The sequence below is a fragment of the Ralstonia sp. UNC404CL21Col genome (genome assembly GCF_000620465.1).
Lineage (GTDB): Bacteria > Pseudomonadota > Gammaproteobacteria > Burkholderiales > Burkholderiaceae > Ralstonia > Ralstonia flatus.
Window position 1 is genome coordinate 225,001 of the sequence record NZ_KK211140.1, and the last position, 88,693, is coordinate 313,693.

83 protein-coding genes, 1 tRNA gene, 1 other RNA gene and 1 riboswitch (1 of these 86 cut by a window edge) are annotated in these 88,693 nt (G+C 65.1%); of the genes, 47 read left to right on the forward strand and 38 right to left on the reverse strand.

Features of this window, described 5'->3' with window-relative positions; genetic code table 11:
- Together N511_RS0119000 and coaBC are read right to left on the reverse strand one after the other, a co-directional pair.
- Positions 1-937, reverse strand: the 5' portion of a protein-coding gene (locus N511_RS0119000) for an LLM class flavin-dependent oxidoreductase (RefSeq protein WP_027680721.1). The gene continues 110 nt to the left of window position 1, outside the view; 937 of the gene's 1,047 nt are visible here — the first part of the coding sequence; it begins with the start codon at positions 935-937; its stop codon lies off the left edge, out of view.
- On the reverse strand, positions 934-2,139 hold the full coding sequence (gene coaBC, locus N511_RS0119005; protein ID WP_027680722.1) for a bifunctional phosphopantothenoylcysteine decarboxylase/phosphopantothenate--cysteine ligase CoaBC: 1,206 nt from the start codon (positions 2,137-2,139) through the stop codon (positions 934-936). Before coaBC ends, N511_RS0119000 begins: the two co-directional genes overlap by 4 nt.
- Before the next feature lie 149 nt (positions 2,140-2,288).
- On the opposite strand from coaBC, the gene N511_RS0119010 reads away from it, so the two are divergent.
- Entirely contained in the window at positions 2,289-2,867 is a 579-nt protein-coding gene (locus N511_RS0119010) for a YdcF family protein (protein ID WP_027680723.1), read from the forward strand.
- Between the two features lie 3 nt (positions 2,868-2,870).
- Here N511_RS0119010 and N511_RS0119015 read toward each other — a convergent pair whose 3' ends face one another.
- The 4 genes from N511_RS0119015 to N511_RS0119030 all read right to left on the reverse strand — a co-directional run bounded on the left by N511_RS0119015 (position 2,871) and on the right by N511_RS0119030 (position 7,767).
- Positions 2,871-3,248, reverse strand: coding sequence for a DUF4180 domain-containing protein (locus tag N511_RS0119015; protein ID WP_027680724.1), 378 nt, complete (start codon positions 3,246-3,248; stop codon positions 2,871-2,873).
- A gap of 7 nt (positions 3,249-3,255) precedes the next feature.
- Entirely contained in the window at positions 3,256-3,780 is a 525-nt protein-coding gene (gene lspA / locus N511_RS0119020) for a signal peptidase II (protein WP_027680725.1), read from the reverse strand.
- Positions 3,780-6,659 carry an isoleucine--tRNA ligase gene (gene ileS / locus N511_RS0119025; RefSeq protein ID WP_027680726.1) on the reverse strand — a complete coding sequence of 960 codons (2,880 nt, stop codon included), beginning with the start codon at positions 6,657-6,659 and terminating at the stop codon, positions 3,780-3,782. Before ileS ends, lspA begins: the two co-directional genes overlap by 1 nt.
- A gap of 109 nt (positions 6,660-6,768) precedes the next feature.
- Positions 6,769-7,767 carry a bifunctional riboflavin kinase/FAD synthetase gene (locus N511_RS0119030; protein ID WP_027680727.1) on the reverse strand — a complete coding sequence of 333 codons (999 nt, stop codon included), beginning with the start codon at positions 7,765-7,767 and terminating at the stop codon, positions 6,769-6,771.
- Between the two features lie 220 nt (positions 7,768-7,987).
- On the opposite strand from N511_RS0119030, the gene N511_RS0119035 reads away from it, so the two are divergent.
- Positions 7,988-9,820, forward strand: a complete 1,833-nt coding sequence (locus N511_RS0119035; protein WP_027680728.1) for an ATP-binding response regulator — start codon at positions 7,988-7,990, stop codon at positions 9,818-9,820.
- A 66-nt stretch (positions 9,821-9,886) separates the two neighbouring features.
- Here the strand turns inward: N511_RS0119035 and N511_RS0119040 are convergent, their stop codons facing one another.
- On the reverse strand, positions 9,887-10,552 hold the full coding sequence (locus tag N511_RS0119040) for a response regulator transcription factor (protein ID WP_027680729.1): 666 nt from the start codon (positions 10,550-10,552) through the stop codon (positions 9,887-9,889).
- 402 nt (positions 10,553-10,954) lie between these two features.
- Between N511_RS0119040 and purN the strand changes: the two genes are divergently transcribed.
- The 7 genes from purN to nadC all read left to right on the forward strand — a co-directional run bounded on the left by purN (position 10,955) and on the right by nadC (position 18,757).
- Positions 10,955-11,605 (forward strand): phosphoribosylglycinamide formyltransferase, encoded by a 651-nt coding sequence (gene purN, locus N511_RS0119045; RefSeq protein WP_027680730.1) that lies wholly within the window; start codon positions 10,955-10,957, stop codon positions 11,603-11,605.
- Positions 11,602-12,996 carry an RsmB/NOP family class I SAM-dependent RNA methyltransferase gene (locus N511_RS0119050; RefSeq protein WP_027680731.1) on the forward strand — a complete coding sequence of 465 codons (1,395 nt, stop codon included), beginning with the start codon at positions 11,602-11,604 and terminating at the stop codon, positions 12,994-12,996. Before purN ends, N511_RS0119050 begins: the two co-directional genes overlap by 4 nt.
- A complete protein-coding gene (locus N511_RS0119055) occupies positions 12,993-13,562 on the forward strand; it encodes a phospholipase D family nuclease (protein WP_009241310.1) in 570 nt (189 codons plus the stop codon). The genes N511_RS0119050 and N511_RS0119055 overlap by 4 nt, the downstream gene beginning before the upstream one ends.
- Before the next feature lie 25 nt (positions 13,563-13,587).
- Positions 13,588-14,964 (forward strand): mechanosensitive ion channel family protein, encoded by a 1,377-nt coding sequence (locus tag N511_RS0119060; protein ID WP_027680732.1) that lies wholly within the window; start codon positions 13,588-13,590, stop codon positions 14,962-14,964.
- A gap of 370 nt (positions 14,965-15,334) precedes the next feature.
- Entirely contained in the window at positions 15,335-16,525 is a 1,191-nt protein-coding gene (locus N511_RS0119065; RefSeq protein WP_009241308.1) for a DesA family fatty acid desaturase, read from the forward strand.
- A gap of 187 nt (positions 16,526-16,712) precedes the next feature.
- Positions 16,713-17,861 (forward strand): quinolinate synthase NadA, encoded by a 1,149-nt coding sequence (gene nadA, locus N511_RS0119070; RefSeq protein WP_027680733.1) that lies wholly within the window; start codon positions 16,713-16,715, stop codon positions 17,859-17,861.
- Entirely contained in the window at positions 17,858-18,757 is a 900-nt protein-coding gene (nadC, locus tag N511_RS0119075; RefSeq protein WP_027680734.1) for a carboxylating nicotinate-nucleotide diphosphorylase, read from the forward strand. The genes nadA and nadC overlap by 4 nt, the downstream gene beginning before the upstream one ends.
- A gap of 9 nt (positions 18,758-18,766) precedes the next feature.
- On the opposite strand, the gene nadB is transcribed toward nadC, so the two are convergent.
- The 4 genes from nadB to radC all read right to left on the reverse strand — a co-directional run bounded on the left by nadB (position 18,767) and on the right by radC (position 21,818).
- A complete protein-coding gene (nadB, locus tag N511_RS0119080) occupies positions 18,767-20,368 on the reverse strand; it encodes an L-aspartate oxidase (protein WP_027680735.1) in 1,602 nt (533 codons plus the stop codon).
- 177 nt (positions 20,369-20,545) lie between these two features.
- Complete coding sequence (rpmG, locus tag N511_RS0119085; protein WP_003262397.1) at positions 20,546-20,716, reverse strand: 50S ribosomal protein L33; 171 nt, start codon at positions 20,714-20,716, stop codon at positions 20,546-20,548.
- Positions 20,717-20,729: 13 nt separating this feature from the next.
- The gene (gene rpmB, locus N511_RS0119090) at positions 20,730-20,963 is read right to left on the reverse strand and encodes a 50S ribosomal protein L28 (protein ID WP_004631999.1); all 234 of its coding nucleotides are present in this window, start codon (positions 20,961-20,963) and stop codon (positions 20,730-20,732) included.
- 180 nt (positions 20,964-21,143) lie between these two features.
- The gene (gene radC, locus N511_RS0119095; RefSeq protein WP_027680736.1) at positions 21,144-21,818 is read right to left on the reverse strand and encodes a RadC family protein; all 675 of its coding nucleotides are present in this window, start codon (positions 21,816-21,818) and stop codon (positions 21,144-21,146) included.
- 118 nt (positions 21,819-21,936) lie between these two features.
- Here radC and N511_RS0119100 point away from each other — a divergent pair, with 118 nt between their 5' ends.
- The 7 genes from N511_RS0119100 to N511_RS0119130 all read left to right on the forward strand — a co-directional run bounded on the left by N511_RS0119100 (position 21,937) and on the right by N511_RS0119130 (position 28,883).
- Positions 21,937-22,425 carry an FKBP-type peptidyl-prolyl cis-trans isomerase gene (locus tag N511_RS0119100; protein ID WP_027680737.1) on the forward strand — a complete coding sequence of 163 codons (489 nt, stop codon included), beginning with the start codon at positions 21,937-21,939 and terminating at the stop codon, positions 22,423-22,425.
- Between the two features lies 1 nt (position 22,426).
- On the forward strand, positions 22,427-23,410 hold the full coding sequence (ispH, locus tag N511_RS0119105; protein ID WP_027680738.1) for a 4-hydroxy-3-methylbut-2-enyl diphosphate reductase: 984 nt from the start codon (positions 22,427-22,429) through the stop codon (positions 23,408-23,410).
- A 454-nt stretch (positions 23,411-23,864) separates the two neighbouring features.
- Positions 23,865-25,073, forward strand: a complete 1,209-nt coding sequence (locus tag N511_RS0119110; protein ID WP_027680739.1) for a branched-chain amino acid ABC transporter substrate-binding protein — start codon at positions 23,865-23,867, stop codon at positions 25,071-25,073.
- A gap of 210 nt (positions 25,074-25,283) precedes the next feature.
- Positions 25,284-26,219, forward strand: coding sequence for a branched-chain amino acid ABC transporter permease (locus N511_RS0119115; protein ID WP_027680740.1), 936 nt, complete (start codon positions 25,284-25,286; stop codon positions 26,217-26,219).
- 13 nt (positions 26,220-26,232) lie between these two features.
- Positions 26,233-27,360 (forward strand): ABC transporter permease subunit, encoded by a 1,128-nt coding sequence (locus tag N511_RS0119120; RefSeq protein ID WP_027680741.1) that lies wholly within the window; start codon positions 26,233-26,235, stop codon positions 27,358-27,360.
- A 13-nt stretch (positions 27,361-27,373) separates the two neighbouring features.
- Positions 27,374-28,150: an ABC transporter ATP-binding protein gene (locus N511_RS0119125; protein WP_004632013.1), complete on the forward strand. Its 777-nt coding sequence runs from the start codon at positions 27,374-27,376 to the stop codon at positions 28,148-28,150.
- Positions 28,151-28,166: 16 nt separating this feature from the next.
- On the forward strand, positions 28,167-28,883 hold the full coding sequence (locus N511_RS0119130) for an ABC transporter ATP-binding protein (protein WP_004632015.1): 717 nt from the start codon (positions 28,167-28,169) through the stop codon (positions 28,881-28,883).
- 66 nt (positions 28,884-28,949) lie between these two features.
- On the opposite strand, the gene N511_RS0119135 is transcribed toward N511_RS0119130, so the two are convergent.
- From N511_RS0119135 to N511_RS0119145, 3 genes are all read right to left on the reverse strand, one after another.
- On the reverse strand, positions 28,950-29,426 hold the full coding sequence (locus N511_RS0119135; RefSeq protein WP_027680742.1) for a GNAT family N-acetyltransferase: 477 nt from the start codon (positions 29,424-29,426) through the stop codon (positions 28,950-28,952).
- A 79-nt stretch (positions 29,427-29,505) separates the two neighbouring features.
- A complete protein-coding gene (locus tag N511_RS0119140) occupies positions 29,506-30,693 on the reverse strand; it encodes an acetylornithine transaminase (protein WP_027680743.1) in 1,188 nt (395 codons plus the stop codon).
- Between the two features lie 271 nt (positions 30,694-30,964).
- Positions 30,965-32,014, reverse strand: coding sequence for a CDP-6-deoxy-delta-3,4-glucoseen reductase (locus N511_RS0119145; RefSeq protein WP_027680744.1), 1,050 nt, complete (start codon positions 32,012-32,014; stop codon positions 30,965-30,967).
- A 79-nt stretch (positions 32,015-32,093) separates the two neighbouring features.
- Here N511_RS0119145 and N511_RS0119150 point away from each other — a divergent pair, with 79 nt between their 5' ends.
- Positions 32,094-33,095: an NAD-dependent epimerase/dehydratase family protein gene (locus N511_RS0119150; RefSeq protein WP_027680745.1), complete on the forward strand. Its 1,002-nt coding sequence runs from the start codon at positions 32,094-32,096 to the stop codon at positions 33,093-33,095.
- Between the two features lies 1 nt (position 33,096).
- Positions 33,097-34,761, forward strand: a complete 1,665-nt coding sequence (locus tag N511_RS0119155; RefSeq protein ID WP_027680746.1) for a sensor domain-containing diguanylate cyclase — start codon at positions 33,097-33,099, stop codon at positions 34,759-34,761.
- A 9-nt stretch (positions 34,762-34,770) separates the two neighbouring features.
- Here N511_RS0119155 and N511_RS0119160 read toward each other — a convergent pair whose 3' ends face one another.
- Positions 34,771-36,588 carry a chloride channel protein gene (locus N511_RS0119160; protein WP_027680747.1) on the reverse strand — a complete coding sequence of 606 codons (1,818 nt, stop codon included), beginning with the start codon at positions 36,586-36,588 and terminating at the stop codon, positions 34,771-34,773.
- A gap of 4 nt (positions 36,589-36,592) precedes the next feature.
- Positions 36,593-37,030, reverse strand: a complete 438-nt coding sequence (locus N511_RS0119165) for a MarR family winged helix-turn-helix transcriptional regulator (protein WP_027680748.1) — start codon at positions 37,028-37,030, stop codon at positions 36,593-36,595.
- 243 nt (positions 37,031-37,273) lie between these two features.
- Between N511_RS0119165 and N511_RS0119170 the strand changes: the two genes are divergently transcribed.
- From N511_RS0119170 to dkgB, 3 genes are read left to right on the forward strand one after another with little or no spacing between them, the layout of a single operon-like run.
- The gene (locus N511_RS0119170) at positions 37,274-38,218 is read left to right on the forward strand and encodes a TIGR03571 family LLM class oxidoreductase (RefSeq protein WP_027680749.1); all 945 of its coding nucleotides are present in this window, start codon (positions 37,274-37,276) and stop codon (positions 38,216-38,218) included.
- On the forward strand, positions 38,215-39,417 hold the full coding sequence (locus N511_RS0119175) for an MFS transporter (RefSeq protein ID WP_027680750.1): 1,203 nt from the start codon (positions 38,215-38,217) through the stop codon (positions 39,415-39,417). Before N511_RS0119170 ends, N511_RS0119175 begins: the two co-directional genes overlap by 4 nt.
- Positions 39,418-39,440: 23 nt before the next feature.
- Positions 39,441-40,247 carry a 2,5-didehydrogluconate reductase DkgB gene (gene dkgB / locus N511_RS0119180; RefSeq protein WP_027680751.1) on the forward strand — a complete coding sequence of 269 codons (807 nt, stop codon included), beginning with the start codon at positions 39,441-39,443 and terminating at the stop codon, positions 40,245-40,247.
- 83 nt (positions 40,248-40,330) lie between these two features.
- Here the strand turns inward: dkgB and ilvD (N511_RS0119185) are convergent, their stop codons facing one another.
- The 5 genes from ilvD (N511_RS0119185) to N511_RS0119205 form a co-directional block, all read right to left on the reverse strand.
- Positions 40,331-42,190, reverse strand: a complete 1,860-nt coding sequence (gene ilvD, locus N511_RS0119185) for a dihydroxy-acid dehydratase (protein WP_027680752.1) — start codon at positions 42,188-42,190, stop codon at positions 40,331-40,333.
- 203 nt (positions 42,191-42,393) lie between these two features.
- Positions 42,394-42,478: transfer RNA gene (locus N511_RS0119190), tRNA-Leu, on the reverse strand.
- A gap of 66 nt (positions 42,479-42,544) precedes the next feature.
- A complete protein-coding gene (locus N511_RS0119195; RefSeq protein ID WP_027680753.1) occupies positions 42,545-43,429 on the reverse strand; it encodes an NAD(P)-dependent oxidoreductase in 885 nt (294 codons plus the stop codon).
- Positions 43,430-43,450: 21 nt separating this feature from the next.
- Positions 43,451-44,620 (reverse strand): ABC transporter substrate-binding protein, encoded by a 1,170-nt coding sequence (locus tag N511_RS0119200; protein WP_027680754.1) that lies wholly within the window; start codon positions 44,618-44,620, stop codon positions 43,451-43,453.
- A 41-nt stretch (positions 44,621-44,661) separates the two neighbouring features.
- Complete coding sequence (locus N511_RS0119205; RefSeq protein WP_012762606.1) at positions 44,662-45,603, reverse strand: CysB family HTH-type transcriptional regulator; 942 nt, start codon at positions 45,601-45,603, stop codon at positions 44,662-44,664.
- 153 nt (positions 45,604-45,756) lie between these two features.
- Here N511_RS0119205 and N511_RS0119210 point away from each other — a divergent pair, with 153 nt between their 5' ends.
- The 7 genes from N511_RS0119210 to cobA all read left to right on the forward strand — a co-directional run bounded on the left by N511_RS0119210 (position 45,757) and on the right by cobA (position 52,848).
- Positions 45,757-46,530, forward strand: coding sequence for a sulfite exporter TauE/SafE family protein (locus N511_RS0119210; protein WP_027680755.1), 774 nt, complete (start codon positions 45,757-45,759; stop codon positions 46,528-46,530).
- Positions 46,531-46,655: 125 nt separating this feature from the next.
- Positions 46,656-48,317, forward strand: coding sequence for a nitrite/sulfite reductase (locus N511_RS0119215; protein ID WP_027680756.1), 1,662 nt, complete (start codon positions 46,656-46,658; stop codon positions 48,315-48,317).
- Between the two features lie 17 nt (positions 48,318-48,334).
- Positions 48,335-48,880: a DUF934 domain-containing protein gene (locus N511_RS0119220; protein ID WP_012762603.1), complete on the forward strand. Its 546-nt coding sequence runs from the start codon at positions 48,335-48,337 to the stop codon at positions 48,878-48,880.
- A complete protein-coding gene (locus N511_RS0119225) occupies positions 48,877-49,704 on the forward strand; it encodes a phosphoadenylyl-sulfate reductase (RefSeq protein ID WP_027680757.1) in 828 nt (275 codons plus the stop codon). The genes N511_RS0119220 and N511_RS0119225 overlap by 4 nt, the downstream gene beginning before the upstream one ends.
- Before the next feature lie 20 nt (positions 49,705-49,724).
- Positions 49,725-50,675: a sulfate adenylyltransferase subunit CysD gene (cysD, locus tag N511_RS0119230; protein ID WP_027680758.1), complete on the forward strand. Its 951-nt coding sequence runs from the start codon at positions 49,725-49,727 to the stop codon at positions 50,673-50,675.
- Positions 50,676-50,677: 2 nt separating this feature from the next.
- Positions 50,678-51,985 carry a sulfate adenylyltransferase subunit 1 gene (locus N511_RS0119235; RefSeq protein ID WP_027680759.1) on the forward strand — a complete coding sequence of 436 codons (1,308 nt, stop codon included), beginning with the start codon at positions 50,678-50,680 and terminating at the stop codon, positions 51,983-51,985.
- A 56-nt stretch (positions 51,986-52,041) separates the two neighbouring features.
- Positions 52,042-52,848, forward strand: a complete 807-nt coding sequence (gene cobA, locus N511_RS0119240; RefSeq protein WP_027680760.1) for a uroporphyrinogen-III C-methyltransferase — start codon at positions 52,042-52,044, stop codon at positions 52,846-52,848.
- A 15-nt stretch (positions 52,849-52,863) separates the two neighbouring features.
- Here the strand turns inward: cobA and N511_RS0119245 are convergent, their stop codons facing one another.
- On the reverse strand, positions 52,864-53,880 hold the full coding sequence (locus tag N511_RS0119245; RefSeq protein ID WP_027680761.1) for a zinc-dependent alcohol dehydrogenase family protein: 1,017 nt from the start codon (positions 53,878-53,880) through the stop codon (positions 52,864-52,866).
- A 125-nt stretch (positions 53,881-54,005) separates the two neighbouring features.
- Here N511_RS0119245 and N511_RS0119250 point away from each other — a divergent pair, with 125 nt between their 5' ends.
- A complete protein-coding gene (locus N511_RS0119250; RefSeq protein ID WP_027680762.1) occupies positions 54,006-54,902 on the forward strand; it encodes a LysR family transcriptional regulator in 897 nt (298 codons plus the stop codon).
- A gap of 29 nt (positions 54,903-54,931) precedes the next feature.
- The gene (locus N511_RS0119255; RefSeq protein ID WP_027680763.1) at positions 54,932-55,348 is read left to right on the forward strand and encodes a 5-carboxymethyl-2-hydroxymuconate Delta-isomerase; all 417 of its coding nucleotides are present in this window, start codon (positions 54,932-54,934) and stop codon (positions 55,346-55,348) included.
- Here N511_RS0119255 and N511_RS0119260 read toward each other — a convergent pair.
- From N511_RS0119260 to lptF, 3 genes are read right to left on the reverse strand one after another with little or no spacing between them, the layout of a single operon-like run.
- Complete coding sequence (locus tag N511_RS0119260; RefSeq protein WP_027680764.1) at positions 55,345-55,716, reverse strand: sirohydrochlorin chelatase; 372 nt, start codon at positions 55,714-55,716, stop codon at positions 55,345-55,347. The genes N511_RS0119255 and N511_RS0119260 overlap by 4 nt on opposite strands.
- Positions 55,716-56,909: an LPS export ABC transporter permease LptG gene (lptG, locus tag N511_RS0119265; protein WP_081785426.1), complete on the reverse strand. Its 1,194-nt coding sequence runs from the start codon at positions 56,907-56,909 to the stop codon at positions 55,716-55,718. The genes N511_RS0119260 and lptG overlap by 1 nt, the downstream gene beginning before the upstream one ends.
- Entirely contained in the window at positions 56,909-58,027 is a 1,119-nt protein-coding gene (lptF, locus tag N511_RS0119270; RefSeq protein WP_027680766.1) for an LPS export ABC transporter permease LptF, read from the reverse strand. Before lptF ends, lptG begins: the two co-directional genes overlap by 1 nt.
- Positions 58,028-58,141: 114 nt before the next feature.
- Between lptF and N511_RS0119275 the strand changes: the two genes are divergently transcribed.
- The 3 genes from N511_RS0119275 to N511_RS0119285 are packed head-to-tail and all read left to right on the forward strand — an operon-like array spanning position 58,142 to position 60,523.
- The gene (locus tag N511_RS0119275; protein WP_027680767.1) at positions 58,142-59,650 is read left to right on the forward strand and encodes a leucyl aminopeptidase; all 1,509 of its coding nucleotides are present in this window, start codon (positions 58,142-58,144) and stop codon (positions 59,648-59,650) included.
- A gap of 22 nt (positions 59,651-59,672) precedes the next feature.
- On the forward strand, positions 59,673-60,101 hold the full coding sequence (locus N511_RS0119280; protein WP_027680768.1) for a DNA polymerase III subunit chi: 429 nt from the start codon (positions 59,673-59,675) through the stop codon (positions 60,099-60,101).
- Positions 60,098-60,523, forward strand: coding sequence for a DUF2486 family protein (locus N511_RS0119285; protein WP_027680769.1), 426 nt, complete (start codon positions 60,098-60,100; stop codon positions 60,521-60,523). Before N511_RS0119280 ends, N511_RS0119285 begins: the two co-directional genes overlap by 4 nt.
- Before the next feature lie 55 nt (positions 60,524-60,578).
- Here N511_RS0119285 and ilvD (N511_RS0119290) read toward each other — a convergent pair whose 3' ends face one another.
- Entirely contained in the window at positions 60,579-62,252 is a 1,674-nt protein-coding gene (gene ilvD / locus N511_RS0119290) for a dihydroxy-acid dehydratase (protein WP_027680770.1), read from the reverse strand.
- 128 nt (positions 62,253-62,380) lie between these two features.
- On the opposite strand from ilvD (N511_RS0119290), the gene N511_RS0119295 reads away from it, so the two are divergent.
- Together N511_RS0119295 and lgt are read left to right on the forward strand one after the other, a co-directional pair.
- Positions 62,381-63,325 (forward strand): LysR substrate-binding domain-containing protein, encoded by a 945-nt coding sequence (locus tag N511_RS0119295; RefSeq protein WP_027680771.1) that lies wholly within the window; start codon positions 62,381-62,383, stop codon positions 63,323-63,325.
- 14 nt (positions 63,326-63,339) lie between these two features.
- A complete protein-coding gene (lgt, locus tag N511_RS0119300; RefSeq protein ID WP_027680772.1) occupies positions 63,340-64,242 on the forward strand; it encodes a prolipoprotein diacylglyceryl transferase in 903 nt (300 codons plus the stop codon).
- A 66-nt stretch (positions 64,243-64,308) separates the two neighbouring features.
- Here lgt and N511_RS0119305 read toward each other — a convergent pair whose 3' ends face one another.
- The 5 genes from N511_RS0119305 to N511_RS0119320 form a co-directional block, all read right to left on the reverse strand.
- Positions 64,309-65,010, reverse strand: a complete 702-nt coding sequence (locus N511_RS0119305; protein WP_027680773.1) for an SIMPL domain-containing protein — start codon at positions 65,008-65,010, stop codon at positions 64,309-64,311.
- A gap of 94 nt (positions 65,011-65,104) precedes the next feature.
- Positions 65,105-65,575, reverse strand: coding sequence for an EVE domain-containing protein (locus N511_RS0119310; RefSeq protein WP_027680774.1), 471 nt, complete (start codon positions 65,573-65,575; stop codon positions 65,105-65,107).
- Between the two features lie 153 nt (positions 65,576-65,728).
- Positions 65,729-65,948: non-coding RNA, 6S RNA (gene ssrS, locus N511_RS25065), on the reverse strand.
- Positions 65,949-66,163: 215 nt separating this feature from the next.
- Complete coding sequence (locus tag N511_RS0119315; protein ID WP_027680775.1) at positions 66,164-66,481, reverse strand: cell division protein ZapA; 318 nt, start codon at positions 66,479-66,481, stop codon at positions 66,164-66,166.
- A gap of 2 nt (positions 66,482-66,483) precedes the next feature.
- Positions 66,484-66,804, reverse strand: coding sequence for a hypothetical protein (locus N511_RS0119320; protein WP_012762586.1), 321 nt, complete (start codon positions 66,802-66,804; stop codon positions 66,484-66,486).
- Between the two features lie 166 nt (positions 66,805-66,970).
- Positions 66,971-67,221: riboswitch (cobalamin riboswitch) on the forward strand.
- Between the two features lie 125 nt (positions 67,222-67,346).
- On the opposite strand from N511_RS0119320, the gene N511_RS0119325 reads away from it, so the two are divergent.
- From N511_RS0119325 to cobC, 7 genes are read left to right on the forward strand one after another with little or no spacing between them, the layout of a single operon-like run.
- Positions 67,347-69,236, forward strand: coding sequence for a TonB-dependent receptor plug domain-containing protein (locus N511_RS0119325; protein ID WP_037027152.1), 1,890 nt, complete (start codon positions 67,347-67,349; stop codon positions 69,234-69,236).
- Positions 69,233-70,252 (forward strand): FecCD family ABC transporter permease, encoded by a 1,020-nt coding sequence (locus tag N511_RS0119330; RefSeq protein ID WP_027680777.1) that lies wholly within the window; start codon positions 69,233-69,235, stop codon positions 70,250-70,252. Before N511_RS0119325 ends, N511_RS0119330 begins: the two co-directional genes overlap by 4 nt.
- Complete coding sequence (locus N511_RS0119335; protein WP_027680778.1) at positions 70,249-71,088, forward strand: ABC transporter ATP-binding protein; 840 nt, start codon at positions 70,249-70,251, stop codon at positions 71,086-71,088. The genes N511_RS0119330 and N511_RS0119335 overlap by 4 nt, the downstream gene beginning before the upstream one ends.
- Complete coding sequence (cobO, locus tag N511_RS0119340; protein WP_027680779.1) at positions 71,078-71,698, forward strand: cob(I)yrinic acid a,c-diamide adenosyltransferase; 621 nt, start codon at positions 71,078-71,080, stop codon at positions 71,696-71,698. Before N511_RS0119335 ends, cobO begins: the two co-directional genes overlap by 11 nt.
- Complete coding sequence (gene cobT, locus N511_RS0119345) at positions 71,698-72,762, forward strand: nicotinate-nucleotide--dimethylbenzimidazole phosphoribosyltransferase (protein WP_037027154.1); 1,065 nt, start codon at positions 71,698-71,700, stop codon at positions 72,760-72,762. The genes cobO and cobT overlap by 1 nt, the downstream gene beginning before the upstream one ends.
- On the forward strand, positions 72,759-73,529 hold the full coding sequence (locus tag N511_RS0119350; RefSeq protein ID WP_027680781.1) for an adenosylcobinamide-GDP ribazoletransferase: 771 nt from the start codon (positions 72,759-72,761) through the stop codon (positions 73,527-73,529). Before cobT ends, N511_RS0119350 begins: the two co-directional genes overlap by 4 nt.
- A complete protein-coding gene (cobC, locus tag N511_RS0119355) occupies positions 73,514-74,101 on the forward strand; it encodes an alpha-ribazole phosphatase (protein WP_027680782.1) in 588 nt (195 codons plus the stop codon). Before N511_RS0119350 ends, cobC begins: the two co-directional genes overlap by 16 nt.
- Positions 74,102-74,113: 12 nt before the next feature.
- On the opposite strand, the gene N511_RS0119360 is transcribed toward cobC, so the two are convergent.
- Genes N511_RS0119360 through cobU form a run of 4 tightly spaced genes read right to left on the reverse strand, consistent with a single transcriptional unit; the run spans position 74,114 to position 77,637 of the window.
- Positions 74,114-75,070, reverse strand: a complete 957-nt coding sequence (locus N511_RS0119360; RefSeq protein WP_027680783.1) for a cobalamin-binding protein — start codon at positions 75,068-75,070, stop codon at positions 74,114-74,116.
- A 10-nt stretch (positions 75,071-75,080) separates the two neighbouring features.
- A complete protein-coding gene (gene cobD, locus N511_RS0119365; protein WP_027680784.1) occupies positions 75,081-76,088 on the reverse strand; it encodes a threonine-phosphate decarboxylase CobD in 1,008 nt (335 codons plus the stop codon).
- Complete coding sequence (cbiB, locus tag N511_RS0119370) at positions 76,085-77,065, reverse strand: adenosylcobinamide-phosphate synthase CbiB (RefSeq protein ID WP_027680785.1); 981 nt, start codon at positions 77,063-77,065, stop codon at positions 76,085-76,087. The genes cobD and cbiB overlap by 4 nt, the downstream gene beginning before the upstream one ends.
- Entirely contained in the window at positions 77,062-77,637 is a 576-nt protein-coding gene (cobU, locus tag N511_RS0119375) for a bifunctional adenosylcobinamide kinase/adenosylcobinamide-phosphate guanylyltransferase (RefSeq protein WP_027680786.1), read from the reverse strand. Before cobU ends, cbiB begins: the two co-directional genes overlap by 4 nt.
- A gap of 61 nt (positions 77,638-77,698) precedes the next feature.
- Here cobU and N511_RS0119380 point away from each other — a divergent pair, with 61 nt between their 5' ends.
- Together N511_RS0119380 and N511_RS0119385 are read left to right on the forward strand one after the other, a co-directional pair.
- The gene (locus N511_RS0119380) at positions 77,699-79,195 is read left to right on the forward strand and encodes a cobyric acid synthase (RefSeq protein WP_027680787.1); all 1,497 of its coding nucleotides are present in this window, start codon (positions 77,699-77,701) and stop codon (positions 79,193-79,195) included.
- Positions 79,196-79,270: 75 nt separating this feature from the next.
- Positions 79,271-79,936, forward strand: coding sequence for a ParA family protein (locus N511_RS0119385; RefSeq protein ID WP_027680788.1), 666 nt, complete (start codon positions 79,271-79,273; stop codon positions 79,934-79,936).
- A 48-nt stretch (positions 79,937-79,984) separates the two neighbouring features.
- Here the strand turns inward: N511_RS0119385 and panC are convergent, their stop codons facing one another.
- Genes panC through N511_RS0119400 form a run of 3 tightly spaced genes read right to left on the reverse strand, consistent with a single transcriptional unit; the run spans position 79,985 to position 81,985 of the window.
- Complete coding sequence (gene panC, locus N511_RS0119390) at positions 79,985-80,836, reverse strand: pantoate--beta-alanine ligase (protein WP_027680789.1); 852 nt, start codon at positions 80,834-80,836, stop codon at positions 79,985-79,987.
- 39 nt (positions 80,837-80,875) lie between these two features.
- A complete protein-coding gene (locus tag N511_RS0119395) occupies positions 80,876-81,757 on the reverse strand; it encodes a segregation and condensation protein A (RefSeq protein ID WP_027680790.1) in 882 nt (293 codons plus the stop codon).
- 39 nt (positions 81,758-81,796) lie between these two features.
- Positions 81,797-81,985 carry a DUF3460 family protein gene (locus N511_RS0119400; protein ID WP_012762570.1) on the reverse strand — a complete coding sequence of 63 codons (189 nt, stop codon included), beginning with the start codon at positions 81,983-81,985 and terminating at the stop codon, positions 81,797-81,799.
- Positions 81,986-82,222: 237 nt separating this feature from the next.
- Here N511_RS0119400 and N511_RS0119405 point away from each other — a divergent pair, with 237 nt between their 5' ends.
- The 3 genes from N511_RS0119405 to N511_RS0119415 all read left to right on the forward strand — a co-directional run bounded on the left by N511_RS0119405 (position 82,223) and on the right by N511_RS0119415 (position 88,565).
- Positions 82,223-84,010 (forward strand): autotransporter assembly complex protein TamA, encoded by a 1,788-nt coding sequence (locus N511_RS0119405; protein ID WP_027680791.1) that lies wholly within the window; start codon positions 82,223-82,225, stop codon positions 84,008-84,010.
- 8 nt (positions 84,011-84,018) lie between these two features.
- The gene (locus N511_RS0119410) at positions 84,019-87,927 is read left to right on the forward strand and encodes a translocation/assembly module TamB domain-containing protein (RefSeq protein ID WP_442965444.1); all 3,909 of its coding nucleotides are present in this window, start codon (positions 84,019-84,021) and stop codon (positions 87,925-87,927) included.
- 95 nt (positions 87,928-88,022) lie between these two features.
- The gene (locus N511_RS0119415) at positions 88,023-88,565 is read left to right on the forward strand and encodes a hypothetical protein (protein WP_027680793.1); all 543 of its coding nucleotides are present in this window, start codon (positions 88,023-88,025) and stop codon (positions 88,563-88,565) included.
- Positions 88,566-88,693 lie beyond the last annotated feature (128 nt).

The following is an 88,693-nucleotide window of genomic DNA, read 5'->3' on the forward strand; positions in this document are numbered from 1 at the left end:
GCACGATCAGCTCGTCGGCGACAAAGCGGTCCTTGAGCGCGTGCATCTGCTCGGCCACGGATTCCGGCGTGCCGATGATGCTGCGCGGCCGCTCGCGCATGGCGATGGCCTGGTCGCGTTCGGTGTAGACATGCGCTTCGCCTTGCTCGACGGTCGGGATCGGGCCATTCACGCCAATCGCCATCTGCACGCGGCGCAAATCAATCGCAGCTTCGTAGCGGCGCGCCTCGGCTTCAGTGTCTGCCGCGATCACGAAGACGGCGGCAGCGCTGTACGGCCGTGTGTCGTAGCCGGGTTCGAAATCCGTGCGGTACTGCTGCGCGACGATGTGCCCGACGTGCGGATTGATGAAGTGCGCAAACGCGAAACGGATACCCAGGCGCGCGGCCAGCGCGCCGCCAAAATCGCTGGAGCCGAGCACCCACAGCTCGGGTTGGGTGTCGATCTCGGGCTGCAGGATGACGCCGTAGGCGGGGTGATCCGGCGGCAGCGTGCCGGTGAGGTGCCAGATCAGTTCCTGCACCTGCTGCGGGAAGATGTCGCCGCGGTTGTAGTCGCCCATGGCCACGGCCTGCGCGGTACGCATGTCGCCGCCGGGCGCGCGGCCGACGCCCAGGTCGATGCGGTTCGGGAACAGTGCCTCCAGCAGGCGGAACTGCTCGGCCAGCTTGAACGGGCTGTAATACGGCAGCATCACGCCGCCAGAGCCCACGCGTAAGTGCTTCGTGGCGCTCGCCACGCGGGCGATCATCACTTCCGGCGCCGGGTTGCTGACGCCCCGCAAGCCGTGGTGCTCGGCGCACCAGTAGCGCGTGTAGCCGAGTGAATCCGTCAGTTGTGCCAGGTCGACCGTCGCGGCGATGGCATCGCGTGCGCTGTGGCCGTAGATGACGGGGCTTTGGTCCAGGACCGATAGACGGATCGGCGCGGCGCTCATGACCGTGCTCCGTGCACGCGGTCGGCGATGGCCGCGACGATCTGGCGTGCCAGCGTCAGCTTGTCGGCGCGCGGCAGGCGCGTAATGCCCTTGGCATCGAAGAGCGCGACTTCATTGTCGTCGCGGCCGAAGGTCTGATGCCCGAGATTGCCGACCAGCAACGGGATGCCTTTTTTCTGACGCTTGGCCTCGCCGAACTCTTCCAGGCGTTCGGTTTCTGCCGCAAAGCCGACGCAGAAGGGCGCATTCGCACGGCGCGCCACGGCGGCCAGGATGTCGGGGTTTTGCGTGAACGTAAGTGTCGGTACGTCGGAATCGCTCTGCTTCTTGAGCTTCTGCTCCGCGGCTTGGGCCACACGCCAATCCGCCACGGCCGCCACGGCAATGAAGATGTCGTTTCTCGTGGTGTCCAGCTCGCGCATGACGGCATCGTGCATCTGCTGAGCGGTTTGCACATCGATGCGCAATACCCCTGCAGGCGTGTCCTGATGGCACGGCCCAGCGACGAGCGTGACCTCCGCACCGGCCTGCGATGCAGCCCGCGCCAGCGCAAAGCCCATCTTGCCGCTGGACAGGTTCGTGATGCCGCGCACCGGGTCGATTGGCTCGAAGGTCGGACCCGCCGTCAACAGCAGGCGGTGGCCGCGCAGCAGCTTGGGCTGGAAGAAGCCGATGAGTTGCTCGACGATGTCTTCGGGCTCGAGCATGCGGCCGTCGCCGACTTCGCCGCAGGCCTGGTCGCCGGCATCGGGGCCGAGCAGGGTGACGTCGTCAGCGCGCAGTTGAGCGGCATTGCGTTGCGTGGCGGGCGCGGCCCACATCTGGCGGTTCATCGCGGGTGCCACGAGCAGCGGGCAATCGCGCGCGATGCACAGCGTGGAGAGCAGGTCGTCGGCCATGCCGTGCGCGAGCTTGGCGAGAAAGTCGGTGGACGCCGGCGCGATGACGATGGCATCCGCCTCGCGCGACAGGTCGATGTGCGGCATGTTGTTGCCGATGCGGCCGTCCCACTGCGACGTGAAGACCGGGCGACCGGAAAGCGCCTGCATCGTCACTGGCGTGATGAAGTGCGTGGCGGCCTCGGTCATCACCACCTGCACGGTTGCGCCCGCCTTGGTCAAGAGCCGCACCAGCTCGGCCGACTTGTAGCACGCGATGCCCCCGGTCAGGCCGAGCACGAAATGTTTGCCTTGCAGTTCCATAACAACCCGCTTGGGAATCCGATTGACGCAATATGCGCGGGCAGGATACAACCCGTGGCCCGGGCTTCCTGCTGAACAGTGGCGATGATACCGGCTTGCCCCGGGGCGCGTCTGGCGCTCGGGTTTTTCCTCAAACGCGCATTCTCGATATGGTTTTCGGTCATTCCGCAGTACGCAATGTCCTCGCCTGGATTGGCGGTTGCGCCATCGTGGCGGTGGTGGTCGGCACTACGCTCGTGTGGGGGGCGAAGACATGGCTGCGCGAGGAGCCGAAGCTTGGGCACGCAGACGTGATCGTCGTGCTGGGCGGCGAATCGGGCCAGCGTGTGATCGGCGCCGCCGAGCTGTACCACGCAGGCATCGCGCCACGCGTGTTTGTCAGCGGGCAGGGCGACTGCCTTCTCATCGCGCGCCGTTTGGAAATGGCCGGTGTGCCGGCAGAGCGCATCGGCCACGAATGTGTGTCCGGCAGCACGATGGAGAATGCGCGGATGACGCGCGAGACGCTGGCGGACCAGCACGTCGACAGCGCAATACTGGTCACGAGCTGGTATCACACCGGCCGGGCGCTAGCGGTGTTCCGCAAGGTCTGGCCGGAGGTCGCCTGGGGTGCGCGGGGCGTATTCCCGGGTGACACGCTGGCCAAGTCAGTTCCGATCTACGAAGCGGGGTCGATTCTTGCCGAGTACGTCAAACGGGCGTGGTACGCCGTCCGCTATTGGGCGTGAGCCTCATTCGGCAGGCATGGGCCGCGCATCGGCGGCCAGGTCGTCCAGGGACGGGACGAAGCGGATCGTGTCGCGCTTGTTGGATTCCCGCACCCAGTCGCGCAGCGCGCTGCTGGCGTCCAGGTGCGCCGAGATGTCGCCGACCACGGCCAGCTTCAACCGGTAGTTCGTGATCTTCTGCGCGATGCCGCCGGCCAGGCCGGTGCGCAGCGCAAAGAACGCGGCGTCGAGGCGGCTGACCGGCACGGCAACCATCGATGCGCCATGCCCCAGCGCCTCGCCGATCAGATGATCCAGTGCGTCCTGTTCGCTGGCGATGCGCGGGCCGGCCTCATCGAGGCACAGCACCGCTTCGCCGTTCCAATGCTGGAGGTTTGACACGGCAGCCTTAGCGACGCACGCGCCGCAGTTCGTCGACGATCAGCAGCACCGCGCCGATGCAGATACCGCAGTCCGCCACGTTGAAGGCGGGCCAGTGGTAGTTGTGCAGGTAGAAGTCGAGGAAGTCCACCACGTGACCGTAGATGACGCGGTCGATCACGTTGCCCAGCGCGCCGCCCAGAATCAGTGCCAGCGCAAAGCAGAACATCTTCTGCCCGCTGTGCCGCTTGAGCAGCCACACGATGAACAGCGCAGCCGCCACGCCCAGGCCCGTGAAGAACCAGCGTTGCCAGCCGCCCGCCGCCGCCAGGAACGAGAACGCCGCTCCCTTGTTATAGGCAAGCACCAGGTTGAAGAAGCCGGTGACCGGCCGCGACTCGCCGTACGTGAAGGTTTTGAGGACGGCGATCTTGGTCAACTGGTCCAGCAGGATCCAGATGACGGCCAGGCCGAGCCAGGGGCCCACGCCATGACCGCCGCCGCTCTTCTTCATCCCGATCGATTTGCTCTTGCCGTTGTTGCGAGTGGCCATCAGGCAGCGCTCCGTTGTTCGCCGGCGCCGAACAGGTTGTCGGTGCAGCGCTTGCAGAGGGTCGGGTGGGCGTGGTCGTGGCCGACGTCGGCGCGGTAGTGCCAGCAGCGCTCGCACTTGGCGTGCGTCGACGGCACCACGGTGATGAGCAGATCGCCGCCTTCCGGGGCGCGTTCCAGCTTCGCCGCCGACGTGATCAGCACGAAGCGCAGGTCGTCGCCGAGGCTGGCCAATGCGTCATGCACCGATTCGCCCGCCGAGACCGTCACTTCCGCCTGCAGCGACGAGCCGATCTTGCCGTCGATGCGCAGTGCTTCCAGTTGCTTCGTCACTTCGCCGCGCACGTTGCGGATGGCGGCCCACTTCTCCAGCAGCGCGCTGGCGCCTTGCGGCACCGGGGCGTCGTAGTAGGTGCTGGTGAAGATGGTGTCGGTGTGCTCGGTGCCGTGTGCGAAGACCTGCCACGCCTCTTCGGCCGTGAACGACAGGAACGGCGCCATCCAGTGCAGCATGGCCTGGGTGATGTGATACAGCGCGTTCTGTGCCGAGCGGCGCGCGATGGAATCGGGCGCCGTGGTGTACAGGCGGTCCTTCAGCACGTCGAGGTAGAAGCCGCCCAGGTCTTCCGAGCAGAACGTCTGCAGCTTGGCGACGACCGGGTGGAATTCATACACGTCGTAGTGCGACAGGACTTCCTTCTGCAACGCATCCGTTAGCGCCACGGCATAGCGGTCGATTTCGAGCCATTGCTCGGTCGGCAGCGCGTGTTTGGCGTGATCGTAGTCGGTCAGGTTGGCGAGCAGGAAGCGCAGCGTGTTGCGGATGCGGCGATAGCCTTCCACCACGCGCTTGAGAATTTCGTCCGAGATGGCGAGTTCGCCCGAGTAGTCGGTCGAGGCCACCCACAGGCGGATGATCTCGGCGCCCATCTTGTTGGCGATTTCCTGCGGCGCGATCGTGTTGCCGATCGACTTCGACATCTTCCGGCCTTCGCCGTCCACCGTGAAGCCGTGCGTGAGCAGGCCCTTGTACGGCGGCTTGCCGTACAGCATCGAAGCGGTCAGCAGCGACGAGTGGAACCAGCCGCGGTGCTGGTCGGAGCCTTCCAGGTACAGATCGGCCAGGCGACCGTCCGGCAGGTCGGCCGAAGCGTCATACAGATCCGCCGCATGCGAGCCGCGGATGACGTGCCAGTGCGTCGTGCCCGAGTCGAACCACACGTCGAGCGTGTCGCGATTCTTCTCGTACATGTCAGCCTCGTCGCCGAGCAGCTCGCGCGGGTCGAGCGTCTGCCAGGCTTCGATGCCGCTTTGTTCGATGCGCTGCGCGACCTGTTCCAGCAGCTCAGGCGTGCGCGGGTGCAGCGCGCCGGTTTCCTTGTGCACGAAGAAGGCCATCGGCACGCCCCATTGGCGCTGGCGCGACAGCGTCCAGTCCGGGCGGTTGGCGATCATGTTGTGCAGGCGCTGCTTGCCCCACGACGGATAGAACGCGGTGGCATCGATGCCGGCGAGCGCCGTTTCGCGCAGCGTGGCGTTGCCGTCGTTAGGCTGCACGTCCATCCCCGCAAACCACTGCGACGTGGCGCGATAGATGATCGGCGTCTTGTGGCGCCAGCAGTGCATGTAGCTATGCGCGTACTTGTGCGCATCGAACAGGTTGCCCGAGTCGCGCAGCACCTCGACGATCTTCGGATTGGCATCCCAGATCATCTGGCCGCCGAACAGCGGCAGCGTCGATGCGTACACGCCGTTGCCCATCACCGGGTTGATGATTTCCGAGTCGGGCATGTTGTGGGCCTTGCACGACTGGAAGTCTTCCACGCCGTAGGCGGGCGCGGAGTGGACGATGCCGGTGCCGGTGTCGATGGTCACGTAGTCGCCCAGATAGACCGGCGAGGTGCGGTCGTAGCCCGCGTCCATCTTGGCAAGCGGGTGGTGGAAACGCACGCCCGACAGGGCTGCACCTTCGCAGGTGGCCAGCACGGTGCCTTCGAGCTTCCAGCTTTGCAGGCAGGCCTCGACGCGCTCTTTGGCGACGATCAGCAGCCCGCGCGGCGTGTCGACCAGCGCGTATTCGATTTCCGGGTGCAGGTTCAGCGCCTGGTTGGAAGGGATCGTCCACGGCGTGGTGGTCCAGATCACGATCCAGCCCGGCTTGGCCTTGAGCACATCGGCGCCGACGTGGAAGGCGCTCGCCAGCGCGTCGATGTCGGCGAATGGGAAGCCGACGTCGATCGACAGGTCGGTGCGATCCGCGTATTCGACTTCCGCCTCAGCCAATGCCGAGCCGCAGTCGAAGCACCAGTTGACCGGCTTCAGGCCGCGGAACACGTAGCCCTTTTCCAGGATCTTGCCCAGCGCGCGCACTTCATCCGCTTCGTTGCGGAAGTTCATGGTCAGGTACGGATCGGCCCAGTCGCCCAGCACGCCCAGGCGTTCGAAATCCGCCTTCTGGCGTGCGATCTGGCCCGTGGCGTAGGCACGCGCTTTCTCTTGTACTTCCTTGACCGGCAGGCCCTTGCCAAATTGCTTTTCGATCTGGATTTCGATCGGCATGCCGTGGCAGTCCCAGCCCGGCACGTAGACGGCGTCCAGGCCGGTCAGGCCGCGCGCCTTGATCACCATGTCCTTGAGGATCTTGTTGACCGCGTGGCCGATGTGCAGATCGCCGTTGGCATACGGCGGGCCGTCGTGAAGGATGAACTTCTTCGCGCCTTTGCGCGCGGCGCGGATCTTCTTGTAGAGCTGCTTGTCCTGCCATTGCTTGACCCACAGCGGTTCGCGCTTGGGCAGGTCGCCGCGCATGGGGAAGGGCGTGTCCAGCAGGTTGACCGGGTACTTGCTCTTCTCCGGCGTAGGCTTCTTGGAATCGGACATGGTGTGATGTGGGGCAGATTCGGGCAATTCGGGTGGGTGCAGGCGCGGCTGACAGTGCAGGGCGCGCGTGCGCAGCGTGTGGCTTCTGGGCGGCGAACGTGTCGGCCGCCTACTGAATTCGGTCGGTGGCGGAGGTGGCGAAGTCGCGCCGAAGCATTGGCGACTCGCCGGCCGGCGGAACGGGCAGGCCGAAGAACTGCCGCGCGTGAACACAGTCCTGCGCGATGGCGTCCTTGAGCGCATCGAGCGAATCGTAGCGAGCCTCGTCGCGCAGCTTCTTCATGAATTCCACGCGGACCAGCTTGCCGTAGACGCTGGCGTTGTAATCAAAGACATGCACTTCCAGCAGCACGCGGCCGGAGTCGTCCACCGTCGGGCGTACGCCAATGCTGGCGACGGCAGGCAGCGGTTTTTCAGCCAGCCCGTGCACCTGCACGACAAAGATGCCGGCCACTGCCGGCTTGCGGTGCGAGATGCGCAGATTCAGCGTCGGGAAGCCGAGCGAGCGGCCGAGCTTTTGCCCATGCACCACGTGCCCGCTGATGGCATAACCGTGACCGAGCAGGCGGCGGGCATGTTCGAGGTCGCCCGCGGACAGGGCCTCGCGCACCGCCGAGCTGGAGATGCGGATGCCGGACTCCGACACCGAGCCCATCTGCTCGACTTCAAAGCCGAACTGCGCGCCGGCGGCCTGCAGGTAGGTGAAATCTCCGGCGCGCTTGGCGCCAAAGCGGAAGTCATCGCCCACCAGCAGCCAGCGCGCGTGCAGACCATCCACCAGAACATTGCGGACGAATTCGTCGGGCGTTTGGCCGGCAAAATGCGCGTTGAAATGCTCCACGACCACGCGATCGACGCCCTGGCGGCGCAGGCTTTCCAGCTTGTCGCGCAGCAGGGCGATGCGGGTGGGCGCGCGGTCCGGCATGAAGAATTCGCGCGGATGCGGCTCGAACGTCATCACCGTGAGCGGCAATCCGCGTGCGTCGGCCGCCGCGCGTGCGCGGGCCAGCAGAGACTGGTGCCCGCGGTGCACGCCGTCGAAGTTGCCGATGGTCAACGCGCAAGGCGCGCGACTTTCGGCGTTGGGCAGGCCGCGAAAGACTTTCACGAGAAGCGTCGGTGGTCGAGGAAGGGGGAAGTGCGTTTTGTACCGGATTGGCGCGGCAGCCGGCCAAAATCCAGCAAAACGCACATTATATAAGGGATTGCCCCATCCCCGGCGGGTCAAGGGAGGATGAAGCTGGGTGTTGCACAATCGTCCGAACGATGCGCCCGCGCGGTTCATGCTTGCGGCACAATCCGGTATCCAGTTTCTTGCCGACATCTCCTTGAACGCCTCGCTGCGCCTTTTCTTCGCCAAGTTCGGGCTTGCCAGCCGCGCGCCGCTTGAACTGGATGCCCGAGCCAAGCTGCTCGCCGCCGTGCATCGCGGGGCGCCCATGGGGATTGCCGCCTCGGTCGTCCTGCCTGCCTTGACGGTCGCCGCATTCTGGGATGCCTCGAACCGGCCGGGGCTGCTGGGCTGGTGCCTGATCATGCTGTGCCTGACGGCGTCGGGCCTGCGCTTCTATTTTGGTTATCGCTACGACCTGACCCGCATGACGCTGGCCGCGCACACCCGCAAGTGGTGGACGGGCATGCACGTCATGTCGGCGGTGGGCGGGGTGGCGTGGGGCTGTTCGGCAGGGCTGTATCTGATGTCGCCGTCGCTGGAGTTCAGCAGCCTGCTGATGATCGTGATCATCGGTGTGGCGGCGGCGGCGGTGTTGTCGCAGGCGCCGGTGCCATCCAGTTTGCTGATCCTCGGAACGGGCATCCTGGCGCCGCACTTTGTGCTGGCCGAGCAGGCGTTTCCGGGGCACGGGCTGTATTTGCGCGGCGTGCTGCTGTTTTTTGCGGCGCTGCTGACGCGGCATGCCGTGAACATCCACAACACGCTGGTGCGCGAAATCCAGCTGGAGAACGAGAGCCGCCAGCTCGCGCGCCGCTACCAGGATGAAAAGCAGCGCGCATTGTCGGCGTCGGAAGAAAAATCGCGCTTCCTGGCCGCGGCCAGCCACGACTTGCGCCAGCCTGTGCATGCGATCGTGCTGCTGGTGGAGGCGCTACGGGCGCGCAACCAGTCTGAATCCTTGGCGCCGCTCGTGGAGCAACTCGCTTCGGGCGCTGCGACCATCGATTTGCTGTTCCGCTCGCTGCTGGACTTGTCCAAGCTGGAGAGCCGCAAGACCTCGCCGACGCTGGAGCCGGTGGATCTGGGCGAAGTGATCACCGAGGTGGTTCAGCAGTTCATGCCGGATGCACGCGCCAAGGGCCTGACGCTCGCGGCGCGCATCCCGCCGCTGCCCGTATTCGGGATGGCCGAGCCGGTGCTGCTGCGCCGGGCGCTGTTCAACCTCCTGCAAAACGCGCTGCGCTACACCGAGCGCGGGGGCGTGATGGTGGCGCTGCGCGTGCGCCAGAAGCATCTGCGGATCGAGGTCTGGGATACCGGCATCGGCATCGCGCCTGAGCACCAGAAAGACATCTTCTCGACGTATTACCAGGTCGAAAACCCCGAGCGCGATCCGAGCCAGGGTCTCGGTTTGGGCCTGTCGATCTACAAGGAATGTGTGCGTCTGCTGCGCGGCACGTTCGGCGTGCGCTCGGTGCCGGGGCGCGGCTCGATGTTCTGGATGGCGCTGCGGCCCGTGCCCGCGGAGATCAAGGCGCCGCTGGCGACGCAACCGCGCGCCGAGCAGAAGCGCGCCGTGCTAGATCAGCCGCGGTTCTCCGGCGTGGTGCTGGTCGTGGATGACGACCCGCAGATCCGCAAGGCCTGGCACGCGCTGCTCGAAGCGTGGGGCGTGGAAGTCCACAGCGCCGCAGACGGCCGTTCCGCCGAGCAACTGCTCGCGCGCGGCATCCGTCCGCAGATCATCTTCTGCGACTTGCGCCTGCCCGGCGAGGAAGACGGCCTGCAACTACTTGAGCGCTGGCAGGTCAGCCACCCCGATGCCCACGCTGTGCTGCTGACCGGCGATCGCAACTCCGCCGCCCTGGCGCGCGCCGAAGAAGCCGGCTACCTGCTGCTGGCCAAGCCGATGGACCCGAACATGCTGCGCGTGCTGCTCAAGCGCTGGCTGCGCGGCCGCTCAGCCGAGCCGCAGGTCGCTTACTGATACGGACGGGAATGTGAAACGGCGCCGTCGATGGCGGCGCCGTGATGGTCAGGCCAAGCGTGCAGATCAGGCCGCGCCTGTCAGGCGGAAGCGCTCCATGCGCGAAATGATCTGGATGCGCGTGCGCACGCCGAGCCGCTGCAAAATCGCTGAGACGTGTTCTTTGACGGTGTTCTCCGTCAGGCCCAACTGGCGCGCAATCGACTTGTTCGGCAGACCTTCGAGCAGCAGCGCCAGCACCGAGCCCTGACGCGGCGTCAGCCCCAGTTCCGCCGGCGTGATCGGGATGCCGTGCGAGGCGCCGCCCTTGCCGTTCGTGCCGCCCATATCGTCTTCCGACGGGAAGGATGCATCGCCGCCAAAGATGCCGGCGACTGCCTTGGAGAAGGCATGCGCATCGGCGTGCTTGCCGATGAAGCCGATGGCGCCCAGCGCTTGGGCCTTGGCGACGATTTCCGGCGTGTTTTCCGCCGACATGAAGGCAAAGCGCGCTTCCGGCAGTTTGCCGCGCAGCTCCCGCATGGCGTCGAAGCCGGTGCAGTCGGACAGCCACACGTCCAGCAGCACGACGTCCGGACGGACGCCTTCTTCGACCAGCGCAAGCGCCTGGCGCCGGCCAATGGCCGCGTGCACCTGAACTTCAGGCAAGGCGTGTGCAAGAAACGTGGTCGTGCCAGACAAGGCGAGAGGGTGGTCGTCGACCACCAGCAGGCTACGCAGCGAGCTCGTCATTCTTATTCCCCGGTGAGGGCAGGGCCCTCTTGTTGTTGTACGCGTGTCGACCCGGCGCGGGCGATGGTCGACGGGCCGGGCGTATCACCCTGTGCCGATCGACCGTCACGGTATCGCCCGCACGATGTTGCAGCGCGGGATGAACGGCCGCCGGATACGCGTCGGATCATCGCTGGCTGCACACCCGACCCCTCGGGAGCGCGGACAATTATGGTGCTGAGATTATCAGAGCGCGCCAAAGCACGCCAACGGTTGCCCCTTCCTTTTGCCGGCGCGACAGGGTTTTTGCCGGCACGCGTCGGCAAAATGCCACGGTGCCTGCAAAAGCGCCCGCGGCATGGCCCCGCAGCCGTCACACCCGATTTTCTCGGGGAACTGCGGCGCACTTGATAAAATGCCGCGATGAAAAACATCGTCATTCTCATTTCCGGACGCGGCTCCAATATGGAAGCCATTGTCCGCGCCTGTCAGGCCGAAGGTTGGTCGGGACGCATTGCCGCCGTCATTTCTAATCGGCCCGAAGCGGCAGGACTTAAATTTGCCGCGTCGCACGGCATTGCGACCGCGGTGGTCGACCACAAGGCTTTCCCCGATCGCGACAGCTTCGACGCCGCTCTGGCGCAGGTGATCGACGGCTTTTCGCCTGATCTCGTGGTGCTGGCCGGTTTCATGCGCATCCTTACGCCCGGCTTTGTAAAGCGCTACGCGGGTCGCATGCTGAACATTCACCCATCTCTGCTGCCGTGCTTCCCTGGTTTGCATACGCACGAGGCCGCGCTGGCCATGGGCGTGAAGGTGCACGGCGCCACAGTGCATTTCGTGACCGCTGACCTGGACCACGGCCCGATCGTGCTGCAGGCCATCATCGACGTGCGTCAGGACGACACGCCTGACTCGCTCGCCGGGCGGCTGCTGGTACAGGAACACACGATCTACCCGCGTGCCGTGCGCTGGTTCGTGGAAGGGCGGTTGTCGATCGAAGACGGTGTTGTGCGCGTCTCGCCGGATGAATCGCAGCTTGTCATTGGCGTCAACGCCCGGGAGGCAGCATGAGCCAGGATCGTCAGCGTTCGCGCGGCAACGGAAACGGCGGATCAGGCAACAAGCGTGCGGGTTCGGGTGGCGGTGGCTGGTATCGCGCACCGCAGGGCAAGCCTGCCCCCCGCAGCGCTCCGCGTCCCCGCACGGGCGTGCATGGCAGCCATCTGGAGCACCTCGACAAGGTGCTTGCTCGCCTGCTGCACTTTGCGGCGCCCGCCGACATGGTGGTCAGCCAATACTTCCGCGAGCACCACGAACTTGGCCACCGCGAGCGCGGCATCATCGCCGAAGCGGCCTTTGCCGTGTTGCGCCGCAAGGTGGAATTCGGCCAGTTTGCCGAGAGCGGCACGGGCCCGGCGCGTCGCCGTCTGGTACTGCTCGGCTTGTTGCAGACGGCCGGACGTGAGCCGATTGCCCCGTTCCTGAACCCGGCCGAAGCCGAATGGCTGGATCGCTGGGAAAACCGCGACCGCGCCGCGTTGGCGGCCCGCGTGCGCGCCAATCTGCCCGACTGGCTGTTCGACGCACTGGTTGCCCAGCACGGTGCGGAATTCACCGAAGCGCTGGCTCAGGCGTGGTTGACGCCAGCACCGCTGGATCTGCGTGTGAACACGCTCAAGGGCGAGCGCGACGCCGTGCTCGCCACGCTCGCCGAAGCCGGCATTGAAGGCGCTGCGGCGCCGCTCTCGCCGGTGGGCATTCGCCTGGCCGGCAAGCCGGCGTTGAACAAGCTCGACATCTTCACCAACGGCACGGTCGAGGTGCAGGACGAGGGCAGCCAACTGCTGTGCCAATTGTTGGCACCCAAGCGCGGCGAAATGGTGGTCGATTTCTGCGCCGGCGCCGGCGGCAAGACCCTGGCGATTGGCGCGGCGATGCGCTCCACCGGGCGCCTGTATGCCTTCGACGTATCGGAAAAGCGCTTGTCGAACCTCGGCCCGCGACTGGCGCGCAGCGGTCTGTCAAACGTGCACCCGGGCCGTATCGACAGCGAGCACGATGCCAAGGTCAAGCGTCTGGCGGGCAAGATCGATCGCGTGTTGGTCGACGCACCGTGCAGCGGCCTGGGCACGTTGCGCCGCAATCCGGACCTGAAGTGGCGCCAGTCGGCGCAGGCCGTGGAAGAAATGTCGGCCAAGCAGCTGTCGATCCTGACATCGGCGGCGCGGCTGCTGAAGGCGGGTGGCCGCCTCGTCTACGCGACTTGCAGCGTCCTGGCGCGCGAGAACCAGCAGGTGGTGGAGCAGTTCCTGGCGGCACATGAAGACTTCGTGCTCGTGCCCGCCGGCGAGGTGCTGGCCGCGCAGAAGATCGCGCTGGAAATGGGGCCCTACCTCGAGCTGTATCCGCACACGCACCAGACCGACGGCTTCTTCGCGGCCGTGCTGGAGCGCCGCGCATGATGGTGCGGCGCTTCGGTTGGCTGCTGGCCGCATGGCTGGCCTTGGCTGCAGGTGGCGTCGCACTGGCCCGCAGCGCGCCGCCGGTGCAACCCGCCAAGGGCACGGTGCAGGCCGCGTTCACGCCCGATGACGACATCGAAGGATTGTTGGCCGATGCCATCGACCAGGCGCGTGAGCAGGTGCTGGTGCAGGCGTATCTGCTGTCGAATAAGGCGATTACCCGTGCACTGCTCGCGGCGCATCAGCGTGGCGTGGATGTGCGTGTGCTGGCCGACCGCGAGCAGATGACGCGCTCCGGCGGCAGCCGTGTGCCCGAGGTCGCCAACGCGGGCATCCCTGTCTGGCTGGAGGTGCGCTACAAGAATGCGCACAACAAGGTCATCGTGATCGACCCCCGCGGCGCGCATCCGGTGCTGGTCACGGGCAGCTTCAACTTCACGCAGACCGCGCAGCGCGGCAATGCCGAGAACGTACTCATCGTGCGCGGCGACGCCGATCTCGCCCAGCGCTATGCCGCCAACTGGCAGAAGCATGTGGGTGACGCATTGCCCTATCGGACCCAGTAAGGGTTTGCAATCACCCGCCAACCCTATGAACGGATTGCCGCTGAACCTGAACCACATTGCGCTGGGCCACATGATCGACGACATCGTCTCCGATCTCGGTGGCCCGCGCTTCATCTGGCAACTGGGCGCGCTGGTGCTGATGCTCGTTGCCGCCTGGCTGATTGCGCGGCCAATCTCGCGGCGCCTGCATGCGGCGCATGTGAACGAGACGTTCGCCCTGCGTTTTGCCTGGTCGAGCCTGGAGCGGGCGATGTTCCCGCTGATCGGCTGGTTGCTGGTGGTGGGCGCGCGCTATGCCCTGGTTGGCACCATGCCGATCAGCGTGTTCCGGCTGGCCGCGGTGCCGCTGTTTGGCCTGGCGATCCTGTATCTCGGCTTCTACGTGTTGCGCCGCGTGCTGTCGGCCAACGGCGAGCTGCACGGCATGCTCGTCCTCGCAGAACGCGTGCTGACCACGCTGATGTGGATCGGCATGGTGCTCTACGTGCTGGGCGTGCTCGGCGATGTGGTGGATTACCTCGACGGCATCCGTTTTGCGCTGGGCGGCAAGCAGAAGGTGAGCCTGGCGGCCATGCTGATGGGCGTGGTGTGGATTCTCGTCACGGTGCTCGTGGCGATGTGGTTCGGCTCGTGGCTGGACAGCCGCATCACGCGTGCTTCGGCCATTGATGCCAACCTGAAGGTGGTGCTGTCGCGCGTGACCAAGGCGGTGCTGCTGCTGGTGTCGCTGCTGCTGAGCCTGTCGCTGGTGGGCATCGATCTGACGGTGCTGTCGGTGTTTGGCGGCGCGCTTGGCGTCGGCCTGGGCTTCGGCTTGCAGAAGATCGCCAGCAATTACGTCTCGGGCTTCATCATCCTGCTGGAGCGCTCGCTCAAGCTGGGCGATCAGATCACGGTCAGCACGTACACCGGCATCGTCACGCAGATCCGCACCCGCTACACCGTGGTGCGCAATGGCGATGGCGATACGCTCGTCCCGAACGAACTGATGGTCGCGCAGGCCGTGCAGAACCACAACGAGCGCGGCACCGTGCGCGTGGCGGTGCGCGTGCAGGCGTCGTATGCCGCTGATCCTGAAAGCGTGTTGGCGCTGCTGCTGCAATGCGCCGAGGGCATCCCGCGCGTTCTGCCAGAGCCGGCGCCTGCCGCCTTCATGGCGTTGTTTGCCGACAGCGGCATCGAATACGAACTTGGGGTGTGGATCGGCGATCCGCACAACGGCAAGCTCGGCGTGCAATCCGACCTGAACCGCGCCATCTATCGCCGCTTCAAGGAAGCCGGCATCGAGATCCCATACCCGCAACGTGAAGTGCGGGTGCTCGGGGCCCAGGCGCTGCAACAGGGCGCTTCGAGCACTTCGGGTGATGCGGGAGCCGCATCGAACCCGTCCCCCTCGGCCTAACACACCTGCGCGGGGAACGGCGCCCCCTTGTCCGAGGTCAAAACGGCGGTTTTCCCCCATGGAATAGAGGGGGTATTCGGTTAAAATGCCGATTGCTCCCACGAAGGATTAGACGGCTCGTCGCAAAGGCTCAGTATTTGCGACAAAGCGCTGCGAATGCCTTGTATTGCGCAGGGGCGGAGGTCATATAAGTGGCGGCAGGAAGCTGGCCGATGTGACGCGCAAGCCGGGTGCCAACACCCGAATCCCCGCCAACACGACCCCGTTGTCGTAACGCTGCGACAACGGATGGCCTTAAGAGGCAGCATGGTCTGTTCGATTGACGGACCAAGAACTGCTTTGATCACCCGAGTTGACCACGGAGAACACTTTGATCGACTCCTTTCTGACTTTCCTTGCCAACGGCACCCTGGATTGGGCCTGGTGGCAAATCCTGATTTTCACGCTGGTGATGACGCACATCACCATCGCCAGCGTCACGATTTTTCTGCACCGCTGCCAAGCGCACCGGGCGCTGGACGTGCATCCCATCGCCGGACACTTCTTCCGTTTCTGGCTGTGGCTGACCACCGGCATGGTCACGAAGGAATGGACCGCCATTCACCGCAAGCACCACGCGAAGTGCGAAACCGAAGAGGATCCGCACAGCCCGCAGACCCGAGGCATCCGCAAGGTGCTGATGGAAGGCGCGGAGCTGTATCGCGCTGAGGCCAAGAACAAGGAAACGATCCAGAAGTTCGGCCACGGTACGCCGGACGATTGGGTCGAGAAGAACGTGTATTCGAAGTTCACGTGGCAAGGCGTCGGTTTGATGCTGATCCTCGACGTGCTGATGTTCGGTGCGCTGGGCCTGACGGTGTGGGCCGTGCAGATGCTGTGGATTCCAATCCACGCTGCCGGCATCATCAACGGTCTGGGCCACTTCTGGGGCTACCGCAACTTCGACTGCGAAGACGCTTCGACGAACGTGTCGCCGTGGGGCATCATCATCGGCGGCGAAGAGCTGCACAACAACCACCACACGTACGCCACGTCGGCCAAGTTCTCGGTCAAGTGGTATGAATTCGACATCGGCTGGGGCTACATCCGCGCGCTCGAAATCGTCGGTTTGGCGAAGGTCAAGAAGGTGGCGCCCAAGGCCCGCTTTGGCGACGTGAAGCCGGTCGACCAGAACACGCTGGAAGCCATCATCGCCAACCGCTACGACGTGATGGCCCGCTATGCCAAGACCGTCAAGGCAGCCTATCGCCAGGAGCTGGCCAAGCTGAAGGATTCGCGCGCTGTCGAGTACCGCGCGCTGAAGCCCGCCCGCAAGTGGTTCCACCGCGACGAGACCAAGCTGGGCGCGCCGCAGCGCGAGCAGCTCTCGCAAATCGTGTCGGACCACTCGGCGCTGCACACCTTCGTTGAGATGCGCCGCGAGCTTGGCGCCCTGTGGGGCCGTTCGAACGCCACGCGCGAGCAACTGCTGCATCAGCTGCAGGAATGGTGTAAGCGCGCTGAGGAAAGCGGTATCCACGCACTGCAGGAATTTGCTGTGCGCCTGCGCCGCTACGCCTGAGTTTCTTGTTTCATAGGTGAAGCCCCGCTCCGCAGCGGGGCTTTTCTTTTGGGTAAACTGCCCCAATTCCCATTTTTAATACGCCGCGACAATGTATCGCGGTGCCAGTCCTCCTCACACGCCGTCCGTTTCATTGCCGCGCCAGCTTCTTGGCGCCTTCACAGCGCGAATGGACGCGGAGACCACCATGGAAACCCACATCAAGACGGTTGAATTCGAGCGCCCGGATATGCTTTCCGAGGCGCAATCCGGTGCAAGCTGCGTCGCCCATGCCTGGGCCAAGGTGCCGCCGGTGCTGTCGCGCGAGGAACGCGACGACCTGAAGGCCCGCATCAAGCGCCTGCTCAAGGAGCGCGAGGCCGTGTTGGTTGCGCACTACTACGTGGACGCCGACCTGCAGGACCTGGCCGAAGAGACCGGTGGCTGCGTATCCGATTCGCTGGAAATGGCGCGCTTTGGCCGTGATCATTCGGCCAAGACATTGGTCGTGGCGGGCGTGCGCTTCATGGGCGAGACCGCCAAGATTCTGAGCCCCGAGAAGACCGTGCTGATGCCGGATCTTGACGCCACCTGCTCGTTGGATCTCGGTTGCCCGCCGGATGAGTTCGCCGCCTTCTGCGATGCGCATCCGGATCGCACCGTGGTCGTCTATGCCAATACCAGCGCCGCAGTGAAGGCGCGCGCCGACTGGATGGTGACCTCGTCCATTGGCCTGAAGATCGTGCAGCACCTGCACGCTCAGGGAAAGAAGATCCTGTGGGCCCCTGATCGCCACCTCGGCAGCTACATTCAGAAGCAGACCGGTGCCGACATGCTGATGTGGCAGGGCTCGTGCCTGGTGCACGACGAATTCAAGGGCGTCGAGCTTGACCTGCTGCGCGCCGAACATCCGAACGCGAAGATTCTCGTGCATCCGGAATCGCCGGAATCGGTGGTGGCGCAGGCTGATGTGGTGGGTTCGACTTCGCAACTGATTGCCGCGGCGCAGTCGTTGTCGGCGCAGGAATTCATCGTGGCGACCGACAATGGCATCCTGCACAAGATGCGGATGGCCGCCCCCGGCAAGCGCTTCATCGAGGCCCCGACGGCGGGTAACGCTGCCACGTGCAAGAGCTGCGCGCATTGCCCGTGGATGGCGATGAACGCGCTGACCAATCTGGCCGAGGTGCTGGAAACCGGTCGCAACGAGATTCACGTCGATCCGGCCATCGGGCGGCAAGCCGTGGTCTGCATTGACCGCATGCTCGACTTTGCCGCGCGCGAGAAAGCCGCGGTTCGCCCGCAAGGCGACCTGGCCGCCAACGCACAACTCTTCCAAGGAATCGGCCCGGCATGACGGCAACACAGATGAACACGACAAGTCTTGCCGCTTCGGCTGAGGCAATTTTCGATAGCTTTGGTCCGGCGCTGCGCGAGGCGTTAGCCGCCAACGTGGCCGCAGCCATTGCAGAGGACGTCGGCACGGGCGACCGCACTGGCTTGCTGATCCCCGCCGATCGCCATGCGCGCGCGCGCGTGATCGTGCGCGAGGACGCTGTGCTCTGCGGCACGCCCTGGTTCGACGCCTGCATGCGCGCCGTTGACCCGACGCTGCTCGTCACGTGGCGCCAGCACGAAGGCGATCGCATGGCGCCCGATTCCGTGGTGTGCGAGATCGAAGGCCCAGCGCGTTCGCTGTTGACGGCGGAACGCCCGTCGCTGAACTTCCTGCAGTTGCTGTCCGGTGTGGCGACGGCAACTTCCCGTTACGCCGCAGCCGTCGAAGGCACGCGCGCCCGCGTGCTCGACACGCGCAAGACGCTGCCGGGCTTGCGCCTGGCGCAGAAGTACGCCGTGCGGATCGGTGGCGGCGAGAATCAGCGTCTGGCCTTGTACGACGGCATCCTCATCAAGGAAAACCATATCGCGGCGGCAGGTGGTGTGACGGCGGCCCTGCGCGCGGCGCAGGCGTTGAATGCCGGCGTGACGATCCAGATTGAGGTGGAAACGCTCGCGCAGCTGGATGAAGCGCTGGCGGCCGGTGCCACTTCTGTGCTGCTCGACAACTTCGAGCCGGCTGCGATGCGCGAGGCTGTGCGCGTGACCGCGGGAAGGGCGCTGCTGGAGGTGTCCGGCGGCGTGAACATCGAGACGATCCGCACCTTTGCCGAGACGGGCGTGGACCGCATCTCCGTCGGCGCGCTCACGAAGGACGTGCGCGCAACCGACTTCTCTTTGCGGATCGTCGACTAAGCCCAGGCCTCAGCGTTTCCGGGCGATCTGCCGATGGGTCGGCTGCATGACCGTCGGCAGCGCCTTGGGCAACGTTTCGGGGTAGTCGCGCGAGAAATGCAGGCCGCGGCTCTCATGCCGTGACAGCGCGCTGTCGACGATGAGCGAGGCAGCCTCGACGAGGTTGCGCAATTCCAGCAGATCGTGGCTCACGCGGAAGTTGGCGTAGTACTCCGTGATCTCTTCGCGCAACAGCGCAATGCGGTGCTGCGCCCGCTCCAGCCGCTTGTTCGTACGCACGATGCCGACGTAGTTCCACATCATGCGACGCAGTTCGTCCCAGTTGTGCGAGACGACGACTTCCTCATCGGGATCGGTCACGCGGCTTTCGTCCCATGCGGGAATTTGCACCGATGTTGGGTCCGAGGCCGGTTGCGCAAGGATGTCTTCCGCCGCGCCGCGCCCGATCACCATGCACTCCAGCAACGAATTGCTCGCCAGCCGGTTGGCGCCGTGCAGGCCGGTGTAAGCCGTCTCGCCGACGGCGTACAACCCAGCGATATCCGTGCGCCCAAGATGGTCCGTCACCACGCCGCCGCACGTGTAGTGCGCTGCCGGCACAACGGGAATCGGTTGGCGCGTGATGTCGATGCCCAGCTCCAGGCAGCGCGCCATGATGGTCGGGAAATGCTCCTGGAGGAACGCCGGGCTCTGATGGCTGATGTCCAGATAGACGCAGTCCAGGCCGCGCTTCTTCATCTCAAAGTCGATGGCGCGGGCGACGATGTCGCGCGGCGCCAGCTCCGCTCGCTCATCGTGCGCAGGCATGAAGCGCGTGCCGTCGGGCAGGATCAGCTTGCCGCCTTCGCCGCGCACGGCTTCGGTAATCAGGAAGGACTTCGCGAACGGGTGGTACAGGCACGTGGGGTGGAACTGGATGAACTCCATGTTCGCCACGCGGCATCCCGCACGCCACGCCATGGCAATGCCGTCGCCGCTGGCCGTGTCCGGATTCGTCGTATAGAGATAGACCTTGCCCGCACCGCCCGTGGCCATCACGGTCTGGCTCGCGGTAATCGTCTTGACGTGGCCCGACGCAATGTCGAGCGCGTACAGGCCATGGCAGCGCATGCCGGACAGGCCCAGCTTCGCGTCGGTAATCAGGTCGATCGCGAAATGGTCTTCCAGCAGCGTGATGTTCGGGTGATTGCGCACCTTCTCGACCAGCGTCGTGACCACGGCATGGCCGGTGGCATCGGCGGCGTGGATGATGCGGCGATGGCGATGGCCGCCTTCACGCGTCAGGTGGAAGCCGAGTTCGGCCTGCTCGTCACGCGTAAAGGGCACGCCATGGCCGATCAGCCATTCAATGGCCGAGCGCCCGTTCTCGACGATGTAGCGGGTCGCGGCTTCATCGCACAGTCCTGCCCCGGCAATGAGCGTGTCGTCGACGTGCTCGTCATGGCTGTCGCCCGAATCGAGCACTGCGGCAATGCCGCCCTGTGCCCAGTCGCTGGCACCTTCCGGCAGGCTGCGTTTGCTGATGACGACCACGCGGCGGTGATCGGCTAGGTGCAGGGCGACGGTCAGGCCCGCCAAGCCGCTGCCAACAACGGCAACATCGAAATTCATGGAAGACGCGGGATGCGGTGCAGGCGCGGCTGGAGGTAACACAGTCGCATGTCAATCGGAAAGAGGAGCAGTGTACACCGCAGCATGCGCCAAACAGCAGGCAACAAAAAACCCGCCTGAAAGCGGGTTTTTGCTGTCGGTCATGCCGACGGAAACAAGATGCGCAATCCGCGAGGATTACTTGATCTTGGTTTCCTTGTAAGCGACGTGCTTGCGGGCGACGGGATCGAACTTCATGATCTCCATCTTTTCCGGCTTGGTGCGCTTGTTCTTGGTGGTCGTGTAGAAATGACCCGTACCTGCGGTCGATTCCAGCTTGATCTTGTCGCGTCCGCCTTTGCTGGCCATGTTTAACTCCTAATTAGACTTCGCCGCGTGCGCGCAGGTCCACGAGCACTTCGTCGATGCCTTTTTTATCGATCAGGCGCAGACCAGCGTTCGAGACGCGCAGGCTCACCCAGCGGTTTTCGGATTCGACCCAGAAGCGGCGATTCTGCAGGTTCGGCAGAAAACGGCGCTTGGTCTTGTTGTTTGCGTGGGAAACGTTATTGCCGACCATCGGCGCTTTCCCGGTCACTTGACAGACGCGTGCCATGGAGCACTCCTAACTAAATTCGTTGGCTACAGTTTGCGACCGGGCGCTGGGACCAAAACCAAGCGCAGCGCCACTGTAGAGGTGGGACTTCAGCGAAACGCGGATTATACACACAAAACCGCTGACAAATCAACGAGATCGACGGATTGCTGTTGGGCACCGTGCGATGCGGTGTCGGCACTACATTTTGCCGTGTTCCAGGAAGCCGTAGACGTGGCTGCGGCCGACGATCATGTGATCGAGGACGATCACGTCGAGCATGGCCAGCGCGCGGCGCAGCTCGCGGGTGAGGGTGATGTCGGATTCGCTGGGCTGGGTATCGCCCGTGGGGTGGTTGTGGGCCAGGATCACGGCGGCCGCATTGTGATGGAGGGCGCGCTTGGCGATCTCGCGCGGGTAGACGCGCGCCTCGGTCAGGGTGCCGCGGAAGAGTTCTTCCCACGCGATCAGCCGGTGTCGTACATCTAGAAAGAAGCAGGCGAACACCTCGTGCGGGCGGTGCCCCAGTGTCAGACGCAAGAAATCCTTCACGCTTTGAGGCGATTCAAAGGTCTGACCGTGCGCGAAGTCTTCTTTCAGTGCGCGCCGGGCAACCTCCAGCAGCGCATGCAGTTGTGCGTATTTGGCCGGGCCCATGCCGTTGATCGAGGAGAACTCTTGTTGGGAGGCGTGGCACAGCCGCGCGAGCGATCCAAAGTGAGAAAGCAGTTCGCGGGCGAGGTCGACGGCGCTTTTGCCTGGCATGCCGACGCGCAGGAAGATGGCCAGCAGCTCCGCATCGGAGAGGGCGGCGGGGCCGTGGGCGAGCAGTTTTTCACGCGGCCGCTCGTGGGCGGGCCAGTCGACGATTGCCATAGGGTGACATGAGCGATGGAAACCCCCCGACCGCAGGAGTGCGGCGTACGTCGCGCCTGCGGCCGCGAGGAGGGCTGACGTACAATAACGGGTCACTTTTTGGTCAAGCAGGTTGAGCGTGCAAAATTTGGTGAACGAGGCGTCCGCGACGACGCCAGACGGCGCAGGCAAGGTGGTCGGCCCGGATTCATTTCTGACGCTGCACTATCGCATCGCGTTGGAAAACGACACGGACATCGTCACCACCTTCGACGACAAGCCGGCCACGCTGCTGCTCGGCCAAGGCCAGATGGCGCCCACGCTGGAGCAGGCGCTGCTCGGTATGCGCGAGGGCGAACGCACGACGTTCCGCCTGGCGCCCGAGCATGCGTTCGGTCCGCGCAATCCGGAACTGTTGCAGCGCGTGTCCCTGGCCACGCTGCGCGAAAACTCTTCGTTCGAAGAGGATTACCAGCCGGGCGACCTGGTCGAGTTCAATGCGCCCAGCGGCGGTAAATATGCCGGCGTGCTCAAGGAAGTTGGCGAGACGTCGGCGCTGTTCGACTTCAACCACCCGCTGGCCGGCCAGACGATCGTGTTTGAAGTCCAGCTGATCGGCATTCTTTGATATGGGTAACGCTGTGAACGCCCCGCTCGACTCCATTGATCCGGTCACCCAGGCCGACGCAGAGGTTTTGTTGGCGCAGCCACGCGGCTTCTGTGCTGGCGTGGATCGCGCCATCGAAATCGTCGAGCGCGCCCTGGAGCTGTTCGGCGCGCCCATTTACGTGCGTCACGAGATCGTCCACAACGCCTATGTGGTGGGCGATCTGCGCAACAAGGGCGCGGTGTTCGTGCAGGAACTCGACGATGTGCCCGTGGGCGGCACGGTCATTTTCAGTGCGCACGGTGTGTCGCGGGCGGTACGCGAGGCGGCCGAAGCGCGCGGCCTGCGTGTATTCGATGCGACGTGCCCGCTGGTGACGAAGGTGCACGTCGAAGTCTCGAAGATGCGTGCGCAAGGCTTCGAGATCATCATGATCGGGCACAAGGGCCATCCCGAGGTGGAAGGCACCATGGGGCAGGCCAACGACGGCATGCTGCTGGTCGAATCCGTCAATGACGTGGTGCATCTCGAGGTGAAAGACCCGACGCGCCTGGCCTACGTGACGCAAACCACGCTGTCGGTGGACGAGACCCAGGAAATCGTGGCCGCCATCAAGGCGCGCTTCCCGGCGGTGCACGAGCCGAAGAAGCAGGACATCTGCTACGCGACGCAGAATCGCCAGGACGCTGTGAAGTTCATGGCGCCGCAGGTGGAAGTGGTGATCGTTGTCGGCAGCCCGAACAGCTCGAACTCGAATCGCCTGCGTGAGCTGGCCGAAAAGCTGGGCGTGCCCGCCTATATGGTGGATACGCCTGAACAGGTAAAGCCCGAGTGGGTGGCAGGCAAGCGCCGCGTGGGCCTGACCGCCGGTGCTTCGGCGCCTGAGGAGTTGGCGCAATCGATCGTCGATCGGCTCAAGGCGCTGGGCGCGCGCACCGTGCGTCCGCTCGACGGGATCCAGGAAAACATGTCCTTCCCCCTTCCGAGGGGGCTTCAAATGAATTGAATGCGTTTATGTAAATGCCCACTTAAAAGCGCACAAAAACTGTGCGCCCTAATGCGGTGCATAAATCGCTTTTGATGATTCAACGGCCACTTCTTTCGGGAGTGGCCGTTTTGTTTTGTGCATTGCAAAAACCCCTTCAACGCCCGCGAACCCTTGATTTACCGTGGAAATCGCCCGCCAAGCCGCCTGGATAGGGGGTTTCCCCTACTCTGGCACGGTTCTTGATATGCCTATGCGCCGTTCGCGAATGCCTGCGCGAAATGACGCCTGTTTGGGCATTGGGGAAAGCCCGTAAAGCGGCGTAGTTACTGTAAAAATCGTTGTTGCGACGCGTATTGCATCCGCAATAAAAGGGGATACAATTCGCGCGTTTCAAATTGAAACAATCGGCGCGGGGGGAGCGGCCGGGAGGCAGGACGCTCTTCTTGCTCTTGCGAGATCTAGGAGATCACTCATGCAAATTAAGTTTGCCAAAGTTCTGCCGCTTGCGGCTGCCGTGGCACTCGTAGCAGCTTGCGGTAAGAACGAGGAAAAGCCCGCAGACCAAGCTGCTGCACCTGCAGCAACGTCGGCTCCGGCTGCTGCTGCCGGTGGCGGCGAGACCGTCATCAAGATCGGTCACGCGGCTCCGCTCACGGGCGGTATTGCTCACCTTGGCAAAGACAACGAAAACGGTGCACGCCTGGCCGTTGAAGAAGCCAACAAGGAAGGCCTGACCATCGACGGCAAGAAGATCAAGCTGGAACTGGTCGGTGAAGACGATGCAGGCGATCCGAAGACCGGCACCGCCGTGGCGCAGAAGCTGGTTGACGAGCACGTTGTTGCCGTCGTCGGCCACCTGAACTCGGGCGTTTCGATCCCGGCCTCGAAGATCTACAGCGATGCAGGCATCGTGCAGATCTCGCCGTCGTCGACCAACCCCGACTACACGAAGCAAGGCTTCAAGACGACCTACCGCGTGGTTGCAACCGACGCGCAACAAGGTCCGGCACTGGCGAACTACGCCGCCAAGACCCTGGGCGCCAAGACCGTGGCCATCGTCGACGATGCCACCGCCTACGGCAAGGGCCTGGCCGACGAGTTCGAGAAGACCGCGAAGGCAGGTGGCGTGAATGTCGTGGCGCGTGAGGCAACCAACGACAAGGCGACCGACTTCAAGGCCATTCTGACCAAGATCAAGGGCAAGAAGCCGGACGTGATCATGTACGGCGGCATGGACGCCACCGGCGGTCCGTTCGCCAAGCAAGCCAAGGAACTGGGCATCACGGCCAAGATCGTTGGCGGCGACGGCGTGTGTACCGACAAGGTGGCCGAACTGGCTGGCGACGCGATCGACAACATCGTCTGCTCGGAAGCAGGCCTGGCGCTGTCGAAGATGGAGAAGGGCGCAGACTTCGAGAAGAAGTACCAAGCGCGCTTCAACACGCCGGTGCAGATCTACGCACCGTTCACGTATGACGCCGTCAACGTGATCATCGACGCGATGAAGCGTGCCAACTCGACCGACGCTGCCAAGATCCTGGCTGCCATGCCGGCAACCAACTACAACGGCGTGATCGGCAACATCGCGTTCGACGACAAGGGTGACCTGAAGCAAGGCTCCATCACCCTGTACAACTACAAGGACAAGAAGAAGAGCGTTCTTGACGTTGTGAAGATGTAATCGAAGGGCTACCGCCCTGAAAACGGCACCGCGCCTACCCTAGCGGTGCCGTTTTTTATAGCCTCGCCAGTTACACAAGGCCCTCACCATGGGCGCGTTCGGCAGGCCGCTTACCAGCAACCTCACCTTACCCATCCGATTGATCGCATACCTTGCGGGCACGTCATCCCGTCGCCTACAACAAAGCAAGGCATAGCAGGAGCTGTTCTCATGGATATCTTTATCCAGCAGATCGTGAACGGTCTGGTGCTCGGCAGCATTTACGCGCTGATCGCACTTGGCTACACCATGGTCTACGGTATTCTCGGCATCATCAACTTCGCCCACGGCGATGTTCTGATGGTCGGTGCAATGTCTGCCCTGACCGCCATCAACTTCCTCCAGAAATATTTCCCCAATCTGCCTGACTGGCTCACGCTGGTGTTCGCATTGCTGTTTGCAATGCCGGTCTGCGCCATCGTTGCCTACACCATTGAACGTGTCGCTTACCGGCCGCTGCGCAATGCGCCGCGCCTGGCGCCGCTGATCACCGCCATCGGCGTGTCGATCGTGCTGCAGACGCTGGCGATGATGATCTGGTCGCGCAACCCGCTGACCTTCCCGCAACTGCTGCCTTCGAACCCGATCGATATCGGCTCCACGGGCGCGACCATTACGGGCAAGGAAATCGTCATCATCGTGGTGTCGATCCTGGTCATGGTCGGGCTGATCCTGCTGGTCAACCGCACCAAGCTCGGCCGTGCCATGCGCGCGACCGCCGAGAACCAGCGTGTGGCAGGCCTGATGGGCGTCAACCCGAACTTCGTGATCTCCGCCACCTTCATGATCGGTGCTGCCATGGCAGCGGTTGCCGGCGTGATGATGGCAACCAACTACGGCAACGCCCACTTCTACATGGGCTTCATCCCCGGCCTGAAGGCGTTTACCGCCGCGGTGCTGGGCGGCATCGGCAACCTGGCTGGCGCCATGGTCGGCGGCATGCTGCTGGGCCTGATCGAAGCACTGGGTGCCGGTTATATCGGCGATCTGACTGGCGGTGTGTTCGGTTCGAACTACCAGGATGTGTTCGCATTCATCGTGCTGATTGGCGTGCTGCTGTTCCGCCCGTCCGGCATCATGGGTGAACGCGTTGCGGACCGCGCATAAGAAGGGGAGCGCCATGACAGAAAATTTCAAAGCGCCGATGAAGACGCGCGCCGCGTTGTACGGCTTCCTGATCCTTGCGATCTTCGCGCCGTTCATCGTGGGCGCCGCAGGTGGCAACTACTGGGTGCGCGTGCTGGACTTCGCACTGCTGTACATCATGCTGGCCCTGGGCCTGAACATCGTGGTGGGCTTTGCCGGCCTGCTCGACTTGGGCTACATCGCGTTCTACGCGGTCGGTGCCTACATGATGGCGTTGCTCGGTTCGCCGCACCTGACCAACCAGTTCGAGTGGATCCACAACCTGTTCCCCAATGGGCTGCACCTCATCGTCTGGTGGGTGATTCCGCTGGGTGCCGGGCTTGCGGCGCTGTTCGGCATTCTGCTGGGCACGCCGGTGCTGAAGCTGCGCGGTGACTACCTCGCCATCGTGACGCTGGGCTTTGGTGAAATCATCCGGATCTTCATGAACAATCTCGACCGCCCGGTGAACATCACCAACGGTCCGAAGGGCATCAACCTGATCGAGCCGGTCAAGATCTTCGGGTTCGACTTTTCGAAGCGCCACGATTTCTTCGGCATCCGCTTCGACTCGGTCTACATGTACTACTACCTGTTCGTGATCCTGGCCGCGATCATCATCATCGTGTGCCTGCGGTTGCAGAACTCGCGTATCGGTCGTGCATGGGTGGCGCTGCGTGAAGATGAAATCGCCGCCAAGGCGATGGGCATCAACACGCGCAACATCAAGCTGCTGGCCTTTGCGATGGGTGCCTCGTTCGGTGGTGTGTCGGGTGCGATGTTCGCGTCGTTCCAGGGCTTCGTGTCGCCGGAATCGTTCGTGCTGTGGGAGTCGATCTACATCCTGGCGATCGTGGTGCTGGGCGGTATGGGCCATATCCCGGGCGTGATCCTGGGCGGCATTCTGCTGGTCGGTTTCCAGGAGTTGCTGCGTGCGCTGGCCGAGCCGGTGCAGAACAAGCTGTTCGGCCATGTGATCGTGGAAGCGGAAGTGCTTCGTCAGCTGCTGTTCGGCCTGGCGATGGTGGTGGTGATGCTGTATCGCCCTGCGGGCCTGTGGCCCTCGCCGCGCAAGGAAGACCGTCCGCAAAAGCAGCGGGCTGGTGGACTGTCCCGTATCTGATGGAGGCACGCACATGAGCAACAACAACGTCCTCCTCTCTATCCGAGGAGTCCAGAAGCGTTTCGGCGGCCTGCAAGCGCTGTCCGACGTGAGCCTGGAAATTCGCGAAGGCGAAATCTACGGTTTGATCGGCCCGAACGGCGCCGGCAAGACCACGTTCTTCAACGTCATCACGGGGTTGTACACGCCGGATGCCGGCGAATTCGTGCTCGGTGGCACGCCGTACCAGCCGACCGCCGTGCATGAAGTGGCCAAGGCTGGCATTGCGCGCACGTTCCAGAACATCCGCCTGTTTGGGGACATGACTGCGGCGGAAAACGTCATGGTCGGCCGCCACGTGCGCACCAAGGCCGGCCTGATCGGCGCGGTGTTCCGCACCAAGGCGGCACGCGAGGAAGAGCAGTCGATCGAAGACTGGGCGCACGACCTGCTGGATTACGTCGGCATCGGCAAGTACGCCAACTACACGGCGCGCAACCTGTCGTACGGTCACCAGCGTCGCCTGGAAATCGCCCGTGCCCTGGCCACGCAGCCCAAGCTGCTGGCCCTGGACGAGCCTGCCGCCGGCATGAACGCCACGGAAAAAGTGGAACTCCGCGGCCTGCTCGACAAGATCCGTTCCGACGGCAAGACCATCCTGCTGATCGAGCACGATGTGAAGCTGGTGATGGGCCTGTGCAACCGCCTGACCGTGCTGGACTACGGCAAGGTGATCGCACAAGGCCTGCCGCAGGAAGTGCAGAGCAACCCGGCCGTGATCGAGGCCTACCTCGGCGCGTCAGCGCACTGACGCAGAGGAACGGAATATGAAACCAGTAATGTTGAAGATCGACAGCCTGAAGGTCGCTTACGGCGGCATCCAGGCGGTCAAGGGCGTGGATCTGGAGATTCGCGAAGGTGAGCTGGTCACGCTGATCGGTGCCAACGGCGCCGGCAAGACGACCACCATGAAGGCCATCACCGGCCTGCAGGGCTGGGCCGGCGGTGATGTGCAGTATCTGGGCAAGTCCATCAAGGGCGTGCCCAGCTACAACCTGCTCAAGCAGGGTCTGGCGATGGTGCCGGAAGGCCGCGGCGTGTTCGCGCGCATGACCATTACCGAGAACCTGCAGATGGGCGCCTTCACGCGCAACGACGAGGCCAACATCAAGGCCGACATCGACCGCATGTTCGGCATCTTCCCGCGCCTGAAGGAACGTGCAAACCAGTTGGCCGGCACGATGTCGGGCGGCGAGCAGCAGATGCTGGCCATGGCGCGTGCGCTGATGAGCCAACCGAAGCTGCTGCTGCTGGACGAGCCGTCGATGGGTCTCTCGCCGATCATGGTGGAGAAGATCTTCGAGGTCGTGCGCGACATCTCGGCGCAAGGCGTGACCGTGCTGCTCGTTGAGCAGAACGCGCGTCTGGCGTTGCAGGCTGCGCACCGCGGCTACGTGATGGACTCCGGTCTCATCACCATGAGCGGCGATGCCAAGCAGATGCTCGACGACCCGAAGGTGCGTGCCGCCTACCTGGGCGAATAAGCACCCTCAAGCATCATGAAGAAGCCCCGCAATTGCGGGGCTTTTTCTTTGCGTGTGCCCGACGTTTCAGGGCGACGTTGCTGTGTAGATGTTCGGCCGATGCAATTGCATGAAGCCAATGCCTTCGGGCACATCGGTGAAGCCGTGCTTGCGATAGAGCCAGTCGGCGCCCGTGGTGACCAGCACTGTACGGCGCAGCGTCTGCAGGTCAGGATGCTCACGCAGAAAATCCATCAGCGCGTGCGCGAGGCCTTTCCCACGCCACGCCGGCAGCACGAACACATCGCACAGATACGCAAACGTCGCGCGGTCGGTAATGACCCGTGCAAAGCCTACGAGGTCGCCATGCGAGCCATCGTCGTTCCGACGATAGGCGGCGAAGCACAGCGAGTTCGCGACCGATCGGTCGAACACCTCTCGCGGCAGACCGCGGGCCCAATACGTTTCCTGCGAAAGGAAGTGGTAGATATGGTCCAGCGGGAGCCACGCGGAATCATCGGACAAAACGATCCCCGTGGCCGGAACTTCTCGCGTCACGGCCATGGCAAACCTCAGAGTGGGAACAGGGGTAAGGCGATGCAGGGCGACGCATTGCGCGCCGCCCCAAGTAATGCGGCGCGCCTTAGGCGTGCGCCTTCAGCAGCGTGCGCAGCATGCCGATCATCGTGTCGATTTCTTCAGTCGTCACGTTCAGCGCGGGCATGAAGCGCAGGATGTTCGGACGCGGGGCGTTCAGCAGCAGGCCCGTCGGGTTCATCTCGCGTGCCGCTTCAACCAGTTGACCGCCGATGTCCTTGCCGAGCAGCAGCGCGCGCAGCAGGCCGTTACCGCGCTCGCCGGCCAGGCCGAACTCTTCGCTCAGTTTGAGCAGTTGCGTGCGCAGATAGGCGCCGCGTTCTTCCACGCCAGCCAGAAAGCCTGGCGCCAGCAGTTGCTCGATCACCGAGCAGCCGACCGCCGTCATCAGCGGGTTGCCGTTGTAGGTGCCGCCCTGGTCGCCGGCTTCGAAGCTCGCCACTTCATCGGTGCACAGCAAGGCCGACAGCGGCACGCCGCCGCCGATGCCCTTGCCCAGCGTCATGATGTCCGGCTCGATGTTCGAGAGCTGGTAGGCGAAGAGCGTGCCGCAGCGGCCGCAACCGGCCTGCACTTCGTCGACGATCAACAGGATCTTGTGCTTCTTGGTCAGCGCGCGCAGTTGCTGCATGAATTCCGGCGTGGCCGGCAGCACGCCGCCTTCGCCTTGCACCGGCTCAAGCATCACGCCGACCGTCTCGTCGGTGATGAGCGCTTCGACCGAGGCGATGTCGTTCAGGATGGCCTTCGGGAAGCCCGGCACTTGCGGGGCGAAGATGGTGTCCCAGCCTGCCTTGCCGGATGCGCTCATGGTGGCGAGCGTGCGGCCGTGGAAGCTGTGGTCGAACGTGATGATCTGGAAGGCGCCGTTCTTATGCTTCTTGCCCCACTTGCGGGCGAGCTTGATGGCGCCTTCGTTGGCTTCGGCGCCGCTGTTGGCGAAGAACACCTTGTCGAAGCAGCTGTGCGCCGTCAAGAGGCCGGCCAGCTTGGCCATCGGCTCGTTGTAGAACGCCGGGCTCGGGTTGATCAGCTTCTTGGCCTGCGCGTTCAGCGCTTCGATCATGCCGTCGTTGGAGTGGCCGAGGCAGTTGACGGCCCAGCCTTGCACGAAGTCCAGGTATCGCTTGCCGTTGTGGTCCGTCAGCCACGAGCCCTTGCCTTCGGTGAAGACGATCTCGGGCCGGTTGGTGATGTACATCAGGGACTGGACGGGGTAGTCAGCAAACGCCATGGCAAAGCTCCAGAAAAAGGCGGCAGGAAGATGAAAAACCGAAAAAACGCGCGTTGGAAAAAGACAAAGGCCACGGGGGGCGCCCCGTGGCCTTGTGATCGTCGAATCCTGTGAACCCGATATGCAATCAGCAGACAGCCGCGTGGCTTCCCGGAGGGAGCAACGTACGGCGGCGTCGGAGGTGCAGGGCTTGGTTCATAAGGCGCAAGAATAAGACGGATGCCAAGTCAAGTCAAAACGAAATTTTGGCCTTCTTTGGATTTGTGCAACGTCAGCCGGCCGGATGGAGATCGGCCTCCGAGGTGAACGAATCGGCGAAGAATGCGTCCGGATGCATTCCGCACTGGGCAGCGAAGTCCGTGCGGGCCGAGTTGATCACCACCGGCGCGCCACAGGCGTAGACCTCGTGCCCCGACAGATCGGGGTAGTCGGCCATCACGGCCTGGTGAACGAAACCGGTGCGGCCCGTCCAGGCGTCTTCGGGCAGGGCGTTGGAGACGACCGGCACGTACGTGAAGTTCGGCAGCGTGCGCGCCCATTCTTCGGCCTTGGCGTGCATGTACAGGTCTTGCGGGCGGCGGCCGCCCCAGTACAGCGTCATCGGGCGCGTGCTGCCGATGAACTGGGCATGCTCGATGATTGCCTTGATGGGCGCAAAGCCGGTGCCCGAGGCCAGCAGGATGATCGGCTTGTCGGATTCTTCACGCAGGAAGAAGCTGCCCAGCGGACCTTCGAAGCGCAGGATGTCGCGCTCCTTCATGGCCGGGGCGCCTTCCTTGGCGCCAAACACGTAGTCCGTAAACGCGCCGCCCGGCATGTGGCGGATGTGCAGCTCGATCGGGCCGTCGTCGTGGGGCGGATTGGCGATCGAGTAGCTGCGGCGCTTGCCGTCGCGCAGGAGAAATTCCACGTACTGCCCGGCCAGAAATTGCATACGCTCGGTGGCAGGCAGTTGCAGCTTGACGATGGTGACGTCCGGCGCGGCCTTCTCCAGCGACGCGACACGGCATGGGATCTTCTTGATGGGGACATCGCCGGCGCCGTGCACTTCGCGCACTTCGATGGTGACGTCCGTGGCAGGCGTGGCGCAGCAGAACAGCGCGCGGCCTTCGGTGGCCTCCTGGGCGGTCAGCGCGTTGGGCGAGTGGTTGCCCTGAACGATGGAGCCCTCGCGCACCTGGCCCTTGCACGAGCCGCATGCGCCGTTCTTGCAGCCGTACGGCAGGCCGATGCCCTGGCGCAGCGCTGCTGCAAGGATGGTCTCGCCGTCTTCGGCCTGGAACTGGCGGCCGCTGGGCAGCACGTTGATCTGGTAAGCCATCTACAATCCGAATATGTTGAAAAGAGTGTCTGGTCGCCCTGATGGGCATGCAATGGTGGTCAATCCGGCAGCACGTCCGATGGTGAATCAGTCAGTCGCTCGGCCATCCAATCCTGCACCACGTCTGGGACGCCCGCGCGTGCTGATCGTCGGCTGCGGCGATGTCGGGCAGCGCTGCCTGACGTTGCTGCGCTCGCGTTTTCGCGTCTTTGCCGTCACCTCGCGCCTTGAAGGTCGCGCTTCGTTGCGCGAAGCGGGTGCCGTGCCGATTGTCGCCAACCTGGACGATGCCGCGTCGCTGCAACGGCTGCGAGGGTTGAGCCCCCGCGTGCTGCATCTGGCACCGCCGCCCGCAGTTGGCAACGATGATCCGCGTACCGCCGCGCTGCTGCATACGCTGGCGCAACCGTCCCCGAATTCCACCGCCACAAAACGTCGCATTTTACCCGAGCGGGCGCACAAGTCTGGTGGCCTCACTGGCCGCTTGAAAACCCGCCTCCAAGCGCGTGCGTTTGTCTATGCCAGTACCAGCGGTGTCTACGGTGATGCGGGAGGCGCCTGGGTAGACGAAGCCCGGCCCGTGAAGCCCACCACGGCGCGTGCGCAGCGCCGGGTCGCCGCCGAGCGCCGCGTGCGCTGGTTCGGCGCGGGCGGCGGCTGGCGCACGTCGATCCTGCGCATTCCCGGCATTTATGCGGCGGATCGGCTGCCCGTTGCGCGGCTGCAGCGCGGTACGCCCGCCCTGCGCGCGGAGGATGACGTCTACACCAACCACATTCACGCCGACGACCTCGCGCGCGCTGTCATTGCCGCGCTGTTCCGGGGCCGGCCGCAGCGCGTCGTGCATGCGAGCGACGCCTCGGAGCTGCGCATGGGCGATTACTTCGACGCCGTGGCCGACGCACGCGGGTTGCAGCGGCCGCCGCGCATTTCGCGCGCCGAAGCGGCTCAGCAGATCGAGCCGGCGCTGCTGTCGTTCATGAGCGAATCGCGCCGGCTGCGCAACACGCGGCTTGCGCGTGAACTGCGGGTGGCGCTGCGCTACCCGACGGTCGCGGATTTCCTGGGCAGCGAGGCCTGACATGAAGGTGCCGGCGCCCGCCCCAACGTCGTCGCATGGCGCCCGGCTGCGCATTGCGCGATGGGCGCTTTGGCTGTCTGCGGCGCTGGTGGGCGTGGGTGTCTCGTGGTTTGCCGCCTGCTTCGTGGCCGATTCGATGAGCGCGCGCGACGTGCAGCAGATGGTGGATGCGCGGCGCCAGTTGGGCGCCCAGGTGGCGGAGGGGATGTCGAGCCAGATCACCGCCGACGTGGCCCTGCTGCGCGCGCTGCCGCAGACGCTCGCGCAGATCGACGCCATCCCGCGTGCGGTGCAGCGTGTCGACACCCGGCGCTGGAACCTGATGGACCAGGGCTCGCGTGCGGAACAGGCGATGTCGCATCCCGAAGTGGTCGACATCGACGCATTCCTGAATGCCACCGCCGGCAATCTCGGGCTGGACTACGTGTGGGTCGTGAACCAGAACAATTACGTGGTGCTGGCCAACAATGCCGGTCGTGCCGATTCGTTCGTCGGCGTGCAGTCGAGCATGCAGCCGTATATGAAGGAGGCGATGCTGGGCGGCCTGGGCGAGCAGTTCACGGTGGGCCGGGTGACGGGCGTGCCGGGCCTGTTCTTCGCCGCGCCGGTGTATGACGCGGGTGGATACCTGATCGCGGTGATGGGCACCAAGGTGAGCCTCGCGCGGTTGCAGCACTGGGTATCGCATCCGACATCGCTGGTGACTGATCCGAATGGGCTGATCATTCTGTCGACCGATGCGTCGCTGGTCGGCAAGATCCTGCCCGATGCGCGCCTGCAGCGCATGGGCGCCAGCGACCGGTACAACGCCTACCAGCGCGTCGACTTCGAGCCGTGGCCCTATCAGCCGACCGCGAAGGCGCATCCCGACGTGCCGAGCTGGGTGCCGGCCGAGGTGCGCGATACGTTGGCCTGGCGCGAGGGCAGTGCGATTCCATCGCTCACCGTGTCGCGCAATGCGAGCGCAGACCTCACCGTTGTCGTGGCCGAGCCGCTGCCGGCGTGGGGGCAGCAGATCGCCAACCATGCGCGCAATCGGATGATCGGGTTCGTGCTGTTCGTGAGCGTGCTGGCTACGTTCGTGCTCGTGGCGTGGTCGTTGGTGCGCGAGCGGCAGCACCACCGTGTGACGCGCCATCTGAACCAGCGGCTGCAGCGCACCAACAGCGCACTCGCCAATGAAGCGCATTTCGACCATCTGACAGGTGTTCTGACGCGCCGCCGCTTCCTGGCGCTGTTCGACACGGTGCTCGCGCGTGCCCACAATCGCGCCGAACCACTCGTGCTGGTGCTGGCCGATCTGGATCACTTCAAGCGGATCAACGACACATGGGGCCACGCTGTGGGCGACATGGCGCTGCAGCGCTTTGCGTCGCTTGCCACGGGCGTGCTGCGCAGCAGTGACCTGGTTGGGCGGTTGGGCGGCGAGGAATTCGCCATGGTGATGGGCCGCACCACGCTGGAAACCGCCACCGAGGTGGCCGAGCGCCTGCGCACCGCGGTGGCCGAGAGCGACGAAAGTTTTCCGACCGGGCTCTCGATGACGGTCAGCATGGGCATGACGGTCTGCCGGCCGGGCGATACCGCGTCGGAAATGCTCAAGCGCGCCGATCTGGCGCTGTATCGCGCCAAGGAAAGCGGGCGCAACCGGCACGTGGCCGGCTGAGCGTTGGGACTAGCGCGCCGCGCGGCCCGCGCGACGACGGCGAAGTTCAAGCTGCGTGCGTGCGCCCGACAGCGGCACACGGCGGAAGCGTTCACGGCGCTGTTCTTCATCGAAGAATGCCAGCGATGGTTTGACCAGATCGCTGCGCGAGACAATGCCCACCAACGCGCGCGACTGCGAATCGGCCACCACCGGGAGCCGCTCCAGCCCATGCACCGCCAGCCGCGTGGCAACGATGCGGCAGGTCTCGCCCGGCAACGCCATCACGGGGGCGTTCGCGCCAAACAATTCGGCCACGGTGACGGCGCCGCGCTTCTGGGCCGCCAGCAGCGCATCGCGGTCGAGCATGCCGATCAGCCTGCCATTCGGACCGCCTTGCACCACGGGAAATGCACGGTGCGCCTGTCTGACGCCAAAGCGGTCGGCGAGTGTATCGGCCAGCGTGGCCTGTGCGTCGATGGTCTGCACGGAACGCGTCATCACCTCGTCCACGGCGTGGCGCTCGAGCGGATCGACAGCGTATTCGCGATAGATGTGGAAGCCGCGGCGCGCGATCTTCTCGGTCATGATCGAGCGTGGCATGGTCAGCACGACAAAACCGTAGGACACCGCGACCGCAAGCAAAATCGGCAGCAGCGCATTGACATCGTGCGTGAGCCCAAAGGCGAAGACGATGGCCGTGAGCGGGGCGCCCAGCACACCGGCCAGCATGGCGGCCATGCAGACAAGCGGCCACAGGCCCGGATCACCGCCCGGCAGCACAGGCCCGACGAGCACACCAAGACCAGCGCCCATCATCAGCAGCGGAGCGAGCACACCGCCCGACGTGCCGGAGCCCAGCGCGATTACCCAGATGATGGCCTTGACCACCAGCAGCGCCAGCGCCACGCGGATGGCGAGATGGTTGTGCAGCAGGTCGCCGATGACGTCGTAGCCGACGCCCAGGGCGCGCGGTTCGAAATAGCCGCCAATGCCCACCACCAGGCCGCCGATGGCCGGCCACCACATCCAGTGGATCGGCAGGCGGCCAAACAGGTCTTCGGTCTTGTACAGCGCCATCGACAGCGAGCGCGCCAGCGCGCCGCACAGCAACCCGGCGATCACGCACGAGCCCAGCGCAGGCAGCGTCGCGGGCGCGGTTTCCAGCGGGAAGAGGGGGCCGGGCTCCAGCACCAGCACACGGAGGAAGCCCGCCACCGCGCAGGCCACCGCCACGGGCAGCATGCTGCGCGGGCGCCATTCGAACAGCAGCAGTTCCACCGCCAGCAGCAAGGCGGCGACGGGCGTGCCGAACACGGCCGTCATGCCAGCGGTGGCGCCGGCCACCAGCAGCGTCTTGCGCTCGGCGGCGGTCAGCTTGAAGAACTGCGCGAACAGCGAGCCGATCGCGCCGCCGGTCATGATGATCGGGCCTTCCGCGCCAAATGGCCCGCCGCTGCCGATCACGACGCCCGACGACAGCGGCTTGAGCACCGCCACCTTCGGCGACATCTTGCTCTTGCCGAACAGGATCGCTTCGATGGCCTCGGGAATGCCGTGCCCGCGGATCTTCTCCGAACCGAAGCGCGCCATCAGCCCGACGACGAGCCCGCCGATGAGCGGCACCGCAATCACCCAGGCGCCGAGCGTATTGGTGGCCGGCGATCGATCCGCCAGCGACAGCGTCTGGAAAAAGAACAGGTTGGTGAAGAAGCGGATCAGGTGGAGCAGCACCGTCGCCGCCAGCGTTGCAAACGCAGCGATGACGACAGCCAGCGCCGTGGTGCGGAACAGCGTGGTGTCCGTTGCAAAGTCGCGCCGATGCTGTGGGTGTTCAACGTTGTGCATGACGTTACTGCTCGGCCGTGGGTTCGGCAGGTTGATCGAGGTGCGGAAGCTTGAAGGCGCGGCTGAAGGCCGACAGCTCGCTCTGGTGCAGCTCGGCCAGCAGCGCAACGAGGTGATCGCCCTTTCTGGAAAGATGCACTTCCACCTGGCGCGCGTCGGTATCGCTCTGACGGCGCACGACCAGGCCGGCTTCTTCGCAACGCGTGACGAGCGCCGCCGTGCCGTGCGGCGCCGCCTGCAGGCGCTCGGCCAGTTCGCCAACGGTGGCCCATTCGCGCCCGGCATAGCCTTTCACGTGCAGCAGCAGTTGATACTGCAGCGGGGTGATGCCCTTGGCCTGGATCAGATCTTCGGACGCGCGCAGGAAGCGGCGCAGGTGGTAGCGGAAATTGGAGAGATTCTCGAAATCCTGCTTGGACAAAGGGCGTGCGGAAGTGGACATGGCGCAAATAATGGGTTTGCGGCCGAATATATCACTATGTGACATATATTGGAAAGCCGACGCGCGCGCTGTGCTGACACCCTGCAGTGCGCCCCAATCCACATGCATTGTTGATTGACAATCAAGACTGTTTCGTCGGCGGACGGGTTTTTCTGCAAAGGTGGAACCCGCACACTGCCATCCATGCTCATTACGCCGGTCGCAGGCGCTGTCTCTTCAGCGCCGTTTGAACCGGTCACAACCATGTCCCCCGCACTCGACAAACTGACACACGGCGGCTTCAGCATCGGCATCGAGTTGCCGCTCGACAACGATTGGTCCCCGGCCGGCGACGCGAAGCGCCTGCGTGACGGGCGCCGTCACGGTGTCCCTGATCTTGAACACCACGCGACGCTCGCCAAGCTCGCTGATTCGCTCGGTTTTCGTGCCCTGTGGGTGCGCGATGTGCCGGTCTACGACCCGGCGTTCGGCGATGCGGCGCAGGTGTTCGAAGTGTTCTCGTACCTCGGCTACCTGGCCGGCATCACGCGCAACATCCTGCTCGGCACGGCCGCCGTGGTGCTGCCGTTGCGCGAGCCGCTGCTGACGCTCAAGTCGGCCGCGACGATCCAGGAGTTGAGCGGCGGTCGTCTGCTGCTCGGCGTGGCCAGCGGTGATCGGCCTGTCGAATATCCGCTGTTCGGCCGCGACTTCGAGTCGCGCGGCGCCAACTTCCGCGACCAGATCGCGCTATTGCGTGATGGCGCGCGCGACAGGTTGCCCGCCGGCTTGGAAGTTCTTCCGGCCGTGCGCACGCCGGTTCCGCTGCTGGTGGCCGGCCTCGCGCAACAGACGCCGGCCTGGATCGGCGCGCACATGGACGGTTGCCTTGCCTATCCGGGCACACCGGCCGATCACGCGCAACGCGCCGCCGCATGGCGTGCCGTTGCCGGCGACAAGCCCTACGTGAGCTTCATCCACCTCGATCTGGCGGATGACCCGCACGAACCGCTGCAACGTCATCGCTTTGGCGCACGCGCCGGGCGCATTGCATTGTCCGAAGAATTGGCGGCGATGCGTGAGGCCGGTGTGCAGCATATCGGGCTGCATTTCCGCCGAAATCGTCGCCCGCTTGCTGAAACGTTTGCGGAAATCGCGGCAGAAGTCCTGCCCGCTTTCCATTCCTCTGCCTTGGAGTACACCGCATGAATTCCATCCAAACTTCCACCGAGCGCGAACGCAGCAGCGCCACGCTGCCACTGCTCGCGCTTGCCGCCGGCGCCTTTGGCATCGGCACGACCGAGTTCTCGCCGATGGGCCTGCTGCCCGTGATTGCCGACGGCGTGCATGTATCGATTCCGCAGGCCGGCATGCTGATCAGCGCATACGCCATCGGCGTGATGGTCGGCGCGCCGATCATGACGCTGTTGCTCGCACGCTGGCCGCGCCGCAAGGCGCTGATCGCGCTGATGAGCATCTTCACCATCGGCAATCTGCTCTCTGCTGTGGCGCCGGATTACACGACGCTGCTCCTCGCCCGGCTCGTCACCAGCCTCAACCACGGCGCATTCTTCGGGCTGGGTTCGGTGGTAGCCGCCAGCCTTGTGCCGCGGGAGAAGCAGGCCAGCGCCGTGGCAACGATGTTCATGGGCCTGACGATCGCCAACGTCGGGGGTGTGCCGGCCGCGACGTGGCTGGGCCAGATGATCGGCTGGCGCATGTCGTTTGCCGCCACGGCAAGCCTGGGCCTGATCGCCATCGCGGGCCTGTTCACCGCACTGCCGAAGGGCGATGCCGGCAAGATGCCCAACCTGCGCGCCGAGCTGGCCGTGCTGACACGTCCCGTGGTGCTTGGCGCGCTTGCCACCACGGTGCTCGGTGCCGGCGCGATGTTCACGCTTTACACGTACGTTGCCCCGACGCTCGCCCAGCTGACCGGTGCCTCGCCGGCGTTCGTGACGGCCATGCTGGTGCTGATCGGCATCGGCTTTTCGATTGGCAACATTGCCGGCGGCCGCTTGGCCGATCGCTCGCTCGACGGCAGCCTGATCGGTTTCCTCGTGCTGTTGATCGTGACGATGCTCGCGTTTCCCGTGTTGGCCAAAACGCACGTCGGTGCGGCCGCCGCGTTGCTGGTGTGGGGCATTGCCACGTTCGCGGTCGTGCCGCCGCTGCAGATGCGCGTGATGCGTGCCGCGGCTGAAGCGCCGGGCCTTGCATCGTCGGTCAATGTGGGTGCATTCAACCTCGGCAACGCGCTGGGCGCGGCAGCGGGCGGTGCGGCCATCTCCGCAGGCCTGGGCTATGCGGCGGTGCCGATTGTCGGCGCGGTGATCGCTGCGGCGGGCCTTGCGCTGGTGGGACTGCACGTCGTGCAGCGTCGGGCACGCCTCGCCATGAACCCCTGATTCGATTTTCCCTGGAGCACAAGATGAACAAGATTCCCGCTTTCGGCCTCGGCACGTTCCGCCTGAAGGGCCAGGTTGTCATCGACTCGGTTCGCAATGGCCTGGAACTCGGCTACCGCGCAATCGACACCGCACAGATCTACGGCAACGAAGCCGACGTGGGCGAGGCGATTGCCGGCTCAGGTGTGCGCCGCGAAGACCTCTTCCTCACCACCAAGATCTGGGTCGACAACTACGCCAAGGACAAGCTGGCGCCGAGCCTCGAAGACAGCCTCGCCAAGCTGCGCACCGATTACGTCGACCTCACGCTGATCCACTGGCCTGCGCCCAACAACGGCGTGTCGCTCGAAGAATTCATGACTGCGCTGGCCGACGCCAAGGCCCGGGGTTTGACGCGCGAGATCGGCGTCTCGAACTTCAATATCGCGCTGACGCTACAGGCGATGGCGGTGGTCGGCAAAGACGCCATCGCGACGAACCAGATCGAGCTGAGCCCGTATCTGCAGAACCGCAAGCTCGTCGAATTCCTGCAGCGCGAGGGCATTCATGTCACGTCGTACATGACGCTCGCCTACGGCAAGGTGCTGGGCGATCCGGTGATCGACGCGATTGCACAGCGGCACGAGGCGACGCCGGCGCAGGTCGTGCTGGCCTGGGCGATGCAGCTGGGCTATTCGGTGATCCCGTCGTCGACCAAGCGTGAAAATCTTGCGAGCAACCTGCGCGCAAAAACGCTGCAACTGACCGCCGACGACATGGCGCAGATCGCCGCGCTTGAGCGCAACGGCCGCGAGGTTTCACCAGACGGGCTGGCGCCGCACTGGGATTGAACATAGCAGCACCGCCGCAATAGAAAAAGCCGCTCCGAAGAGCGGCTTTTTTCACGTGGATCGAGCGCTTGGCCCGTGCTGCGTCAGTCGTCCAGTTGCGACAGGTCGCGCACTGCGCCCTTGTCCGCCGACATGACGAGCTTGGCGTACGCCTTGAGCGCGGCCGACACCTTGCGCGGACGCGGCTGCGCAGGCTTCCAGCCCTTGGCGTTCTGCTCTTCGCGGCGACGCGCGAGTTCTTCATCCGACACCAGCACGTTGATCGTGCGGTTGGGGATGTCGATGCGGATCTTGTCACCGTTGCGCACCAGGCCAATCGCGCCGCCTGCAGCCGCTTCCGGCGAGCAGTGACCGATCGACAGACCCGAGGTACCGCCCGAGAAGCGGCCGTCCGTCAGCAGCGCACAGGCTTTGCCCAGGCCCTTGGACTTGATGTAGCTCGTCGGGTACAGCATTTCCTGCATGCCGGGGCCGCCCTTCGGGCCCTCGTAGCGCACGACCACCACGTCGCCGGCCTTGACCTTGTCGGCGAGGATGTTCTCGACCGCTTCGTCCTGCGATTCCGTCACATGCGCCGTGCCTTCGAACACGAGGATGCTCTCGTCCACGCCGGCGGTCTTCACCACGCAGCCGTCCAGCGCGATGTTGCCCCTCAGCACGGCCAGGCCGCCCTCCTTGGAGAACGCATGTTCGTGCGAGCGGATGCAGCCCTCGGCGCGGTCCAGGTCCAGGCTGGGCCAGCGCGTGTTCTGGCTGAACGCGACCTGCGTCGGGATACCGGCCGGGCCGGCACGGTAGAACGTCTGCACGGCTTCGTCCGACGTGCGGACGATGTCCCACTGGTCCAGCGCGTCCTTCAGCGTGGGCGCGTGCACGGTGGGTGCGTCGGTGTGCAGCTTGCCGGCGCGATCCAGCTCACCCAGGATGGCCATGATGCCGCCGGCGCGGTGCACGTCTTCGATGTGGTACTTGTTCGTGTTCGGCGCAACCTTGCACAGCTGCGGCACGACGCGCGAAAGGCGGTCGATGTCGGCCATCGTGAAGTCGATCTCGGCTTCCTGCGCGATGGCCAGCAGGTGCAGGATCGTGTTGGTCGAGCCGCCCATCGCGATGTCCAGCGTCATGGCGTTCTCAAATGCCTTGAAGCCGACCGAGCGCGGCAGCACGCGCTCGTCGTCCTGCTCGTAGTACTGGCGGGCCAGTTCGACGATGCGGCGGCCGGCGCGCTTGAAGAGCTGTTCGCGGTCTGCGTGCGTGGCGACCACGGTGCCGTTGCCGGGCAGCGACAGGCCGAGTGCTTCGGTCAGGCAGTTCATCGAGTTGGCCGTGAACATGCCCGAGCACGAACCGCAGGTCGGGCAAGCCGAGCGTTCGACTTCGGCCACTTCCTCGTCGGAATACTTGCTGTCGGCCGCGATCACCATCGCGTCGATCAGGTCGAGCTTCTTGATCTCGATGGCCTTGGTGACGGGGTTGGCCAAGCGCGTCTTGCCTGCTTCCATCGGGCCGCCCGAGACGAAGATCACCGGAATGTTCAGGCGCATGGCGGCCATTAGCATACCGGGGGTGATCTTGTCGCAGTTGGAGATGCAGACCATGGCATCGGCGCAGTGCGCGTTGACCATGTATTCGACCGAGTCGGCAATGATGTCGCGGCTGGGCAGCGAATACAGCATGCCGTCGTGGCCCATGGCGATGCCGTCATCCACGGCGATCGTGTTGAATTCCTTGGCAACACCGCCCGCGGCTTCGATCTCACGCGCGACGAGCTGGCCCAGGTCTTTCAGGTGCACGTGGCCGGGAACGAACTGGGTGAACGAGTTGACCACCGCGATGATCGGCTTCTGGAAGTCTTCGTCTTTCATGCCGGTGGCGCGCCACAGCGAGCGTGCCCCCGCCATGTTGCGGCCGGCGGTGGAGGTTTTGGAACGGTATGCGGGCATTTTGGGTGCTGAAGAAAGTCGATGGTGGGGCGGGCCACGCGGATAAAGGCCCTCGCGCGCCCGTGCGATCAACCTCTTGAGCCGCGCCCGGGCGCAAAACCGCCATTATCCCACGCCGCGCTGGGCGTGTTGCCGGCTGTCATCGCGTTGCCGAACGCCCAATGAAAAAGCCGCTTCTGCGTGAACAGAAGCGGCTTGAATTCTGGTGCCCGAGGCCGGAATCGAACCGGCACGCCTTGCGGCGGGGGATTTTGAGTCCCCTGCGTCTACCAATTTCACCACTCGGGCAGGTGCTGATGAGCCGGCAATTATGCCAGAAGTCCGGCCAGGCAAACAAGGCGAGCCGGAAGACGCTCAATCCGGCTGCTGGTTGTTCTGCTGCTCGAGCACACGCAGCAGCGACGCCGTGTCGTCATACCCCCAGCCGTTGGCGACCAGCGTATTGAGCTGCGAAGCCACCAGCTCCATCGCCGGCATCTGCAGGCCGAGTTCCTGGGCGATCTCGCGTACGAGGCCGAAATCCTTGTCGTGCAGACGCGCTTCGATGCCGGCGGCAAAGTTGCGCTCGGCCATCTTGGGCCCCTCCAGGTCGAGCATGCGGCTGCCGGCAAAGCCCGGGCCGATGGCAGCCAGCACGCGCGACGGATCGGTACCTTGCGCGCGCGCAAACAGCATGGCTTCGGCAATGCCCTGGATGTTGATGACCTGCACAATCTGGTTGCACGCCTTGGCGACTTGGCCGGCCCCGTGATCGCCGACGTGCGTGATCGTCGTGCCCAGCAGTTGGAGCAGCGGCCGCACGCGTTCCAGCACATCGGCCTTGCCGCCGACCATGATCGACAGCGTGGCCTTTTGCGCCCCGGCAGTGCCGCCTGAGACCGGCGCATCCAGGAACTCCAGGCCCGCCGCTTCCAAATCGGCCGCGATCCGGCGTGTGGCGACAGCGGAGATCGTGCTGTGATCGATGCACACCGCGCCACGCGGCGCGCCATGGATGACGCCGTCCGGCCCGAGCAGCACGCTTTCCACATCGGCCGTGGACGTGACGTTGGTGAAGATCATCTCCGCGTCGCGCGCCGCTTCGGCGGGCGTGTTGACGGGCTCGGCGCCGAGGGCGCGGGCGTTGTGGGCCGCTTCCGGACGGCGCACATAGGCGCGCACGGTGTGCCCGGCGGCAATCAGGTGCTGGACCATCGGCGTGCCCATGTTGCCGAGGCCAATGAAGGCAATGCGTGTCATGGCGAATCTCTGCGTGGTGGATTAGCGCGGGCCGGCGTATGCGAAACGGCCGTTCTTGATGATGCCCATCACGCGCGAACGTTGGTCGAAGCCTTGGTGATCCTGGGCATTCAGGTTCAGCACGCCGTTGGGCACGGTCAGATCGCGCGTCGTTTCCAGCGCGTCGCGCAGGGCGGCGCGGAAGGCGGGGGTGCCGGGCGTGGCGCCGCTCTTGAGTGCCCGCGCCGTGGCGTTGTCGAGCAGCTGCCACGCGCCCCATGCATCGCCCGCGAATTGCGTGACGGTGTTGGCGCCGTACTTAGCTTCATAGCGATCGGCAAATTCCACGGCGACCTTGCGCACCGGGTGGCCGGCCGGCAACTCGCGCGCCACGACCACGGGGCCGGTCGGGAAGAGCGTACCTTCCACATCCTTGCCGCCCACCTTCAGGAATTCGGTGCTGGCGATGCCGTGCGTCTGATAGATGCGGCCCTTGTAGCCGCGCTCCACCAGCGTGCGCTGGGGCAGGGCGGCGGGGGTGCCGGCCCCGGCAATCAGGATGGCGTCGGGCTTGGCCGCCATCAGTTTGAGAATCTGCCCCGTCACGCTGGTATCGGTGCGCGCAAAGCGTTCGTTGGCCACAACGCGCAACTTGCGCACGTCGGCCAGCTTCGAGAATTCACGCCACCAGCTCTCGCCATACGCATCCGTAAAGCCGATGAAGCCGACGGTGTGCACGCCGTTGTCCGCCATGTGCTGGGTGACGAGCGTGGCCATCTGCGAATCGTTCTGCGGCATCTTGAAGGCCCAGCGGCGCTTGGCGTCCTGCGGTTCGACGATGGAGGCCGAGGCGGCGAGCGTAACCATCGGCGTTTGCCCTTCGGCCACGGCATCGAGCGAGGCCAGTGCCGTCGGCACAATCGTCGGGCCAACGATGACATCGACCTTGTCTTCGGCGATCAGCTTGCGCACGTTGCGCACGGCCATCGACGGGTCGGAGGCGTCGTCGAGCACGATCACCTGCGCGCGCTGGCCGCCGATGGTGGCCGGCCACATCTGCACGGTGTTCTTGCTGGGAATGCCGATGGCCGCGGCGGGGCCGGTGGTGGACAGCACCACGCCCACGCGGATGTCGGCTTGGGCAGGCAGGGCAAGTGCAGCAGCGCTGGCAAAGAGGGCCATGCCGCACAGCAGGCGACGTCGGGTCGTCATGGAATCTCCGGGAGGTTCGAGTGTTGCAGATTGCCGGCGGATCAAAGCTCGTACGCTTCGTGATCGCCGGACATGAGTTGTTCGACCAGCTTGCGCGTGAGCGTCGGCGCAAACAGTTCGATGAAGGTGTAGACGAAGCCGCGCAGGTACGCCCCTTGTTTGACGCCCAGGTGCGTGACGTTGGTGCCGAACAGGTGTCCGGCCGGAATGGCGCGCAGGTTGCGGTCGCGCTCGGCATCGAACGCGACACCGGCCACGATGCCCACGCCCAGGCCCACTTCCACGTACGTCTTGATGACGTCGGCGTCGATGGCTTCGAGCACGATGTCGGGCTTGATCTGGCGCAGCTCGAACGCGTGGTCGATCTTGGGCCGGCCTGCAAAGTGGTGGTCGTACGTGATGATCGGGTAACCCTTCAGGTCGTCCAGCGTCAGGTGCTGGCGCGACAGAAGCGGGTGGTCAGGCGGCGTCACCACCACATGCTGCCACTGGTAGCCCGGGATCGAGATCAGATCCTTCACGTGCGACATGCCTTCGGTGGCGATGGCGATGTCGGCCTGGTCGTGCAGCACCATCTCGGCGATCTGCGCGGGCGTGCCCTGCTGAATGGAAAGGCGGACCTTGGGATATTTGCGCGTGAATTCGGCGATGGCCTTGGGCAGCGCGTAGCGCGCCTGCGTGTGCGTGGTCGCGATGGTGAAGTTGCCCTGGTCCTGTGCGGCGTAGTCCTTGCCGACGCGCTTGAGGGTTTCGACTTCTTCGAGCACGCGCTCGACGGAGGCGAGGATGCGCCGTCCCGGCTCTGTGAGACCCCGGATGCGCTTGCCGTGCCGGGTGAAGATATCGACGCCCAGCTCCTCTTCCAGCTCGATGATGGCCTTAGAGACACCAGGTTGTGATGTATAGAGCGCTTTTGCGGCCTCTGTCAGGTTGAATTTCTGCCGCACGGCTTCGCGCACGAAGCGGAATTGGTGGAGGTTCATGGCTGCGCGGTCAATAAGAAGAACGGGTGCGAACTGAACGCTACTTATAACCGACGCCATATAAACAAACAATTTTTTATTGGTTTGGGATATGAGGCCAGTTCATTACGATGCTCGAACTTCGTGATAACACGCCCTCACTGTCCCTGCGCCATGACGCTTGCCTATACGATTTCCGGTCTGCTGGTTGGCCTTCTGGTCGGCCTGACGGGCGTTGGCGGCGGCTCGCTGATGACTCCGCTGCTGACGCTAATGTTCGGCTTTTCGCCGGCGACCGCCGTGGGCACGGACCTGGCATTCGCCTCGCTGACCAAGGGCGTCGGCACGATCGCGCACCGCAGCCACGGCCATATCCGCTGGGACATCGTCAAGCGCCTCTGCCTGGGCAGCCTGCCCGCGGCGCTGGTGACGGTGATCGTGCTGAAGAGCGCCGGCAATCTCGATGCTGAATGGATGCACGTGATTCGCCTGACGATCGGCGTGTCGGTCATCCTGACGGTAATTTCGCTGCTGTTCCGCCAGCGCGTGCTGGGCTGGCTGGCCCGCAATCCGCGCTATCGCCTGCAGGGCACCACGCTCGCCGTGGCGACGATTCTCGTTGGCGCGGTGCTGGGCGTGCTGGTGACGGTGTCGTCCATCGGTGCCGGTGCGGTGGGCGCGACGCTCATCCTGATCCTGTATCCCGAGTTGAAGAGCGCCGAAGTGGCCGGCACCGACATCGCCTATGCCGTGCCGCTGACGGCCGTGGCGGGCCTGGGTCACATGTACCTGGGCACCATCGACTGGAACCTCCTGGTGTCGCTGCTGGTCGGCTCCATCCCGGGTATCTGGCTGGGCGCGCGCCTGTCCAAGAATCTGCCGGAACGTCTGGTGCGCGGCGCGCTTGCCGCCACGCTGACGATCACGGCCATCAAGCTGGTGTCGTGATGCGTGAATTCATGCCGGCGCCGCTTGATTGCCGCTGTTGTCGCTGAGACGACAGCAGCGCCATAACGAAACGCATTCCCCCAATTGAATCGCATGCCGGCCCAGCCGGATTGGACTGAACAGTCATGTACCAATACGACGCTTACGATCACCGCCTCGTCGCCGACCGCGTTGCGCAGTTCCGCGACCAGGTGCGCCGCCGTATCTCGGGCGAACTGACCGAAGAAGAGTTCCTGCCGCTGCGCCTCCAGAACGGCCTGTACTACCAGCGCCACGCCTATATGCTGCGCGTGGCGATTCCGTACGGCCATCTGCGCGCCAACCAGATGCGCATGCTCAGCCATATCGCGGCGGAGCACGACCGCGGCTACGGCCACTTCAGCACGCGCCAGAACATCCAGTACAACTGGATCGAACTGGAGCAGGTGCCGGACATCCTGGCCAAGCTGGCCTCGGTCGAAATGCACGCCATCCAGACTTCGGGCAACTGCATCCGCAACATCACGACCGACCAGTTTGCCGGCGTGGCACCGGACGAGGTGATCGACGCGCGCCCGCTGGCGGAAATCCTGCGCCAATGGTCGACGTTCATCCCCGAGTTCGCCTTCCTGCCGCGCAAGTTCAAGATTGCGGTGTCGGCCTCGCGCCAAGACCGCGCCGTGACGCAACTGCACGACATCGGCGTCTACGCCTATGAGAAAGACGGCCAGACGCTGCTGCGCATCCTGGCCGGTGGCGGCATGGGCCGTACCCCGATCCTGGGCGCGATCATCAAGGAAGACCTGCCGTGGCAGCACATGCTGTCGTACATCGAAGCTGCCGTGCGCGTGTACAACCGCTACGGCCGTCGCGACAACAAGTACAAGGCGCGCATCAAGATTCTCGTGAAGGCCATCGGCGCTGAGGAGTTTGCGCGCCAGGTGGAAGAAGAGTGGCAGCACATCAAGGACGGCCCCTCGACCATCACGCAGGCCGAATTCGACCGCGTGGCGCAGTTCTTCGCGCCGCCCGCGTATGAAAAGCTGGCCGACACCGATGCCGGCTATGAAAAGGCGCTGCTGGAGAACAAGGCGTTCGCACGCTGGGTCAGCCGCAACGTGCATCCGCACCGCGTGCCGGGCTACGCCGCGGTCACGCTGTCGCTCAAGCCGGGTGCGGCGCTGCCCCCGGGCGATGCCACGGCCGAGCAGATGGCGCTGGTGGCGGATTGGTCGGAGCGCTTCGGCTTTGGCGAGGTGCGTGTCGCGCACGAGCAGAACCTGATCCTGCCGGACGTGAAGAAGCACGACCTGCTGGAGCTGTGGCAGCTGGCCAAGGAGCACGGCATGGCCACCGCCAACATCGGCCTGCTGACCGACATCATTGCGTGCCCGGGCGGCGATTTCTGCTCGCTGGCCAACGCCAAGTCGATCCCCATCGCGCAGGCAATCCAGGCGCGTTTCGACGATCTCGATTACGTGCACGACCTGGGCGAGCTGTCGCTCAACATCTCGGGTTGCATCAACTCGTGCGGTCACCACCACGTTGGCAACATCGGCATCCTGGGTGTCGATAAGCACGACGAAGAGTGGTACCAGGTGTCGCTGGGCGGCGCGCAGGGCAACGATTCGGCGATCGGCAAAATCATCGGGCCGTCGTTCAAGGCCGAAGAAATGCCCGACGTGATCGAGCGCATCATCGACACCTTTGTTGCCAACCGCACAGAAGACGAGCTGTTCATCGACACCTATCACCGCATCGGCATGACCCCGTTCAAGGAACGCGTCTACGCCCGTGCAGAAGCCTGAATGCGAGGGAAACGAACATGAGCAAGATCATCAAGCTGCAAAACGGTGCCCCGCAAATCGTGGCTGACGAATGGACCGTGCTGCGCGCGCCGGAAGGCGGCGAACTGACGCAAGCCGATGTGGATGCTGCCGCGCACGCCATCGTGCCGCTGGCCTATTGGCAAGCCCACCGCGACGCACTGCTCGGCCGCGCGCGCGCCGGCACGCTGGCCGTCTGGTTAGCTCCGGACGACGAGCCGTTCGCCCTGGAAGCCGATCTGCCGAACCTGTCGCTCGTGGCGGTGGATTTTCCGGTCTTCCGCGATGGCCGAGGCTACAGCACCGCGTTCCTGCTGCGTCAGCGCCTGGGTTTCACGCGTGAACTGCGCGCCATTGGCGACGTGCTGCGCGACCAGCTCGACTTCATGCGCCGTTGCGGTTTCGACGCCTACGCCGTGCGCGCAGACAAGAACATCGACGATGCACTGAATGGCTTCGGCGAGATCAGCGTGCGCTACCAAGGCGCCGTCGACGAGCCGCGTCCGTTGTTCCGTCGCGAGCGTGCCGTTCAGGAGGCCGCGTGAGCGACGTGCAAGACGTGAGCGTGTCCGAAGTGCCGGTGTCCGCAATCGGTCGCCCGGTGCTCTGGACGCGTCCGGCCTACACCGGCACGGCTGAAGCCCTGGCCGCGAAGGAAGCCGCGCTGTTCGAACGCCTGGCTGAGATTGCCGCCAAGCACGGCGTGGCGAAGTTCGCCACCAGCCTCGCTGCCGAAGACATGGTCGTGACCGATGCGATCCTGCGCAGCCCCGAGGCCGTGCGCGCGCACCTGCCGATCTTCACGTTGCAGACGGGCCGCCTGCACGCCGAAACGCTGGAGATGCTCGATCGCGTCCGGGCGCATTACGGTTATGCCATCGAGCAGTACGCGCCGGACGCTCGCGCGGTGGAAGCCTACGTGCGCGACCACGGCCTCAACGCTTTTTACGACAGCATCGAGCTGCGCAAGGCCTGCTGCAACATCCGCAAGGTGGTGCCGCTGAACCGCGCGCTCAAAGACGCCGACGCGTGGCTTACGGGCCAGCGCCGCGAACAGGCCGTCACGCGTGCCGATCTGCCGTTTGCCGAAGATGACGAGGCCCGCGGCATCGCCAAGTACAACCCGCTGTTCGACTGGTCCGAGGCCGAAGTCTGGGCGTACCTCGAGCAGCACAACGTGCCCACCAACGCGTTGCACGACAAGGGGTATCCCAGCATCGGCTGCGAGCCTTGCACGCGCGCGGTGCGTGCTGGCGAGGATGTGCGCGCCGGCCGCTGGTGGTGGGAATCGCGCGACAGCAAGGAATGCGGTCTGCATGCGGCAAATGCGGTGACAAGTTCGGCGACGCACCCGTCGCAACAGAATTGAGCGAAAGCGAAGGAAGAATCATGGGAGTGATGAGCGAGATCCCCGGCACGGCCCTGACGCCGGTGCAGAACGAACACCTCGACTGGCTGGAAGCCGAGTCGATCTACATCATTCGTGAAGTGGTGGCCGAGTGCCGCAATCCGGCGCTGCTGTTTTCCGGCGGCAAGGATTCGATCGTCATGCTGCATCTGGCGCTCAAGGCCTTCCGTCTGGGTGACCGCAAGATCGAACTGCCATTCCCGCTGGTGCACATCGATACGGGGCACAACTACCCGGAAGTGATCCAGTTTCGGGACCAGCGCGTTGCCGAACTCGGCGCGCGCCTGGTGGTCGGCCACGTGGAAGATTCCATCAAGCGCGGCACCGTGCGCCTGCGCAAGGAAACCGATTCGCGCAACGCCGCACAGGCCGTCACACTGCTGGAAACGATCGAAGCGAACGGTTTCGATGCCCTGATGGGCGGCGCCCGTCGCGATGAAGAGAAGGCCCGTGCGAAGGAACGCATCTTCTCGTTCCGCGACGAATTCGGCCAGTGGGATCCGAAGGCGCAGCGCCCGGAACTCTGGAGCCTGTACAACGCCCGCATGGCGCAGGGCGAGCAGATGCGCGTGTTCCCGATCTCCAACTGGACGGAACTCGACGTGTGGCAGTACATCGCCCGCGAGAACCTGGACCTGCCGCCGATCTACTACGCGCATCAGCGTGAAGTCGTGCGCAAGAACGGCCTGCTGGTGCCGGTTACGCCGATCACGCCCAAGGCCGATGGCGACGTGAGCGAAGTCCTGTCGGTGCGCTTCCGCACCGTGGGCGACATCAGCTGCACGTGCCCCGTGGCGAGCACGGCCGCCACGCCGGCCGAGATCATCGCCGAGACAGCCGTGACCGAAATCACCGAACGCGGCGCCACGCGCATGGACGACCAGACGAGCGAAGCCTCGATGGAGAAGCGCAAGAAGGAAGGGTATTTCTGATCATGACAAATCAAGCATCGCACCAAGGCCTGCTGCGCTTCATCACCGCCGGTTCCGTCGACGACGGCAAGAGCACGCTGATCGGTCGCCTGCTGTACGACAGCAAGGCCGTGCTGACTGACCAGCTGCAAGCGCTGGCCAACGCCAAGAACAAGCGTACCGCCGGCGAGCAGATCGATTTCTCGCTGCTGACCGACGGCCTGGAAGCCGAGCGTGAGCAGGGCATCACGATCGACGTGGCGTACCGCTATTTCTCGACCGCGCGCCGCAAGTTCATCATTGCCGACACGCCGGGCCACGAGCAGTACACGCGCAACATGGTGACGGGCGCCTCGACCGCGCATGCCGCCATCATTCTGATTGACGCGACGCGCGTGACGACCGTCGACGGCAAGACTGAGCTGCTGGCGCAGACCAAGCGCCATTCGGCCATCGTGAAGCTGCTGGAACTGCAGCACGTGATCGTGGCCATCAACAAGATGGACCTGGTCGACTACAGCGAAGCGCGCTTCAACGAAATCCGCACCGCCTACGACGCACTGGCCACGCAACTCGGCCTGCACGACGTGCGCTATGTGCCGGTGTCGGCGCTGCGCGGCGACAACATCGTGCATGCCTCCGAAGCTATGCCTTGGTATCAGGGCGAGCCGCTGCTTGCGTTGCTCGAAGACCTGAAGGTGGAAGAGACCGCGCCGGTGGGCGACGATGCGCTGCGCTTCCCGGTGCAGTTGGTGGCACGCCAGGATGGCTCGCAAGCCGATGATTTCCGCGGCTACATGGGCCGTGTGGAAGCCGGCACCGTACGCGTTGGCCAGGCCGTGCGCGTGCTGCCTGCCAACCGCGAAACCACCGTGGCCGAAGTGCTGACGCCCAATGGCTCAGCTGATGCGGCCGGCCCGGGCGAGACCATCACCGTGCGTCTGGCCGACGATGTGGACATTTCGCGCGGCGACACCATCGTCGCGGCTCCGACCACTGCCGCCAACGCCGCCAAGAAGCTGCACGCCGACCTGTGCTGGTTCGACGAACACGAGCTGAACCCGGCGCGCAAATACGTGCTCAAGCACACCACGGCCACCGTATTCGCACGCGTGTCGGATGTGGAACGCGTGCTCGACGTGCATACGCTGTCGCACGAAACCGGCCGCAAGCAGATCGCGCTCAACGATATCGGCACGGTCAATATCAGCCTGCAGAAGCCGATCGTGTGCGATGTGTATGGCGATAACCCGGCCACCGGCGCGTTTATCCTGGTGGACGAAGCCACGCACCATACGGTGGCGGCTGGCATGATCCGTGCGTTTTCCTAATGTAAAAGGGGCGCAGTAACTTGCGCTCCGCCAGGAAAAGGCAAAGGAAGCTGCAAATGGAAGCGAAGACCCACAAGACACTCGGCCACGTGAGCCTGATTGGTGCGGGCCCTGGCGCTGCGGACCTCATCACGGTGCGCGGCGCACGGTTGTTGGGCGAAGCCGAGGTCGTGCTGCACGACGCCCTCGTCTCGCCAGAGGTCTTCCAGTACTGCCCGCAGGCCGTGCTCATTCCGGTGGGCAAGCGATGTGGCAAGCGTTCGACGGCGCAGCGCTTCATCAACCGGCAGCTCGTCGATCTGGCCACGAAGTACCAACGCGTGGTGCGCCTCAAGGGCGGGGATCCGATGCTGTTCGGCCGCGCCGATGAAGAACTGCAGGCGCTGGAGCAAGCCGGCATCGACTACGAAATCGTTCCGGGCATCACGGCCGCGCTGGCAGCCGCATCGGCCATTCGTCAGCCGTTGACCAAGCGCGGCGTCGCTCGCAGCGTCGCGTTTGTTACGCAAGCCAAGGCAACCGATCCGGACACGCCGCAACCCGAAGGCGTCGTGCCCGGCCCCGTCGCGCAGGCCGATTCGCTCGTCTACTACATGGGCCGTGATCAGGCTGCCTCCATCGCAGCCGACCTGATCGCCCGTGGCCGCGTACCGTCGACACCCGCCTGGGTGGTCGAGGCTGCGACCACGCCGGAGCAGCGCTCGGCGTGCTTCACGCTGCAGCAGATGGCCGATGGCGCTGCTGCGCAGTGGATCAACCCCGAGCATCCGAGCCTGCTGATGATCGGCGACGCCTTTGCCGTGCGTGCCTCGGCAGCGGCGCCGGAAATTCTCGCGGGCGAGCCGCATATCCTGGCTGCGTGAGGCCTTCAGCCGGCCTCAGAACGTCAGCGCAATCTTCCCAAACACCTTCCCGGCCTGCAGTGCCCCGAACGCTTCGGGCGCGTCCTGCCAAGGCAGCACCTGATCGACGATCGGGTGCAGGCCGTGCAATGCCAGCGCGCGGTTCATCGCTTCAAATGACGCGCGTGGCCCAACCGAGGCCGGCCGGATTACCGCCTTGCGCGCAAAGATCTCCAGCGGCGTGACGCCGCCCTCGCGCCCGGCGAGGTAACCGACGAGGTGAATCTGTCCCCCCATCCGCAACGCCTTCAGCGAGCGCTGCAGCGTGCCGCCGCCGCCCACTTCGATGACGTGATCGACGCCCCGGCCTTCCGTGCGTGCCAAGACGGCTTCATGCCAATCCGGCGTCGATCGATAGTTGATCGTGTCCGACTCGGGAACGCCCAGGGCCCGGACGCGCTCCAGCTTGGCGTCGCTGCTGGATAGCACGATGGGCCGCGCGCCGGCCATCCGCGCAAATTGCACGGCGAACATCGACACGCCGCCCGTGCCCTGCACAAGGACGGTCTCGCCGGGTTGCAGGTTGCCTGCTTCGATCAGGCAATGCCAGGCGGTGACCCCCGCGCAGGGCAGTGTGGCCGCCTCTGCGTCGCTCAGGTGCGCAGGGACGATCACCGCGCCACCGGCGTCCAGCCGCATGGTGTCGGCCAGCCAGCCGTCGATGGGGCCGCCGAGCATGCGGCGCGTGTCGGCGTTGCGGAAGTCGCCGGCATCCCAACGTTGCCAGAACGTGCCGGCCACGCGGTCCCCGGGGCGCACGCGCGTGACGCGTTCGCCCACCGCCACGACCTCGCCAACCCCGTCCGAGAGCGGAATCAGCGGCAACGGAAAGCGCGTGAAAAAGGTGCCGCAGACGATTTCGAGATCGCGGTAGTTGAGCGATGCGGCGCGCGTCCGAACGATGACCTCGTCGGGCGCGGGCGTCGGGTCATCCCGTTCGATGGGGCGCAGGGCATCGATGCCGTAACCGTCGGTCAGAGCCAGGGCTTTCATGGGTTCCTCTTCGCTGAAGTTTTGGTGGCCGCGCACGAGGCGCGTCTGGCACGACTGTGGCGCATGTCATAAGATGAATCCAATTCAATTTGGTCAGAAAAAACATAACGAAGAGGAATGTCGACATGCTCGAGGAAATGCGTACCTTTGTGCTGTTGGCGCAGACGGGCTCGATCGCTCGCGTAGCGGAGCGCCTGCCGCTCACGCAGCCGGCCGTCACCAAGCAGATTCAGCGGCTTGAACGCGCGCTGGATACCGTGCTCTTCGACCGTCGCGTCAAGCCATTCCGCCTGACAGCCGAGGGCGAGGCGGTGCTTGCCCGGTGCCGCACCATCGTCGGCGAATTCGAAGCGTTGCGCGGGAGCGTGCGGTCTTCGGGCGAACCGGAAGGCGTGCTGCGTGTGGGCGTCAGCCACGCCGTGGGCGACGCGCGATTCGCGCGTGTACTGTCCGGCCTGCGGGAGCGCTATCCGGCGGTGTCGTTTTGTTTGAGCTGCGAGTGGGGCGGCGTCCTGCGTGAGCGTCTTCAGCGCGCCGAGCTGGATGCAGCGCTGTGGCTGGCGCCCTCAGGTGTTACCGGCCATCGATCGGACGGCGGTATCCGCGTGATCGGCACGGAGCCGGTCAGTCTCATTGCCGCGCCCTCGCGCAAGCTGCCGGCCGCCGTGTCGATGGCGCATGTCCGGGACGAAGCCTGGGTGCTGAATCCGGCCGGGTGCGAGATGCGCGCCTGGTTGCTCGGGCGCTACGAGGCTGATCGGCTGACACCAAACGTGGCTGCAGAGGTGCAATCGGTGCCGTTGCAGCATGCGTTGGTGGCGGAGGGTTTCGGGCTCGGCTTCGCGCCGTTGCGACTCATCGGCGCCCAGCTTGCCGAGGGCGCGCTCTCGGCGCACAAGCTGGCAGCGGCGCCCGCACTCTGGGATGTGTGCGTGCAACGGGGGCCGTCGCTCGGCCGGCTGGGGCGGGTCGTGGATGCGCTCGAAACGGCGCTGTCCACTGAAGCCGCGGTGGTGCGTTAATCACCTAACGTTCTTTTCAGGCGCCTGCGATGCCGCACGTCATCATTGAATACACCGCGAATGTCGAACCCGATGCGCGCATCCCCGAGCTGATGCGCACGCTCAACGATGTGCTGATCGGCCACGCCGATGTATTTCCCACCGCGGGCATCCGCACGCGCGCGCTGCGCCTGGACCAGTACCGCATGGCCGACGGCGGTGCGGACGACGCCTTCATCCACGTGACGTTCAGGATCAAGGCTGGCCGGCCCAAAAACGTGACGGGGCCGATCTGTGCGGCTATGTTCGCCGCCATGCGCGCGCATCTGGCCGACGTGTTTGCGCGCCGTTATCTCGGGCTGACACTGGAGCTGGTGGAGTTCGACCCGCACGGCTTTCACGTCGAGAACAACGTGCATGCGCGCTTTGCGCGCGTAGCCCAATCGCAGCAGGACGGTCTGGCTTAGCCGAGTTGGCGGACGCAGTAACCGGCGATGGCGTCGAGCACGGCGTCGTCTTCGCCAACGGCGTCGACGCAACGGATGGAAAGCGTGGGGTGAGCCTGCGCGCATTGCGCGATCAGCGCAGGCAGATCGCGCCGCAAGTGGCCGCCCTGGCCGAAGAACACCGGCACGATGGTGATGCTCCGCGTGCCCTTTGCGGCCAGGTCTTCGATAGTGCCCGGCAGATCGGGCGCCATCAGTTCGAGAAAGGCGAGGCGTGTGTCGACGTTAGGCTGCTGCGTTGCCAAACGCTCGCGCAGGCGGTCGAACGGTTCACGCCAGCGGGCATCGCGCGCGCCGTGCGCAAACAGAACAAGCGCGCGGGCCGCCATCAGTGGCGCTCCACCCAGCGCAGGCTGACCAGCGCCAGTGCCAGATACAGCGCGCCCGGCACGATGGCCGTGAAGATGGCCGGCCAGGTGTTCAGCAGGCCGACGTGCGAGAACAGATTGTTGACGAGCTGGAACGACAGCCCCAGCATGATGCCGCCGAACACCTTCAGGCCGACCGCCCCCGCACGTGCATGCAGATACGCAAAGGGCAGGGCCAGCGCCATCATCACCAGCACGGTGAACGGATAGACCACCTTCTTCCACAGCGCGATCTCGTAGCGCTGCGTGTCCTGCTTGTTGTCGCGCAGGTGGCGGATGTACTGGAAGAGGTCCAGCGTGGCCATGCGGTCGGGTGTGACCATCAGCACCGACAGGATCTGCGGCGTCAGCTCGGAGCGCATCTCCTGGTGCGGCAGCTTGGTTTGCTCGCCGCGGAAGTCGGGCGCCAACGCATCGGGTGCGCCCGGCACGGCCTGCACGGTGTCTTGCGGGGCGACTGTGCCGGGCTTGCGCGGGAATTCAATGAAGCGCGTCTCCGTCACGTCGTTCAGTTGCCAGTTCTGGTGGCCCTGGTAGCGCGCCTGCTCTGCCACGCGGATCGAACTCAGGCGGTAGTCCGAATCGAATTCATAGATGCGCAGGCCCTTGATGGACTGGTCCGGCTGCAGTGCGCCCACGTTGACGAAGCGGGTCACTTCGCCGCCCGTGCCGTCGGGCTTGGCGGGGCCACGATCCTTCACCCACACGCCTGAACGGAAGCCGGCCGACACCGTCGCGCCCAGCGCTTCCAGTCGCACCTTCTGTGCGTACTCTTCTGCTTTCGGCCCGATGAATTCACCAAAGATGTACGTCACGAGAGCCAGCGGCAGCGCAATCTTGAACAGCGACAGCAGCGCCCGCCGCGTATCCAGCCCCGCCACGCGGAAGATCGTGAACTCCGACTGGCTTGCCATCTGCGAAAACACATAGATGGCGCTGATGAGCGCCGCCACCGGAATCACCTCATACACCCGCGTCGGCGCCTGCAGCATCACGTGGAAAAACGCGACCAGCGTGGTGTAGCGTCCGACCACCGAGCCCAGCTCGCCCAGCATGTCGAAGAAGATGAACAGCGCCAGCACCGCAAACAGGATGAAGACGAACACGCCGTAGATCTGGCGCGCGAAGTACTTCTCGTAGACGGGCATCTTCATCATGCACCCGCCTTCTTGGGCGCAAAGCCGAGCACGGCGGAAATCCCCTTCAGGCCGGCCGCACTGTAATGCCGGAAGCGGAACAGCAGCACCGCGCAGATGAAGGCGACGAGGTGGATCGGCCACCAGGCCATGAACACGTTCATCTTGCCCTGCGAAACCCACGCCTGCGACAGGTTCAGCAGGTTCGAATACGTCAGGTAGATCAGCACCGCGAAGATCATCGGTGTGTAGCGGCCCAGACGCGGGTTGACGTAGGCCAGCGGAATGGCGATCAGCACGAAGTTCAGCGCCAGCAGCGGCAGGCCGATCCGCCAGACCAGTTCGCCGAGGTTCTCGGGCGTCGGATTGGCGAGCAGGTCCTTGGTGGAGCGGCTCTTGGTCGGCAGGTTGGCGTCGGCCTGGGGTGGCTTGTTGGCGACCTTCACGCCGTATTTGTCGAATTCGACGATGCGGTAGTCGAGCTTGCCGGGCGTGCCTTCATAGCGGCGGCCCTTGTCGAGCACGACAAAGCGGTCGCCGTTGGGCATGGTCTTGAATTCACCGGTCTTGGCCATCGCCACGCCGATCTTGTCCTGCTCGGCATTGGCGACGAACAGGTTGCGGGCGTGCTTCATGCCGTTATCGACGCCCTCGATGAAGAGCACGTAGTTACCGTGCGCGGGCTCGATGAAGCGGCCGGCGGAGATCATCGACAGCACGTCGCGCTGCTCGAAGCGGTCGCGGAACAGCGCGCTCTGCTGGTTGGCCCACGGCCAGCCGAACAGCGCCAGCAGCGCCACCAGCACGATGAACGGCAGCGAGAAGCGCAGCACGGGGCGGATGAAATCCGTCAGGCTGATGCCCGAGGTGAACCACACCACCATCTCGGAATCCTTGTACCAGCGCGTCAGCACCAGCAACACCGAGATGAAGAGCGTGGCGCACAGCAGAATCGCCAGGTAGCCCAGCGTTGCCAGGCCGATAAGGAGCAGGACGTCGTTCGGATTCGCCTCGCCGTTGGCGGCCATGCCGAGGATGCGGATCACCAGGGTGGTCAGCATGAACGTCAGCAGCACGAGAAAGACGGCGCCGGCGGTGAAGGACAGCTCGCGTCGCAGGGCTTGTTCGAAAATCATGCGGATGCGGGATGGGAGGGCGAGGTCGTGACCAGTGTGCGTTCCACCGGAGCCCCTGCGCAAAATCGCGGATAATATGGGCTTTCGTTGACTCGCCTCATAGAGAGAAGCGCGATGGAATTTAGCACAAAAGCCCTGGACTGGGCCAAAGCCGGCGCGTTGGCCGCCAAGAGCGATTGCCTCGTGATCGGTCTGTTCGAGTCGCAGACCCTGGCCGGCGCCGCAAAGGCACTGGACGTGGCCACCAAGGGCTTGGTTGCCCGCCTCGTCAAGTTGGGCGATTTTGAAGGCAAGCGCGGCACGTCGCTGCTGCTGCACGAAGTGGCCGGCGTGGGCGCCGCCCGCGTGCTGCTGGTCGGTCTGGGCAAGGAAGCCGACTTCACCGACCGCGCCTACGCCGAAGCCGTGCGCACCGCACTGCGCGCGCTGGCCAGCACCAAGGCCGCCAGCGTGACGTGGACGCTCACCGAGCACACCGCGCGCGACAAGGACACCGCCTGGGCCGTGCTGACCGCCGTCACGCTCATCCGCGAAGCCAGCTACCGCTTCATCGAGCGCCACCCGGAACTCAAGAGCAAGCGGGACAAGAGCAGCACCGGTCTGCGCAAGCTCGTGCTGTCGGTGCCGGCCGCCGACGCCAAAGCAGCCAGCGTGGCCGCCACGCGCGGTACCGCCATCGCCAACGGCATGGACCTCACACGTGACCTGGGCAACCTGCCGTCCAACATCTGCACGCCGACCTACCTGGCCAACACCGCACGCCAGATCGCCAAGGATTTCAAGCTGAAGGTCGAAGTGCTCGGCCGCAAGCAGATCGAAGCCCTGAAGATGGGCGCCTTCCTGGCCGTGACCAAGGGCAGCGAAGAGCCGCCGCAGTTCATCGTGCTGCGCTATGAAGGCGGTCCCGCCAAGCAGGCTCCGGTGGTGCTGGTCGGCAAGGGCATCACGTTTGATACGGGCGGCATCTCGCTCAAGCCGGGTGAGGGCATGGACGAGATGAAGTACGACATGTGCGGCGCTGCCTCCGTGCTGGGCACGCTGCGCGCTGTGGCAGAGATGGGCCTCAAGCAGAACGTCATCGCCGTGGTGCCGACCTGCGAGAACATGCCCAGCGGCATCGCCACCAAACCGGGCGACGTGGTGACGAGCATGTCGGGCCAGACCATCGAGATCCTGAACACTGACGCCGAAGGCCGTCTGATCCTGTGTGATGCGCTCACCTACGTGGAGCGCTTCAAGCCGGCCGTGGTGATCGACGTTGCAACGCTCACGGGCGCCTGCATCATCGCGCTGGGCCACATCAACACCGGCATGTACGCCCGCAGCGATGCGCTGGCCGATGCCCTGGTGGCGGCGGGCAAGCAGTCGCTCGACACCGCGTGGCGCATGCCGCTGGACGAGGAATACCAGGAACAGCTCAAGTCCAATTTTGCCGACATGGGCAATATCGGCGGCCGCCCGGCCGGCAGCGTGACGGCCGCCTGCTTCCTGGCGCGCTTTACCGAAAAGTACGACTGGGCCCACCTCGACATCGCCGGCACGGCGTGGAAGAGCGGCGCAGCCAAGGGCGCCACGGGCCGCCCGGTGCCGCTGCTGACGCGCTTCCTGATGGACCGCGGTTGACGAGCCGGAGGCACTGCACTGTATGACCCGCGTCGATTTCCACAGCAATGTGCCCGGCAAGCTGGCGTACGCGTGCCGGCTCGTGCGCAAGGCCTACGGCGCGGGCCAGAAGGTGATTGTGGTCGGAGATCACGCTGCGCTGGAGGCGTTCGACACGCAGCTGTGGACATTCAGCCAGCTCGATTTCCTGCCGCACTGCGGCCTGCGGCATCCGCTCGCCGCGCAGACACCCATCCTGCTGGCCGATGCAACCGAGCCGCTGGACGACGCGCCGCATCACGACATCCTGGTCAACCTGTCGCCTGAGCCGCCTGCGCTGTTCGCGCGCTTCAGCCGGTTGATCGAAATCGTGGGCGATGACGATGCCGATCGCGCCGCTGCGCGCGATCGCTTCCGTTTCTACCGCGATCGCGGTTATCCGATCCAACACCACGACGTGGGGCGCGCATGACCGACGGACGCTATCCCGGGTCCCAGGCGGACAACAACATCCCGGTTCTGACGGAGATCGTCGAACTGGTGGACGCTGCACCCGCTGTAGCGCCCGCCGCACCGCCGCGCACGCCTGCTGAAGCCTCCAACGCAGACATCCCGCCCGCCCTGCGCGAGCAAGGCCTTGCCCCCACGTCGGCCATGCCGCCCGCAGGCACCGACGCCGCCCGCGTGATGGGCGACGTGATGTGGCGTTTCCAATCCGAATGGCCTGCGTTGATCGAAGCGCAATGCCGCGCCGCCATGGAATCGCGCCTCTCCTTGCTGAGTGAACAGCTCGCAGCGGAATTGACGCGCACGCTGGAGGCCCGCCTCATGGATTGGCTGGGCGCCGCGCTGGACGATGCGCTCGCCGCGCAGCAGAAGCCGCCGCAGCGCTGATCGCGCAAAGAAAAACCCGCCGTCTGGCGGGTTTTTTGTGGGTGTCGCCAACAACTCAGTCCGTTACCGCACCCTTGCTGGCCGTTGCTGCCAGTTTTGCAAACTTCGCCAGCACACCACGCGTATAGCGCGGCGCCGGCTGCTTCCACGCGGCACGGCGGCGGGCAAGCTCGTCGTCGGGCACATTCAACTGAAGCAGTCGCTGGTGCGCGTCGATGGTGATCGAATCGCCTTCGTGCACGAGGCCGATCGTGCCGCCCACATACGCTTCAGGCGCGACGTGGCCGACCACCATGCCCCACGTACCGCCCGAGAAACGTCCGTCGGTGATAAAGCCGACCGACTCGCCCAGGCCCTTGCCGATGATGGCTGACGTCGGGGCCAGCATCTCCGGCATGCCCGGACCGCCCTTCGGCCCCAGATAGCGCAGTACGAGGATGTCACCGGCCTTGATCTGGTCGCCCAGGATTGCGCTCATCGCGCTTTGCTCGTCGTCGAACACGCGCGCCGGGCCGGTGATGACCGGGTTCTTCAGGCCGGTGATCTTTGCTACGGCGCCTTCCTCGGCAAGATTGCCTTTCAGGATGGCGAGGTGACCTTCCTTGTAGAGCGCCTTGTCGATGGGCAGGATCACGTTCTGATCGGCGCGCGGCTGGTCGGGCACATTGGCGAGTTCTTCCGCCAGCGTCTTGCCCGTGATGGTGATGCAATCCCCATGCAGCAGGCCGGCGTTGAGCAGCAGCTTCATCACCTGCGGGATGCCGCCGGCCTCGTGCAGGTCGGTGGCCACATACTGGCCCGACGGCTTGAGGTTGCAGATGACGGGCACGCGCTGGCGGACCCGCTCGAAGTCATCGATGGTCCATTCCACTTCCGCCGCGTGAGCAATGGCCAGGTAATGCAGCACGGCGTTGGTCGAGCCGCCGGTCGCCATGATGACGGCCACGGCGTTTTCGATGGATTTGCGCGTGATGATGTCGCGCGGCTTCAGGTCGCGGCGCACGGCTTCGACGAGCACGCGGGCGGATTCGGCGGCGCTGTCGACCTTCTCCTGATCGGGATTGGCCATCGTCGATGAATACAGCAACGACATGCCCAGCGCTTCAAACGACGAACTCATCGTGTTGGCCGTGTACATGCCGCCGCACGAACCGCTCGACGGGCAGGCGTTTTTCTCGATGCCCTCGAAGTCCTCCTCGCTCATGCGACCGGCGGTGAATTCGCCCACGGCCTCGAACGACGAGACGATGGTCAGGTCCTTGCCCTTCCAGTGCCCCGGCTTGATGGTCCCGCCGTACACGTAGATGCCCGGAACATTCGTGCGCGCCAGGGCGATCATGCCGCCGGGCATGTTCTTGTCGCAGCCGCCGATGACGATGACGCCATCCATCCATTGGCCGTTGACGCAGGTCTCGATGCAGTCGGCAATCACTTCGCGCGAGATCAGCGAGAACTTCATGCCCTCCGTGCCCATCGACATGCCGTCGGAAATGGTGGGCGTGCCGAAAATCTGCGGATTCGCGCGGGCGTCCTTCACGGCAGCCACCGCGGCATCGGCCAGTTTCTGCAGGCCGGAGTTGCACGGCGTGATGGTCGAATGGCCGTTGGCCACGCCGATCATCGGATTGTTGAAGTCGTCTTTCGTGTAGCCCAGCGCGTAGTACATCGAGCGGTTGGGCGAGCGCGCCACGCCCTGTGTGATGTGCTGGGAACGCTTGTTGTCTGGCATGGGGGTCTCCGTGGGATCGGCACTATCGTTGTAGTCAACTGGCTGGCGCCCAGCATGCGCTTGGAGAAATGGCGCGTCAAATATATTATTGAGCGATTATTGAGTCGTAAAAAGTATCAATTGCCGATATGGATCTGCGCCAGCTTCGCTACTTCGTGACCGTTGCCGAAGAACTGCATTTCGGGCGCGCCGCCGAGCGGCTTTCGATGACGCAGCCGCCGCTGTCGCAGCAGATTCGCGCATTGGAAGACGAACTGGGCGTCACGCTGTTCCACCGCACGCAGCGATCCGTGGCGCTGACGGCCGTCGGCGCGCGCTGGCTGGGCGAGGTGCGGCGCGTGCTGGCAGAGGCGAACGCGCTGCCGGGGCTCGCACAGCGGCTGGCGCGCGGGGAGGTGGGCACGCTGTCGCTGTCCTTCGTCAGCACCGCCGATTACGGCATCCTGCCGGCCTTGCTGCGGCATTTTCGCGATGCACGCCCCGATGTGCAGCTTCTGCTGCGCGAGGCCACGAGCGAAGTGCAAATCGAAGCGCTCCTGGCGGGCGATGTGGATGCCGGCGTCGTGATTGCACATCACGCCGGCTCCGTGCCGGGCGAGCTGGAATACCGCCCGCTGGTGCGCGAGCGCCTCGTGCTGGCGGTACCCGCGTCGCGCGCGGCGCAATGGGGCGCGGCGCCCGGCGAGCCGATTGCCCTGGCGGACGCCGCGGCCGAACCGCTGATCATCTTCCCGCGGCGGTCCGCGCCTGCGCTGTATGACATCATTACCGGCTATCATGCCGCGCACGGCGGACGGCCCGAAGACCCCGGGGCCGCTACGCGCATCGGCCAGGAAGCCATTCAGATGCAGACCATCGTCAGCCTGGTTTCCGCCGAGATGGGCGTTGCGCTGGTGCCGGCATCGCTATGCAACCTCCAGCGGACCGGCGTGGTCTATCTCGAACTCGCCGCGCCAAGCCCGATCATCGAGACCGGCCTGGTGTGGCGGCGCGATGCGGCTTCGCCGGTGCTGCCGTGGTTCGTGGCCAGTGCCGAAGCCGTCGCCAGGCTGCAAGAAGACAACCAAACCTGACACCCACAGGATTCATGCTCATCCATCCGCAATTCGATCCCGTCGCCCTGCATCTGGGGCCGCTCGCCATCCGCTGGTACGGCCTGATGTATCTGGCGGCGTTCATCATGTTCCTGTGGTTCGGCCGCCTGCGCACGCGCCAGCCGCACATCGCCGCCGAAGGCTGGACCGGGCGCGACCTCGACGACATGCTCTTCTATGGCGTGCTCGGCGTGATTCTCGGCGGTCGCCTCGGCTACGTGCTGTTCTACAAGGCCGATTGGTATTTCGCCCACCCGCTCGACATCTTCAAGGTCTGGGAAGGCGGCATGGCCTTCCACGGTGGCTTTCTCGGCGTGGTCGTGGCGATGATGCTGTATGCGCGCATGCGCGGCCGCTCGTGGATGCAGGTGACCGATTTCATCGCGCCGATGGTGCCGTGCGGCCTCGCGGCGGGACGCCTTGGCAACTTCATCAACGGCGAGCTGTGGGGCCGCGTGTCGTCGCCCAACCTGCCGTGGGCGATGATGTTCCCGCAGGCGCAGGGCGAAGACCGCGAGTGGTTGCTTTCGCATGCGCAGGAGGCCGTCACCAGCGGCCTGCAGGCCATTTTCGACCAGTACCACATGCTGCCGCGCCACCCCTCGCAGATCTACCAGTTCCTCGGCGAGGGCGTGCTGTTCTTCATCCTATTGTGGCTGTATGCGCGCAAGCCCCGGCCGATGGGTGCGGTGTCGGGCGCATTCCTGCTCGGCTACGGCGTGTTCCGCTTCGCTGCGGAATTTGCGCGTGAGCCGGACAACTTCCTCGGCCTGCTCGCGGCGAACCTGTCGATGGGGCAGTGGCTGTCGTTGCCGATGATCCTGATCGGCATCGCCATGCTGGTCTGGTCCTATCGTCGTGCAGGCAACGGTGCAAAAAGCCAGGCACACGCCTGACGTCGCCGCCGCGCAAAGAAAAAGCCACCGGACTTCGGTGGCTTTTTTCATGGAGCGGCTCGCGGCTTACTTCAGCATCTGCACGGCGCCGGAAACCGTCACCGTCACCTGCGCCTTGCCGCCCTCGATGGGCACCGGCGCCGAATCGAACGATGCCGGAGCGGCTGCCATGCGCATCATCGGACGCGGGCCCGGATTGTTGCTGCCCTCGCTCACGTGCACGTCGCGGATCGTGTAGCTCGAGTAGCCAAACAGCTTGGTGGTCGCCAGAGCCTTGTCGCGGAACGAACTCACAGCCTGATCGATCAGCTTGGCTTCCGCCGCCGTGCGCGCTTCGCGCGAGAGCGTGAAGTTCACGTTCTGCACCTGCATCTGGTTAGCCAGCTGGCCGGCCAGCTTGGACGCCGCCGCAAAGTCCTTCGACGTGATGCGCACTTCGGCCCGGCCGCGCCAGACGCTGATCTTGCCGTTGCGATCGGTGTTCGGATAGATATTGAAGCCGCCCGTTTCGGCCTGCACGCCGGTCGTGCGCTTCGCCTGGTTGATCACCTCATCGGCCTTGCGCGACAGCGTTGTGGAGATGGCGCCCGGGTCCGCTCCTTCCTGCTCGGCGCTTAGCGTGAGCGTGACGGTGTCGGTCGGCACTTCGGCCACGGCCTGGGCATCCAGCGAAAGCACGCCCGAATGGTTCGTCTCAGGAGCGGCCTGTGCGAAAGCAGTCGTCATCATTGCAGTCCCCAAAATGGTTGCGGCCAGGACAGATTTCATTGTGTTCTCCCAAAAAAGCAATGTGATGCGTCTGACTGGCTCCTACGCGCATCGTTCATCACGTTTGTAACAATTTCCCGCCGCGCACCGTCATTTACTCAGGATCGCGCATCAATTTCGTGGTGATGTAACGCCACTGCGCCGGTGTGACGGGTGTGATCGAAAGGCGGTTACCGCGTTGCAGCACCGTCATGTCGGCCAATGGTTCGTGCGCACGCAGCGTCGGCAGATCGATCAGTGCGCACTTGCGTACGAACTTCACGTCGACGAGCATCCAGCGGGGCGCTTCCGGCTTCGACGCGGGATCGTGATAGTGGCTTTTGGCGTCGAACTGTGTGGGATCCGGATAGCTGGTCGAGCAGACTTCCGCCAGCCCCGCGATGCCGGGCTGCGGACAGGACGAGTGGTAGAACAGCACGCCGTCGCCGATGCGCATGCGGTCACGCATGAAGTTGCGCGCCTGATAATTGCGCACGCCGGTCCAGGGCAGGGTGCCTTCGGCGTGCAGCGTGTCGATGCTGGCCTCGTCGGGCTCGGACTTCATCAACCAGTATTGGGTGGCCATCGTGTGAGACGCGCGGGCGACGTGCGGAAGTGGCGGTGTGCGCAGCATAGCAACACGGCCGCCGCCTCGCCATTGGCCGCGCACCAACGGCGAGCGCATTCACGATAGGCAAAGAAAAAGGCGGTAGCGCACATGTGCACTACCGCCTTTTGTTGGGTCCCCACCTTGGCCGCTAGACCCGCATCCTGAACCCAAGTGAGGTTCAGAGTGGCAGCGGAAGCCGCATTTCGGGTACATCACCGGCGCAGGGAGCCCACGACTTGCGTCGCACGCTATGCACTGGAAGACGCGCTCGCCCACACGGCATATCCCGCACCAAGCAATGCTTATCGGTTCAAGGAATTAATGGCCATGGCGAACCAGGCAGGGAAACTGTCAGACGCATCATCACGCTGTGTTTCGAGCGCATGGCGATGCGTCTGAGAGATTCATCGCAGGCAACCGTTTTTCTCGACTCTGTAGCCGCTAAAGCCTTATGGTGTAAGGGTTTGCGGGAGATGCCGGAAGCCATTGGGTGACACTATACACCCGTTCGCATCCGAACCCAAGCCCGGATGCGATCCGGTTACAAACACGTTTTGTACTGAATCAAATGACTTCGCCGTACTGGCGCAGGGCCTCGTCCGTGCGGGCGTTCAGGTCGGCCAGCTTGGCGCGAATCGTGTCGATCGGCAGGGCGGAATCGGATGCCGCCTGGCGTTGCATCGACAGCAAATCCGATGCGATGCTGATGGCGGCCATCACGGCGACGCGCTCGATGCCCTTGGTGTTCGAGCCGTTCTTGATGCGCGTCATCTGGTTGTCGACCATGGCTGCGGCTTCACGCAGCGCGGCCTCGTTATCGGCGGAGACAGCGAACTTGTAGGGCTGCCCGGCGATGTTCACTTCAATTTGCTTGCTGCTCATGCTTAGGTCTCCGAGTGCGGGGCGGGGGCGGCCGCTGTATCGTCGGCGCCTGCGGCCTGGCCGAGGAGGTCAAGCTGGCGGGCGTCGGTGGCCGTGGGCAGCTTGTCGAGAATCGATTGGATGCGCAGTTGCGCTTCTTCGATCTTGGCATTGAGCACGCTGCGATCGGCGACCATCGCGTCGCGCTCGGTCTTGAACGCCTCGGCTTCCGCCTGAAGCCGCTCGACTTCGGCGCGCAGGCGCTGGTTCTCGGCGGCGAGCGCATCGGCGTGACGCAGCACGCGCGCGATCTTGCCGGCAAGTTGTTCGAGTTCGTTCAGCATTGTTTGTCAATCAGAATCGAGTGGGGGGATTTTAGCCGATCATGCGCGTCGCGCCTGTCCTCCATACGGATGCGCGATAGGCGGCGGCATGAGGCGACGCACTGGGCACAACGTGCGGAGGTGTGTTTTTACCGCGACTGCGACGGGTTTGGGGTGCCTTTTCCGTTAAACTTCGGCGCGTCCTGGTGCCCGCAGCACCATCTGCAGTTAAACGGGAAGCAGGGAGCGCGCGCCCCAAGCGATGCGCCAACCTGCGCTGCCCCCGCAACGGTAAGCGAACGCCGCGTGTACCCGCCATCTCGCCAACAAGAAGATGGGTGCCGCGCGGTCTGTCCATACGCCACTGTTCCTTCGGGAATGGGAAGGCGGACAGGCCGCTTCGCCAGCCCGGATACCGGCCAGGACGGTGGATCTCAGAGCCGATGTGCAACCCTGGAGGGAACCGCATCGAGATCCTGCTGCCAGCGACCCGCGGGGGAACGGGTCCGGCTGACGCTTCTTGTCTTTTCAACATGAGCTTGACTACAAAGCGGCCACTCCGGATGCCCCGGACGGCCATGCGCGCGCTTGCCGGCGCACTCACGGGGGTCATGGCAGGTGCAGTTGCGCCGGCCTGGGCACAAAGCACTACACAGGTTGCCAGCACGCCCGTCGGCGAGCTGAATCCGACAGTGGTGACGGCCTCGCGCAGCGAGCAGCCCCTGTCGGACGCGCTGCCCCACACGACGGTCATCAGCCGCGCCGATATCGAGCGCTCGCAGGCGCCGGACGCGGTAACGCTGCTGCGCCGCGAGGCCGGTATCGAAATCGCGCAAAACGGGGGCCCCGGCACCAACGCCAGCCTGTTCATGCGCGGTGCCAGTTCCAATCAGACGCTGGTTCTGATTGACGGTGTGCGCGTGGCGTCCGGCACTTCGGGCGGCGCTCAGATCGGGCAATTGATGGCCGATCAGATCGATCACATCGAGGTGGTGCGCGGCAACGTGTCTGCGCTGTACGGCTCCGATGCGATCGGCGGCGTGGTGCAGATCTTCACGCGCAACGGTCGCGGCCACGGCCCGCTCGCCAATGCCGAGATCGAATACGGCGCCCGCAATACCAAGCGCGCGCAGGCCGGCATCAGCGGCTCGCTGGGCGAGAACGGCGATACGTCGTTTGCGGTGTCGGTGTCGGAATTCAAGACCAACGGCTTCTCGACGATGAACCCGTTGCAGGCGCCGAAAGCGAATCCGAACGACAATCCGTACACGAACAAGAGCGTGTCGGCGCAGTTGTCGCATCGTTTCTCCGCAGATTGGCAAGCGGGCCTGACGTACTTCCAGACCTGGGGCGATGTCAGCTACGACAACGCCTTCGGCAAGCGGACGGACAACAACGTTGCCCACAACGTGGTGCGTTCGATGTCGGCTTACGTGGACGGCAAGGTGACGCAGGACTGGAAGACGCGCGTGACGCTGTCGCAGGGTGACGACCGCAGCCTGAACTTCACGAACGGTGTTCTGCAGGTGCCGTCGCGTTTCAACACGCGCAATCAGACGGCGAGCTGGCAGAACGACTGGGCTTTCATGCCCAACCAGTTGCTGAAGGTTGGCCTGGAGCACCTGCAGACCAGCGTCGACAGCGATGCGTACAACGTGCCTACGCGCAACGTCGATTCCGCCTACATCGGCTACGAAGGCAAGTTCGGCCCGCATCAGCTGCAGTTGAACCTGCGCCGCGACCGCTACTCGGACTTCGGGGGCGCCAACAGCTATTACGCCGGCTACGGCTTCGCGTTCAACCCGCAATGGAAGGCGGTGGCGAGCGTGAGCAATGCCTTCCGCGCGCCGAGCTTCAACGAGCTTTACTACCCGTTCTTTGGCAGCCCGAACCTGCAGCCCGAGAAGGCGCGCTCGGTGGAAGCCGGCGTGGAGTACAGCAGCGCGATGGGCCTGGTGCGCGTGACGGCGTTCGAGACCGACTACAGCAACCTGATCACGAGCGCGTTCGATCCGGTGTCGGGCAACTACCTCGCCGCCAACGTGAACCGCGCACGTGTGAACGGCGTGGAAACCTCGTATCGGGGTTCGATCTATGGCGTGGACCTGCGGGCCAGCTTTACCATGCAGAACCCGCAGGACTTGTCGGCGAACCAGTTGCTGTCGCGCCGGGCACGGCACTTCGGCAGCGTCTCGGCGTACAAGACGTTCGGGCCGTTCTCGGCGGGCGTGGAGTGGAATGCAGCGGGTGACCGCCAGGATTCGACCAAGACGCTCGGCGGCTACGGCTTGCTGAACCTCGTCGGCCGCTACCAGATCACGCCTGACTGGGCAGTGTCGGCACGTGTTGAAAACGTGACGAACAAGAACTACCAGTTGATCTATCCGTACAACACGGCATCGCGTGGGGTGTTCTTCACGCTGTCGTGGCAACAGCACGAACCGAAGCGATGACAACTCCTGCACTGCCCGCACGTGGTTTTGCCTGGCGACTGTGGTCGCTGCTGGCACTCGCGTGCGTGGTGGTGCTGGTGGCGTCGTTGATGCTCGGCAGTGTGAGGTTGTCGCCCGCCGAGGTCTGGCGGGCCCTCTTTTTTGGCAATAGCGGTGGCGATAGCCTGGCTGCGGGCATCGTCACCGAATTGCGCCTGCCGCGTGCGGGCGCTGCGTTTGCTGCCGGCGGGCTGCTGGCCTTTGCCGGGGCGCTCATGCAGATGCTGCTGCGCAATCCGCTGGCCGATCCGTATGTGCTGGGCGTGTCCGGTGGCGGGGCAGTGGCGGCGCTCACGGCGATGTTGTTTTCGCTGCCGTGGTGGGCGGTGCAGACGAGCGCCGGCGCGGGCGCACTGCTGTCGATGGCGCTGGTGGCCGCGTTGGCGCGCCAGCACCTGTGGCGCGGCGAGCCCGGCGAGGCCAACGCGCGCCTGTTGCTCGGCGGCGTGGTGATGGCCTCCGGCTGGGTCGGCCTGATCACGCTCATCTTGACGGTCGCACCCGAGAACAAGCTGCGCGGCATGATTTTCTGGATGGTCGGCGACCTGGGTGGCGCCGATCGTTATGCGGGCGCGTTGCTGGCGCTCGTGGCCGCGGTGGCCGTCGTGTTGCCGCACGCGCGTGACCTGAACGTGCTGCTGACCGGTGAAACCCGCGCCCGCGCGCTGGGTGTGCCGGTGGCGCGTGTGCGCGCGTTGATCTACGTGGTGGCGTCGCTGTGTACGGCAGTGGCGGTCACGATTGCAGGCTCGGTCGCGTTTGTTGGCCTGCTGGTGCCGCACATGGTGCGCCTGGCATGGACGCGCGACGTGCGCATCCATTTGCCTGCTACGGCGATGGCCGGTGGTGGGCTGCTGATGCTGGCCGACCTGATCGCCCGTACGCTGATGGCCCCAACGCAACTGCCCGTGGGTGTGATTACCACCATGCTGGGCGTGCCCACCTTTCTGTACTTGCTGATGCGGAGCGCACGATGAGCTGGTGGCGCCGTCCAAGTCCCGCTCCGGATGCATTCGCGCAATTGGACGCAGCGCCCGAACTGGCGCTGCGCGATCTGCGAGTGGCGATCGATGGGCGTGTGCTGGTCGAGCGGTTGTCGATGACGGCCACCGCCGGGCAGCTCTGGTGCGTGATCGGCCCGAACGGCGCGGGCAAGTCGACATGGCTTTCGGTGCTGGCGGGCTTGCGTTTGCCGGACGGCGGCAGCGTCGCGCTCGACGGTGTGCCGCTTGCCCATTGGCCGGCACTGGCGATGGCCCGCCGTCGCGCGTTTCTGCCGCAGACCTTGCATGACACGTTCCCGATCACTGTGTACGACGCTGTGATGACCGGCCGCCACCCACACCTGGCGCGCTGGGAGTGGGAGGGCGACGCCGATGCCCGCGCCGTCGATGCGGCGGTGTCTGCGCTGCAGTTGCAGCCTCTGGCACAACGCGATGTGCGCACGCTTTCTGGTGGTGAACGTCAGCGCGTGGCGATGGCTGCCGTGGTGGCGCAGGAGGCGCGCGTGCTGCTGCTCGATGAACCTGTCGCCCACCTCGATTTGCATCAGCAGATCGCCGTGCTGCACCTGCTGCGCGAGGGCTGCCGCAAGCACGGCTGGCTGGTCGTGCTGACGGTGCATGACTTGAACCTTGCGCGCCGCTTCGCCACGCACGTCCTGTTGATGGACGGCGCGGGACACACCCACGCCGGCATCGCGGCCGATGTGCTCACTCCCGAGCACTGCGCGCGCGTGCTGCGCACCCCCATTGCCGAGGTGGCCGACGGCCGCCACACGGCCCTGATTGCTGATACCCCCGATGACGACTGAAGACAACAATGATGGCCTGAACGAGCGCCACCGCTCCCGCATGCAACGCAAGAAGGCGGTGGTGGATGCGAAGATCGCCGCCGCGACCGACGTGCGCGGTCTGCTGCTCGTCAACACCGGCAACGGCAAAGGCAAATCCAGCTCCGGCTTCGGCATGGTGATCCGCGCCATGGGCCACGACATGCAGGTCGGCGTGGTGCAATTCATCAAGGGCGCGATCCCGACGGGCGAAGAACGCTTCCTGCGCCGTTTTCCCGAACAATGCCGCTTTCACGTGATGGGCGAAGGCTACACATGGGAGACGCAGGACCGCACGCGCGACATTGAAAAAGCCCAGGCCGCATGGGCCTGCGCTCGTGAACTTCTGAGCGATCCGACCATCGGCCTGGTGCTGCTGGATGAACTGAACATCGCTCTGAAGTATCACTACCTTGACGTGCAGACGGTGCTGGCCGACTTGCGCGCGCGGCCGTCGGCGCAGCATGTGGTGATTACCGGCCGCGGCGCGCCGCCGGAGCTGATCGACGCTGCCGACACCGTGACCGACATGACGCTTGTCAAGCACGCGTTTTCCCAAGGCATCCAGGCGCAGCCGGGAGTCGAACTGTAATGAAACAAGCGATGCACATTCCGCCATTTGACGATGCGCTGCGCGCGCGCCTGCAGGCCGCCGTGGATAGCAAGACCAAGCCGCTCGGCGCGCTCGGCCGGCTTGAATCGCTCGCCGTGCAGATCGGCCTGATCCAAAACACCGACACACCGCAGCTGACGCGCCCCGCAATGGTCGTGTTTGCCGCGGACCACGGCATCGCCCACGCTGGCGTGAGCGCGTATCCGCAAGCGGTGACGGCCCAGATGGTGCTCAACTTCATCGCGGGCGGAGCGGCCGTCAACGTGTTCTGCCGCCAGCACGGGTTTGCGCTGGAAGTGGTGAACGCAGGCGTCGCCGCGCCGCTGTGGACGGCCGATACGCCGGGCCTGATCGATGCGCCTGTTGGCCCCGGTACGTGCAACTTTGCCACCGAGGGTGTTCAGCAAGCTGCCATGACCGCCGACGAGCGCGATCGCGCCATGGCACTCGGCGCGCAGCGCGTGGCACACCACGCGGCGCTCGGCACCAACGTGATCGCGCTGGGCGAAATGGGCATCGCCAACACGGCGTCTGCCGCCTGCCTGATGGCGCGCTTGTGCGATCTTCCGGTCGCGCAATGTGTTGGCCGCGGCACCGGGCTCGACGACGACGGCCTCGCCCACAAGCGCGCCGTGCTGGAAGCCGCGATGGCAAAGCACGTTGACGTCCGCGAGCCGCTGGACGTGCTTGCCTGCTTCGGCGGCTTCGAGGTCGCGGCGATGGTGGGGGCGATGCTGGAAGCGGCGCAGCGGCGCCTGGTCATCCTCGTCGACGGGTTTATTGCGACGGCCGCGGTGCTGGTGGCGGCCCGTGTGGCGCCCGACGTGCTGCGCTATTGCGTGTTCGGTCATGTATCGGACGAACGCGGGCATCGCGCGTTGCTGGAGGTGCTCGATGCGCGGCCATTGCTGTCGCTGTCGTTGCGGTTGGGCGAGGGCAGCGGTGCGGTGCTGGCGTATCCCCTGGTCGTGTCGGCGGTGGCGTTCCTGCGCGAGATGGCGACCTTCGCCAGCGCAGGCGTGAGCGAGCGCGCATCGCCATGAATGCCTGGCGCGAACATTGGCAGGCGCTGTGGACGGCGGTCGGGTATTTCACCCGCATCCCCGTGCCGGCGTCGGTCGGGTTCTCGCAAGCGGGGTTGAATCGCGCGGCGCGCTACTTTCCGTTGATCGGGTGGCTGGTGGGCGCCGTGGCAGCCGCGGTGTACTGGCTCGTGTCGCACACGGTGCCCGCGCCAGGTGTGGCGGTGGCCGTGTCGATGGTGGCGACGCTGTTGCTGACCGGCGCGTTTCACGAAGACGGTCTGGCCGATTGCGCCGACGGCTTTGGCGGCGGCTACACCCCTGAAGACCGGTTGCGCATCATGCACGACTCGCGCATCGGCGCGTTCGGGGCGATTGCCGTGTGCATGGCGCTGCTGCTGAAGTGGCAATTGCTGAGCGCGATGGCGCCGCATGGCATTGGCATCCTCGCGGCAATGGTGGCGGCGCACGCTGCCAGCCGCGCCGCAGCCGTCAGCTACCTGCTCACGCATGACTACGTGCGGGCGGAAGGCAAGGCCAAGCCGGTCGCGCAACGCATGCGATGGAGCGACGCACTGTGGGCCGGCGCGTTCGGTGTCGCGCCTCTGCTGTGGTTCGGGCCGATGTGCGCGGCGTTCATCGTCGTCGGCTTGATCGTTGCGCGCTGGCTGCTGGGCCGCTACTTCGTGCGCCGCATCGGTGGCATCACGGGCGATTGCCTGGGCATGGCGCAGCAGATTTTCGAGCTGCTGATTCTGTGGGGGGTGCTGGCATGGATGTCATCCTGATTCGCCACGCGCGGCCCGCCATGACGGCAGGTCTCTGCTATGGCCGCACCGATCTGGAGCTGGCCTCGCCGATGGACCCGGAGCCGTCGGCCATCGTCGAGAAACTCGCCGCGCACACTCCGCATCGTCTGCTGGCCAGCCCGTTGCAACGCAGCCGCCTGACGGCCGAAGCGATGGTGCAAGCGGCTCAACTCCCTGCGATCGAACTCGATGCGCAATTGATGGAACTCGATTTTGGTGCCTGGGAAGGCTGCCAATGGGATGACATCCCGCGCGCCGAAATCGACCGCTGGGCCCGCGATCTCTTGCACGGCAATCCGCATGGCGGAGAATCGGCGGCGGATCTGCTGGCCCGCGTGACGACGTGGGCGACGGCAATGACCGCAGCGATCGCGACGCCGGGCGCGTGCCTGTGGGCCGTCACGCATGCCGGCTGCATGCGTGCGCTGGCGGCGCATTGGTTGCAACGGCCGCTGGCCGAGACGCTGCAATGGCCGTTGCAATGGGGGGCAGCCTGCGGCTTTCGCGTGCTGCCCGACACGTTGCCGGTGCTGCTGTTCTGGAACCGCTGAGCGGCGCGAGGTTTAACGACCCGGCCCGCTGACGGCTTGTGAACCGAGGCGCCGCGTGCGGGCTTGCTCCAGGTCTTCGCACAACACGGTCGCGGCTTCCACAAGGCGCGGACCAAAGCGGTTGATCAGGTCACCGTTGATGCTGAAGAGGTTGCCGCGCTGCACGGCAAGCAATTGCGGCCAGCGCTTCCACACGTCGAGCGTATCGATCGGACGGCTGCCTTGCGTGGCGCCCATGCTGGCGGTCAGCAGCACTTCCGGGTTGGCCGCGATCACGGCCTCGGGCGAGACGGTCGGCACCAGCAAAGGCTCTCCCGCAAACACATTGCGGCCGCCGCACAGCGCCAGCATGTCAGAGAAGATGTGCTGGCCGTTGAGCGTCATGAGCGGTTGTTCCCAGACCTGATAGAACACCGAAACCGGCGGCCGGCTCGCGTAGCGCTGGCGCAGCGCATCGGCGCGTTGGCGAAATTGCTGCGCGGCGTCGTGCGCGCTCGCGCGGGTGTCGAGCAGCGTGCCGAGCGCTTCGATCGAGCGCGGAATATCGCTCATGCGATGCGGCTCGGAGAAGAACAGCGGAATGCCGAGCGCGCGCAGGCGGTCGATCTGTTTCTGCGCGTTGCCGTGGCGCCAGACCACCACCAGATCAGGCTTGAGCGCGGCGATGCGTTCCAGATCGAGCGAGCGGTTATCGCCCACGTGGGGAATGTCCCGCGCGGGCGGCGGGTAATCGCTGTAAGCCACGGTGCCGACGATGCGTGCGCCGCCGCCTGCCGCGAACAGCAACTCGGTCGCATGCGGCGCAAGGCTGACGATGCGTTGCGCAGGGCGCTGCAGCGTCACGGCAGCGCCGGTATCGTCCGTGACGGAAATGGCCGCACATGCCGGTGCGGAAGCGATCGTGAGCGCAATGGCGGACAGACCGCACACATACAGGCGACGGGCGAGGCGAGAGAGACGAGCGGGCATCGGGGGGAGGTCAAGCGGAGTGCGACAGCGATGCTAGCGCATCGGCAAGGCGTTGCCATCCGGTCTCGTCCGGGGGCAGGCCGAAGCGCAAGCCGCTGACGTGCGCATCGAACAGGCGCGTCCAGATGCCGAGGCGCGCCAGGCCTACGTGCAGCGCCTGGGCGTGCGCACCGGGTGCCCAGGCAAACAGCGGCGTTGCGACATTCGGCAGCCCGTGGCGATCAAGCAACGCCGAGAGCCGCGCGCCTGCCCCCTGCAGTTGCGCGCGTGTGGCAGCTTGCCAGGCGGTATCGGCCAGCGCCGACCGCACGACGGCACGCGCGGGACCGTTGACGGTCCAGTGTCCCAACGCCTCGCGCAGCGCGGTCAACAGCTCCGGTGCCGCCAGCGTGAAGCCGATGCGGGCCCCCGCGAGCCCGTAGAACTTGCCGATCGACCGCAGCACGACGAGCCCCGGCGTTCCTGCCAAAGGGGCCAACGTGGGGCCATTGTCGAACGCTTCGATAAACGCCTCGTCGACGATCAACGTCCCGCCGCGCGCATGCAGACGCATGTGCCAATCGCGCAGCGTTTCCGCGGGCAGCAGGCGTGCCGTGGGGTTGTTCGGATTGACGACCACCAGATGCCGCACATCCTTCGGCAGGTCGCCGAGGAAAGCGGATTCGGGCAGCGGCACGACGTCGTGGCCGGCGCGCGCAAAGGCGGGCGCGTATTCGCTGTAGCCGATCTGCGCGATGCCGGCTCGCCCTTGCGGCAGCAGGGTCGGAAGGGTGCGGATCGCCGCCTGCGAACCTGCAACCGCCAGCACGGCGCGCGGGTCGATCACGCCGTAGTGCGCGGCGGCCAGCGCTTCGAGGCCGTCGTCTTCGGGCAAGCGCAACCAGGCGTCGGGCGGGATCGGCGGAATGGGATAGCCGTGCGGATTGATGCCTGTGGACAAGTCCAGCCAGCCGCCCGCTGGCTCGCCGTGCCGCGCGCGTGCCGCAGCGAGATTGCCGCCATGCATGATGCCGCTCACGACAGACCCCACGCCAACGCTGCGATCAGGCCGAGCGCGCCGAGCCACAGCCACAACGTGTTCGACACGAGCGTCAATGCACGGGTGATATCGGCGGCTGTTGCCGGCTTGCCCGCGCCAAGCGACGGACGTGCTTCCTCCACGCCTCCGTAGCATGCGGCTCCGCCAAGCTGAACGCGCAGGCTGCCTGCGCCGGCCGCCATCACCGGGCCGGCGTTGGGGCTCGACCATTGGGGTGCCTGCGTGTGCCAGCAGCGCAGCGCATCAGTGGTGCTGCCAAGCAGCGCGTAGCTGACGGCCGTGAGTCGCGCGGGAATCCAGTTGAGCACGTCGTCGATGCGTGCGGCTGCCCACCCAAAGCCGGTAAAGCGCGCATTGCGGTAGCCCCACATTGCATCGAGCGTGTTGGCCAGCCGGTACAGCATCACGCCGGGCGCGCCGGCCACAACCAGCCAGAACAGCGGCGCGAAGACGGCATCGCTACCGTTCTCCAACGCCGATTCCACTGCGGCGCGCGCAATGGGCTCGTCGGCCGCTTGCGTGAGGTCACGCGAGACGATGCGCGAGGCGAGGGCGCGTGCGCGGGGCAGATCCGCATCGCGCAACGCAAGCGCGATCGGCGCGATGTGTTCATGCAGGCTGCGCGCGCCAATGGCGAAATAGAGGGCGATCGCATCAAGCGCGACCACCAGCCACGGCGACGCATTGCGCGCGATGACGACGAGCCATCCTGCCAGCAGCACGAAGGGCAACACGGTCGCCGCCCATGCAAGAAGGCCGATGATGCGCGACCAGCCGAGCGCAGCCGGCCTGCGGTTCATGCGACGCTCCATCGCAGTCGCGATGCGTCCGAAGCCGACCAGCGGATGCCAGCGCGGCACCTCACCGAACAGCCGATCGAGGAATACGCCTGCCAGCGCGGCCAGCGTCACGAGCGTCCACCCGAGATCGAACACGCCCCCCGACGATAAGCTCACGGTGCCGCGCCGAGTGCCGGCCCTTTCACCACCATCGGAATGCCGGCCACCAGCAGATGCACGTTGTCGGCCAGTGCGGCGAGGCGTTGGTTCAGCCGGCCCAGTTCGTCCACGTAGAACCGCGTGACGGCGCCCATCGGCACCACGCCCAGGCCGATTTCGTTGCTGACGAGGATGACCTCGCCGGGCAGCAGCGGCAGAGCGGTGAGCAGTGCGTCGATTTCGGTCGTCCAGGCTTCGGGCGGCGTGACGAGGCCTGTCTCGGGGTATTCGTGGTGCTCGGAGAAGAGCAGGTTGTTGAGCCACAGCGTCATGCAATCGACGAGCACGCAGCCACCGTGCTGCGCGTGCGTGTAGAGCGCTTCGGCCAGGTGCACGGGCTCTTCGACCAGCCCCCAGTTGGCGGGACGGCGCGCACGGTGCAGGGCCACGCGCAGTTGCATTTCCTCATCGCCCTCGCCGGCGGTGGCGACGTACGTGACGGGCCCCGCGCATTGCAGCGCGAGCTGTTCGGCGTGGTGGCTCTTGCCTGAGCGGGCACCCCCGAGAACGAGTGTGAGGCGGCGTGACATTCCCGCATTCTAGCGAGGGCGGAGCAGCTAGGCACGACAACGCCGATGCGATAATCCGCGCATGTCGAAAGCTCCATTTCCTGTGCCGCCGGACTCGCTTCGGGGCACGCTGATGATCCAGGGCACCACGTCCGACGCCGGCAAGAGCACGCTGGTCGCCGGCCTGTGCCGCGTCGCGCATCGTGCGGGTGTGCGCGTGGCGCCGTTCAAGCCGCAGAACATGGCGCTCAACAGCGCCGTCACCGCAGATGGCGGAGAGATCGGCCGCGCGCAGGCGTTGCAGGCGCAGGCGGCGGGGGTCGCCCCCACGGTCGACATGAACCCCGTCCTGCTCAAGCCCAACAGCGACACCGGCGCGCAGATCATCATCCACGGTCAGCCGCGCTGCGACCTCGACGCCCGTGCGTACCACGACTACAAACCCACCGCCATGGCCGCCGTGCTCGAATCGCACACGCGGCTGCGCGCGCGTTACGACCTCGTGCTGGTCGAGGGCGCGGGCAGCCCGGCGGAGATCAACCTGCGCGACCGGGACATCGCCAACATGGGCTTTGCCGAAGCCGTCGATTGCCCCGTCGTGCTTGTCGCCGACATCGACCGCGGAGGCGTGTTCGCGCACCTTGTCGGCACGCTCGCCTGCTTGTCGGACAGCGAACGCGCGCGCGTGACGGGCTTCATCATCAACCGGTTTCGCGGCGATATTTCATTGCTGACGCCGGGGCTCGACTGGTTGACCGCGCAGACGGGCAAGCCGGTGTTTGGCGTGCTGCCGTATCTGCATGGCCTGCACCTCGACGCAGAAGACGCGGTGCAGACGGCGCAGCGCGCAGCCTCGGCCGATGCGCTGCGCGTCGTCATTCCGGTGTTGCCGCGCGTGTCCAACCATACCGATTTCGATGCGCTGCGCGCGCATCCGCAGGTGGACGTTCAACTGGTCGGCCCTGGCCAGCCGATTCCGCCCGCCGACCTCATCATCCTGCCCGGCAGCAAGAGCGTGCAGGCCGATCTGGCCTGGCTGCGCAGCAACGGTTGGGAAGCGGCCATCGCGCGGCATCTGCGCTACGGCGGCAAGTTGATCGGTATCTGCGGCGGCATGCAGATGCTGGGGCGGCGCTTGCATGATCCGCAGGGGCTGGAAGGTGCGGCAGGCAGTGTCGATGGCCTCGGTTATCTCGATTTCGAGACCACGCTGGAGGCCGCCAAGCAGTTGCGCCAGGTGCGCGGCACGCTGGCGGAAAGCGGTGCGGCCATCGCCGGCTACGAAATCCACATGGGTGTGACCGATGGCCCTGCGCTGACATGCCCCGCCGTGCTGCTCGATGATGACCGGGCAGATGGCGCGATTTCCGCCGACGGGCAAATCTTCGCGACGTATCTGCACGGCTTGTTCGACACGCACGAGGCCTGCCGCGCGTTGCTTGCCTGGGCCGGCGTGCGTGACGCGCAGGCGCAGGACTACGCCGCGTTGCGTGAGGCATCGCTCGAACGTCTGGCCGACACGTGCGAGACGCATCTGGATCTCGCCGCGCTCTTCCGAACGCTGCCACGTGCAGGCTGAGCCATAATTGCCGGATGGGCAGATTCGCCGGGTGATCGACTCGGCACATGATTCAACGAGCGCAAGGAGGCAGGCATGCCGGTGGCCGTTGTAGCGAATCCGAAGGGCGGGGTGGGCAAAAGCACGCTGGCCACCAATCTGGCCGGCTACTTTGCCGCGCAGAATCACGCCGTGATGCTGGGCGACACCGACCGCCAGCAGTCCTCACGCGAGTGGCTGGCCCTGCGTCCGGAAACCGCCAAGCCCATCCGCACCTGGGAAATCAACGCCGACCACATCGCCAAGCCGCCCAAGGGGACGACGCACGTGGTGCTCGACACGCCGGCGGGCCTTCATGGCTGGCGGCTGGGGGATCTCGTCAAGATGTCCGGCTACGTGATCGTGCCGCTGCAGCCTTCCATGTTCGACATCCTCGCCACGCAGGCCTTCCTGCGCAAACTGGCCGATGAAAAACCCGTGCGTCATGGCGAGGTCAAGCTGGGCGTGGTCGGCATGCGCGTGGATATGCGTACGCGCGCGGCCGAACAGCTTCAACGTTTCGTGCAGGGACTGGACGTGCCCATCCTCGGTTATCTGCGCGATACCCAGAACTACGTGCAACTCGTCGCGCATGGCCTGACGCTGTGGGACGTGGCACCGTCGCGCGTGGCGAAGGATGTGGAGCAGTGGAGCGGCATTCTCGAGTGGCTGGGAGAATCGCCCCCGCAGACCAGCGTTGCCGATACGTCGGCGGCGGCATGAAAAAAGCCCGGCACTGCCGGGCTTTTTCGTGGACCAAGGCGCCGTCGCTCAGATTTCGAGATTATCGATCAAGCGCGTCTTGCCGAGTTTGGCAGCCGTGAGCACGACCAGCGGTTCGCCGGCAGCGATGTTCTCGGGCGTCGGTTTCTGCAGGTCGGAGCGGCGGCGCACGGCCACGTAGTCGGGCTGCCAGCCGCGGCCCCGCAGGTATTCCATGGCCTTGGCCGTCACCTCTTCGTGCGACGCCTGGCCTTGCAGCACGGTTTCCAGCACGTCCTGACGGACCTGGTGGAGCGTGCGATACAGCTCGGGCGCTTCGGCGCGCTCTTCGTTGGTCAGGTAGACATTGCGCGACGACAGCGCGAGGCCGTCATCCGCGCGCACCGTTTCGGCGGGAACAATATCGACCGGCAACGCAAACTGATGCGCCATGCGGCGCACGATCATCAGCTGCTGGTAATCCTTCTTGCCGAACACGGCCACGCGCGGCTGCACGCAGCAGAACAGCTTCATCACGACCGTGCACACGCCCTTGAAGAAGCCCGGGCGGAATTCGCCTTCGAGCGTGTCGCCCAGGTCGTGCGGCGGGTCGACGCGGTATTCCTGCGGCTCGGGGTACATGTCGCGCTCGGTGGGCGCAAACAGCACGTATACGCCTTCCTTCTGGAGTTTTTCGATGTCGTCCTGCAGCGTGCGCGGGTATTTGTCGAAATCTTCGTTCGGGCCGAACTGCAGGCGGTTCACAAAAATGGACGCCACCACCGGATCGCCATGCTGGCGCGCCAGGCGCATCAGGCTCAGGTGGCCCTCATGCAGGTTGCCCATGGTCGGCACGAAGGCGACGCGGTTCTGGCCGCGCAGCTGGTCGCGCAGTTCCTGGATCGACGAGATGACTTTCATAGTTGTTGTATGACCTGGCGCTGAGTCAGGTCGGACGAATTACGTCGGTGAATAGGCGAGACGCACGTAAATGGGCGCGTACGGTTCGGCCTGCGTGATTTCGAGCAGGGATTCGCGCGAAAGCTCGAGCATGGCGACAAAGTTGACGACCACGATGGGCGCACCCTTGCCGGACTGGATCGCTTCTTCGAACAGCTCGGTGAACTCCATGAACCGCGCGTGCTGCAGCCGGCGCAGGATCTGGCTCATGTGCTCGCGCACGGACAGCTCTTCGCGCGAGATCTTGTGGTGCTGTGTGAGCTTGGCCCGGCGCAGCACGTCGGCCCAGGCGGCACGCAGGTCGTCGGAATTGACGTCGGGGTAGCGCGGCGCGAGGCTTTGCTCGATGTAGACCTGCGCACGCAGGAAGTCGCGGCCCAGTTGCGGAACGGTGTCGAGCTTCTGCGCGGCAAGCTTCATCTGCTCGTATTCGAGCAGGCGGCGGACCAGTTCGGCGCGCGGGTCTTCGGGCTCGACGCCTTCGTCGGTCTTCTTGACCGGCAGCAGCATGCGCGACTTGATCTCGATGAGCATGGCTGCCATGAGCAGGTATTCGGCGGCCAGCTCAAGGTTGGTCGCGCGAATCTGCTCGATATACGCCAGGTACTGCCGCGTGACCTGCGCCAGCGGAATGTCCAGCACGTTGAAGTTCTGGCGCCGGATCAGGTACAGCAGCAAGTCCAGCGGCCCTTCAAACGCTTCAAGGAAGACCTCAAGCGCATCGGGCGGGATGTAGAGATCCTGTGGGAGCTTGAACAGCGGCTCCCCGTAGAGCCGTGCAAAGGCGAGGCCGTCGACCTGCGCGGGCGTGGAGTCCTGATCGGGCGCCACGCTGGGCAGCTCGACGGGCAGTGGCAGCTTGTCCTGCGCGGAAGTGGTCATGCGGCGGCGCGCCTGGCGGGCTGAAGGCCGGTCGGCCGATCAGTCCAGCGAATAGACGTACGGCTTTTGCGCCACGCGCGCGGCCTTGGCGCGTGCCCGCTCTTCCAGGTCGATCGGGTCCTTGTCCCACAGCAGGGAGCGACCTTGGCGCTGTTGGGCTTCCAGGTCGGGCTTCTGGGTCTTGAGTTCTTCCAGGAACTGGGTGATCTCGGACTTGTACAGGGCCATGGCGGTATGTGATGTTGGATGAACTTGCCCGCACGGAAGGCACCCCGGCGGAAAACCGGCGCATTTTACCGTATTGGCCGTCGCTCCGGCCCTTGGCACGGCGCGTGCGGAACGCCTCCGGCCGATCCGGAAGGCAGTATTCGTTGCATTTGCCCGGGCACCCGTGCGGGTCGGTATGGTCAAATACGCCTTTCCTTCGACTCAGCCGGCCCGTGGGGCGGCGCCACGCTTGCCACGATGACCGGCTCCAATCGACCATCGCGACCGTCACGACCACCACGCTTTCGCCTTTATGGTTTGCCCGCCCTGATGCTGGCGGCCGGCTGTGCCGTGTCCTTGGCCTGCGCGCCGGCGCACGCGGAATACGACGTCAAGATCGACGCGCCGAAGTCCATCCGCGACTTGCTGGAGCGCCACCTGGATCTGTCGCGCTACAAAGACCGCAAGGACATTACCGACGACCAACTGCAGTACATGGTCGAGACCATTGGCGACCAGGTCACCAAGCTGACGGCCACGGAAGGCTATTTCGTACCGAAGGCGACCGCGAAGCTGGACGGCCCGCCGGACCACCGCGTGGTCAACGTGAAGGTCGAGCCGGGGCCGCGTACCACCATCGACAATGTGGCGCTCGACTTTACCGGCGCCATCACGCAAGACGCCAAGCGCATCGACGAGTTGAAAAAATCGTGGAGCCTGCAGCACGGCATGGCGTTCCGCCAAGCGGGCTGGGACAAGGCCAAGGACGACAGTCTGGCCGCCCTGCAGAGCAAACGTTATTACGCGGCCAAGCAGACGTCGTCGCAGGCGCGTGTCGATCCGGACGAAAGCAAGGCGGACCTGTCGGTGGGCTATGACAGCGGTCCGGCCTACACGCTGGGGCCGCTGGATGTGCAGGGCTTGTCGCGCTACCCGATCAGCATCATCAATCACGTGAACCCGCTGCGCGTGGGCGAGGACTACTCCGCTGATCGCCTGCAAGCGCTGCAAGCTGCTATCCAGGGACAGCCGTATTTTTCCAATGCGATCGTCGACCTGGGTGACGACCCGAAGAACCCGGTCAACGCGCCGGTGCGGGTGCGTGTGCGGGAGTACCCGCCCAACCGCATCACCAGCGGTGTGGGTTACGGCACGGACACGGGCGCCTCGCTGGAAGGGCGCTATCAATATCTGAACCTGTTCAGCAAGGCGTGGGTGCTCGACACGCAGGCCCGCATCGAACAGCGCCGCCAGTACCTGTTTGCCGGCGTGACGGTGCCGCCTGACGACAAGCAATACGTCAATAGCCTCTACACGAGCATGGACCGCACCGACACGTCGGGCACCGAGACGCGCAGCTATCGTTCGGGCTTCAAGCAGACGCGTGTGCGCGGCATCTATGAAACCTCGTTCACCGTTGATTTCTACTACGACGACCTGCGGCCCGACGGCGCCGAGCGCCAGTTGAGCAAGGCGCTCGTCCCCGGTTTCGCCTGGACGCGCCGCGATGTGGACGACCCGCTGTTCCCGCGCCGCGGCAACATCATCACCACGCAGATTGGCGCGGCAGTGAAGGGCGTGCTGACGGACCAATCGTTCGTTCGGTCGTATAGCCGCATCCGCCAGTTCGTGCCGGTGGGGCAGCGCGACATTTTCGTAGCCCGCGGCGAGCTGGGCGCGGTCATCACCTCCGGTTCCGGCGATGGCGTGCCCGCCACGCTGCGCTTTCGCACGGGCGGTACGCAGTCGGTGCGCGGCTACGATTTCCAGAGCATCGGTAACGACGTCAACGGCAGCACACTGCCGACCAAGTTCCTTGTCACTGGCGGGCTGGAGTATCAACGCTGGTTCCTGCCGCAATGGGGCGCCGCCGTGTTCTGGGATACCGGCACGGCCACCGACAACTGGTCGGAGCGCCGCTGGTTCAACGGTGTGGGTGTCGGTGTGCGCTGGAAAAGCCCGGTCGGGCCGATCCAGCTCGACATGGCCTATGGCATCCAGCAGAAGCAGTTCCGGCCGAGCGTGTCGCTGGGCATCGCGTTCTGAACATGACGATGACCGATCCGCAAACACCTGAACCGAAGCAACCCGAAGCCCCTCGCTCTGCGCGTACCAAGCGTGGCTGGGGCCACCGCACCCTGCGCTGGCTCGGCGGTTTGATCGCACTCGTCCTGGTAATCGTGCTGGCGCTGGCCGGCTGGCTGCTTTGGGCCATCCATTCGCAATCGGGCACGGCGCAGTTGTGGTCGCTCGCCACGCGCTTCGGCAACGCCTATGTGTCGGGCAAGCTGGAGGGCGGCACCGTGAGCGAGGGCCTCTCCCTGCGAGATCTGCACGTCCGCGCTGGCAGCACCGAAGTGCGCATCGACCATGTGGAAGGCCGCTGGGCTCTCACGCGCGGTCCGTGGCATGCGCACTTCGCGTATCTGCGGGCCGGCAATGTCGACGTGATCCTGCATCCGACGCCGCCGACACCGCCGAGTGGTCCGCCCAATTCGCTGGTGCTGCCGCTGGCCCTGGATGTGGACCGCCTTGCCGTCGATCGCCTCGCCATCCGGCAAGGCACGTCGACCACCGAACTGAAGTCGATTGCCGGCAGCCTGCACACCGACGGCACGCATCACAACGTGCTGCTCGACGGCATGGAGACGCCCGCCGGCAAGCTGGCCGCCACGCTGCGCATGACCGGCACTCGGCCGTATCCGCTCACCGGCGCGGCAACACTCGCGACGCAGTTCGAGGTGAACGGGCAGAAGCAGGATGCGGCGGTGTCGGCGCAGCTGTCAGGCTCGCTGGAGGCGCTGCATATCGACGCGACCGGCACCGGCGCCAAGCTGACCGCGCAGGCGCTGATCGACGCCACGCCGTTTGGCGCGTTGCCCTTGTCGCGCGCTGTGGTGTCGGCGGAACACGTGAATCCGCGGGCGTTTGCGCCGGGCGCGCCGGAAGCATCGCTGTCGATCCACGCAGATCTGCGCCCCGACGAGCAGGCCAAGACGCTGACGGTGGCCGGCCCTATTCAGATCGACAACGCGCAGCCCGGCACGCTGGACAAGCAGAAGCTGCCGCTGCAATCGCTGCGCGCACAGGTGCGGCTGAACGAAAACGATCAGCAACTCACCGGTCTCGATGTGCGGCTGCTGGGCGGCGCGGTGCTCACGGGCGGCGCCGATGTGCAGAAGGGGCATGGCGCACTGCGCGTGGATGTGCGCCAGCTTGATCTGCAGGCGCTTCATGCGTCGTTGGAGAAAACGAAACTCGCTGGCCCCATTACCGTCGATTTTGCGGGCGGCACGCAGCATGTGGCGCTCGACCTGGCGGGCGGCGACATGCGTGCGCAAGCGAAAGCCGTGCTCGATGCCGCGCAGGTCGCGGTGGAAAGCGCCCAGGTGTCGCTGGGGCGCTCGCGGTTGACGCTGGCGGGCACGCTCAAGCACGACGACGCGCAGTCGTTTGCCTTCAAGGGCAATCTGGCGGAGTTCGATCCGTCGCGGCTGGCCAAGGTGGCCAAGGGCCGCATCAACGCCGAGTTCGATGCGCGCGGCACGCTGGGTGAGCCGATCGACGCCGCCGTCAAATTTGCCGTGCGCGATAGCGATTACGCCGGCTTGCCGATGACCGGCGACGGCAATGTCCACCTGCGCGGTGAACGCCTGCTGCCCAGCGACGCCAGGCTCGACGTGGCCGGCAACAAGGCCAGTCTGCGGGGCAGCTTTGGCGCGGCGGGCGACCGCATGCATGTTGAAATCGATGCGCCGCAGCTCGCACGCTTTCAGCTTGGCGTGAGCGGGGCGGTCACCTTGTCCGGCGATGTCTCCGGCACGATCAAGCGCCCGCAGGTGGATGCCACATTCCGGGCGAGCCAGCTCGCCTATGAGGGAAACAAGATCGATACCGCCAACGGCCGTGCGCAGATCCGCGACGGCATCGACGGGCCATTGCTGTTCGAACTGACCGCGCAACGCGTGACGGGCCCGAGCCTGTCGTTGCGAGAAGTGCATGCCACGCTGGACGGCACGCGACGTGCCCACCGCTTCCGCGCCGATGCCGACGGCAACGTCCGCAACCAGCCGTTCAAGTTTGCGCTGGCTGGCGACGGTGCGCTGACGCCGGGCAAGGATGGCGACGGGTGGGACGGCACGATTTCCACGCTCTCGGCGCAGGGCGCGCCCAACCTGCAACTCACGGCGCCAGTGAAGCTCTCGGTGGCGCCCGGTCGCCTGATGATGGGCCGTGCAGACCTGACGCTGGATCAGACGCCCATCCATATCGAGCGAGTCGAATCCGCCCAAGGCCACGTGCGCAGCGCCGGCCGCGTCGACGGCTTGCAGATCGCGCGGGTGCTGGAGCTGGTGCGCACCTGGACGGGCCAGGCTCCGCCGGTGCGCACGGATCTCGTCGTCGACGGCCAATGGGATCTGGACCTCGGCAGCGCGGCCACCGGCACGGCGCGCGTCACCCGGCGCAGCGGCGATCTATCAATCAACGCGGGCCGGGGCTTCACGCCGCTGGGCCTGACCGAAGCGACCGTGGAGGCGCGCGGCGAGGGCATGCGCCTCGGGCTGCGCGGCACCGTGCAGTCGACGCGCGTGGGTAACCTTTACCTCGATGCGGGTGTCGGGCTCGTGCGTGACCCAGGCCCGGGCACCTTGGCGCTCATGGCGCCCACGTCGCCGCTCTCAGGCGGCTTGACGATCAACCTGCCGCATCTCAAGAGCATCGGTGATCTGCTCGGGCCGGACGTCGCGACGGACGGGCAGCTTGCGGCCAGCCTGACATTTGCGGGCACGGTGGGGGCGCCCAAGGTGAGCGGCTTCCTGACCGGCCAGGACGTCGAGGTGGCGCTGTACGACCAGGGCATCCGCCTGACCAAGGGCGTCGTGCGTGTGGCGCTCGATCAGAACGTGGTTGACCTGCAAGAGGTGGTGTTCCACGGCGGCGACGGCACCGTGCGCGCGCAGGGCCGCGTGCAGCTCGGCGAGGCCAATCCGAACCTCGCGGGCTCCATCGTTGCCGACAAGCTGCAGCTCTTTGCCGATCCGGACCGCACGCTGGTGCTGTCGGGTCAGGCGCGCATTGCCAACGACAATGACCGCGTGGCCATCACCGGCAAGTTCAAGGTCGACCGCGGCCTGTTCGATCTGCCGAAGGACGGCGCGCCTTCGTTGGGCGACGACGTGGTGATCGTCCGCCGCGCCGATGCCGCCCGCAACCAGGCTGAGCGCGGCGTCAAACGTGAAGAGAAGCCGGCCGGCCGCTTCAGCCCGGTGGTGGATGTGGACGTCGATTTTGGCGACAACTTCCGCTTCAAGGGCGCGGGCGCAGACCTGTCACTCGGCGGCCAGATGCACGTGCACAGCGAGCCGCTCGTGCCGCTGCGCGGCACCGGCACGATCTACGTGCGTCAGGGCAGCACGTACGAAGCATTCGGCCGCAAGCTCGCCATCGAGCAGGGCGTGCTGAACTTCGTCGGGCCGATCAACAATCCGTCGTTCAACATCACGGCCATGCGGCGTAACCAGGAAGTCGAAGCGGGTGTACAGGTGACCGGCACGGTGCGCCAGCCACGCGTCAAGCTCGTCTCCGAGCCGAACGTGCCCGATGAAGACAAGCTTTCGTGGCTGATGTTCGGCTACAGCGCATCGAACGCCGGCCTGGGCCAGCAGCAAGCGATGTCCGGCGCGGCGCTCGGCCTGCTGGGCAACGTGGCAGGCAAGAATGTGGCCCGGCGCTTCGGGCTCGATGAGTTCTCGATCGGGCCTTCTACCGCCGGCTTGACCGACCCGCAGGTGGTGAGCCTGGGCAAGGCGATTTCGGAGCGCATCACCGTCGGCTATGAGCAGAGCCTGTCGACCGCGGACTCCATCGTCAAACTGACGTGGCAATTCTCGCGGCGGTGGTCGGTGGTGGCACGCGGCGGCACGATCAACGGTGCATCGGTCCTGTTCAACAAGCGTTGGTAATCGGATAGCCCGGCTGCCAGAATGGCGACGGGTACAAGTTTCGAACGAGGAGTTCCATGTCGCATCTTCGTCAACTCGCACAAGTGGGAGTCACCATGGGCATTCTGGCTTCATTGCTGGGGTTGTTCGGCTGTGATCAGCAGAAGGTCGACCAGGCAGTGGATCGCGTGGGCGATGCCGCCAAGCGGGCGTGGCAATCGGCCAAGCCGGACAACCTGCTGTTCAAAGGCATCGTGGCCGGGCAATCCACCGAGGACGATGTCAGGGCCACCGCCGGCCAGCCCGAGACGATCTGGGAGAACGAAGGCGGCACGCGGCAACTGGAGTATCCGCGCGGCCCGGAAGGGACTTCAACGTGGATGGTGACGATCGGGCCTGACGGGCACGTGCAGAAGATCGAGCAGGTGTTGACCGCCGAGAATTTTGGGCGCGTGCGGGTGGGGCAGAGCAAGGATGACATTCGCCGGATGCTGGGCAAGCCGGGGAAGGTGGAGGTGTTTAAGCTGAAGCAGGAAGAGGTTTGGGGGTATCGGTGGATGGAAAGCGCGACTGAACGGGCTTTCTTCAATGTGCACTTTGGGGTGGATGGGCGTGTTACGACGACTTCGCGGAGTGATGATCGGTTGAATGGGGGGTAGGGTTTTTGTTTTTTGGGTTTTTGGCTCTGGTCTTTTTTTGTGGTGCATCCCTTGTTTCATCCCCTGCCGGGGCTGACTCACTTTCTTTGGTCTTGCCCAAAGAAAGTAAGCAAAGAAATGCGCGCCCG

Bases quoted from the DNA above. Each gene is read 5' to 3' on its own strand.
- coaBC (WP_027680722.1), bottom strand. From the start codon at position 2,139: ATGGAACTGCAAGGCAAACATTTCGTGCTCGGCCTGACCGGGGGCATC.
- N511_RS0119010 (WP_027680723.1), top strand. From the start codon at position 2,289: ATGGTTTTCGGTCATTCCGCAGTACGCAATGTCCTCGCCTGGATTGGC.
- lspA (WP_027680725.1), bottom strand. From the start codon at position 3,780: ATGGCCACTCGCAACAACGGCAAGAGCAAATCGATCGGGATGAAGAAG.
- ileS (WP_027680726.1), bottom strand. From the start codon at position 6,659: ATGTCCGATTCCAAGAAGCCTACGCCGGAGAAGAGCAAGTACCCGGTC.
- N511_RS0119040 (WP_027680729.1), bottom strand. From the start codon at position 10,552: ATGACGAGCTCGCTGCGTAGCCTGCTGGTGGTCGACGACCACCCTCTC.
- purN (WP_027680730.1), top strand. From the start codon at position 10,955: ATGAAAAACATCGTCATTCTCATTTCCGGACGCGGCTCCAATATGGAA.
- N511_RS0119050 (WP_027680731.1), top strand. From the start codon at position 11,602: ATGAGCCAGGATCGTCAGCGTTCGCGCGGCAACGGAAACGGCGGATCA.
- N511_RS0119055 (WP_009241310.1), top strand. From the start codon at position 12,993: ATGATGGTGCGGCGCTTCGGTTGGCTGCTGGCCGCATGGCTGGCCTTG.
- N511_RS0119060 (WP_027680732.1), top strand. From the start codon at position 13,588: ATGAACGGATTGCCGCTGAACCTGAACCACATTGCGCTGGGCCACATG.
- nadA (WP_027680733.1), top strand. From the start codon at position 16,713: ATGGAAACCCACATCAAGACGGTTGAATTCGAGCGCCCGGATATGCTT.
- nadC (WP_027680734.1), top strand. From the start codon at position 17,858: ATGACGGCAACACAGATGAACACGACAAGTCTTGCCGCTTCGGCTGAG.
- nadB (WP_027680735.1), bottom strand. From the start codon at position 20,368: ATGAATTTCGATGTTGCCGTTGTTGGCAGCGGCTTGGCGGGCCTGACC.
- rpmG (WP_003262397.1), bottom strand. From the start codon at position 20,716: ATGGCCAGCAAAGGCGGACGCGACAAGATCAAGCTGGAATCGACCGCA.
- rpmB (WP_004631999.1), bottom strand. From the start codon at position 20,963: ATGGCACGCGTCTGTCAAGTGACCGGGAAAGCGCCGATGGTCGGCAAT.
- radC (WP_027680736.1), bottom strand. From the start codon at position 21,818: ATGGCAATCGTCGACTGGCCCGCCCACGAGCGGCCGCGTGAAAAACTG.
- ispH (WP_027680738.1), top strand. From the start codon at position 22,427: ATGGGTAACGCTGTGAACGCCCCGCTCGACTCCATTGATCCGGTCACC.
- N511_RS0119110 (WP_027680739.1), top strand. From the start codon at position 23,865: ATGCAAATTAAGTTTGCCAAAGTTCTGCCGCTTGCGGCTGCCGTGGCA.
- N511_RS0119115 (WP_027680740.1), top strand. From the start codon at position 25,284: ATGGATATCTTTATCCAGCAGATCGTGAACGGTCTGGTGCTCGGCAGC.
- N511_RS0119120 (WP_027680741.1), top strand. From the start codon at position 26,233: ATGACAGAAAATTTCAAAGCGCCGATGAAGACGCGCGCCGCGTTGTAC.
- N511_RS0119125 (WP_004632013.1), top strand. From the start codon at position 27,374: ATGAGCAACAACAACGTCCTCCTCTCTATCCGAGGAGTCCAGAAGCGT.
- N511_RS0119130 (WP_004632015.1), top strand. From the start codon at position 28,167: ATGAAACCAGTAATGTTGAAGATCGACAGCCTGAAGGTCGCTTACGGC.
- N511_RS0119135 (WP_027680742.1), bottom strand. From the start codon at position 29,426: ATGGCCGTGACGCGAGAAGTTCCGGCCACGGGGATCGTTTTGTCCGAT.
- N511_RS0119140 (WP_027680743.1), bottom strand. From the start codon at position 30,693: ATGGCGTTTGCTGACTACCCCGTCCAGTCCCTGATGTACATCACCAAC.
- N511_RS0119145 (WP_027680744.1), bottom strand. From the start codon at position 32,014: ATGGCTTACCAGATCAACGTGCTGCCCAGCGGCCGCCAGTTCCAGGCC.
- N511_RS0119150 (WP_027680745.1), top strand. From the start codon at position 32,094: ATGGTGAATCAGTCAGTCGCTCGGCCATCCAATCCTGCACCACGTCTG.
- N511_RS0119155 (WP_027680746.1), top strand. From the start codon at position 33,097: ATGAAGGTGCCGGCGCCCGCCCCAACGTCGTCGCATGGCGCCCGGCTG.
- N511_RS0119160 (WP_027680747.1), bottom strand. From the start codon at position 36,588: ATGCACAACGTTGAACACCCACAGCATCGGCGCGACTTTGCAACGGAC.
- N511_RS0119165 (WP_027680748.1), bottom strand. From the start codon at position 37,030: ATGTCCACTTCCGCACGCCCTTTGTCCAAGCAGGATTTCGAGAATCTC.
- N511_RS0119170 (WP_027680749.1), top strand. From the start codon at position 37,274: ATGTCCCCCGCACTCGACAAACTGACACACGGCGGCTTCAGCATCGGC.
- N511_RS0119175 (WP_027680750.1), top strand. From the start codon at position 38,215: ATGAATTCCATCCAAACTTCCACCGAGCGCGAACGCAGCAGCGCCACG.
- dkgB (WP_027680751.1), top strand. From the start codon at position 39,441: ATGAACAAGATTCCCGCTTTCGGCCTCGGCACGTTCCGCCTGAAGGGC.
- ilvD (WP_027680752.1), bottom strand. From the start codon at position 42,190: ATGCCCGCATACCGTTCCAAAACCTCCACCGCCGGCCGCAACATGGCG.
- N511_RS0119195 (WP_027680753.1), bottom strand. From the start codon at position 43,429: ATGACACGCATTGCCTTCATTGGCCTCGGCAACATGGGCACGCCGATG.
- N511_RS0119200 (WP_027680754.1), bottom strand. From the start codon at position 44,620: ATGACGACCCGACGTCGCCTGCTGTGCGGCATGGCCCTCTTTGCCAGC.
- N511_RS0119205 (WP_012762606.1), bottom strand. From the start codon at position 45,603: ATGAACCTCCACCAATTCCGCTTCGTGCGCGAAGCCGTGCGGCAGAAA.
- N511_RS0119210 (WP_027680755.1), top strand. From the start codon at position 45,757: ATGACGCTTGCCTATACGATTTCCGGTCTGCTGGTTGGCCTTCTGGTC.
- N511_RS0119215 (WP_027680756.1), top strand. From the start codon at position 46,656: ATGTACCAATACGACGCTTACGATCACCGCCTCGTCGCCGACCGCGTT.
- N511_RS0119220 (WP_012762603.1), top strand. From the start codon at position 48,335: ATGAGCAAGATCATCAAGCTGCAAAACGGTGCCCCGCAAATCGTGGCT.
- cysD (WP_027680758.1), top strand. From the start codon at position 49,725: ATGGGAGTGATGAGCGAGATCCCCGGCACGGCCCTGACGCCGGTGCAG.
- N511_RS0119235 (WP_027680759.1), top strand. From the start codon at position 50,678: ATGACAAATCAAGCATCGCACCAAGGCCTGCTGCGCTTCATCACCGCC.
- cobA (WP_027680760.1), top strand. From the start codon at position 52,042: ATGGAAGCGAAGACCCACAAGACACTCGGCCACGTGAGCCTGATTGGT.
- N511_RS0119245 (WP_027680761.1), bottom strand. From the start codon at position 53,880: ATGAAAGCCCTGGCTCTGACCGACGGTTACGGCATCGATGCCCTGCGC.
- N511_RS0119250 (WP_027680762.1), top strand. From the start codon at position 54,006: ATGCTCGAGGAAATGCGTACCTTTGTGCTGTTGGCGCAGACGGGCTCG.
- N511_RS0119255 (WP_027680763.1), top strand. From the start codon at position 54,932: ATGCCGCACGTCATCATTGAATACACCGCGAATGTCGAACCCGATGCG.
- N511_RS0119260 (WP_027680764.1), bottom strand. From the start codon at position 55,716: ATGGCGGCCCGCGCGCTTGTTCTGTTTGCGCACGGCGCGCGCGATGCC.
- lptG (WP_081785426.1), bottom strand. From the start codon at position 56,909: ATGAAGATGCCCGTCTACGAGAAGTACTTCGCGCGCCAGATCTACGGC.
- lptF (WP_027680766.1), bottom strand. From the start codon at position 58,027: ATGATTTTCGAACAAGCCCTGCGACGCGAGCTGTCCTTCACCGCCGGC.
- N511_RS0119275 (WP_027680767.1), top strand. From the start codon at position 58,142: ATGGAATTTAGCACAAAAGCCCTGGACTGGGCCAAAGCCGGCGCGTTG.
- N511_RS0119280 (WP_027680768.1), top strand. From the start codon at position 59,673: ATGACCCGCGTCGATTTCCACAGCAATGTGCCCGGCAAGCTGGCGTAC.
- N511_RS0119285 (WP_027680769.1), top strand. From the start codon at position 60,098: ATGACCGACGGACGCTATCCCGGGTCCCAGGCGGACAACAACATCCCG.
- ilvD (WP_027680770.1), bottom strand. From the start codon at position 62,252: ATGCCAGACAACAAGCGTTCCCAGCACATCACACAGGGCGTGGCGCGC.
- N511_RS0119295 (WP_027680771.1), top strand. From the start codon at position 62,381: ATGGATCTGCGCCAGCTTCGCTACTTCGTGACCGTTGCCGAAGAACTG.
- lgt (WP_027680772.1), top strand. From the start codon at position 63,340: ATGCTCATCCATCCGCAATTCGATCCCGTCGCCCTGCATCTGGGGCCG.
- N511_RS0119305 (WP_027680773.1), bottom strand. From the start codon at position 65,010: ATGAAATCTGTCCTGGCCGCAACCATTTTGGGGACTGCAATGATGACG.
- N511_RS0119310 (WP_027680774.1), bottom strand. From the start codon at position 65,575: ATGGCCACCCAATACTGGTTGATGAAGTCCGAGCCCGACGAGGCCAGC.
- N511_RS0119315 (WP_027680775.1), bottom strand. From the start codon at position 66,481: ATGAGCAGCAAGCAAATTGAAGTGAACATCGCCGGGCAGCCCTACAAG.
- N511_RS0119320 (WP_012762586.1), bottom strand. From the start codon at position 66,804: ATGCTGAACGAACTCGAACAACTTGCCGGCAAGATCGCGCGCGTGCTG.
- N511_RS0119325 (WP_037027152.1), top strand. From the start codon at position 67,347: ATGCCCCGGACGGCCATGCGCGCGCTTGCCGGCGCACTCACGGGGGTC.
- N511_RS0119330 (WP_027680777.1), top strand. From the start codon at position 69,233: ATGACAACTCCTGCACTGCCCGCACGTGGTTTTGCCTGGCGACTGTGG.
- N511_RS0119335 (WP_027680778.1), top strand. From the start codon at position 70,249: ATGAGCTGGTGGCGCCGTCCAAGTCCCGCTCCGGATGCATTCGCGCAA.
- cobO (WP_027680779.1), top strand. From the start codon at position 71,078: ATGACGACTGAAGACAACAATGATGGCCTGAACGAGCGCCACCGCTCC.
- cobT (WP_037027154.1), top strand. From the start codon at position 71,698: ATGAAACAAGCGATGCACATTCCGCCATTTGACGATGCGCTGCGCGCG.
- N511_RS0119350 (WP_027680781.1), top strand. From the start codon at position 72,759: ATGAATGCCTGGCGCGAACATTGGCAGGCGCTGTGGACGGCGGTCGGG.
- cobC (WP_027680782.1), top strand. From the start codon at position 73,514: ATGGATGTCATCCTGATTCGCCACGCGCGGCCCGCCATGACGGCAGGT.
- N511_RS0119360 (WP_027680783.1), bottom strand. From the start codon at position 75,070: ATGCCCGCTCGTCTCTCTCGCCTCGCCCGTCGCCTGTATGTGTGCGGT.
- cobU (WP_027680786.1), bottom strand. From the start codon at position 77,637: ATGTCACGCCGCCTCACACTCGTTCTCGGGGGTGCCCGCTCAGGCAAG.
- N511_RS0119380 (WP_027680787.1), top strand. From the start codon at position 77,699: ATGTCGAAAGCTCCATTTCCTGTGCCGCCGGACTCGCTTCGGGGCACG.
- N511_RS0119385 (WP_027680788.1), top strand. From the start codon at position 79,271: ATGCCGGTGGCCGTTGTAGCGAATCCGAAGGGCGGGGTGGGCAAAAGC.
- panC (WP_027680789.1), bottom strand. From the start codon at position 80,836: ATGAAAGTCATCTCGTCGATCCAGGAACTGCGCGACCAGCTGCGCGGC.
- N511_RS0119395 (WP_027680790.1), bottom strand. From the start codon at position 81,757: ATGACCACTTCCGCGCAGGACAAGCTGCCACTGCCCGTCGAGCTGCCC.
- N511_RS0119400 (WP_012762570.1), bottom strand. From the start codon at position 81,985: ATGGCCCTGTACAAGTCCGAGATCACCCAGTTCCTGGAAGAACTCAAG.
- N511_RS0119405 (WP_027680791.1), top strand. From the start codon at position 82,223: ATGACCGGCTCCAATCGACCATCGCGACCGTCACGACCACCACGCTTT.
- N511_RS0119410 (WP_442965444.1), top strand. From the start codon at position 84,019: ATGACCGATCCGCAAACACCTGAACCGAAGCAACCCGAAGCCCCTCGC.
- N511_RS0119415 (WP_027680793.1), top strand. From the start codon at position 88,023: ATGGGCATTCTGGCTTCATTGCTGGGGTTGTTCGGCTGTGATCAGCAG.